Genomic DNA, 115343 nt, shown 5'->3' with positions numbered 1-115343 from the left:
AGTTTGGGCGTCATTGATAGAGGGAACCCGTCATATACATTGAAACCGTGTACTGGAGCCAACGCCTTAACTGACTGTTTATAGTTGAAAAAAACATCACCAAACAGAGCTTCCAGAGCTTTTCTTCCGGTATTATTTGAAAGCGGGTCATATAAAATTCAAAACACCATTCTACCGCACCATTTGCTTTCAATCCTGCGCAGGTAATACACTCCCCCCACTATTTTATGCACTAGCGTTGATGACTGATGACCTACAAACTCAACGATAAACAGTTCGAATCCATTCAGAAGCTGGCTGACCATGAGCGTTATGATTACTTTCTGAAAAAAGTGGCGGACTGGGAAGAGATCTGGAGCCTGCACAGCCCGGAAGGTTGGGTAGAGCTGTCATCCAGTGATGGTGAAGAGTGTCTGCCCATCTGGCCACACCCTGATTTCGCCAAAGCCTGGGCAGTGGATGACTGGTCAGACTGCCAGCCAAAAGCCATCAACCTGGAAGTGTGGCTGGAGCGCTGGACGCCCGGCCTGGAGCGGGATAACACCATGCTGGCCGTGTTCCCGGTTAATGAAGAAGAAGGGCTTGTTGTGACACCTTCTGAACTGCATGAAGCCATTCTTGGCGAGTTGGAGCAGGGATAAGAGTTATCCTCTTTTAACCATACTCTTTTAATCACAGAGGCACAGAGACGCTAAGGATTATGGTCTTTTATCTGTGCCGCTGCTGTGTGTGACCAGTCAACAGTTCCACTTACTCAATGCGCCATATGCTGGCCTTTGATCTCATCCGTGGCATGAGCAACCACTGTCTTCTGATCACCATTACTGAAAGTGATCGTCACCGGCACGTCACTGTTTTTGGCTATAGGTTTGTTAAGGCCCATCAACATAACATGATAGCCACCGGGCTTTAGCTCCAACCTGTCGCCCGGGTTGATGGTAAGGTTATCCACACGGCGCATTTTCATCATGCCATTGTTCATTTCTGTGGTATGGAGTTCTGTTTTCCTGGCAACAGGGCTGCTCAATGAGCGAATCTGTACGGCCTGATGAGAACCATTGTAGATGGTCATATAAGCAGCTGATGAGGACATACCCGGCTTGGTTGCACGGGCACTGGCATTCAGTAACTGCAACTCTGGTTCAGAGTGCTCTTTTAAGTGAGCGTAGGCATGACTGTGCCCGCCCTGTGCAGCCATTGCAATGTGCGCAGTCAATAGCATCATCAGAGCCATCGTACTATGTACGATTGTTCCCATAACCCTGACTACCCTGGTATACATAATCGTTCCGCTTTCCATTAATCAACTCCACTATTCATTAGAAGTATTATGGGAGGATAGCAATCTGCTGTGAGTTTGCTTCTAAAGGGTCCAGTTCAAAAAGAACATTATATACCGCTTCTCTGGTTTCCATTTTCAGCCTGGCGATCCAGACCATTTTGCGGCCAGTGGTACAAAAAGTGATATTGCCGGTACCAGTATACAGGTCAGCGTCTGCCGAATGTCCAGATTGTTTCTGTAAATTGAATGGCATCAACCCCATGGGCATATCACGCCCAACAAATTCCATGCTGACTTTTTCAGCAGCAAGCCCTGAAACTTCTGCCCTGATAGCCAGTGGCTGCCCCGTCGGCATGGACGCCGGCAAAATATTAAGCATGATCGAACCATTCCCTACCCTGCTCTGACACCCTTTGAACGTGTTGCAATAAGCAACCGTTTGAAACCTCTGTTTATCGACGGAATTTTCACTCTTGTTCAACAAGCGGGATCCGTAAAATACCAACAGTAAGCCAAGTAATAATGCTAACGGAAGGAGAAACCGGGATAAGTGCCTTGACAGTTTTTTCATCATTATTTGGATCAACATTTACTTGCAGGCGGGCATTATAGGCTTTTTACTAACGGAAAACAGAAGAACATTCTCCTGAAATTCATTTTTAGAGGAAAAATCAGCTGTGACAAAAGAGAACGATACGCTGTCTCTGTTCGACAGCCATTGCCATCTTAATTTTTCAGTCTTTGATAAGGACCGTTTACAGGTGTTGAGTCAGGCAGAAAAGGCAGCAGTCAGTCATATCTGCATCCCTGCCACTCAACAGGTGGAATGGCCTTCCCTGATTAATGAGTCAGAATTACTGTCGCAAGTGAGTCCCGTAAGTATCGTAACGGCCCTTGGTCTGCATCCCTGGTTTATTTCTGAACATCATCCCGAACATCTGAATGTATTGGATACGCTATTACAACAACGTCCCGCCGGGGTCGTTGCCATAGGGGAAACCGGGCTGGATTTTTTTGACCGGAACATGACTCCCCAGACAAAGGCCAAACAACTCGAGCTGTTTACTGGCCAGGTTGAACTGGCCTGCCTGCACCAGATGCCACTGATTATTCATGGCCGGAAAAGCCATGATGACATTTTGAAAGTACTGCGACGATGCAAACCGGAGCGGGCCGGAATTATTCACGGGTTTTCCGGTAGTGAACAACAGGCCGGAGAATATTTGAAGTTAGGCTTTAAGCTGGGATTTGGTGGCGGTATCACCTACCCGAGAGCCCGTAAAACACGACACCTGGCAGCAACTGCGCCAATCGACAGTATTGTGCTTGAGACAGACGCTCCGGATATGCCATTGAATGGCTATCAGGGACAGAGAAATGAGCCGGGAAGAGTGAAACTGGTGGCTGAGTGTCTGGCGGAGCTAAGAGGAATGTCTTTGCCGGAGGTGGCAGAAGCCACCTCTCATAACTGTCGTACGCTATTCAGAATATGATGGTTAAGTAGCTAACCATATGAAATCATATATTTCTGACTCCTTGTGCCAGCACTCTGCTTCGTTACAACTCCGGTCACATAGCTACGGCTATGCTCCCTCCGTTGTGCCTCGCATAGTACCGGCCCAAGTAGCCAGAAATATTCGATTCCATATGGCCAGCTACTTAAGCACCGTCGGCGGCTTCAGCTTCCAGCAGCTTGTTCTTACCGATATTGATTTTTCTTGGCTTCATCGCCTCTGGAATTTCACGTTCCAGATCAATATGCAGAAGACCATTATCCATGGTCGCACCGGTGACACGGACGTAGTCGGCCAGCTGGAAACGGCGCTCAAAGTTACGCTCGGCAATGCCCTGGTAGAGGTATTTTCGCTCTGTATCGTCTGGCGTTTTCTTGCCCTGGACAATCAGTACACCCTCACGGCTTTCTATTTCCAGTTCATCTTCGGCAAAGCCGGCCACCGCCATGGTGATACGGTATTCGTTCTCATCCAGCAGTTCGATATTGTAAGGAGGGTAGCCATTATTTCGGGTTGTCTGGGAATGCCCGGCATTCATGGACTCCAGAAGGTGAGCCATCCGGTCAAAGCCGATCGCAGAACGGTACAGGGGGGTGAAATCAAAATCAAAGGTACGCATGGTCATATCCTCAATAGAGCAATATGTTGATCAAATCGGCTTTTCATTATGAACAAGCCTTGGTTGACAGTGCTGCTTTGAGCCACTGTTAAGTAGCTAACCATATGAAATCGTATATTTCTTACTCCTTGTGCTGGCACTCTGCTTCGTTACAACTCCGGTCACATAGCTACGGCTATGCTCCCTCCGTTGTGCCTCGCATAGTACCAGCCCAGGTAGCCAGAAATATTCGATTCCATATGGCCAGCTACTTACCGCTAATATATGTACGTTTAATTCGATTCCAACCCCTGCGTGTTATTTTTTTTAAAAAATATCCAGGTGGTAATCCAGCATCCGGTCACCATCGAACAGATAGCGTCCTTTGAACCTGTTCCCCTTCAGCATTTCAGGTAGCCAGATAATGTCGTCTGCCCACATTTCTTCATAGGGGATCTGATCAAGGGAGAACCACAGCGGTATGGCCTCATCCGTCTCTTCCGGTAAGCCGGTAAAATCCCTTGCCACATAGGTATGCACATGAATAGAGTAGCCATCGGTAAACTGGAAACAGCTCTCTCCACAGAACTCAGGATTCACCGGGGTGATGCACAGCTCCTCCTGCACTTCGCGGATCGCGCACTCCAGCAGAGATTCACCGGGCTCAAGTCGCCCTCCCGGCCCATTGATTTTTCCGGCCCCCAGGCCACGCTTTTTACGAATCAGCAGAATTTGCCCATCCTTGATAACAAATGTCAGCGTAGCGGGGTCTTTGGCCTGCCAGGAGCTCCAGTCAATATCCTGCAATGATTGCATCAATCAATTCCTGCTTAAAGATAATTAACATACCTCAGCTTCGCGTTGGGAGGCAGCATTATTGATAATGGTTTTGTTTATGGGGATTAGCGCTTTTCTGCGCTAGTCTTGCATTGGTAAGGAAGCCGGAAGGTCATGCAACAACGGCGATAACGCGATGCCTGACAGCCAGGAGGCACTTAATTGTCTTTGTCTAATCCTGGAGTTTAACAATGAATCCAATTCATTCAGAGTTGTTGCCCGGTTCTTTGCCGGGCCCTCCGTTAGCAGCGAGTGCTCTGCCCGAGTCAGCTCCTGAAGAATGCGTTGTATGCAGGGAACCATTGTTCAATGGACGGTCTGTTGTGATATTGCCATGTCAGCACAGATTCCATAACGCCTGTAATGATGCCTGGATTGATGGTCGCCAGCTGGGTGACTGGACTTGCATCCTTTGCAATACAACGCCCAAAACTCTTGATATTGTTGCTTTGAATGATAACCGATACGCCTCTCTGGCACACAGTTCTGAAAACCTGAAACTGCAGCTGTTCAAAGCTTGTCAGGACGGAAATGTCGCTACCGTGATCGGTGCGGTGGAGAAGGACCCATCGCTTATTACCGGAACCATCAAGCTTGAGGACCTTAAGGGACACTACGGGCCCATTCATGTTGCCTCCCTCTATGGGCATCTGCCGATTGTCGAGTTTCTACTTACCCGGGAGGTAGATATTAATTTGCCAGAAGAGGACGGTATACTTTCTCCAATTGAACTGGCTGCCAGAGAAGGCTTCGTGGAGTTGGTCAGCTGTTTGACTAAGCGCGATGCCAAAGATTTAAATTCAGCACTCTTGCTGGCCACTCATTATGGCCACGTCAATGTGGTACGGAAATTGATCGATAACGGAGCTGACATTAACCATGTGCACGAGGTGATTTTGGGTAACAAGTTAATCCGGTATACCCCTCTTGTCAGTTCTGTTACTTCGAAGTCTGCTGCACAGCTGGTTGAATTGTTAATATCGAAAGATGCCAAAGTCACTGATGAGGCACTGTGGGTTGCTGTTGGACTTGACAAGCTGGATATCGTTAAACTCTTGATCACCCATACCGATGTCAACGCCATGGATGGGTGGATAATCTGTGCCGCAGCCAGATTTAATCGACTGGAGATCGTCAAGGTGTTACTTGCCAGCGGTGCCGAGATTGATAAGCCATACGATATTGGGACTGCTCTTGGGTACGCAGCGGAATACGGTTGTGTTGATATGATTCATTTACTGGCAGATGCTGGTGCCAGTCTGGAATCCACGGTACTGTCTAATGGCAAAAGAAGCCTCAGTCCTCTGTGCATTGCTACTTATGCCAGGCAGCAGGACTGCATCAAGGCGCTTATCGAGCGGGGCTCCGGGATTGATAACGCCGATTTTCGAGGTCTTACACCGCTGACCCAGGCCATTCTCTCCAATAATTTCGCCCTGGTCAGAGAGCTGATTGAGCGTTTCCACGCGTCGGTGAATTGTTCTCCAAATTATTCTATACACTGGGCAAATTTAATACCCCATGAGTTATTTAGGCGCAGGGAGCAGTTTGTTATCTCTCCTCTGGCATTTGCCGTACTTGGTGGTTCGATTCCAATCACCGATTTTCTGATTGATTCCGGCGCAGAGGTTAATGCCCTTCAAGGATTGGCACTGCGACTGGCAATTGTACATGACAATGCCGGGATTTTATTGAAGCTGATTCATGGCGGTGCTGACCTTTGTGGTGTTTTTGATAACGGAGAGACGCCTCTGGCATTAGCAAATCGTCTGAAACGTTCGACTTTGGTTATGGAACTCTTGAGTCATGGGGCACCAGCTTCTGAAATCAGTCTGGCAGCGGATTTTCGAGATTTGAGCATTGTTTAAGTGCTGAAATTTGCAAGTCAGGCCTGTCATTTCTGTGATTTCTTCCTATTTTAACCTGATGCCAATAGAATGCAGCTCTCGACCACTGTTGTATAGGGTCTGAACAATGAACACTGACCTGCGTAAACAAATTCTGGATGCCTTCAATTTCCGGCACGCCTGCAAAAGCTTTGATGCCAGCCGGAAAATACCCGATGAGGATTTTAATTTCATTCTGGATGCCGGGCGCCTTTCTCCCAGCTCATTTGGTTTTGAACCCTGGAAGTTTCTGGTCATCCAGAATCCTGAGTTAAGGGAAAAGATCAAAACCGTCAGCTGGGGAGCCCAGGGACAGTTACCCACCGCCAGTCACTTTGTCATCATTCTGGCCCGCAAAGAAAATAGCATGCATTATGAGTCTGAATACATCCTGGACCATATGCGCAATGTTAAACAGCTACCTGAAGATGTTGTGGATATGATCAGCGAGTTCTACCGCGACTTTCAAAACAGTGACTTCCGGCTGACCGAGTCACCCAGGGCCATGTTTGACTGGGCCTGTAAACAGACTTATATCGCCCTCGGTAATATGATGAGCGTAGCCGCCCAGATTGGCATTGACTCCTGCCCGATTGAAGGTTTCAACCGTGACAGGCTGGAGCCACTGATGGCACAGGAGGGTCTGCTGGATAGCGGGGAGTTTGGCGTCAGTGTGATGGTTGCCTTTGGTTACCGGGAAAACGAGCCTTACCCGAAAACCCGCCACCGGCAGGGAGCAGTTGTCGAGTGGCATTAATACCCGGTCACTCAGCAAGTTCATTGAGGCATAACAGCGTCAGGCAGTTGCTCTCAAAGCCACCGGTATCAATAAAGTGGGTATTTCCCAGGGTAACCGGTTGATCAACAATGGTATGACCACAAAAGATGTGGTCAATACCGGCAACCACAGAATCATCCCCACTTTGAATCCGGGTCCTGGACCATTGCATCGCCCAGACCAGGTCCGGATCAGATGCTATTTTCTCCGGATTCCAGACCGGCAACGGGTACTCTGCATGGCAAATGGCCACCTGCCTGTTGCCAGGAAGATCAACCGAGATCAGAACCGGCTGTTCAGAAGCCATGTCCGCATACCTGTTCATTCTTTCTGATGAGACCTGCAGATGCCAGTCACCGCCACAAAGCACCCATTGGGCAATCTCATGGGCGGATGGGTGTCTGACCGTATCAATCATGCACTGCTCATGATTGCCTCGAACACAGTGGAACCATGGCTCCTCCATCAGAGAGAGGCACTTCTCGGAAGCGGGCCCCCGGTCGATCAGGTCACCACAGCTGAAACAACGATCCTTTTCCCGGTCAAAGCCGACGTTGACCAGTGAGGACATCAGGAGATCATACATGCCATGCAAATCACCAATAACAAAATCACGGCCAACGACATTCTGACGAAAATGCTGGTAAAACATAAATCCTCCCTGGATTTCTGATTAGCGTTCAGATGTGTACATCCACGTTTACGGTTTATCCTTCATTACCAGTTTAGCCACGCCATCATCAGAATTGATGACGGTGGTGAATTGCCGGTGACTGGTCAGAATGTTGTGCAGCATCGGCTCCCGGGCCAGCTCCCTGAACGACAAGGGCATATCAGCAGCTAACTGGCCTTCAGCCCTCATCTGTTCCGCCTGTTGATAAAACCTGAGCATCACTGGCAGCACTTTACGAATGGTTTCCGGCAACCCGGCAACAACAATGGCATTGGCATAAACGGCAGGCCCATAAGTTGCGGGCGGTGTAGCCAAAGCGGTTAAGTGCCGTTTGCTGTGCTGAATCCACTGTTTCTGCTGATCCTCTGGCAGACTTTTAAAGCTGGCGTATAACTCACTGCCTTCGGCCGGTGTAAACAACCTTGCAGTGGCCCCCAGGGAGGCAAGGGCAAGAAACTCATTGGGATTTCTGGTCAAAGTATTCAGTTGCAACCATTGCCCCCGCTTTTGCAGGTAGACCTGCATGGGGTTCAGCTTCGGCTCCCTGAACAGCCTGTCCAGCAGTAACTTCTGTTGATTCATGGACCGCCAGGTATTCTGGGTGAGATAAACAGAGCCTTTTGCCTCCAAATGGCCACGGAATCCGGCAATATTCACCACCCAATGGTCGTACCATAGATTCATATCATCGTGACTGATGCTCTTGTTCTGTATCCCGGTATTAAGCACGGTATACATGGACAAAGAGCCCTCGTTATACATCATATGGCGAAGGTGGCTATGGGGCAGATAGACAATTTCAAACAACCGGGCAGCTGAAGGGTGTTTGGTAATAATCGAGCGAGCCAGCGGGTAAATCTTCTCAGCATAGGGTGCTGTAACCGATAGAAAATCCACCGAATTTTCAGGAACAGGCTTAGCCAGAGCTTTAGCAGCGCGCTTACGTGCCTCCGGCGATAAAGTGACCGCATCCAGAATGGCTGTCGCCCGGAGAACTTCATAAGAGATAGCGTCCAGCCCCGCAATCTCCCTGGAAAGCTGCTGGAACGATGGCTCTGACAGCCTGGGAGTATCAGGGTCAGTCTGAGGTGCCACAAATGCCTTATAGGCCTCGTGGGAGCCATTTCTTAACAGCTGAAGGCAATATAATCGGGATAGTGCTCTGGACACTTCCCGATGGATTGCCGCCGATGACCACTGTGTAGATAACTCCGGTGTCACCACTGGATTAGCCAGCACCCATGAGAGTTGCTCTATTTGCTCCCGGGAAATCTCCAGCTGATCGGCAAAATGCTTGTGGATATACTTTTTAATGGGATCCAGCCGGTTTTCAGCCACAATCAACGGGCTAACCAACAGCAGAAGCACCAGCGAAACCCAGGAGAATGTCATTGTTTTCATAATAAGCTTTCTTTTCTGGAATTGTTGCCATGACTGGAAACCGTTGTGAGCAGACTTCCCGGGGATGAACACCCTATAAGGCGGCAAACTATGGAGGCCAGGGTCAACACCAATATCCGTATCCAATGCTCGCAGCAACAGGTCTCAGGAATGCTAAGAAAGATAGATGCTGATGGTTTAGTCAGCCACATGAAAGGAGCATTATTTCTTAAAGGTATAAGACCTCACCAAAGCCTGAGCTGTAACTCCAACACAACCACTGATTTTTTATTATTAGTCATATTGTTTTATTCGGCTGTCAAAACGGGGGCTATTCTTAATCGATGCTCCAAACCCGATTGGCATTGAACTCCATTGACAGGGGAGAAAACAGCCATGGCTGACCTCGACCTGGCAACCAGACTGGTAGACCAGTTTTTCTCAGAGATCGCTGACAGCTATTGCCGTAAGGATCTCGACGCAATCATCGGTCACTACCAACCCGATCCGGGTCTGCTTTTCTGGAACGCTGAAGGTGACACCATTACCTCTGTTGACCAGTTAACCCTCTGGTATGAAGAACTGTTCCGGCGATTTGATATCAAATCGGTCAATTTCCGGCTTGAAGAGATTTATGCGGATGAAAACACCATTGTTTCCGGGAGCCTGTGGGTACTGTCCACGCTGCGAAAAACTGGGGAAGAAAAGCCCGGGGAAGAAAAGCTTGAAGAAGAGCAGTCCCTGAGAGCCACTCACCTGCTTAAAAAACACGATGGCAGATGGCTTATCCATCACCTGCATGTTTCACCAACCCACTTTCTACCGGATTAATGACTCAAACAACGCCCAAACGATGCATTACCGCATCTTCCAGTCAATACAAGCTGGCATCTTCCATATCACTGGGTGGCATGCTGGAGATTTACGATTTCCTGATATATGGCTTGATGGCCAGCTATATTGCCGAGAACTTTTTTCCTGCTGAGGACCATATCACCTCATTAATCAACACATTTGCCACCTTTGCCATTGGTTACCTGACCCGTCCCCTCGGTGGTGTTGTCTTTGGCCACTTCGGGGACCGCTATGGGCGTAAAAAGACCTTTACCTTTTCCATCTTTCTGATGGCAGTATCCACCGCATTGATGGGCTGCCTGCCCGGATGGAACAGTATAGGTTCAGCAGCCCCCATCACGCTGATCCTGTTACGACTACTGCAGGGGTTCTCCCTGGGGGGAGAAATTCCGGGAGCCATCACTTATCTCAGTGAGACAACACCTGAAAGACGCGGGTTGGTGATCGGCATTCTGTTTCTGGCCATTATGATTGGTGTATCGTTCGGGACATTCGTGCATGGCATGCTTGAAATGTACCTTCCGGCAGAAGCCATGAAGGAGTGGGGCTGGCGTGTCCCTTTCTGGGTCGGTGGATCCCTCGGAATCATCAGCTATCACATTCGCAAACACTTCTCCGAATCCGGATTTTTCGAAGCACTGGACCAGACCAAAGCACAGGCTTCCATACCGATTGTTCTCCTTTTCACACAACATACCCGGGGGGTTATCTGCGGGCTCATGACCATTGGCCTGTGTGGATCAACCGTGACTATCTACAGCATTTACATGCCGGGTTTCCTCTCGTCGCTGCTGGGGTTTCCCAGGGAAGCCGTTGCCTGGCACACCACCCTGGCGTTTTTGATGCTATCGCCACTCTGTCTGATATTCGGGCTGCTGTCCGACCTGATGAATCACAAACTGATTCTGGGCATTATGGCCATTGTTGTCGCCACCACTTCCTGGCCAGCGTTTCAGTACTTCTCGTCACCGGACGCCGAACTGAATAAGATCCTGTTGATCTGTGGCCTGCTGGCAGCAACTGCATCGGGTGCACTGCCGCCATTGTTGATCAGTTTTTTTCCAACGGAGATTCGCTATACCGGCATTGCCACCTGCTACAATTTCGGGTTTGCAATTTTTGGCGGCATCGCCCCTTTTACCTCAACATTACTGGCTAAATACTCCAGTAATACCACGGGACCGGCTATCTACCTTTCTCTTATTGCTGTGATCAGCCTGATCGCCCTGTTTATTCCCTGGCCAAACGTTCAGCTGACAACGGACCAGTTCGATGAGGAAAGAAATCTTTAAGTCTGCCAGCCAAAATACATTTCCTTGAATCAGGGGATTGTGCGTCGAAACAATTTCTGGCCTGAAATGCAAAGCGGGTCAACGCACAGGCCATCCATTGATTTATTGTAATCATCAATAGCCAACAGGATAATTTCCTGTATAAATTAGCTTCAGATAACAAATGCAAGGCTTAATAATGAATGCATTGATTTGGTATAAAAGTTCGTTTTTTCCAGCGCTAACCCTATGCCTGTTGCCAATAGCGGCCTATTCTGATGCTTATAACGACTGTTTATACAAACAACTCAAAGAAGGTGCTGATTCACTGACACTGGCTGAAATCCGCCAGCAATGCCAGACAGTTGTCGCTGAAAGTACGGAAGACGCTGATAACGTCGTTGAACAGCGGTTACAGGAAGAAGAAGAAACTCTGGACAACCGGTTTGCCATCACACCTCACCGACCCAACTACCTGCTACCCATTTCCTACAATAAAAGCCCTAACCCAAGCCCCTTTGAAATCCGGAATATTGATGATTTCTCCAGTACCGAGATCAAGTTTCAACTGAGTATGAAAGCGCCCCTGGCCCAGGGAGTATTCAATGGTTACGGTGATATCTTCGTTGCCTACACCAACACCTCCTGGTGGCAGGCTTATAACAGTAACTCGGCACCCTTTCGGGAAACCAATCATGAGCCGGAAGTGTATATGGTTTTCCCCACCAACCATCAGCTCTGGGGATTTGAATTAAATGCGGTTTTTGCCGGGCTGACTCACCAGTCCAATGGTCGCAGCGGAGAACTTTCCAGAAGCTGGAACAGAATCTACGCACAGTTGGTTTTTTCCAGAGACAATGTTGTGGTGAGCATCAAACCCTGGTGGCGGATTCCGGAGCCGGAAAAAAAGCCCGGCCAGCAAAGCAGTTCCCGGGGGGATGATAACCCTGATATTGAAAAGTATATGGGCCATGGTGAGTTGCATCTGGGTTACCAGGTCCGGGAGCACAATCTTGGCATGACGTTAAGAAATAATTTGCGAAGTGATAACAAAGGTGCCGTTCAACTGGACTGGTCATTTCCAATTAACAAAAGATTCCGGGGTTATATTCAATACTTCAATGGCTACGGTGAAAGCCTGATTGATTACAACGATAGCGCTAATCGACTGAGCATTGGCGTCATGCTGACCGACTGGTTATAACCCCGGAAACAAGGGAAGCCCTGAACACTTCCCGTTAAATGTTTAAACTGCCGGACTGGTTTGTTGAAGATCCTGGCCTTTGCGGAACAGACCAAAACCCATCATGGCAAGTACCACAGCAAGAACCGGACTGAGCCAGTTTAAAAGAGCCCAGGGCGCATACTCAATAACGGCAACACCCAGCGTCGAGGCAAAAAACGCACCCCCGGTAGTCCAGGGTATAAGCGCTGTGGTGAGTGTCGCCCCTTCTTCCAGAGAGCGCGAAAGCACACGGCGATCTACGCCCTTTTGATCATAGGCTTCACTGAACAGCTGACCACCCAATATGATCGATATGTAAGCTTCCCCCATGGTCAGATTTCCCGTGAAGCAGGCAATAACGGTGGTCGCAACCAGAGTGGATGCCCTGGTTATTTTTATCACAATCGTTTGTATAAGCACCTGCAAAAAACGGCAACGCTCCAGAATACCACCCAATGCCAGGGCCATAAGAGATAATGACAGTGTCCACATCATTGAGGTGATACCCCCTCGTCCAAGCAATGCATCCAGGCTCTCCAGGCCAGTCGCAACCGTGCCGCCGCCATAAAGACTGTTAAGCACCGTGGGCAGACTCTGATCCTGCAGGACGATAGCCAGCACCACCGCAACAGAGGATGCCACCATCATGCTGGGCTCTGCGGCAACACGGGCCATACTGAGCAACAACATGGCGATCAGCGGTAACAAAGTCAGTGCATTGATCGTGAAGGTATCCTTTAAAGCCACTTGCATGGCGGACAACTGTTCAGCGGGCAACGGGTTCTCAGCGTAACCGAGCCCCATTAGCGAGAATATCACCAGGGCCAGCAGATAGGCCGGTCCTGTAGTAAACAGCATGCTCTGAATATGGGAGTAGAGATCAACTCTTGAGGTCATGGCAGCCAGGTTAGTGGTATCAGAAACCGGTGACATCTTGTCACCAAAGCAGGCACCTGAGATAACCATTCCGGCAACCAGGGGAGCGGGTATGCCCATGGTGGTCCCGATCCCCATCAGGACAACCCCCATGGTGCCAACCGTTCCCCAGCTGGTACCAGTGGCCAGGGACATCAGGCTACAGAGAAGCAACCCGGCAGGCAGGAAAAGCGCCGGACTGACAAATTCAATACCGTAGTAAATCAATGTTGCCAGCGTACCACTTTGAATAAACGCAGCGATCAGTACCCCGATCAGAATAAAAATATAAATCGCCGTCAGCGCTCCGCTAATCCCGGCATTCATGGCACCCCGAATGGCACGAAAGTCATAGCCAAGGGCAAAGGCACTGATGGAAGCGATCATCAGGGACAACAGAATCAAGCTGTGCAGGCTGGTTTCCAGAACAAAAAGCCCGACACTAATGACGCCAATGATTGCAGCAAGGGTGATAAAAGCATGGAGAAAACCGGGCTCTTTCCATGATGTTTCTGCCGAAGTCGATACAGCCAAACCAGAACTCCTTTGGATACTGGGCAAATAGCCAGATATAAATATTTATTTCCCAGTATGAAATTACGTTATTTTTAAGAATTTGATGGATTTATATCCCAATCAATCTATTTAGCAAGTGTAATGACAAAAATATTACTCTGCCGGACGATAATCGGGATCTCTTCAACAACCGTCAGGCGTGATGACTTATCCCCTGAGGCAGGCATCATCCATACCAACCTGGTCTCCCTGCGCTGGCGGCAGGGAGAGAAGGCTTCAGTGGATTTCCCTTGATGGCAACATCGGTTAACCCTCTTTAAGCCACCACCATTGCAGTACGATACAGTGCTGTTTTACATCAATGGTGGAACCATTCACGCCCCTGGCGAGTTGCCGCAAGTCAACACAGGGCCTGAGCTGGATTTTGCCTGGATCGCCACCCGAACAACATCCATTGTTATTGGCCTGAAGGATATCGCGTAGCCGTAACTGATAAGACTCATAAGTAATGTAAATATTGTTTTATTAATCAAGATGGTAAAATCATCGTTCAAATTTAGTGAAGTTATTAATTTTGGAGTTGAATATGTAATTTAAGAAAACCAAATTTAATATCACTTTTGTTGCCACCCTACTGGCCACTTCTTTCGATCCAGTTGATTCTGAAATGGCTCTTGAATCCAGGAGAAGGGAAGGCAATCCCCCTGACTAATAATGAAAAAATTATTTTTAGCATTGATGTTTTCGTCTTCTGTTTTTGCCCAGACACAAAGTCCAATTCACATTGGTGGCAAAGACAATATCGAAGAAGCGATTCGAATGACACGAGTCACAACAGTAGAGATCAAAGTGTCATCGATGTCGAAATCGTCTGACTATGAAATCACTGTAGATGGTGAAGTGATTGATACAACTGGAGTGATCCGGGCTCATTCCACCATGAAGATTGATGTACCTCTTATATTCAAAACATCAAATAAACCACAGAGGTTTCAAATCTGTTCTGTTTCGATCCCCGGTGAGAGTGATCTATTCAGGACTCGTGTTTGTACCAACGCTGATCTCGTATTCATTATTTGAGGAAATCATGAACATCAAATCCATTTTCGCTGCTACACTTTTCGTTTCTACTTCTGCAATGGCTCTTGATGATAATCAAATGCAGTTTTCTACTGACGTTGATCCAATGTATGGAATCGAAATTACCGATGCACAAGGTGCTCTTCGATTCAAAGGAGAAGCTGCTTCCAATCCAACGACATTCAAAGTTATTTCCAATACGGGAGAAACATTGACTGTCCGTGCCGAATTGGCATCCCTGAATACTCCATCGGGTCAACCTGTTAATGATCTTAAAGATGGTCTCTATATGGGTATTGGCTCAAATGCCCACAAGATAGCCGACGGTGCTGATTTCATCAATCTGAAATCAGACAAAGTGTATCCTGCTACAGCTCAGTTCGTGAATATCAAACGGACAGATGTCAAAGCAGGAACGTATGACGCGATCATCACTCTGACCGTTCAGCACAAGTAAGAGAGACAAATGAAGAAACTTATTACTATTGCCGCTATGACGCTTTCCATGCATGTATTTGCTGACTCAATTCGTACTGCTGATGGAATCTCCTGTTCTTTCGATGCTGATGATTCTCCATGGAGTATGGAGACCTATGCTGAAATGGGAAATGACGATTACGATAATCAGTATGAAAGAGGACACAACAATAGCGCAAGAGATAATAATAAGTTTGGTGTGAAGCTCGTGTATAAATTTGGCGGACCGGCGAGACTCCAGTGTAATGATCTTTATCAACTGGAGCTTCGAGATAAAGAAGCTCGTGTAAAGCAATTGGAAGCCAAACTCAAGATGTACGAAAAAGCTTCGAAACTGGCATGGAAATGATTTGTCAAACTAAAAAATAATTTATATTTCAACCAATTACCGCAAAACATTCCTCGCAAAAAAAACCTCCTGAAATGAACTATGGCTTGGCAATATTGTCAGACCCTGTAACCAGAGTGTTATGCAAAAACAAAGCCCCAGCCCTTACTATTTCGATCATTAAGGGATCACACCGGGAGAAGGAGTATGGAATTAACCATTAATCTCGAAAGCTATCAAAACTACACACTGATTATTCTGGATGGCGATCTTAATGCCAGTACCATCCAAATACTGGAGAATGCTGTAGAGAATGCAACCAGAATCGACACCAGCCATATTGTACTGGATTGCACGCTACTCAAAAGCATCAGTAGCGATGGGTTGCAATTACTCCTTCATTGTCAGGTACAGCTGGCAGGACATTTCTATCTCTCGCTTTATAACGTACCCAATAATGTTGCCTCACTGATGGAGTTATGCGGCATTACGTATTTCATCCAGATGAACACGCAGGAGCAGAATCAAAAAAAACAGTCAGCATCAGCCTGATCCATAAAGGCGGCACTAAAAAACAGTACCGCCTTTTTCCGCTTCTCAGGCAATGTCTTCTTTGCCAGCTTCAGCAGACTGGTATCGATCTTCCCCGGCACGATGGGGTAGCAGCAAATTCAGAATGACTGCTGTCAGTGCGCAAAGACTGACGCCCTTCAGTGAAAATTCACCCAGTGAAATGCCCATATTACCGATACCAAATACCAGCACGATAGAGACAATCACCAGGTTGCGGGGCTGTCCCAGGTCAACCCTTGCCTTAATAAGAGTGTTAAGGCCAACAACGGCAATGGAGCCAAATAGCAGCATCATAATACCGCCCATCACCGGCACCGGAATGGTTGACAGGAATCCACCAATTTTGCCGATAAACGCCACACCAATGGCAATGACTGCGGCCCAGGTCATAATAGCGGGATTGTAGGCTTTGGTGAGCATCACCGCTCCCGTGACTTCTGAATAGGTGGTATTGGGCGGCCCACCCAACATACCCGCAGCCGTCGTCGCCAGGCCATCACCGAGCAGTGTATTTTTCAGCCCCGGCTTTTCCAGATACTTTTTCCCGGTCACCGAACTGATCGCCAGCATATCACCAATGTGCTCAATGGCAGGGGCAATGGCCACCGGAATCATATAAAGCACCGCATTCCAATTAAGTTCCGGGGTGGTGAAATTCGGAATAGCAAACCAGGGGCGGTCAAACAAAGGCTGAAAGTCCACAACACCCATGATCACTGCGGCAATATAGCCTGCACCAATACCACAGATGATGGGAATCAGTCGCAGAATCCCACCGGCCATGGTTGCCACCAGCAGGGTGGCCAGCAGCGAGATCGCAGCCAGGAACAGAGCCTGATCAGCAGAGATTAACCCTTCAACAGGCGATGTTGCCATCCCCACGGCAACCGGTGCCAGGCCAAGGCCGATCACCATAATCACCGGCCCGACCACCACGGGTGGAAACAGCCGGTAAAGTACGCCGGATCCACGCAACCTGACCAGGACACTCAATATGGCATAGAGCACACCGGCTGCCATGATGCCGCCCATGGTGGCCGCCAGGCCCCAGGATTGAATACTGAACGTCATCGGCGCAATAAAGGCAAAAGAAGATGCCAGAAAGACAGGCACCTGCCGACGGGTGATCAGCTGGAAAATCAGGGTACCGATACCTGCGGTAAAGAACGCTACATTGGCATCCAACCCGGTCAGCAACGGCACCAGAACGAGAGCACCAAAGGCAACAAACAGCATCTGCCCCCCCATCAGCGCCTGCCGCCAGAGCGACATCTCTGATTGCAGGGTTTCCCCCGACTGTGCTGAATGACTCATTGTTGGTTATCCTTATTCGTTACTTATCGTGTACCAAAAATCTTGTCACCGGCATCACCCAGGCCCGGAATGATATAACCGTTGTCATTAAGCCCCTGATCAACAGATGCGGTAAAAAGCTTCACGTCAGGATGCGCTGAGCAGATCTTTTCAATACCTTCCGGCGCAGCCACCAGCACCAGGCAGCGGATCTCTTTGCAACCTGCCTTCTTCAGCATATCGATAGTCGCCAACATGGAACCACCGGTAGCCAGCATTGGATCCAGGATCAGGGCAATACGCTCATCAATATTGCTGACCAGCTTTTCAAAGTAAGGCACCGGTTCCAGGGTTTCTTCGTCGCGGTACAGGCCCACCACACTGACCTTGGCATTGGGGATCATATCCAGAACGCCATCCATCATACCAATGCCGGCACGCAGAATCGGTACAATGGTAATTTTCTTACCCTTGATTTGCTGAACGGTCACCGGACCATTCCAGCCTTCAATCACCGTATCTTCCAGCTCCAGGTCTTTGGTTGCTTCGTAGGTCAGCAGGCTGCCAACCTCACTGGCCAGGGTACGGAAGCCCTTGGTACTGATATCATGGGATCGCATCAGTCCCAGCTTGTGTTGTACCAGCGGATGCCTGATTTCCTGTACGCTCATGCATGACCTCAACTGTCTGATTGGAGGTGGATGGGTAATGAAGTAAAAAATGAATGGCTGAGATAGAAAACGTTTCTGAGTAAGCACTCATTGAGAGAATGATCGTGCAAAAGCTTTCAACGCCTAAACCTTCTTATTCTCCCACAGGATGTCCGCACTGCCCATAGGTTTTTACAACCGCAACAATCATGTAGTTTTCTCTTGCCCATTGACGACAACAACGGTATTTTTTCCTGCTTTGCTTTTCGTGAAAACTGTTTCCAACTCTCCACAGGAGAGTAAAAATGGTTTTTTAACCAGAAATGAACCGCCGCTCGCCAGGGTGTCCGACACCTGTACTGCATGAGTTGACTCACTGGCGTGACCGGCCGCCACTCAAACGATCAGGGTTTGCACAACATGTCTGTTGATCTCGACCATATCCGGCAAGTGATGGATGAAGCCGACTGCCTCTATAACGAGCAGCAGATTGAAGATGCCATCGCCACCATGGGACGCAACATCACCAACCAGCTGGCGGACAGCAACCCGCTGGTATTCTGCGTAATGAATGGAGGCCTGGTGATTACCGGCAAACTGCTGACTCATATGCAGTTCCCCCTGGAAGCCTCCTACGTGCATGCAACCCGTTACCGGGACCAGTTGACCGGTGGCGGCCTGGAGTGGAAAGTTCGCCCAACCCAGACCATCAAAAATCGTACCGTCCTGATCATCGACGATATTCTGGATGAAGGGCATACTCTCGACGCAATTATCGATTTTTGTAAGGAAGAAGGTGCTGCCAGCGTTCTGACTGCGGTTCTGGTGGATAAAAAGCATGACCGTAAAGCCCGTCCGGGCCTGAAGGCTGACTTTACCGGCCTGGAAATCGAAGATCGCTATATTTTTGGCTACGGCCTGGACTATCAGGGTTACTGGCGTAATGCCAATGGCATTTATGCCCTGAAAGGTCACTGAAATCCTGTAATTTCTTAGAAAAAAAGCCTCCGGTCCGGAGGCTTTTTGATTTGGGTTAACCCATTTCGCCAGTGTTATGCTTCAGGATTATTTTCCTGGTCATCTTGTGGTTGGGCAGTTTCTGGTTGGGCAGTGTCTTTATTTTTTAATCCAGAGCCACTGAGCATTTTGGTTACCGTCTGGTTTTGAGCCTTGATATCCTGGTCATACAATTTGCTCATCTCCGAAGCTCTATCATCATATCGGCTTTCGAGTTTCCTACGTGCTTTTTGTAATGCTGTCAGCTCTTTCTCTTTCTCAGCTTGCAGAGCTTTTAAGTCTTTCATAGCCTGTATTTGATCGTCCTGATTTTTTTTCAGGGCATTTTGCAGATTTTCAAGTTCTTCCTGCTCAACTCCAAGTTCTGAGAGAAGCTTTTCTTTAACACTGCTGATTTTTTTAATGGTTTCAGGCGTTGAAATTCTAGGTGCGCCTTCAGGCAGCCTGGCCTCATCCCCAGCCAACATTAACGACATTTCGCAACCTTGTAGTTCTTCCCGTTTCTCAGCAATGACAGTCTGGATCTTGCCAATGCTGGCTTGTTGCGCTGTTATTTCACTGCTCAGTTTGTTAGCTTCAGAAACTTTATCGTTAATTTTATTATTTATTGTATTAGTGTATTTGACTTCAGCTCTTTTCAATGCTGCAGTCCCTTGTTTTTTCATTTTCTGATGATGAAGAACCATAATCTCTTTGAAGTCATCAGCTTTCTCATTAATAAGCCCCTGATGTTCTTTTTTAAAATTATTTGCCTGCTTAGCCAAAGATGACTTTAATTTATTACGATCTTTTTCAATTTTAGAGACTTGATGCACATTCCTGCTAAACAGATCATAAGCCTCACTGTCAATGAAAATATCTGCAAGTTTTCTCACAGCATTTTTACGCACTCTCTCTGAATTACTATTCAAAGCCACCAACTGAGGCTCTCCACCCTCGGTGGCCGGCGGTAAAACAATCACTGATCCATCACGTAAAGATGACAAATCTCCATCAACAATCGACAATATAGTTTTGTACGTTTCTCTGAATTGATCATTATGCACTTTTAACTCGTTAAGATCTTTTTTCTTCTGACCGAGCGTCTTCAAATCTGTATTAAATTTCTGAATTTCTTCCGCCAGTATTTGCTTTTTGTCATTACTGTGAGCAGCTTTTAAAGCTTTTTCAGCCTGAGCTTCAGAAATTTCTCCCCAATTCTGATTTTTCACCATCCTCCTGCCTTTGCCCATCACCAAATGCTTTATTCCTTTAACAGGACGGCAGTTACTGAGCCACTGACGAAAATCTTTAAAGGCAACCTTTACAGGCCTGATGCTTTTAGGAAGCTCTTCAAACCTACCTTCAGAAACCTGGATACCGACAAACTCTTCTGGATTAATCTCCTGAATAGTAACCTGCTTCCCATTCAGAAATCCTACTTCTGGATTAACAATATCTGCTTTTATAGCAAAAGGTAGTTTTTGAGTTTGATCAACTCGGTTGGTACTTATAGCGGTCATATCTATGACTCCTTCCTTTCCATGGTTTTAGAATGTTTTTTGGATAAAAGATTATTTTTTTCGAAGTTTCTTACCTAATTGCTGTTTAAGCATATTCTGTTCAGCTTCAATTTCTCTCTTGTCAGCTTTCTCCTGTTGTTTCAATTCTTTGCCTTTTTGCAAGCTTTCCACTTCTTTCATCTTAGTATCAAGCTCTGCTTTTTTCTCCTTGATCTCACCGGGTATTGCTTCCAACCTGTCACTACCAGTTTCAATAATCTTTTGCGCTTTCTCAATTCTATTCACCGTAGCATTAAATGCTTCCGGTATTCCCTCACGCTCTTTTGGGATCATACTGAGCAGACTCAGTTGTTTTTTCAAGTCTGACAGAAGCTTCTTTTGCTCAGCAACGGATTCCTGTGTTTGTTGCTTCTCTGCTTTCAGTGCTCTGATTTCAGTCTGCAACTGGTCAACCTTATCGTCCAGTTTGATACGCTGCTGAGTCAACGTATCCTGTAATTCAGATAGCCTGGTATTTCTGCCCTTGCCCTGTTCCAGAGTATGCTGTTGCTCCTTAAAATGTTTGAGAATTTCTTTACCACTTTCTTTTAATGAAGATTTCAACTGCTTCTGCTCAGTTCTCAGCTTTTGTATTTCTGAATCAAGCTGTTCCATTCGATCAGACAAACCTGAATTTTCAACCTGCTTAATCACCAAATTTACCAGATCTTTCCGAGCTCCAGGATCCGCTGATGCAATTATCACAGGATCAGCGTCCTCAATTGGAATTGGGAGATATATTCTCTTTTTGCTATGGATCGCGCCATCAGGATTTTCACAAACCTTAATGGTATCTTTGTAGAGCTCCTTGAGGTTATCCAGTTCTGTTTGCTTATCAACCTCCTGTTTCTCAGCACTCTCAAGTTGATCAATTCTGTCATTGTGTGCTTGAGCTTCAAGCTTCAACTGGTCAGAGCCACCCTTTATTGATGTGTCTGGAATTTTTTCCCAGTTTTCATGTTTGACGGCTTTTTTGATACTATTGAATGAACTTTTTAATTTTTCGCTAACGCTTGTATTAAACTGCTTCAGTTTATTAAATACTTTTTCCCGAATGGATACCGTATCTTTTTCAGCGGCTATCTCAACTTTTCTCCGCTCAAGGGGTATCTTTTTGGGTCCGGATGCACCTGGTTCCTGGTCTGATAACTTAAGACCCGGTGTTGATAAAACCTTTACTGCCTCAATGGTAACCGTACCCTTAAGACCAAATGTAATGGTAACTTCATTCCCTTCTTGAAGAAGAGTTTTGATCGTGTCCAGTTGCTGTAAACTAAGCGAACCTGTATTAGATGCCCTTTCCATAATGGCCCTCAAACATTCCTTTGATCACTCAACCAATTGTAGCTGTGCAAGAAAACTTCAATAACAAAGAAAATAGTGATTTCAGAAAACAGACAACCGGACAGTGATTCCCGGTAAAATAAACTCTTTGTCAAAATCATGTCGCCTGACAGACCGTTTTTCCGGCAATGCATTATCAGAGCCTGTCTAAATCTCGCTGCAAACATTTTCTTTTATTCTTTTTATGCTTAACGTAATCTCAAAATATCCTATTGGGATTATATATCTTTGTTTTCGACTTAGTAGAATATCCACCTGCTTATCGATTTCGCCCAGACAAACCCCACCCATAAAACACTGAACAGTGAGTCAGCCATGAAGAAAGACAAACAGAAAGTCATTGGAGAGGAATTAAGTGATGAGCGCCTGAAAGCGCTACTGACACTGCAGCCAGCCGTTGGCAGCAGTCGAGACTATCACATTCTGTTAAGAGCCTACCGCTACCTTCGAGCGGATGATTTTGCCCGTTTTATCCCATTCTATCTGGAAGCCGGCCTGAATCTGGATGCCCGGGATAGCGAAGGAAAAACACTGGCTGAAACCATCACACAACATCACCATGGTGAACCGTATCTCAAGGCTCTTACTGACACGGTCAGGCATTGAACATCAGAGGCCGCCCGATACAACGGGCAGCCTCTGATGCCTGTTATCCCTCAACAGGCCTGGCGTCCTGCGAGGAATGGAATGACGTGATCATCGCAAAAATACCGCCCAGAATACCCGGTAACAGCCAGACCAGGCCTTCTGTCTGCAGAGGCAAATGCGTAAGCACTGCGTAGGCTGGCTTAATGAAAGTCAGGCCAGCGGCATGCAGACCTTCCACAAGACTGATCAGACCCACTGGAATAAGCACAAACGTCATTACCCGCTCAGGTTTCGCCAGAAACGGTTTCAACAGTGTCACCACAATCAAAGCAATCGCTACAGGATAGATAATCAGCAACGCTGGAATGGTAACCTGCAATAATGTATTCAATCCAACATTGGCGATCAATGCGCTGGCCAGGGCGCAGAGAATCACCCAGGTGCGATAATTAAACGCCGGAAATACCCGGGAAAAATATTCACCACAGGCACTGAGCAAACCAATCGCAGTGGTCAAACAGGCCAGAATAACAGTGATAGCCAGTACCACCTTCCCCCAGGAACCAAACACCGCGTCGACGAACAGGCTGATAATCTCTGCGCCATTTTGCACAGAACCCACCAGCTGATGACTGGTAGCACCAATGTAACCCAATACCAGGTACACCAGTGACAGACCAACAGAAGCGATCAAGCCTGCAATAAAGGTATAGCGCGCAACCTGCCGTGTATCCGTAATCCCCTTATTTTGAATGGCATTGATGATGACCACGCCAAACACCAGCGCCCCCAGGGTATCCATGGTCTGGTAACCCTCGCGGAAACCATTAAAGAAGCCCTGACTGATCATGGACTCGGTGGCAGCACCAGCTTCTCCCTGGGGAAAAAGCAAAGCACCAACGGCAATAATCACCAGAACACCCATCAGTAGTGGAGTGATCACTTTACCCACCGTCTCAACCAACCTGCCCGGAAACAGTGCCAGATACAGCGCAACCGCAAAAAACGTTATGGAAAACAGCGCCAGTGAAACTGCACCGGACTCACCAATAAACGGCAGAAGACCCAGCTCATAAGAAACAACGGCGGTCCTGGGCGCGGCAAACAAAGGACCGATAGCCAGAAACAGAACAACAGCAAAGGTTATGGCGATTTTTCCCGGAAAAATGGTGGTCAGCTTTTCCAGACCACCACCGACACTAGCACAGGCAAGCACACCCAACAGCGGCAGGCCTACTCCAGTGAGCAGAAATCCAAGCATCGCAATCATCAGCTCAGTGCCCGCCATATGACCCAGAAACGGAGGAAAGATAATATTTCCTGCGCCCAGAAAGAGCGCAAATGTCATCAGGCCTGTGGCCATGATATCTGTGGCTTTTAACGTCTGCGACAAAACCTGTCCCCTGTTACCCATTCTTCCCGGAAAACGGCCGGTCAGCCATACCAGAATGGCAAACCCTGTGGCCAGAAAGAATGTATTGTTAGAAGTGAGCATGGAGAGGCAAAATAAAGGCCTCCTCAGAGGCCTCTTTATTTCACACATGAGTCTTTGGCTATATGAGTGTTTTCACCTAAAAATAGCAAAAAAGCAGGATTTATTGCGATTTAATCAATAATAAAGGAGTATTCCCTCAAAAAGCACTAATCGTGGTTAGTAAACACTATTAACGCTATACGCAGTATCCAATCACAGCAGCGGGCTTAATAGCTGCAGCGTATTTTCCAGCAGTTTTCGTCGAAAGGGTCTTTTGGACCAACGGTTGATATCCACCTCACTCGCCTGATTCATATACGACTGGAGCACATGAAATATCTGCTGGCCAAAGCCATCATCATAGACAATCAGCGTCACTTCATAATTCAGCCAGACACTGCGCATATCCAGGTTTACGGTACCAAACAGCGCCGTTTCACGGTCCACCAGAACACACTTGGTGTGCAACAACCCCCCTCTGAACTGCTGAATAGTCACGCCAGCCTGCAACAACTCCTGATAATAGGAGCGACTGGCATGGTGAACCATTTTCGAGTCATTCTTCTCTGGCACCAGCAACTGGACATCAACACCACGCATCGCTGCCGACTTCAAGGCCGTCAGCAAAGACTCATCGGGCACAAAATACGGTGTACTGATCAAAAGTTCCTGGCGGCTTTCATAAATAGCCGTCAGCAGAACCTGCTGCAGCATTTCCCGGTCCACATCAGGTCCGGACGGCAGAACGTGTACAAATGCACCGTCCCGACCACGATGCTCAGCCGAAGGGTATTCATACTGCCTGTTGAACGAGGGATGCCCCTGCCCGGTTTCCAGTGCTTTATCCCACTGCACAATGGCTCCGAGCACATGGGCAGCAACACCATCAATCCTGACCATGGCATCCACCCACTGTCCGACCTGAGCATCCTGCTTAAACAGGGAGGGATCTACCAGGTTAAAACTGCCGGTCCAGGCCACCTGATCATCAACCACCAGAATCTTCCGATGGTTACGAATATCCATACGCTCCACCAGCATGCGCAGAGGGCCAGCTGACATGGATGCGGTAACACTGATCCCTTCAAGGCGAAAACGACGCGCCCATACTCCATTCAAAAAACCCCGACTGCCGACATTATCCAGCACAACCAGACAATCAACCCCCCGCCTGGAAGCGCGGATAACCGCTTCCGCCACCTCTTCAGCCCGACCGACCGGCTCCCATATATAGAACTCAATCAAGAGACTTTGCCGGGCATTTTCTATATCACGCAGCAGGTGTTCGATAATGTTTTCAAAATCTGAGAAGAGTTGCAGATGGTTGCCCGGCAGCAAAGGAATACTCATGCTTTTTTCTGCCAATGAGAAAATGCCATGATGACTGGTCACCGGGCAGCGGGATGGCTCACCACCTGAGATAATCCGGGCCAGGTGCTGATACCACTGGGCATAATCCGGATAAAGTGTGCGCATGCGTTTTAAACGGCCAATGCCCAGGCGGGGAGAACCCAATAACAGATACAGTACAAACCCTGCCACCGGCAACGCGAACAGCAACACCAGCCAGGCCAGGGAAACCCCCACAGGCCTTCTGGTCATAATCACTACAACCGCAAAAGCAATAATGGCACTTAAATAGGCAGCGCCAAACAGCCAGCTATACCAGGTTGTTTCCATGTACTAAAGTTCCGAAATTAAACCAGCTGAATGACCCAACTGTCGGGCTGATCTGGCTAGAAGTACTCTGTTGAGGAGTTCGCCATTGCTCCGGCTGTAAACCAGCGGCCAAGACTATTGTCTTTCTAACCAGTCACCGGGAATAACGGGGGTTGCAAACTCAGCTGGCATTACCCACAAAGCTGCCCGGTAGCAGGCAACCTTGACAGCTAAAAAGGGACAATGGTTTCAAACAAGATGCCTTTCACTGGAGCAAATGTCCATAATTACCCCAAAGAAGTTTGGCCGTCATAGCCAGAGACACGCAGACAATCATGGGACGGATCAATGCCTCACCGCGGCTAAGTACCACATATGAGCCAAGTCTGGCACCAATAACCTGGCCCACTATCATGACCAGACCAATTGCCCAGACCGCATGCCCACCAATAATGAAAAACAGTAAAGAGGCCAGATTACTGGTGCAATTCAAAACTTTGGTATGAGCGGTGGCACTGGTGATGGAATATCCCAGCAAGCCTGCAAACGCCATGGTAAAAAACGAACCGGTACCCGGGCCAAAGAAGCCATCATAAAAACCGATCAGCAACGCCACGGTAAACGCAAACACCGGCAGAGAGATCAACTGCCGTGACCGGTCACAGCTCAGTCGCGAAGAAAACAGAAAGTAAAGGACGATACCAATCAGCAGGAAGGGAATGGCCTGTTCCAACACCCCGGCATCGATCCTCTGCACCAGCAGCGTCCCCATCATGCTGCCAATAAAGGTCATCACTATTGGCAGACGTATCTCCCGCAGGTTAACCGCACCTTTGGTAATAAAGTAAACACTGGCGGACAGCGTACCAGCAGCTCCCTGAAGCTTATTGGTTGCCAGCGCCTGAACCGGTGAAAGCCCGGCAGCCAGAAGCGCAGGCATCGAGATCAACCCCCCACCACCCGCAATGGAATCAACAAATCCAGCCACCGAGGCAACAGCAAAAAGGAAAAGCACAAGATCCAGAGTAATGGTTGCGTCCAAGGTCAATCCTTGCAGATAAAGGTTGATAATTTATGGAAGCATAATAATAGAACGTCCAGCAAAAAATATTCAGATAAAGTTCATCCCGCAGCAAACGGAATCTACTTACTTTCCGATTTCCGGGTTATTGAAAATCCGTAAAGAAATATTCGTACCAATAGCAAAAACCGCTGATTATCTCCCCAGATAATCAGCGGCTGGCAATCTCTTTTGAGCTCATAACACCTGACCTGCTAATACGCTCTCCGTCATCGAACCTTGTGAGTTCCTCATGACCAGCATTCCTGGTTGGGAATACTTTTTCATCTCAGGCTTGTGGCCGGGATGGCTGAATGTCACTTTTGGCAACACTCTTTATTACGGGATAATTATAGAAAAAACGGTGTGGCAAAAGATTGCGAATTGATGGATAAAACCCAAAAACGGCGCAATAATATTCCAAATAACTGACAATTATTAAAAGAAAACACCATGAAACTCGATCGCTACGATATCCGGATACTTCAAGCGCTGCAAAAGAATGCCCATATCAGCAATCAGGATCTGGCTGACCTGATTGGACTGACGCCATCCCCATGCCTGCGCAGGGTCAGGCAGCTGGAGGAGTCAGGATTAATAACCGCCAGGGTAACACTGCTCAACCCACAGAAGCTGGGACTAAGCCTTACCGTTCTGATTCATATCAGTATGGATAGACACACCCCGGAGCGATTTGAACACTTTGAAGAAACCATCAACAGTTATGAAGAAGTGATTGAATGCCTGTTGATTACCGGGCAATCGGCAGACTATATGGTCAAGGTGACGGTACCTGATATGAATTACTATCAGGATTTTCTGCTAAACAAGATCACAAAAATTACTGGTGTCACTGGTGTACATTCCAGCTTTGTACTACGCCAGCCTGTTCATAAGACCGCTTTACCCCTGAACCATCTTTAGGAGCCTGATTAAAAAACAGACACACAAAAAAACCTTCCTGATTTCTCAGAAAGGTTTTGTATGGCTGGGGTGGAGGGATTCGAACCCCCGCATGTCAGGATCAAAACCTGATGCCTTACCGCTTGGCGACACCCCAATAGATTATGCAGGACGCATATCCGAATTAGTGGTAGCTAGGGGCAGATTCGAACTGCCGACCCCAGCATTATGAGTGCTGTGCTCTAACCAACTGAGCTACCTAGCCACTGAATCGGGTCGCTATTGTCGTGATTCAGAATGATCATGTCAAGAAGCATGCCAGTCTTTATCTCTACAACTGTCACAACGACTGTTACAACAACTGCCACAACAACAGGATAAATGGCTGGGGTGGAGGGATTCGAACCCCCGCATGTCAGGATCAAAACCTGATGCCTTACCGCTTGGCGACACCCCAGCAAATAAGCGAATTGCTATCTCTTCGCTCACAAAGGCCTCTCGATGCTACTATACGAAAACTCGTTTTAGCAACCATCATAAATCTTGCAGAAAAGATCAGATGGTAGCTAGGGGCAGATTCGAACTGCCGACCCCAGCATTATGAGTGCTGTGCTCTAACCAACTGAGCTACCTAGCCGCCGAAAGATGGTGCGCACTTTAGTGATTTCACCTGAGCCTGTCAAGCAAAAAGCCTATAAGCAAAGCAGATTCATAACACGACGACAGGCAAATACCCGATGCACTGACACAACCAAAAAAGGCACGCTTTCGCGTGCCTTCTTCCGTCGTTTTTATTCAGCCAGGTTCAAACATTAAACAGGAAGTGCATAACATCACCATCCTGAACAATATACGCTTTACCTTCTACACGCAGACGGCCAGCTTCTTTGGCACCCTGCTCACCATTGTATTTAATGAAATCATCATAGCCGGTGACTTCCGCACGAATAAAACCACGCTCAAAGTCAGTATGAATAACACCGGCAGCCTGCGGCGCAGTGGCACCCACCTTCACCGTCCAGGCCCTGACCTCTTTCACCCCTGCGGTAAAGTAGGTTTGCAGGCCAAGCAGTTCATAACCGGCACGGATGACACGATCCAGGCCGGGCTCTTCCATGCCAAGATCCGCCAGAAACTCTGCTCGCTCGTCATCATCCAGTTCGGCGATTTCCGATTCCAGCTTGTTGCAGATTGGCACCACCACGGCCCCTTCCTGGGCAGCGATTTCCCGAACGGTGTCCAGGTATTCGTTATCCTCAAAACCATCCTCATCCACATTGGCAATATACATGGTGGGTTTGATGGTCAGCAGGTGGAATAAACGAACAAGCTTCCGCTCATCATCACTCATATCCAGAGAGCGAACCGGATTACCAGCTTCCAGATGCGGAATGATTTTTTCCAGCACCCCCTTCTGGGCTACGGAATCCTTATCACCACCTTTGGCAGAACGGGCAACACGCTGCAGCTGTTTTTCGCAGCTTTCCAGATCCGCCAGCACCAGTTCCATATTGATGATTTCAATATCCGCACGGGGATCAATCTTGTTGGCCACATGAATAACATTGTCATTGGCAAAGCAGCGAACCACATGGGCAATTGCATCCGTCTCACGGATATTCGCCAGAAACTTGTTACCCAGGCCTTCCCCTTTGGAAGCGCCTTCAACAAGACCCGCGATGTCCACGAACTCCATGGTGGTCGGCAACACTCGCTGAGGTTTAACGATTGCCGCCAGCTTATCCAGACGGGGGTCTGGCATGGCAACAACACCGGCATTGGGCTCAATGGTGCAGAACGGGAAGTTTTCTGCATCAATACCCGCCTTGGTTAAGGCATTAAATAGCGTTGATTTACCAACGTTTGGCAATCCAACGATGCCACATTTGAAACCCATAGCGCTTCTGCTCGCTCCTGAAGATAGTTAATGGGGCCGAATTATAAAGACTGAGGGAAAAAATTTCAGAAATTTTATGTCGGCCGAGAAAAAAACGCCCGGAGAGATACTCTCCGGGCGTTCAATCCAATCACATCAAACAGGCATCAGCCAAACTTTGGCAGAGCCCCCATCAAATCAAGCCCCGCCAGCACCATGGCCGCAATGCCAAAGAGGAAGATCAGTGCCATTCTTACGGTCCCGCCCGACACCTGATAGCCACCCTCACCCCGCTGACGACCAACCCAGGCCATCACGACCGGAGAGAGAATACAGAACACAACCAGCACCAGCCCGGCAAAGCCAATGGCAGTAATAAAACCATTGGGCAGGAATACCCCCAACAGGGTTGGCGGAATAAACGTGATGGCGGCTGTTTTTAGCCCACAAAGCTGCTGTCAAAACCGAACAGGTCTGCGATGTAATCAAACAGACACAGGGCAACACCCAGGAATGAGCTGGCCACCGCCATATTGGCAAACCACTGCAACACATTCGATACATTTGCATTCAGACCAGACCCGGAAAGTGCGCCCAGCATATCGCCAATATTACCTCCGGCAGCAATAATGGCAGGGAACGCCTCACGGGGCAGATTGCCAAAGAAACTGAACTGCCACAGGGCATAAAACGCCAGGGCCAGCAGCGAGCCGGTCAAAAGGGCAAACCTTATCTGCTTGCCATCCTTATTGAGATAGCGGGTGATACTGGGCACAGCAGTCTGCATACCGAAACTGACGGTCAGAAAGCCCAACGCTCCGAAAGAGAACGGGGACACCTCGGCAAACGACAGGCCCGGCATCAGATAGTCAGAGGACGCATTGCCCAGTAAGCCACTGATACTCCACAGAAAGGTAATCACCATTCCGCCAATCAGCACCGTACTGACCCGATCAACGGCACGAGTTCCGGTCATTACGATAGCAGAAAGCACCAGGGCAAAAACAAAGCTGGCCATCGGTGGAGAAAGAGAAACACCATCCACGGCTTCCAGGGAAAAAGTAATAATGGAACTGCCGCCCGAGATGTAAGCATAAGTCAGGATGTAACAGAGAAAGGCAACAGATGCACCGTTAACAATACGACCAAAAGAACCAATGGTGCCCTCGGCAATAGAATCAAAACTTGCCCCCAAAGGAAAGCGCAGATTGGCTTCCAGCAGGTAGAGTGATGCGCTGTACATGCAATACCAGGTAAAGACCATCAGCAGCATTGAGTAACCAAACCAGAGACCACTGGTGGCTACTGGCAGTGAAAACATCCCGGCACCAATCGCGGTTCCGGCAACGATCACCGTTCCCCCAAGAACCGAACCCTGCTTCCCGGCGGAGTCCGCAGAACTTTCCGTTATAACTGCTTCAGACATTCATATTCCTACTGCTTTGGGTCTATTTGCTTATCCAGCTCAGGGCTGTTTCCGGCTCAGGGCTGTTTTTTAATAAGACACTAACTATTTAAATCTGTTCAATCATGGCTATCTCAGTAGCAGACAGCGTTTTCAGATAATTTGAACCACGGGTTACTTTGGTGATACTCACCCCGATCCGCGCAGCTATCTCCCGTTGAGACTCTTTTCCCGAAATCAGAGCCCGCATAATGGCCAGCCTTGAGCCAATCGCTTCCCGTTCTTCACGAGTCAGTAACACCGCCATAATCTCATGGAGCGCTTCCACATCCTGCTGACTCTTCAGCAGTTTGATTACCTGAAACCAGGACTCAGTCTTCATGCCTTGTTCAATTTATCTCAGCCGCCTGTACTGATGTAACAGTACAAAAGTACACTCATTACCGATATTGCGGAAACCACTAAAAATCACAATCAAAATAATCAGAAATTCAGGCACCGGCCAATCAAGCTTATGGTCGTTCGCAAAAAATAGAATTATTCGCACAAAAAAATGTCCAAGCGCTCAACATTAAAACGAATTACCCAAAAGCGCTTGTGACCACCCAGGCAAGCCTTTTCAACTGTAACAAGGTGTATTACCTGAATAACCAAGGCGACAATCCTGTGAACCAATTAATCAAAACCGTTATGTTTAAACTGATACTTGCACTGGCAGCTTTCCCACTCACAGCCATTGCAGCAGAAAGCACTCAACCAATGGCAACCGGTGACCCTGCCGATTCATATCTCACTGCCCCCGGCTATACCCTTGAAAAGCATTCCAACGCGGCACCAGTCATTGCCGCTCACTTTGACCACTGCAAGGGCAACCCCCTTGCCAGGGAAAAAAGAATCGCAAAAGGTATTCTCATTGGCAATGATCGAGTGCTTGCCCCGGCGGATTACTTTATCGACCCATGCTCCCCTCCCATTGTTTTACCTGAAAGCGCTCCTCAACTTTCAAATAACTATTATTGCCACGACCAGCGAATCAAAAAAATCTCCCACCTTTCTCTTATTACACCGAGCCGCACAGAAACCGAAACCGATGAAACCTGGCAACTGGCCAGAGCGGCCACACCAAAAATCACCAGAGTGTTAAATGAATTACATTTTGACGGAACTTCAACGGTCGACGCCCTTCTATGCCACAGGGTCGAAAATGGCACTATCAACGTGGTACCAGCGGTGGCCGTTCTTTCGCTAAGCAAACGTGGCGTTGGTGCAATACCAACAGAAATAGCAACGGCTCAGCTATACGATAGAAGTGACAACACCGGAAGCAAGCTTCCTGCAACCTCCAGCTCTTTACTCCTTCGAAACCATATGCACTTTCTAAATAGTGAAACAACTGCCAGACCAGAATCGCAAGAGATCACTCAGCTTATAGAAGCCGCCAGGCAATTACAGCTTGCCGAAGAGAGCAAGGGCAACACCCGTTTTGATGCTCAACCAGTCGCACTGATAACTTCCAACGATGACCGGCATTATCTGACTGCACTGGTTAATAACTGGGAAATAATCGAGGAATTTCCATACCTATACGATCTCCCCGATTATGCCCAAAGGCACCCCTATATCAGCAAACTCTGGAAAGGCACCAGCCCAGTAACAGGCACCATTGGCCATACTGTAAGCATGCAAAGCATTCCCGGCCTGACGGGTGCCGCAGGAGGCATTCTGGCTACCGTAGAAATCGCAAGTACGGCCATGCTTTTTTATATTATTGCCAGCTACCTCTCATCATCCCCTCACATCTATACCATTATGAAAGCCGGGCTGGGCATCATTCTGGCCTCTGGATTTTATCGCTGGGCAACCTCGGAATATTAATTAACAACATGCAGAACAACAAAAACAACTACATTTGATGAACTGTACCCTTAATCTTGTGGATCGCTAAATGCCAGACAGAAGTATTACCGTGGGAATAATTTGTGGCGGCCCCTCCCCTGAAGCCAGTGTTTCAAGACTCTCTGCGGGTCGCATCAGCCCGCCTCTGGAGAAAAACTATCAGAAAGTAGTCACTCTTGAGCTGGACAAGATGCTGCCTGCCAACCTGGCCCTCCACCAGGTCGATGTGGTTTTTCCCGTCGCCCACGGGCCCATGGGAGAGGATGGCTGCCTGCAAGGGCTTCTTGAGATTATGGGCGTCCCTTACGTTGGCTCAACGGTCCTGGGTAGTGCCTGCGCTCTGGACAAAGTCGCTACCAAGCGCATTCTACAGGCTGCGGGCATCCCCATGGCAAAAGACTGTATCGTTTCCCGTGGAGACCCGTTAAACCGCTCCGTCAGTCAATGCATTGAAGCCCTCGGGGAGAATGTGATTATCAAGCCCTTTGCCCAGGGGTCCGGTATCGGCATTCAATTTGCCCGGGGCGAGCAAGAGCTGGAAGAACGACTTGGAAGCGGCTTTGAGAAAGATGAGCAACTATTGGTGGAGACATTTATTCATGGCAGAGAAGTCACCGCCGGGGTACTTGAGCTGGATACCCCGCAGGTGCTGCCAACCACAGAAATCATCACGCCTGATAATGCCTGGTATGACTATACCCATCGCTACACACCGGGCCTGAGTGAACATATTATTCCCGCCCGTATTACGGATTATCAGAGAAAAAGAGTTCAGGAGATCGCTCTGCAGGCACACCAACTGCTTCGCTGCCGGGATATCAGCCGCTCCGATTTTATGGTTCCCGAAAGCGGAGAGCCGATCTTTGCTGAAATCAATAATCTTCCCGGAATGACGCCCACCAGCCTGTTTCCCGATGGAGCAAGGCATGCCGGAATAGAGTTTGAGGAACTGATCTGCCGATTGATCGACAACGCCATGCTGAGAAAGGAGAAACCGTTTAATGGCAATGATTACTGGCCAATTCCCGAATTGAATGTTTCAGGTCAGTAAGCAGGCAAAAGTGTAAATTCTCAGGCAGAGAACGTATGCAACTCCTGCACCGCTTTGGATCGTTTGCCATTCAAAGCTTCAGGTGTGACCCGGATCGATTCATCAATAACCGCATCAATCTTTTGCCGCTCTGCAACCGACGGTTTGGTCAACACATAGTTCACCACATCTTTGCTGCTGCCGGGATGGCCGATGCCAAGACGAAGCCTTAAAAACTCACGACTGTTGCCAAGAGAAGAGATAATATCCCTGAGACCGTTATGACCACCATGGCCACCACCCTGCTTCAAGCGGCCAACGCCAGCGGGCAGATCCAGTTCGTCGTGAACCACAAGGATAGATTCAGGAGGGATTTTGAAGAAAGTCGCCATGGCAGCAACAGCCTGACCACTTCGATTCATAAAGGTTGTCGGATTGAGCAGGCGAACTTCCTGTCCGCCTATCAGCACCCTGGCAGTCATACCAAAAAACTTCTTTTCTGGCTGCAAGATAGCACCGTGGCTTCTTGCTAACTGCTCAACGTACCAGAAGCCGGCATTATGGCGGGTATCTTCGTACTGTGCCCCGGGATTTCCCAGACCCACAACCAGTCGAATCGACTCATTTGAGGGTAAAAGCTCCGAAGATTTTGCCATAACGCCTCCTTGTGCTTACTCTTCGCCAGCTTCTTCAGCAGACGCTTCTTCGTCAGAACCACCGCGAGTAGCCTGAACACTGGCAATGTCCAGATCCTGACCGTGAGCAATAACTTCAACGCCCGCTGGAATGGTCAGATCGCTCAGGTGAACGTGGCCGCCCACTTCAACCTTGGCCATGTCAACTTCGATGAACTCTGGCAGGTCACCTGGCAGACACTTGATTTCCAGATCAACACGGTTGTGTACGATCGCACCACCAGCTTTCACACCGACACACTCTTCTTCATTGATGAAGTGCAGAGGAGCGTTGGTAGTGATCTCATGGTCCGCATCAACACGCAGGAAGTCCATGTGCATGGCGAACTCTTTAGCCGGATGACGCTGCAGGTCCTTCAGGATAGCCTGCTGCCTGGTGCCATCGACCGTCAGGGTCAGAACCTGAGAGTAGAAAGCTTCAACTTCCAGAACCTTACGGATGGCTTTACCTTCCAGAGTGATCTGTACAGGCTCAGCTTCACCACCGTAGATGATACCAGGAACCAGGTCAGCACGACGGAGGCGGCGGCTCGCACCTTTCCCGATATCCTTACGCGCTGTTGCGTTTAAAACGATTGCTTCAGACATGATGATCTCCAATAGACCTGCCGCCACCTTGCGACCAGGCAGCGTCAGGCTGTTCAAACAGAACCCCACAAAGGGATTCAAAGGTGCGATATCATACCGGCATGGCGTAAAAAAGCAAAATATGTTTCCCGCACCAGACTGGGTATTTACTGAAAAACATGATGCACTGCAGCGCAATCAGACAGCTGTGGGCAGGGACTGTTCAGATCAAAAAACTGTTTTTTTTAAAGAATTTATGGAACTTAACAGCCCCGCACTCCCTCTAAACCTGATTAGTAGCCCAGTTATCCAAAATTTCAGGAGAGCCCCGAAGAATGCTGTCCATGACTGTCATCAATATCCCAAGGTCCATCTGAATTTAAGAAGGAGCAAAAAAAACCATGCCCAACAGTATCAGTACTTGCCCTTGCGGAAGTAGTCCGAATTTTGTTACCACATATATGTCAGAAACAGACCAGGCTGAAACATTTTTATTAAAATCCTTTGGTTCACACTTGGTTTCTCACTTTAAAGGACCCAAAGAATTTGAGATATTCAAGACTCTCGTTTCGGAAAACATCGAAAAAATCAAAGAAAACAGACATAAGGCAAAGCAAGATGAATCACCAAAATCACTACTGAGGAGCATTTCAATTCTTCAACGTACCTGTGAATCAATTAAATCTCAAGATTATAAAACTTTCTTCGACATGCTCTTAAATATAAGCAATGTCAATAGAGAAGAGTTAGATACGCATGCTTACAAGGTACATGAGACAATGGAGAAGGCTGAAATTTTTCTGAGTCAAAAAAAAGCATCCTTACAAATTGATGCCAGCTGGGCATGCTCAATTCAGTAACATAACATCCAAACCCTGCCTACCAACAATACCTCCAGAAATTTCAGTTGATACACTGTTGTTCAGCGGTTGGAAATACAATTTCCAACCGCCATTTGCCATCCCAACGAGTATCACTGAAACATCGCACTGATCGATTCAGCATTACTGATACGACGAACAGACTCAGCCAGCAGAGTGGACATATCCAGCTGACGGATCTTATCCAGAGCCTGGGCTGCCGGACTCAGAGGAATGGTGTTGGTCACCACCAGCTCATCCAGCTGGGAGTTGGCGACATTTTCCAGGGCACGGCCAGAGAGGATCGGGTGAGTACAGTAGGCATAAACGGCTTTTGCCCCCTTCTCTTTCAGGGCCGCAGCAGCCTGACACAGGGTACCGGCAGTATCCACCATATCGTCAACAAGAATACAGGTGCGCCCGGACACATCACCGATGATGTTCATGACTTCACTCTTGTTGGCCTCCGGGCGGCGCTTATCGATAATAGCCAGGTCAGAGTTCAATCGCTTGGCCACGGCACGGGCACGAACGACACCCCCATGGTCCGGTGAAACCACCATCACATCACTGTAATTACGACGCTCAATATCGTCCAGAAGAATGGGTGAACCGTAGACGTTATCCACAGGGATATCGAAGAAGCCCTGAATCTGGTCCGCATGCAGGTCAACCGTTAACACACGATCGACACCCACACTGGCAATCATATCCGCCACCACTTTGGCACTGATCGGTACACGGCTGGAGCGGGGGCGACGATCCTGGCGGGCATAACCAAAATAAGGCAGAACGGCCGTTACACGAACCGCCGAAGAGCGACGCATGGCATCCGCCATTACCAGCAGCTCCATCAGGTTATCATTGGTCGGCGCGCAGGTTGACTGGATGATGAATACATCCCGGCCACGGACATTTTCCTGGATTTCTACGGCGCACTCGCCATCACTGAAACGGCCAACGTAAGCCTTACCAAGTGGGATATGCAGGTGATTGACAACTTTGTGAACCAAATCCGGATTTGAGCTGCCGGCAAACACCATCATTTTCGACACGGGAAATTACCTTGCTTGGGTACTGGGCGTAGGTGGAAAAATCGAGTAACAAGAGAGGGTTCAGGCAGGGCACTGCCTGAAAAATCAGCATCAATAGATGACAGGAGACGACTTTCGGTGTGACGGAGAACACGGACAGAATACTGGCTGGGGTGGAGGGATTCGAACCCCCGCATGTCAGGATCAAAACCTGATGCCTTACCGCTTGGCGACACCCCAGTAAATCTCTTTATCAATCCGCGCACAATCCAGGCCGATTTATCGTAGTTAACACCAAAACAGTCTTGAGCGATAAACAAACAGATTACGCAGTAAGCGTAAAACCTGCCTGCTGCAAAGCCGTATGCAGGGGCGAACGATTAATGCCGCGCGCCACGAAGCTGTGTAGCTTTGATGTATCCTCTGCAATCTCAGGACGAGTGACGCTGTGAGTCAGTTCAGCCTGTGCCGTTAACGCCTGTTCACGACTGGCAAACCGGGCAAATACTGATGCCCCGGAACCACTCATCATGGCCCGCCCGATGCTTGAATCTGCGAGATTATCCAACAGAGAGAGCGTTTTATCAACCTCGGGATACAGTGAACGAACCAGAGGTTCGAAATCGTTTCGCCGCTGCTGCCTGTGATGCTGCTCCTGATAGTTACCCGGAGTCTGATCAAGGGCCGCACCCTCCCGTTCAAGGACGTCGCGCACTGTAATCGGCAATGAATCTCTTGTCAATTCACTGTGGCCATACATCGCAGCGGTATTCACCTGAGCGTTGGGAACCAGAACCAGAAACCACGCTTCCTGAAGCTCGACTGGAGTGAGAATTTCACCCACCCCTTCGGCAAAAGCACTGTGCCCGCGCACAAACACCGGAACATCGGCCCCCAGTCTTAAACCAAGTGCCGCCAGCTGATCAATCGAGAGGCTCAGCCCCCACAAGGCATTAAGTCCTAACAGAGCGGTCGCGGCATTGGAACTACCACCACCAAGCCCCCCCCCCATGGGCAGCTGTTTATCAAGATGAATCTTTGCACCAGGACGACAACCGGTCTCCTGTTGCAGAAGACGGGCGGCCTTAACAATCAGATTATCCTCATGCTCCACCCCTTCAAGGTCAGTAACCAGCTCAATACCCGAATCACTGCTGGTGATCGTCAGCTGATCACCAAAATCAAGAAACTGAAAAAGCGTTTGCAGATTATGATAGCCATCAGGTCTGCGACCAGTGACATGCAGAAACAGGTTCAATTTTGCCGGGGCTGGTAATACCAATTCTGTCAGCATCAGGAAGACTCCAAAAAAACACCCAACATAATGGCTCAAAACACCCAATAAAGCATTACGACAGAAACACCTGAAAAAATCGTCGGATTTTGAACCTGGCACCGGAAAACATTGTCAGACCACTGAGAATTCGTGACCCAAAAAGTCATTCTGGACCACCCACCTGATAAACCACTCAAACGAGGATTATGTTTATGGGGTTTGAAATTCAAATGACAGAGTACGGTGATGAAACATTAGTGCATTGTAGCTATGAAGCATTACACATGTTTCATGCTGCAAATCCGGGTGGAGGCATCAATGTTATCTATGGCATGACAGGAGGCCGGGCAGTGTATGTGTTGCAGGATATTTACAACTACATGGTTGCCAACCAGGCTGCATTGGAAGCTCTGCACCTGGCACCAGCCAATGGCTTTGGAAGCTACCATGATAACGTTCACAGAGTATTAAACAAACTGATAACCATTTCTAAACATTACCCGGAAGGCACCTGGGAAATAAAAACATGACCCGGTAGTTCACCGCCCACGCTCCATTAACATCAGCAATAACTGACTGGCAGTTTTAAAGCTGCCAGCTACTCACCATCAGACTCAATCGAATATCCCCACGGCTCACAACAAAACGAACAGGTAAGCGCTGACTGCCACTCAATCCGTATTGCTGGTAAGCAACCACCCAGCCCTGCTGTTCAATTTTGTCCGGATAACCAAGGTTATTCAGCCGGATTCTGGCATCATTGCCAGGAGCTGGCAGCCCTCTGACCCAATACCTTAAATTACTGACTGGAAACTGCCACCCGGTCAGCGAGTACAGCAGCATCTCCGGTGATGGACCATAACGGGTTTCATCCGATGCAGTGACCGTCACACCCTGACGCCCCCCTGAGATGCGGGCAATGGATGCACCCAGGGGGCCATCCAGAGCCAACTTGTATCGATCACCTTGTTGTTGCCAGTCAAGCGACATCGTACCTGATTGCCCCGGAACCTTAATATTAAGACGTCCGGTCATCTCCCAGGCCTGAATCAACCCCAAACGCTCCTGGTGTCTCTGCCAGCGCTGCTCTCTCTCTTCGCCACTGACCTGCCTGCCCGAATCAACCGTTCGGGAAGCACAGCCGGCAAGGATGAAAACACACAGAACCAGTAAAATTCTCAAACCAGAAAAGTACTTATCAACACCCATTCCCTTATACACCAAGCTACTTTATGCGTGCACACCACAAAACCTTCTTCAGACCACTGAAGGTGTGGCATTTACTGTTAAAAAAATCACTGCACAGTACTGACTGTTTCTGCCTGACTCTTGGGATCACCTCCTGTGAGCCGCCCCATCGTATCCTTTAAAATCTGGCTATCAGGGCTTTCCCGCAGCGCTTCCGCCCACAGAGACCTGGCAGCATCCTGTTCACCTTTCACCCAGAGTACCTCACCCAGGTGAGCAGCGATCTCCGCATCAGGAAACTGGCTGTATGCCATTCTCAAATACTTCTCTGCCTGATCGAGGTTCCCGAGGCGAAACTGCACCCACCCCATGCTGTCCAGGATAGCCGGATCCTCGCTGTTCAAATCATAAGCCTGTAAAATCAGCGCTTCAGCTTCTTTAACCCGGTCGGTTCGATCAGCCAGGGTATAACCCAGGGCATTCAATGCCGCAGCATTGTCAGGATCAAACGCCAGAATAGAACGCAGATCCTTCTCTAAACCCTCCAGATCATCCAGCTTTTCATAAACCATCGCTCTTGAATAGAGAAGATTGACCGATTCCGGGTTTGTTTTAAGCGCCCGTTCAAACAATATCAGCGCCTTGCCCAGCTGACGATCATTAACCAGAAGCTCTCCCTCCAACAGGAAAAGCGACTCCATCCGGGCAGGATGGCGAACTCTTGCTTCCCCCACATGGGTCAATGCCTCCTCCAGTTTGTTCTGCCCAACCAACATCTGAGTCAGTGCCACCTGAGCCGCCATAAACTCCTTTCCGGGACCTACAGAAAGATAATGTTCTTTAGCAGCAGAATATTTTTCCCGCTTCTCACTCAAACGTCCAAGATAGTAATGGGCTGTATTGTTCCGCTCACCAAGGGCCAATAGCTGTTCAAAGTACTGCACAGCTTCTTGCTCCAGACCATTTTCTGAGGTGATAAGTGCCAGAGACAAGACAATATCACTCTCTCCGGGAGCCCTCTCAAGCAGAATTTCAAACTGCTTTTTTGCCAGGTCGAGCTTACCGGCATGAACAAGAACTCTGCCATATAACAATCGCAGCCGGTTTTTATCCGGGTGACGCTGAATCGCGCCCGCAAGCATAATTTCGGCTTCAGCATCCCGCTTCAATTTATGCAAAGCCCGCCCTTTTACCATCATGGCAGGCACAAACCCGCGATCCTGCCGCAGAAGCTCATTAGCCAGAGTCAGTGCAGATTCAAACTCACCAGTCTGCTGAAGCAAGATGGCTCTACCCAGTTTCAGCACAGGATAATCCGGGTAAGCCTGAGACAACTGGTCAAACTGTTGGATAAGTTCAAGCTGGCTATCTTTAGCCAGCCGCCCCTGCTCGTTGCCTGCGGCACTGGCAAGCACATCAAAGGCCGGGCTGCCCCCTAAAGACAGCTGTTGACTCATCCGGGCAAAGGCCCGGTCATACTGACCGGCATACACCAGCTCAAGAGCAGCCCCATTCAGTGCATCCGGGTTTTCCGGTTCCAGTTCGACCCAGAGTAATGAAGCATCCAGCGCAGCCTGTCTTGCACCTACATAAACGGCAACCTGGTAGGCTCTACGGGCTACGCCAATATCTCTGGTTTTGTGTGCCTGTTTCAAATAATTGCCCAGCGCCAGATCATAACGCTGACGCTGGCCGCCAATCTCTGCCACCAGCAAATCATAAAGCGTCTCCGCGGCAAAAGGGGTAACAGGCTCATCAACCCCGACCTGTGATTGACCGTTCGTTGAAGTTACAGCGTTATGATCCACTTGCTGAACATTCTTACTGGCACAACCCGCCAGGAAAACAGCAAAAACAAGCATCAACTTTTTACAGTATTTTCTGAAAACCTCAGCCCCGTTGATGAATAATTCAGCCCCGGCAATCGTTCTAATCATGGATGGTATGCCCTTTCCCCTGATTTCCATTAAAAAACGTGAAGAGAGTTTGCAGTTACACGCTTTCCATTGCAGAATTGATCGGCCGAAATACCCATCAATCCAGCAGCCCCGCTCCTGAGTGTGAACCTGATAACTGCGATTGAAGTATCGGACATGGTCATAAGCCAGAAAAAAACATAAGCAGGATTTGCACAACACTCCAGCAATCAAGAGCTTTCCTGAAAGAAAGCCTTAAGCAGAAAATGTCAGGCCGTGCCCCCTTCAACAGGGAATGCGCCTCTGAAAGCATTTTCAAATGAACAATTGAGCGACATAACTCCCTGCCCAGATGGCATTTAACGCCTCATAATCCGGGTACGGATATGTCAGCCAATCTATAGTAGCAGTGAACCTGGACAGCAACAGAGGTCTGATGGGGTATATTACCGCCGGTATCAATCACAGGACAGCACCAATCACATTGAGGGAACAGGTCGCCTTTTCTGCTGAGCAGCTGTCCGATGCGCTGCAAAGCGCCAGAATCCAAACTGGTATTGAAGAAATTGCCATCCTGTCTACCTGCAACCGTACCGAAATCTACTGTGCTATTCACAGCACTGGGGCCGAAACAGTCAGACAGTGCTACGACAAACTGATTGACTGGCTGAGCGGTTACCATCAGACCAACGGCAAATTACTGTCAGAACACAGCTACCTCTTCCATGATGAACAGGCGGTCCGCCACCTGATGCGGGTTGCCTGTGGGCTTGACTCCATGGTGCTTGGCGAACCCCAGATTCTGGGACAACTAAAATCTGCATACGCCAGCGCACAGGAAGCCGACACCACCGGCCCAGGCCTGAATCGATTATTTCAGCACAGCTTCACCACGGCCAAACAGATACGCACAGAAACCGCTATCAACGCGCAGCCGGTATCCGTTGCCTATGCCGCTACCGGACTGGCCAAGCAGATTTTTTCTGACCTTAGCGAAAATACGGCATTACTGATCGGAGCCGGCGAGACCATTGAACTGACCGCACGACACCTTTGCCAGCAGGGCGTTGCCAATATCATCGTGGCCAACCGTACTTTGGAGCGGGCCCAGCGCTTGACCGACATGTTTGGCGGAAAATCCGTTCTGCTCTCGGACCTGCCACACATACTCCATGAAAGCGATATTGTTATCAGCTCCACCGCCAGCCCGGTACCGGTACTCGGCAAAGGAACGGTTGAAAAAGCGCTGAAGCAGAGAAAACACAAACCCATGTTTATAGTGGATATTGCGGTTCCCCGGGACATTGAACCCGAGGTAAGTGAGCTGGCTGATGTTTTTCTCTACACAGTAGATGACTTGCAGGATGCAATTGAAGACAATCTGCAACAGCGCAAAAATGCAGCCCAACAGGCTGAACGCATGATTGAGGCCGATACCTTTGAATTCATGACCCGCCTGCGTGCGCTGGATGCCGTCAGCCTGTTACGCAACTATCGCCAGAGCACCGAAGCGATCAGAGACCTGGAGCTTGAGAAAGCACTGCAATGGCTGGCCAGGGGCGTCAGTCCGGAAGAAGTACTGCAGCAATTTGCCCGCTCGCTGACCAACAAACTGATGCACCACCCCAGCGTACAGCTGAAAAACGCTGCCGCAAAAGGGCAGCATGAAAAGCTGGAGTGGGCCGAGAAACTTCTGGGCCTGAGCCGTCAATCCGATTCAACTCAGGATGCCTGATGGCATTCTGAATCCACCCTTATGTAGACACCTTTTACAGACATCATGAAAGAGTCCATTCTCGTCAAACTGGAAAACCTCGGTGAGCGCTTCGAAGAGCTTTCCGCACTGTTGAGTGACCCCGGGGTTATTGGTAACCAGGACCAGTTCCGCAAGCTCTCGCAGGAATACGCTGAGCTGGAACCGGTGGTTAAAGCCTACAAAGAGTATGACCAGTTACTCAGCGACAAAGCCGAAGCCGAAGCCATGATGGCAGAAGGCGACCCGGACATGACGGAACTGGCCCGCGAGGAACTGGCCAGTTGCGAACAACAGCTGCCAGCAATGGAACAGAATCTTGAAGTGCTGCTGCTACCCAAAGACCCAAGGGACGGCCTGAACACCTTTCTGGAAATCCGTGCCGGAACAGGCGGCGATGAAGCGGCCATTTTCGCCGGCGACCTGTTCAGAATGTACTCAAGGTACGCAGAAAAACGCGGCTGGCGAATTGAGGTGATCAGTGCCAGCGACGGTGAACACGGCGGCTACAAGGAGATAATCACCCGTGTTATTGGCAGCGACGTCTACGGTCGAATGAAGTTTGAGTCGGGTGCCCATCGCGTACAGCGGGTTCCTGAGACTGAATCCCAGGGCAGAATCCATACCTCTGCCTGCACCGTTGCCGTGATGCCGGAGCCCGATGAACAACAGGCGATTGAGATCCGTAAGGAAGACCTGCGCATCGATACCTACCGCTCATCAGGTGCCGGTGGTCAGCACGTCAACACCACCGACTCAGCCATTCGTATCACCCACCTGCCAAGCGGCATTGTGGTTGAATGCCAGGATGAGCGCTCACAGCACAAAAACAAGGCCAAAGCCATGACCTGGCTGGCCGCCAAACTCCAGGATGCCCAGGATGCCGCTGCCGCGAAAGAGATCAGTGATACCCGGAAAAGTCTGGTAGGCAGCGGTGACCGCTCTGAGCGTATTCGTACCTATAACTACCCCCAGGGGCGGGTCACCGATCATCGTATCAACCTTACTCTCTATAAATTGCCGGAAATTGTGGAAGGTGAACTGGACCCGGTTATTGACCCCCTGCTGCAGGAGCATCAGGCTGAGCTACTGGCCAGTCTGGCTGGCGAATAAGTCATGAGCAGCACCCGAATTGACACCGCCCTGGCAGAAGCATCCCGTATGCTTGCTGCCAGCCTTACTCCCCGGCTTGATGCAGAACTGCTGCTGGCACATGTTCTCCACAAGCCACGCAGTTATTTTTTTACCTGGCCTGAAGCGCTTCTGACCAGTGAACAGATGGCTCAGTTTGTAAAGCTCATCGATCAACGGAAAGCAGGACGCCCCATAGCCTATCTGATCGGGCAACGGGAGTTTTGGAACTTGCAGTTAAAAGTTACCGAAGCCACCCTGATCCCAAGGCCAGACACCGAACTACTGGTTGAGCTGGCACTTGACTTAGATAGCGCGCCGGATCAAAGCACTGAATCAAAAATCAAAGTGGCCGACCTGGGAACCGGTACCGGCGCAATAGCCCTTGCCCTGGCCAGGGAACGACCGGACTGGGAAGTCACCGCTATCGACAAAAACCCGGACGCCCTGGCTGTTGCGGCAGAAAATGCGGTGATCAACGATATTCGGAACACGGTATTTATTGAGGGCTCATGGTGTTCACCACTGGTTGAAGGCTCAATGGATATGATCGTCAGCAACCCCCCCTACATTTGCAGCAATGACCCGCACCTGAAAGAAGGAGACGTTCGCTATGAACCCCTGTCAGCGCTGGTCTCTGGAGTGGATGGACTGGACGATATTCGTGTTATTGCCGAACACTCACTGCAAAGTCTGAAGCCCGGGGGATGGCTCCTGTTAGAACACGGCCATGACCAGGGCAGGCCCGTCCAGACAATCCTTTCCCGGGCAGGCTACACACAAATTCGCACAGAAACCGACCTGGCCGGTCATGACCGCGTAACCCTTGCCCGCAAACCGGCTGCCTGAACGACCAATAACCCTACAGGCTTACTACCTACGGCCGTCATAAGTAATAGCCCGTAATACAAAGCGGCATTCAGTGAAGATAAACTGAGTGCCATTTTTTGCCCGCTACACCAACGTACTTGTCAATCAACAACAGGCATGAAATCCTTACGGACATATTGGTGTAATCAATGGGCTACGGGCGGTTAGCGGGCACTTGGAGAAAACATGTTTGCCAGACGATTTCATAGCTTTTTGCAGCAGAATTACGCCATTGGCGTACTGCTTTTTATCGCCTCGGCACTGGCGATGCTCGCTGCCAATACATTTTTTGCAGAGTATTATGACCTACTGCTATCAACCCCCATCCGTTTTACCGCAGGCCCCCTGGACATCCACAAACCACTACTATTGTGGATTAATGATGGTCTGATGGCGGTTTTCTTCCTCTTGATCGGCCTCGAAGTCAAACGGGAAGTACTTGCAGGGGAACTCAGTACTCCGGCCCAGGTTATGCTGCCGGGTATTGGTGCCATCGGCGGAATGCTGGTACCGGCACTCTTCTATGTTGCCTTTAACTACTCAGACCCTATTGCCATTAAAGGCTGGGCAATCCCTGCCGCCACTGACATTGCCTTTGCCGTGGGCATTCTTGCCTTACTCGGTAAACGTGCACCCGCATCACTGATGACATTCCTTCTGGCTCTGGCCATCATTGACGATCTTGGTGCCATCATTATCATTGCCATTTTCTACACAGAAGAGCTATCCCTGATGTCCATGGGCATTGCCTCTGTCTTACTGGCAATCCTGGCTTTCTTCAACCATAGGGATGTTACCAGGATCGGACCTTACATGGTTGTAGGCGTATTGCTCTGGATCTGTGTGCTAAAGTCAGGCGTTCACGCTACGCTGGCTGGCGTGCTTCTGGCATTTACCATTCCATTAAAAACCGTTGACCGCAGAGGTCGATCACCGCTGAAAGCCCTGCAACACAATCTGCACAGCAGTGTTCATTATGTCATTTTGCCTGTTTTTGCCTTTGCCAACGCCGGGCTTGAACTGAATGCCGAGCAGATCAAAAGCCTGTTCACCCCAATTCCCCTGGGGATTGTGGCTGGCCTCTTCCTGGGTAAACAGATTGGCGTATTCAGCTTCTGCTGGCTGGCGGTTAAATCCGGACTGGCCAAACTGCCCACCGGAACCAGCTGGCTCCAGATGTACGGCCTCTCTATACTCTGCGGTATTGGTTTTACCATGAGTCTGTTTATCGGCTCACTGGCCTTTGAAAACGTGAATACCAACTACCTGGTATCAGATCGCATCGGCGTACTGGCTGGCTCCATACTCTCCGCTGTCTTTGGCTTTATCACTCTATACTGGGCCGGACGCAAACAGGCCTGAGCCTGTTTCCGGCCTCTGAACAGAGGCTGGAACTCTCAACCAACAAGTAAATGACACCATTCTCACCAAAGTCTCTGCAAAGCTGTTAAACTCGCTGTCAATTAATCAATCCTGAAGTACTCCACCCATACGATCCAACCTGAACAATGAAAAGGAATTGGCGGTACTTCTGACAAATCATAGAGAGCTCTTTAGCCCATGGAAAACAGAGGCGTTTTGCTGGTTAATCTGGGGTCACCGGACAGCACATCTGTTGAAGATGTTCGAAACTATCTCAATGAGTTTTTAATGGACAAGCATGTGATTGACCTGCCATGGGTGATTCGCAGACTTATCCTCAGCCTTTTTATCCTACCTTCCCGTCCGGCAAGATCCGCTGAAGCTTACAGCGCAATCTGGACTGAGCAGGGCTCACCACTTATTGTCAACAGCGAAAAGTGCGCGGAGCAGCTCAGAGAACGCACCAGCATCCCGATTGAGCTGGCCATGCGCTACGGCAAACCGGATATGGCAAAGGCCCTGAGCAATCTGGCAAAGCAACCGGGCATCGAAGAGATCCTGCTGTTCCCACTCTACCCACACTACGCCATGTCATCGGTAAAAACCGTGATTGAACGGGCCAAAAGCCTGATGCAGGAAATGGGCATCACCCTGCCACTTCGCGTCCACCCGGTGTTCTATGATCACGATGGCTACATTGAGGCGCTGGTCGAAAGTGCAAAGCCCTGGCTGGAAAAAGAGTTTGACCACCTGGTATTCAGCTACCATGGCGTACCAGAGCGCCACATTACAAAAGATGACCCAACCGGCAATCACTGCCTGAAAGATAAAAGCTGCTGCCAGAAAACCTCCATTGCCCACAAAACCTGCTATCGACATCAGGTATACCAGACAACAGAGGCCTTTGTTGAAAAAGCAGGCATCCCGATTGATAAATACAGCGTTGGCTTCCAGTCCCGACTGGGAAAAGCCAAGTGGCTGGAGCCAAATACTCTGGATGTTCTCAAGCAACTGGCGGATCAGGGAGCCAGAAAAGTACTGGTTATCTGCCCCTCTTTTGTTTCTGACTGTCTGGAGACGCTGGAAGAAATCGGCATTGGGGCCAAAGAGGAGTTTATTAAAGCCGGGGGTGAATCACTGGAACTCATTCCCTGCCTGAATGATCATCCAGCCTGGATAGACCTGTTGAAGCAATGGTCAGAACACCCTCTGACTCATTGATGATAAACATGAGTGGGCATGGAACATGCCCACCAACCCATATCCATCTTGTATCCTGCAAACTCTGCCTTTATAGTACAACTACCTGGCCGATCTACGTATTTCCCTCAAGAGAAGGGCGCAATGAATAGCGTGATAAACTGGCAAAGACAGTACGTTGATATAAAAAGTAATAATAAGACTTCTGACCAAGAGGAAGTTCTTCTCCTGCCTGAAACTTTCTTTGCTCCTGCTCGCCTGCTACTTCTACTACTGCCTTAGGGCATATTAATTACTATCTCCCCAAATACCCGGCCTTGATGGCCAACCCGCAAGACCACTTAATAAAGCGGACTTGCCAGACAAGATTGCTGCGCAAACAATACAAGTAACAGCAGCATAGCCAATAAGAAATTGACCAGCCTTTCGGACAGCAAAGGCAAGGGATACACCATGAACAACAATCAAGTTGTGATTTTTGATACCACCCTGCGCGATGGAGAGCAAAGCCCCGGCGCAGCCATGACCCGTGATGAAAAATTACGCATAGCCAGAACCCTGGAAAAACTGCGGGTAGATGTGATTGAAGCCGGTTTCGCCATGGCCAGCCCGGGTGACTTTGAAGCCGTCAAAGCCATTGCCGCCAATATCACGGAAAGCACGGTATGCAGCCTCTCCAGGGCACTGGAAAAAGATATTGACCGGGCCGCCGAAGCCCTGGAACCAGCCAGACGGGGCCGGATTCATACCTTTATTGCCACCTCTCCCATCCACATGCAGCACAAATTGTGTATGAACCCGGACGATGTGATCAAACAGGCCGTATTTGCCGTCAAACGGGCCAGAAACCACATTGACGATGTTGAGTTTTCCTGTGAAGACGCCGGCCGCTCAGAAATAGATTTTTTGTGCCGTATTATTGAAGCGGCCATTGATGCCGGTGCCAGAACCATCAATATTCCGGATACCGTTGGCTACGCCCTGCCACACCAGTTTGGAGAAACCATCAAAACCCTGATGGAACGTATCCCAAACGCTGATAAAGCTATCTTCTCCGTTCACTGCCACAATGACCTTGGCCTGGCTGTAGCCAACTCACTGTCTGCCGTTGTAAACGGGGCACGCCAGGTTGAATGCACCATCAATGGATTAGGGGAAAGAGCGGGCAATGCCTCACTTGAAGAGATTGTCATGGCCCTGAAAACCCGGTCTGATTGTCTTGGGGTAACCACTGGCATCAACACCACTCAGATTGTACCGGCCTCACGACTGGTTTCCTCCATCACTGGCTTCCCGGTTCAACCCAACAAAGCCATCGTGGGAGCCAACGCCTTTGCCCACGAGTCTGGCATCCATCAGGACGGTGTACTGAAGCACCGGGAAACCTATGAAATTATGTCTGCCGAAGATGTTGGCTGGAATACTAACCGGTTGGTACTTGGCAAATTATCTGGCCGCAACGCTTTCAAAACCCGAATGGAAGAACTGGGCATATCGTTCAGCAGCCAGGACGACTTAAATGATGCGTTCCAGCGCTTTAAGGTTCTGGCGGACAAAAAATCGGAAATCTACGACGATGACCTTCAGGCACTGGTGAGTGATGCCCGTAGCAGCAGCGAGCTGGTGGAGAAATATAAACTGATCGATCTGAATGCCAGCTCAAAAATTGGCAAAACACCGGAAGCAACACTCACCCTGGAAATCAACGGAGAACAACAGGCGGTTTCCAGCAGCGGCGATGGTCCTGTTGACGCCATATTCAAAGCCATTGAAAAGCTGGCCAACTCCCAGGCCAGGCTCGCACTGTATAACGTCAGCGCCATTACAACAGGTACTGACTCCCAGGGTAAAGTCTCTGTCCGACTTGAGAAAAACGGGCAGATTGTCAATGGCTCCGGGGCTGACACCGATATCGTCATTGCTTCCGCCAAAGCCTACATCCATGCCCTCAACCTGCTGGAAGCCGATATCGCCAAAGCCAATCCACAAACCGGGGGAACGGTTTAATCAATTTGGTTTGATTGAAATGCCAACAGGATCTTTCAGTGATACTATTGGCGTTTTAATCTTCCTCCTGCTCTTACTCCGGGAGGCAACTGTAAATAGCAGCAACCATTGAGAACCATCATGCAGGGCGAAACCGTTGACCACCCTTCACCATCCAACAGTGATCAGGCTGTCGACAGTTCTGCAGCAAAAATCCAGATTGCCCGCCGGGAAAAACTCAGACAAAACTATTTAGGAGCCATGGGCATTCAGACCTGGTTTCCCAGATATCAACTGACCAATGCTCAACCCGCCAGACCCTTTGACTGGATTGCAGAGGACGCCCGGGCACTTGCCGAAGCAGAGTCAGCACAGGCTGTTTCTGGCGCTGAAAGCCGCTCAGTGTTGAACCAGCAAAATGCCAGGGAGCAGTCCCAGGCAGGATACTCACCGACAAAGCCAGCGGATATCCTTGGCCAATTTATTACCCCGTCCAAACCTGTTGAGGACATCAAACAGGAAGATCAACCTTCGCCAGAGCCCGTAAAACAGCTGTCAGGCTCCGTCAGCAAATTCCGTCTGGTGATAAAACCCGTCAGCGATGACTGCCTTGTGATTGCCGAAATGCCACACTCCGGGCTCAACCAATTCAGCCGCTACCATCAACGCTTATTAGATGACATTCTCAGAGCACTCAAACTCAACCCGGAAGGCTCACAGACTGTTCGTGAATTTGTCTGGCCAATGACTGAAAGCCGTGGCCTGTTAAGCCAACTAAGCCAGGATGACTACGCCGCTGCCGATGCCGTCTGTGCTTATCTGAGCAACCAATACGGCTTATCCCGCAGAAAGGTGATTCTGTTATTTGGCCAGTCAGCGGCCAGGTTTGTTATGGACCCGGAAAAAGATTTTGAGCAACTACGGGGTATCCAGCCGGGCACTCATACAGGCCAGTGGTTTGCTGTAACCCATGGGCTGAATGAACTGATGAAACAGTCCATACTCAAAAGGGAAGCATGGCAGGATCTGGCTCCGCTACTCACCAAAACACCAGACACATAGGGCAATGCCTGAAGAGCAAACGATTCAGATAAATCATCAACCATGACACAACCCTCAATCACGTTTCGCCCCATGCTGGAAAGTGACCTGGAACAGGTCAATGCCGTGGAACAACAGTCAGCAGAGCACCCCTGGCGAAAAGCACACTTTTCCGACAGCCTGTCCTCCGGCTATACCTGCGAACTGGCAGTGCTTGATGACAGAATTGTGGGACACTGCATCATGATGACGGTAGCCGGTGAAGCCAGCATTTTGATTCTGACGGTGGACAAATCTTTTCAAAGGCAAGGTATCGGTCGGCAGCTGTTGCAACATATGCTCCAGAAAGCAAGACAGTCTGACTGCAAAACCATACTGCTTGAAGTCCGTCGCTCCAATATCAAAGCCTTCAACCTTTATCTTGATGAAGGCTTTAGCGAGGTCGGCATCAGAAAAAACTACTACCCCATGGGAAACCACCGGGAAGATGCCATTGTCATGGCCATAGAAATCCAACCGACTTTAGGCTGGTGATAAACCGACGTTCATTCATTTTTTGCCCGTTCACGACGGGCCCAATCCAGAAGTTTCTCTCTGGTCCATATCATGATGCTTTCCGTGGGCGTGTATTGCCCTGCGTCGTATAACCGCCGACGCCGGGGATTGTCCAGGGCAATATGATCACCGTCAAGAACGCCCCGGGCCGGGAAAAACAGAGCCCCTCCAGCCTCCGGCAGGTCCCGCAGATAGCTCATCCGGGGTGAATGTTCTTTCATGCTGGCATCCCAGAACCACGCTTTCCCGAAAATACCACCAACCCGGGGTTCCTGCTCTATTCGTTCGGAAAGCTCCAAGTAAAAGTCTCTCCAGCCATCCTGCAGAAAATGTGGCGTCAGACGTCGGTCTTCCACATGAACTTCATACATATTCCTGGAGCTATTCCCCAGACTGATAAGCAGTTGCGCAGCGCAGACTATCTGCCTGATGCCACAGGAGAAAATAGACCGTCGCGGCAGCGGACGAGGCTCATAATGACAAATGAAGTTGCTGGGCCACATATTCAGCGCAGCAATGGCCAGGTCTTTATGAAAAAGATCATTATCAACAAAATCATGATCGCCAGCTTCCTGAATACGGCTGCATAAATCCTGAAACCAGTTATTGACGGCTTCTATCGTAGATTTTGGGAGGTGTTTATCCATACTATGTTGCTGTACAACTCCCACACTAATTTTCATCAGTTCTAACAGCGTGAGCTTGCGCAACAACTTCAGGGTAGGAATATCGTATCGGGTTTCAACCTCTTCCAGCCACAACGTTATTTCCGCCGGATATACGTTATAAGAACGTCCTTTCATCACATGCCGGACAAATCTCACATAATCCTGCACGACGTGTTCAAGATCAGCAGCCTGGGCATATTGCCCGTAAAGGCCCGTTTTAATTGATTCAAGGAGTTCCACAAGCGCCATATGAGATGGTTATTGATTGGTTCTTGATTGAACTAGGAGGCTGTCCGAGAATAGACTGCCCTACTGCGGCGACAGCAAATTGGTCTAAAAATCCGCTTTTGTTCGGCAAATAGCCCCGCTATTCACCGCACAAAACCGAATTTTTATCCTCAATTTTCTGCCGTCCTCGCTACGGGCGCTATTCTCGGACAGCCTCCTAGGCAGAGGTTTTCCCGGAGACCAGGGAAACAATATCACCCACACTGTCCATTTGATTCAGCTGCTCCAGTTCATCCATGGTAAATTTTATCGTAAGGTCTTTTTCAATGGCGCAGATAATCTGTATCTGAGCCATGGAATCCCAACCTTCAAGGGCATTGCGCTGTGTTTGCTCCGTTATCTCCAGGCTCTCTTCGTCGAGAATATCACGGATGATTTCACTGATAGTTGCCAAAATAGCCACAACAAGCTCCTTCTACGATCTTATTCTGTCGCCGGGTTTATCGTGATGGGAATATCACGTTCAGGCACTTCGCTGCCGATGCTGTACTTCCATTGACTACTGTTATCGTCGGAGCAATGCAAAAGTTGAAAACCCGAGTCCTGGTAAAAGTCCTTTACCAGGCCATTTTTTTCTCTGGGTACATAGTAACCGATGACATCTTTTATCCCATTGTCTTTAGCCAGTAGCAGCAGCTTTGACAACATCGCTGCCTCCATCTCTCGTTTGAACACACGACAACTCATTACCCAGCAGCGGATATGCAGGTCATCCCCCTGACGTTCGCCGATAATAACGGAAACGATGCCATTGTCACCAAAGCGATCCGTGAGTCGGCCATAAAGTGTCAGGTAATCGGGAGAATCCATAAAACCGGCTACTTCCTGTTCGGTAAATCGCAAACCGGTGAGATTGAACTGATTGGTTTTGTTGATCAGCTGGGCGGACCTTGGCAATGCCATTGGATTTACCGGCTCAATTGTTGCTGTCATTTGTAATGATTTCAGGTAATCATCATAGCTCTGGCAGGCGTTCTCCAGTTCGACGCGCTGCCGGTTCTGGGCATACATGCTGGCTCGCTGAAAATCGTCATGGCTTAATGATGGTTGCTCAAACAACCCGCTCCTGTCCAGGAAATGGATGTAGCGGGTGCTGTCAGCGCCAATATCCGGTACCGATACGGCTGGCAGGCTTTGTGCCACTATCGCCCGCTCAGCCGGGTTGTCATCCAGAAACACCATAGCACCAAGGCCAAGATTCAGGTCCCTGGCGATTTGCTCAATATTCCCGGGTTTGTGATCCCAGTTAGCCTGAAAGGCACTGAAATCATCAAGTTTCAAAACACTGTCCGGATGGGCAAAACCATCCTCAGCATTTTGTCGCTCATTCTTACTGCAGACAGCCAGTAGTATGCCACGCTCCCTGAGCGCTTTAAGGTAGCTTTGCAGATCACTGAACCCTTCCGCTGTCGCATTGCCCGCACCGACCTGTATACCATCAAGACCGTCATCACCAATAACCCCACCCCACAGGGTGTTGTCCAGATCACAGATAACCACTTTTTTGACCAGACCAACGGTCGCCTTGATCTGAGCTGCAACACTGTAGCCTACTTCGATAAATGCCTCTCTGCTCATGGCAAATTTATAGGAATACCATTGGGCCGGATCGTACCATCGGTCAAGGCCAAACCTGGCCGCCAGGTAATTCAGGTCATGAAGAATAAATCCCGACGTATTTTGCGCATGCTCGGCAAATCTCTGATTGATCTGCCGGGTAATGTAACTCCGACCCGCTGCCTGTGTGGCATCCTGGTTACCCAATGGCCGGGTGCCCGGCAGTTCAAAGTTATTTTGAATAATCGAGGCATTAAATTTCTCTGTCAGTGAACTCCAGACAGTCTGAAAACGATGCACAAACTGTTCGATAAAAGCATCAATGGACTCTTGTGTACTGGCAACAGCTGGCCACCCGGTAATATTTACGTTGCTGGTGTGAAGGTAAATAATCTGGGGATCAAACGCTTTTAGCTCTCCATCGTCAAATAAAGCACTTTCGTAGAACCGGTTGTAATCCGACTCAAAGATTTCCACATTGACGCCAGCCTGCAAAAGAAACAGCTCAATATAGCAACTGACCTCCTGCGTAGTAGAACCGCCCAGCACAGCCACCCGCAGTGCCGGCTGGGATAATCCTGCCCTGAGCTCCCGACGCAATTTCTTCTGGTGACGCTGAATAAATGGATAGTCCAGTGGATACGACAGTCGCTGATCAGTGTTGTCATCCATGTTGCCTTCCCGTGCGCGGATTATAATGTTTGTTTAAGACGTCGGGCCATATCCATAATACCGGACATGGTTACTTTAAGCTGGTCAAGACTCCGGTTATCCATCACCAGGTTCCTTTTTAGTTTCAGCAAATGCTCGCCACGATGGTTAAGCCCCTCATCCAGAGTTGTCGCAGTGCGCACCCCCAGCGACTCCAGCTCAGGAATATGCCCTGGCCGCCAGATACCACTGGGGTAGCAAAGATGATCCACTCCATAGGGCGGATTCAGCGATGCCGTCAGTTTTTCCCGGTTAATCTCTATTTCCCGCTGAATACCTGCAGTATCTTCCGGAAGTCGGTGGCTATGAGTATGTAATTGAATTGAATGCAGTGGATTTCGCACAATCCGGGCCAGCTCATCGTAGCTGGCGTTGTGGAAACGCCGATCAGTGATATCGTCCTTATCCTGACCCAGAAAGTCAGCAATTTCTGCCAGAAACGCCATTTTTGTCTGGTCATCAAATTCACGGATACAGGATTCAATGTTCTCAACCAGTTCGCTGTTACTGCCGGTAAACTGATAATCCTTGCCATTAAAAGACAGATTTATGGTATCCACCGGCTTTTTCCAGAGCCAGTATTGCAACAGTACATTGACTACTGCTATTTGATGATCGCAGTAATAGGTGGTGACGTAGGTAGTTGAAGGAAATTGGTAGTCCTCAAGAACAGGCAGTAAATCAGCGACACTTGCCCACCAGCCATCATCAATGGTAATGACCACTGGATATTCATAAGTCACTTCCCCCTGCAAATGTCGCTGCGCCTCCTCAAGACTTATGACGTTGTATCGTGAGTGTTTCAGAAACTCCAGAATAGGGATCAGCCTATTCCGTGAAATAAAGACGCCCGGCCAGAATAAGTGTTCGTCTTTCAGTGAAAGGGAGTGCAGGCAGAGGATCACCAGCTTATGACGGTTAAGGTAAGCGCTGAGATGAGTCAAACCGGATTTAACTATCAATTTATAGAGACTGTTTTTCCATCCCGACATAAACCACTTCCTTTCGCCTCTCTGTTTTAAGAGCTATTGCTTTAAAAAAGCTTTAAAAAATATACGTGTAAAGATCGCCAGATACGAAAGAAACTTAACCGACTTATATTTAAAGAATCGATGCTACATGGCGATGATATAGGCCAAAGAACGTCGAAACTTTTATTTAACAGCACTTTTTGATCGGGCACATAAATCATTTTGTCTGATGATGCCCTGGAATCATTCTATGATAACTCGCCTATTTACCCTGAGTGATCAACTGGCATTTGCAAAATTGTCCGGTGATTACAATCCGCTTCATATTGATGAAATAGCCTCACGAAGATATATGTTTGGCGAGCCATTGGTGCATGGCATTCATACACTGCTCTGGGCCCTTGACTGCTTTCTTGCCGCCAACCCGAAGCCAACAACGATCCTTTCACTGGAGGCTGATTTCAAAAAGCCGGTTATTCTGAGTGAGGATGTATTGGTTAAATTCAGTGAAAAATCCAGCCACCAACTGATCGAAATCAGCTCCCAATCAAACCTGCTGTCAAAAGTCAAACTGCAATGCAAGCCTATTTCCCGGGAACACTGGGATCAACAACAAAGAAAGTGCTTGTCCGGCTCAGCTCCTGAAGCCTCGCCCAGGGAACTTACTGCAGCAGAGGTGGCAAAGGCAAAAGGCGAACTGGAACTGTTTTACGACAATGTCCAGTTGTCGCAATTACTGCCAAATGTTGCCGCTTATCTTGACCCGGTCTGTGCTGCTGCCATGCTTGCCAGCACCCGATTGGTAGGTGGGTATTGCCCAGGGCTGAATTCTCTCTACTCTTTTTTCTCTTTATATGCCTCTGATAAAGGTAAAGACCCAGCAACATTTGCTTACCAGACTGCTGAGTATGATGAGCGCTTCTCAATGGCCACTATTGACCTGACAGTCCCCGGATTCATCGGCACTATCAGGGCATTTTTACGCCCACCTCCTGTCGTTCAGGCTTCCTGTGAACAGATCAAAGACAGGGTAAAACAGGGCGAATTCATCGGCCAGAAAGCCATCATCATAGGCGGTTCAAGGGGATTAGGGGAAATTGTCGCAAAGTTACTGGCTGCTGGTGGAGCCGAGGTTTTCATCAGTTTTTACCGTGGCAGCGATGAAGCAGAACAACTGGTTAACGAGATCCGCAGCAATGGCGGCAACGCAAGCACTTTCCATTTCAACGTCCTGTCCCCGCACTGGGAAGAAGTTTTGGAACATCATACAGATCTGCATCCCAGCCATCTTTATTATTTTGCAACCCCGTTTATCGCGGCCTCACCAGGGCAGTTTTCTTCTGAACAGCATCAGTGTTTTTCTGATTACTACGTCAAGGGTTTTGTTGAAACAGTTACCCCGCTGCTGTCGAAGGGACTTACTCACATTTTTTATCCTTCCACCGTAATGATTGATGATATGCCATTGGATATGGCTGAGTATTCAGTAGCCAAAGCTGCCGGGGAAACGGTATGCCGCTTTTTGTCAAAAAATAACAAAGGCTTGAGAATCTCTATGCCAAGGCTGCCAAAAATGACAACAGACCAGACAGCAAGCCTTATGAAAAAAGATCAAATGGACCCTGTGCCTGTTATGTTGAATGAACTTCGCACGCACCATACGCCATAAGGACAAGCAAACCAATAACCAAACGTTTTTTTAGGACTGACCATTTCCAAAACCACAACCGATACTGGTAAAAAAAGCAGAAAAATACGAGCTTTCCCCCCCTGCACACCAATGGATTGACAGGTATAATCGCGCTCCTGTTTCAGTCACAGTAAGGTCTTAAGCGTTGATTATCTTCACCGTCACCAACAAAACCACCTCTCAAGTCTATGTTGGGTCAACCCGCAATGACCTGATTGACCAATGGGAAAAAATGGTGGCTGCTGCCGAGCAAAATCTTGACTACCCGCTATACCAGGAGATCCGTGTACACGGTAGGGACGGCTTTGTCGTTGAAGAGTGGGATTTCGTAGAAGACCGCAATGAGCTGAACGTGCTTGAACAGGAAGCCATTGAAACGCTGGATGCTCGCAGCCTCCGTGGCTACAAAACCAGCACCGTAAAGATTCAACCTAAAAAGAAAACACGAACCCGCAAGTCTAATCTGGAAAAAGAGCTAGCCAGCATCTTTGACGAGTTCGACGGCGACATGGATGACTTTGATGAGATTTCTCCAGAGCCGAAAAAGCAGACTGAAGAGAAAACCGCAGCACCACAACAGCCCGGCGCTGAAAAACCACTGACGTCTGTTTCTGTTGAACGCATCAGATCACCAGAAATCAAACTGGATATTTCTACCACGCAGGAAAACACAGTAGAAAACCGGAAAGAAACGCTGGCGGCAAAACCGGAAAACGGCTCTCAGGTGAATGCCGTTGTGCAAATGAACAACATCTGTCTCAGTGACGACATTTCCGCCCAGCTTGAAGCCATTCAGGCAGCAGCCAACGCCGTCCTGTCCGGAGACAGCAATGCGGTTGAACTCCTCAACAGCAAAACAGCCGCTCCCGCACCAGTTGATATCGAAATCGTTGAGCCGCAGCCTGAGCCGGTGAAAGCCGCTGAACCAGAGATCATTATTGAGCTTGATCCAAGGGAAAAACGCATCCGCGAGGCCATTGAGCGGCACCGAAAAGCCAGGGCACAGAGGACGTCGGATAGCCAGGCATCCGATCGCCAGCAAATTGAGCAACTGCTGGCAGAACTCAACACAAGAGCCATGGGCATGAATAGCCAAAGCGTGGCTGCCGCTGCCTGATTCCCTATACCGGCATTTTCTTCCCCTGAACGTGCCGGCCACCCTATCTCACATCTATACTTGGGCTATGAACAAGCCCAACGATCTCTCTCTTGAACGCCTCCAACGAGCACTTCCTCACAAACTCCGGGAAGCCTGTCATGTTCTGCAGCGATTTGAACAGAGAATGATCCTGATCAGCCATCGCAGTGATCAAATCGCCTTAAAAATGCAGCAGATTCGGAAAGACATCCAGCATTCAATGCCTGGCCACACACCCTCTCAATAGATCGCAGCATCAAGTTAACCACAACATCTGTGGATAACTCTGTTAATCCCGGCAGGAAAACACCCCGCAGACTGCAAAACATGCTCACAACAATAAACTGATCATTTATTGACCAGCCACTCCATTTAAATCACTAACTGCTAAAGAGAATAAATACTTATTAATAAATAATAATAAAAAATATAAGCTGATCCGCTTTTCCAAACGTCCGAACAGGCAAGTATTTAGAACGCCTTTTCTGATGAAAAGAATGCAATACTGATGTAAACACTGAAGGTAACTTATGTCCGGCAGGGATTTTCTAGAGAATTATTTTGACCTGAAAGCTCATGACACGAATGTCAAAACCGAGGTAATTGCTGGCTTCACCACATTCATGACCATGGCTTATATTCTCGTGGTCAACCCCCTGATTCTTAAAGATGCCGGCATGGATTTTGGTGCTGTATTCACCGCCACCACCCTCTCTGCGATTATCGGTACTCTGGTCATGGCAGTATGGGCAAAGCTGCCCTTTGCCCTGGCTCCGGGCATGGGCCTGAATGCCTTTTTTGCTTACGGTGTCGTGCTGGGCATGGGGTACTCCTGGCAAATGGCTCTGACTGCGGTTTTTCTCGAAGGCATCCTCTTCCTGCTTCTGACCGCTTTCAATATCCGTGAGGCCATTGTGAACAGTGTTCCCCTGAGCCTGAAAAAAGCGGTTTCCTGCGGTATCGGCTTGTTCATTGCCTTTATCGGCCTTCAGAATGCCGGTATTGTCGAAGCAAACCCGGCGACGCTGGTATCGGTGGGCTCGTTGACTGATGCAAAGCCACTGCTGGCGTTGATCGGCATCCTGATTACCGGTACCCTGCTGGTTAAAAATGTCCGTGGTGCATTGCTGATGGGTATCGTAGCCACCACTCTGATCGGCCTTCCCCTGGGCGTCACCTCCATGCCAGACTTCAGCAACGGCCTGACACCTCCAGATCTGTCCCCCATTCTGTTCCAGTTTCAGTGGGACCAGGTGTTTACTACGGACATGGCCATTGTCCTGTTTACCTTTCTCTTTGTTGATATGTTCGACACAGTAGGCACCCTGGTGGGTGTATCCACTAAAGCCAACATGCTGAACGAACAAGGTGAAGTACCGAACTGTAAGCAGGCTTTGTTTGCTGATGCGGTGGCCACGACAGCTGGAGCATGTCTCGGTACCAGCACCGTAACCACCTTCGTGGAAAGCGCTACCGGAGTGTCTGCCGGAGGTCGCTCCGGTCTGACCGCCCTGGTCGTAGCAGGCCTGTTCCTGGTTGCCCTGTTCCTGTCGCCACTGTTCCTGATGGTACCCGGTGCAGCAACCACTCCGGCACTGGTGCTGGTTGGCCTGTTTATGATGTCGCCGATCAAGGATATCGATCTTGATGATTTCAGTGAGTCTATCCCGGCATTCCTGACCCTGCTGTTTATGCCAATGACTTACAGCATTGCCGAAGGCATTATTATCGGCATGCTCTCTTACATCATTCTGAAGCTGTTGAGCGGCAACTATCGTCAGGTACCGGTTACCTCCTACATCGTTGGTGTGCTGTGTCTGGCCAAGATCGTGATGTAAACATTACCATTAAGTATCCAGTCATAAACCACGCTTCACGCCCATGCTATTACGGCCCATAATATGGGCCGTTTTTATTTGATCACTAGCGCTATGTCCCTACCAACAGTCCAACCCGAAAGGTATGAAGAGCAACTGGCAGAAAAGGCCAGCAGCATTTGCAGCGAGTTTGCCGAGTTTGATATTCCTGAATTGGAACTTTTTCGCTCCAGACCGGACCATTACCGGATGAGAGCAGAGTTTCATGTCTGGCATGAGGGCGATCACTGCTACTACCGGATGTTCGACCCACAAACCAGGCAGCCCTTTGAAGTCACCTCCTTTCCCAGTGGCTCCGAAACCATCAACCGGTTAATGATGCCCTTGATGGAGGCTATCATCACCAGCTGCCATCTGAAGAAACGGCTTTTTCAGGTTGAATTTCTCACCACCCAGACAAATGAAGCCCTGGTGTCACTGATCTACCACCGCCAGCTGGATGATCAGTGGAAACAGGAAGCGACAACACTTCAGAAACAGTTTGGCATTGGCATTATTGGACGTGCCCGCAGGCAGAAACTGGTGCTGGATAAAGACTATGTCACTGAAACATTGACCGTGGCGGGCAAACCATTCCATTACACCCAGGTAGAAAACAGCTTTACCCAGCCTAATGCCAGTGTTAATGAGCATATGCTTGCCTGGGCCAGCGTTGCCGCACAAGCGATTACATCCGTTAGTAGCAGTGATCTTTTAGAGCTCTATTGCGGGAATGGTAATTTCACCTGTGTGCTTGCCAGACATTTTACCAGGGTACTGGCCACTGAAATTGCCAAAACCTCAGTACATTCAGCCCGGGAAAACTTTAAGCTGAACGCTGTGGAGAACGTAGAAATCGCTCGTCTGTCCAGTGAGGAGTTGACTCAGGCCATGAACAGGGAACGGGCATTTCGCCGCCTGAGCGAGATCGACCTGGACAGCTATGATTTCTCAACCATTCTGGTGGATCCACCCCGCGCAGGTCTTGATAAAGGAACAGAAAAGCTGGTGCAGAATTTCGACAATATCCTGTACATTTCCTGCAATCCTGAAACGCTCAGGAAAAATATGTCAACCATTTGCCAGACCCATAGAATCGAAAAAATCGCCCTTTTTGACCAGTTCCCATACACTCATCACGCTGAAATGGGCGTTCATCTGATTCGGAAATAGTCAGATTTACACTCCCCGGCGGGACTCCTACTTTGATTCTTAGGAAGACAAAGTTTTACGGAAGTTCTCCGGGGTAGCCTCACGTGAAAAACAACAAGCTTAAATATCTGCCAGCCTCAATCATTTTCTCTATTCTCTGGTTTTTCTTTGCACCGACTTCTTACAGCAGCGATGCAGAGTATATAAAAACTGCGGTTCTGTTCGTGGCCTATGATCAGGGTGAAAGCAATGCTTTCCTGCGTATTCAGGAAAAATTGAAAAACGCCAATATTCCCTATCGGATATTGGCGATGGGTCGCGCAGCTGAAGTCTTCAAAAATGACCCGGCTCTGATTCCATTCGATAGATTGACCCACAACGAAGCGCTGTATGAAAATCGCGACCATCTGCTGAACCAGAAGCTGGTGTACAACCTCGCCGAAAGCATCTCGACCAAAATTGTCTATACCGGAATGGCAAGTCGGGCTCAGGCTCAGATTGCCAATATCTGGGAGAGAAGAGGTGCCAGGGTCATCGCATTTTATGATAATTTTGAGCCAGTTGATTCCATCAGCTATGTACAGCCTTTTTTAGAAGAGCTGAGCTACCTGGACGAGTTCCATGTCCCCAGTAAAACCACCGCGCTTAGCTTTCAGAGCATCGCTGCCTCCCTGGGAGCGGCAGTGACCGTTACGGGACAACCCGCACTGGAAGACTGGGATAAAGTCTATGATGAGACCGATATTTTCCTATTACGCGACACCCTCAATATAGAACCGGCGCAGCCTGTAGTGTTGTTTGCCGGTGACTACAGCAGCAGCTATCCCAAGGCTTTTCAAACCTTTATTGAAGCAACAAGGAAACTGCCAAACATTCTTTTTCTGGTTTCATATCACCCCAAGTTTGATGGTGAGCTTGAGCGCAGGATCATTGAGGCTCAATCGGACGGCAATGTCCATCTGTTACACCACGGTACTTATTCCACCGCGTCACTGAGCACCATTGCCTCTGCGGTTATTGTCCATAAATCATCCGTCGCCCAGCAGGCCATCTATCGGGGCAAGCCGGTCATCTATGTGGCTGATGAAAACTATCAGAACCTGATGCTGACCGAACAGCTGGCCATTCGCGCATCAAGTGCGGGCCCTTTGGCCGTCATGATTTACGCTCACATCAGGGGCTTCAGACCACCGGCGGTTGCTGAAAGCCTGGGCATACCGGATGCTCCCAGCAAAACCATAGCAAAGCTGATGATTGATGAGCTAAGACGAATGTCTGATTAAAAATACAGAGTTTTTTGATTCCCTGGCTTTATAGAATGTACGCAATGTGATCTACTCAGAAATGATGTGACTCGCGTTGAAGGTTTACGATGGGTGCCCGAATACCCCATGTACTGATTTTTGTCAGGCTGGCCATTCTCTCTACCATTGTCTTGCTGGCATTGACTGTACTTTGCAATTTGATGGTGGCCAGGGCCACCAATGATGCCCTTTACTCTAACCTGAGCAAGCTCCCCTATAATCAGGTTGGTGTTTTGCTGGGTACCAGCAAATACTCTCGCCTCGGCGGATTTAATGACCACTACCGGCTCCGGCTGGAAGCCGCCTTCCAACTCTACAAAGCGGGTAAGATTGATTACATTCTCATCAGCGGCGATAACAGCACCCGTTTTTACGATGAACCAAGCACCATCCGACGGGACCTGCTAAAGAAAGGCGTCCCTGCAGAACGAATATATCGGGACTATGCCGGTTTCAGAACGCTTGATTCCGTTCTCAGGGCACATCATGTTTTTGATTTGGATAGCTTTACTATTATTTCCCAGGCTCCTCACAATAAGCGGGCCCTGTATATCGCCATGAATCATGATATTGACGCCATTGCCTTTAATGCAGGCGAGGGCTACGACATTGATATCAGCAATAGAGCCAGAGAGATGCTTGCCAGAGTGCTGGCTGTGCTGGAGGTACATTTTCTCAATACTGGCCCTAAATTCCTTGGCCCGACCATTGAGATTGGTGTTACGCCCCCTACCTGATCAAACAAGTATTCAGCAATCTCCTTTAGTGCTGCCTCATTGTGTTACGCCCCCTACCTGATCAAACAATACAGTTTTCATCTAAGCAGCTGGCCATATGGAATCGCATATTTCTGGCTACTTAAAGGTCAATATTAAAGAACGAAGATTTTTTAACGTAATTTCTGACCTTCTGCATGGCATTAGGGAACCAATTGTCCAGTCGACGGGTTTCCCGGCAAATTTCATCCGCCAGGCGAGGGTTTAGAAAATCATTATAAACAACACCAACTAATGACACATCATGCTGGGTCAGCCTGTCCAGTGCTGCTTTGAATTGTGTTTGTCGGGTCACTCCAGCCATGACGATCATTATTGTCCCATCAACCATGGCACAAATGGACTCTGCGGGAATATTATTACGATTCCTGGCATTTACCGGGGAGGTATCAAAAATCACCGCGTCATAATTTTCCAGCCAATGCTCCATAAGCTTGCTCATATTGGTAATACTGCGGAATCCAAGCACATCTGTATCACAAGGGGCTGGCAGTATATCCAGGTTCACATCATTCGAACGCATAATACATCCATCAGCAGACTGAGGATTTGGCAACCAGTCGGTATGGATATGCCCGGAAATATCACCCAGTTCAGGGTGCAGCATGTTCACTTCCACCAGCAACGTTCGCTTACCATCGACTTCACTACGCTGACTTAAAGCATAAGCCAGGGTACTGCAGCCTTCTTCCGGGTTGGCGGAAGTAATAGCGACCGAACGCAACCCCTTACCAATACTGTTGCCATATACCTCTTCAATCTCCAGATAGTTTATGGGTAGCTTGATCATGGCGTAATCCATCCCAAATTCCAGAGGAATTGAATTACCGTCAAAATAGTGGCCGCATCAGCAACCCGCTCCATGATGATATGCCAGTACGATTGTGTTAGCTCTGGCACAAAAACCGTATCGCCAGCCCTCAACACCGGTAACCGTGAAGGATCTGGATCTTTCATAAAATCCATCAGATCAAATGTCGTCGATCGGTTTTCACAACAGGAGCTATTTACAATGAGTATTTTCTCAATATAAGCCGTCTCCTTTGGCCCCTGCGCCTCTGCCAGTAGATCCAGAATGGTCATATTATTGGTAAAGTCATAGCGGCCTGCCACATACACGGCCCCCATAATCCTGACCGTATCCTCAGGGTCTTTCTCAACCCACCTCCGTTCGCTGGATGGGAAAAAGATAGCATCGCCGGGCTTCACTTCTGGCAGCAAAGTATCATCGCCCGTTTCAAAGTATCGCACCAGGTCCAGTTTACTGACCTTGGGGGCTCTTTTATTTCGATGAATCACCCGTATCTTGGACAGGTCAGCTTCTGCAGATGGCCCTTCAGCCGCAGAGATTAAATCCAGGAAACCCATTTCCTCATTGAAAGCAAATCGCCCGGGCTTGGCAACAGCCCCCATCAGATAGATAGCATTTTCTTTTGGTAATTTGAGCCAGGTTGATTTATTGGATGTCGGATTTTCAGGCAGCTCAGGAATAACTATCGTCGTACCACCGGTCAGTTCCGGCATATCCGACCACGCCCCACCAATTTCTATAAACTCCTGCATATTGAACTCAATGACATTCCGCTCGTCATTGGGGCCTGGTCTGATAATTTTCACATGGGCAAGGTCTGCATTATTCGTAGGGCCTCCTGCATTACTGAGATAATCCATAAAATCTACCGATGGAGCCCACTCATAACGGCCCGGCTTTTTGATGGCCCCCAGAATTTTCAGTGAGCCTGAGGTTTTCAGTTTGATCCAGGATTGATCACTCTCGGGACCTTTTTCAGGAAAAAACACCGCATCTCCCGAATCAATGGAAGGAAAACCTGAAATTCGACCTTCGGTAAAAGCCTGAAAGTTAAAAGGAACTACAGTACCATCACTTTTAAGCAACCTGACCGACCGAATATCGGCATACTGGGTAGGTCCCCCTGAATTTGCAATAACATCCAGAAAACCAACGCCTTCGGAGGTTTCGAATGCTCCTGGATTCTGAACTTGTCCCATCACATAAACTTTACGTGCCCCACCTGAGACAGAATCAACCTGCTGAGCAACAAAGATGGTTGCCCCCGGATCCAATATTGGCAGATCTTCATCTTTACCACTTTCAAGAAACTGCTTCAGGTTGAACATCTTGGGCTCTAAACCGGAAAGCACCCGAATCTGCTCAACATTGGCATACCGTGTAACCCCACCACCTTTCAAAAGGGCATCCACAACATTAATGCCTTCCTCGAAAGGAAAGCTTACGGGCTTAATTACTTCACCAAATACCTTGATCACGGTTCTGTCAGAAACAGAATCAACCGCTTTATTATCTACGACTCTTGGCTCTCCATGGACGCTGCTCAGGCCAGGCGAGGTAGGCACAAAAATTTCATCCAGAGACTTTATCTCCGGAAGAACACTGGGATCACCGGTATCCAGGTAACGTTTAAAGTTAAAAACAGTCTTTTTACCATCTCTTCTCAGTTGCAGCTTATTCAGCTGGGCACCATCAACGAAGCCCCCAGCTTCCGTAATCGCCATTTGAATATTACCGGTACTGGGCAGTTCTACTTCGCCAGGCTCGTTGACAAAGCCCAGCACATTGATCAATAACCGTTTTTCCCTCAAATGGATGGTCAGTTTATCAAGGCCAAGAAAAACATCGGAAAGCGCCGTATAAATGGCTTTATCTGCTGCCCTTAATGTAAGGCCAGCTACTTTCAACTGACCTATTTCAGGAAGATGGATAGTCCCATCCCTGCCAATAAGAAAGTTCGTATTGAACCCCTCTTCTCCCGGCAGCCCAATGACCAGAATATCCCCTGACTGCAATTGATAATGCACAGGATCCTTCTTCCGGACTGCCGACATATCAACCTCAACGTCTGATGCGTCAGCTACTTCCGGATCAGGTACTCCCGGGTCAGCCAATTCTGGTTCAGTCGCCTCTGGAATACTCTCTTCTTCGTTTACCGGTGTAACCGAAGCGGGGGCTTCTATGCCAGCGCTTTGATTATTTTCCAAATCAGATTGTGGTGAAATCTCTTGATCACTGCCCTGCTGATTCTGCGGATCAACTGTTTTCTCACGGACTTTCTCCCGTAAAGAAATCAGAACAGCATCATCGGCTTCCAGCTGCCATTGTGCAGACTTTCCAGCCGACACTTTAATATGTTGGCTGCTCCTTATCAGGGTAAAGTCTGCGTCAACATCAGTATCATCAAAGAAAGAGTGGTATGAATTAAGGCTGGTTAACAATGAGTCATTGGGAAAAGGGTACTTACCGGGGTTTTGGATATCACCAAGGATGGCAATATTTATCAAACCTGTCGGGGCGATATAGTTTATGCTCTCTAAATTGTAAGATTCGTGGGCTTCCCTGTGTATTTCAGCAGAAGCAGCCTCTTCATCCATTCCCATAAAATTGAGAATCATTCCATCAGGGAAAGTGATTGCCATAGCCTCATCAACCTGCAGCAGAGGAAGAGTCCCACCGTCATCATTCAGCTTTATGATGAACACCCCACCTTTTTCGATGGGTGCATTTGCAGATACTCCGCCAGAATACACGCCAAGCAACAAGAGGATTGCCAGAGTTTGCAACAGCCTGCCGCATATACCTTTGTAATAAAGCGTTGTCATTGAGGCTCCCGCATAAACAGCCTTAAGTTTATGGGTTTAGGCCAGTCTGAAAACCCCAGCACAGAATCATCAGCTCGTAATGGTTTATGGCTCTTTTGAACCTGCCCTGCAGCATACTGTAAAGGACATCCTTCATCTTCAGCCATCGCTTCCATCATTAAACGAACCTTTTCCAGGGTAGAAAATGATTCACTTAATCGATTACTGGCATCACCGAGAAGATCACCATCAATTTCATAAATAGCAAGCTGATGCAGATCATTAATTATGCTCATCTGCCCGGGAAGGCAATATTCACCCCCCGCTTTTTTGAGCTCAAGGTATCTGGCCTGGCTAATCTCTAATAAGTTAATCACATAAGATCGATCAATATCCCTGACATTGCGTTTTTCATCAACTGAAAGGCTATAATCACGGTCAGCATGAAGTGGCCATAGAATCACACATGAAGGAAGTAAAGGAAAAAAAAGACAAATAAAAAGATACCTGGTAGATTTTCCACCCGGCATTAAGTTAGAAAAAAATAAAAATAATTTATTTTTTTGACAGATACTCTTCGATACTCTCATATTGCTTGATCGTCTGGTTAATCCTGAGCATTGTCAATAACTCGTCAGGCTTTCCATTAACACCAAGCAATCCAAGATTTCTACTCTCGGTCTTTAGACGCTTATAAAGAAAAACCAGCGCACCGATGCCTGAAGAATCAAGCTCATTAACAGAACTCATATCAACAAGGACATCTCCTGCACACTCTTTAATTAAATGATCAAAATGACCCCTAACCTCATTCACTGTCTCTGCATTGAATTTATTATGTAATTCAATAATATCACAGCTACTGGCTTGATAAGTCGCGTAATCCATTACCTGCTACTCCCAACTTCAATACTTCTTATTATTTATCTGTTTAAAGTAAAACATAACTTTAAACAACACACATTTAATTAGATTAGACAAAAGAACTAGAGATGCATTCTGAAAAAGTCATTTTAAAAAAACGAGTAAAAGATCACAAAACAGACTTAGGAATTAAAAACAAATTAAAATTTCTTTTTTTTATAAAACACAAATCTGAGCAAACCCTATAGTTAATTTAGTAAGGCTGTAAAAACACCAATCAGACAACACGCCTTAATACATTCAGATATGAAGCTGTATCCAAATAACTCTGAATCAATGGCTAATAATTAAAGTTATTTTTATGGATACCCAGAAGGGCATGCATTCTGCAGAACACTTATCCATCAAACTGCTTAAGGCGGTCCTTCTATGTGCCTGTACATTAGGCGTTTTATTAAGCCTTGTGCAAGTATTTCTGGATGCTCACCTGTCCAACGCTGATATTGATCGAAAAGCCAGGGAAATGCTGGCAATGATTCATGATCCCGCCAGCAGGGCAGCTTATCGTCTTGATACCGATATGGGACAGGAAGTACTGAATGGTCTGTTGGAAATGAAATCTGTGCAGATGGCAGCAATACTCCTGGACGATACGTCAAAACTGGCCAGGGTGGAGAGACCCATTTTTGCTTCCCGATACCGCCTCCTCTCTGACTATATTTTTGACCCCATCCGTATATACCGCCAGCCACTGTATAGCAATGAACCAGAGAAAGAGCACTTTGGGGAGCTGATTCTATCCATTGATACCGCCTACGAAGGTAAGGCGTTTATTCAAAGATCTGTCGTTGTGGTATTCACCGGAATAATCAGAGCCATAGCAATGGCTCTGTTAATGTACCTGATCTGTTCAACGCTGCTGACTCGCCCCATGAATCGTTTGATTCGCCATTTATCAAGTATTGACCCTGAAGAACCGGGACAACAGCAACTGCCTGTGCCTGAAGGTAATGAAAATAATGAGTTAGGTCTCTGGGTCAGAACGGCCAATAAACTGTTAACGTCCATTAACTACCATCAAAGTCTGCGTCAAAAAGCAGAAGCCCGTATCATGCGGCTCTCCCAATATGACTACCTGACCAGACTGCCAAATCGCCGCACCCTACAGAAACAGATCAATACCTTTATCCAAAAGGCCGCAAAGAAGCATGAGAACATTGCCATTCTCTGCCTCGGACTGGATGACTTTAAATCATTAAATGCCCAGGTCAACTTCAATGCCGCCGAACATATCCTGGTAAAAGTCTCGGATCGCCTTAGAAACTGTATTGGCAATAAAGCCTATATTGGCCGATTAGGTGAAGATCAGTTTGCCATTATTCAATCAAAGATCGAGCAACCCTATGAGGCTGCTGAACTGGCTCAGTCTCTGATCAAGCAGCTTGACAGACCTTTCGAGATTAACGGTGAGCAGCTGACCATCAGTGCTACTGTGGGAATAACGCTCTTTCCTGATGATGGTGAGGATGTCGACACCCTACTGCAACAGGCTGAATTTGCCATGATCATGGCCAAGTCCAGAAGCCACAATCGCTACCAGTTCTATGTAGCTACTATTGATACCGAAATCCGCCAGCGCAAACGGCTGGAGATGGACCTCCGCCAGGCCCTTGAAAAGCGCGAACTCAGCCTGGCCTTTCAGCCACAGTTTAACTATCAAAAAGGCGAGCTGGTGGGTGCCGAGGCCTTGCTGCGCTGGAATCACCCGGAGAAAGGGTTGATCTCGCCAGATATGTTCATTCCCATGGCAGAACACAGTCTTGATATTATTCCTATTGGTAACTGGGTTCTGGAAAATGCCTGCCAACAGTTAAACAAGTGGCATCTTGACGGTCATCAAAACCTGCGTATGGCAGTCAACCTCTCGACCATTCAGCTGCAGGATCAGAATATAGCTGATCGAATCGCTTTCTTACTGAATAAATACCAGGTTCCCCCTGAGACCCTGGAGCTTGAGGTGACAGAAACCTCCATTATTGATGATCTGGAAGCATCGAAAGCCCAGCTCCAGAATATGAAGAGTATTGGGGTAACACTGGCGCTTGATGACTTTGGAACGGGTTATTCCTCTCTGGGTTACCTTAAACAGTTTCCATTCGACAAAATCAAAATTGATAAGTCCTTTGTCGAAGATCTTCCTGATAACCGGGAAAACTGTGGCATTGTTGAAGCTATTGTTCAGATTGGCAAGAGCTTCGGCCTGAAAGTTCTGGCTGAGGGTGTAGAGACTGTCGAACAGGCAACCTATCTGGCTGAAAAAGGCTGTCAGGAAGGACAGGGCTATTACTACGGAAAACCACTATCCGCCCATGACTTTATCAGTCTCATATCAAGTCAGCGTGTTTTGTCGAGTAATACGCAGGAAAAGGCTGGAAATCATGAGGCTCAGGGAGACAATAATGACTGATCATCCCATTGTCATACTCCTGGACTCCCGACAGGCAGGTGGTATCGAAACCCATGTTTACCAACTTGGCAAAGCGCTGAAAAACAGCGGCTGGCCTGCAGAAATCTGGTTTTACCAAAAATATCAGGCTGAACATCCCCTTGAACAGGCCTTAACAGACTCGGCCATCAGTTTTCGCTATCTCAATGGCAAGTTGACCGGGCTGATCTCAGCGCTCAAAGACACATCGCCTCTGTTACTTCACACCCATGGGTACAAAGCCGGTATTGTTGGCCGCATGGCGGCAGTAATAACGAGAACGCCTGTTGTTTCCACCTTTCATAATGGTGATCCGGGTGAAGGTATGGTCCGGCTATACTCAATGCTTGATCAGCTGAGCAGCCCCATTTCTCAAAATATTGCCGTCAGTGACGAGATTGCCAGAAGGTGGATCAGTACTCCCCATCGGATTGATAACTTTGTGGATGTTCCGGAACATCACCCATCTTCGGGAACAGCCATCGCCTTTGTTGGCCGGTTAAGTCACGAGAAAGGTCCTGACCTGTTTCTGCAGCTGGCCAAGCACCAGCCACACCTCCCCTTCCGGCTTTACGGCAGTGGCCCAATGGAAGAAATACTGCATAAGCAGCAGGTCAATAACGTCATGTTTATGGGGCAGGTTCAGTCTATGGAAACCCATTGGCGTGACATTGGCCTGTTGTGCATAACATCCCGTTTTGAAGGGCTACCCATGGTGGCACTTGAAGCCATGGCCCATGGCGTGCCTGTCCTCAGTTTCCCATTAGGAGGACTACCGGACCTCATTGTGCAGGGCTTCAATGGCTGGACGTCTCCGGTTGGCGACCTTAATGAAATGAGCAATTTACTGCAGTTCTGGGACTCATTGCCAGAAGCCGTGAAATGGCAAATCAGAGAAGCCTGTATTGCGACGGTGATCAATAACTATTCAAGTCAGGCGATCCTGCCAAAGATTCTTGATGTCTACCAGCAAGCCGTCCAGGCAAAAGGCTACGATTGGCCAAATACGCTCAAAGCGTTACCAGTTCATGGCCTTGCAGATAAGAAACAGAATCGCTCTCACACAGTCGGATGAACCAAATGGAACTCAGCCAGAATGTTATTAAAGGATTGAAAGTTGGAGCTATGCTGCGCCTTGTGGCACAGATCTTCACTTGGCTCAATACACTGATTCTGATCCGCCTACTGACACCCGAAGATTATGGCCTTATGGCCATGACCATGGCATTTATCGGTATATTTGCACTAATGGGAGACTTTGGCATTGGCAAAGCGATCATTCAGGCAGAAGAGCTGACCACAAAGCGACTCAGACAGGCATTCACGATTAACATTGTTTCCTGTCTGGTATTTTTCAGCATTTTCTTTTTAATCGCTCCAGTTATTGCCAGTTTCTTTGATGAACCAAGAGTGACAATTCTTGTCCAGGCAGTAGCCTGCCAGCATCTTATTATGATCTTCCATACCCTGCCTTACGCCATGGCAAGCCGCAAGATGCTGTTCAAAGAGCGTGAAAAAGTCCAGTTTTATACGACCCTGATGACTAGCATCGTCACCATCGCCATGGCTGCTTCGGGTCTCGGCGTTTGGTCACTGATTCTGGGACATCTGTTTATGCGTCTGGCACTGACCGTTGGCTATAACTTTATTGCCCCTTGCTGGGTCAGGCCCGCATTGAGCTTCAAGGGTTTTTCTAAAATGGCAGGATTCAGTGGCGTAGCCACCATTAATGATGTACTGCGTTTTTTTATCAATATCTTTGGCAGCATCAGCATCGGCCGCCTGCTCACCAAAGCCGAGCTAGGGGTGTTCTCTGTAACCATAAATCTGGCCAATCTTCCCAGTGAAAAGATCGGCGAGCTTCTTAATCATCTGGGACTTTCATCCTTTGCCAAACTTCAGAACGAACGTGCTGTTGCAGGGCAGTATCTTCATAAATCGGTGCAACTTGCCAGTCTGGTACTTTTTCCCATGTATCTCGGTATCTGTGCCATATCCCCTGAACTGATCACTCTGGTACTCTCTGACAAATGGGCTGCCGCCATTGTCCCATTTCAAATTCTCTGCCTGACCAGCCCGTTCCGGATGCTGTCGGAAATGATGGCTACCGGGATAACCGCTATTGGTGAACCCGGCAAAAACAGCAAAACACTGCTGTTAACTATCTTGACTCTTCCTGCTTTTTTCTATGGTATCCAATATGGTGTTGCCGGGGCATGCTGGGCCTGGTTAGGTATTAACCTGATCAGTTTCGCTTTCCACCTGAAACTCATTCTGCCAGTATTTGAGCTGAAACCATCATCGTTACTGAGCGCTCTTTTACCGAGCCTCAGCAGCTCCATTATTATGCTGGTGGGTTTACTGCTACTTCGAGATCAACTTACCGGTCAGGTGCATGAGGCCGCTCAAATGTTCCTGATGATTCTGGCTGGAGTACTGCTGTTTTCCGCCACACAGTTACTACTTTTTCGCCGCCAGCTTTTTACCACCATTAATTACTTAAGGCACTAGGGTGGTTAAAGATGCAGCTACCCAACCTTGAGCGGCTGTTTATTAATCGCTACCAGACCGTAAACGTCACCGCCTACTGCGTACTTGCTGCACTGCCAAGTCTGATATTCCCACACCCGATAGCCTTGCTACCGCTGGCAGTGATCCCATTGGGTTTGCTGTTTATCCTTCGCAAACCCTTTGTGGTTTGCCTGATTTTCATTCTTTTCTCTTTTTTCAGACTTCATGAAGTATTTCCACAGCTGGACCCCATAAAGATTCCACTATTAACAGCGCTGGCCTCATACTTTGTTCTGGCCTGGCATATTTTTCTGACCGAAAAGGTTAAGGTCTACTGGCGACATGAACATACCATTTTTGCCCGGTTTTTCGGTTGGGTTGTGCTTGGTATTGCATTTTCCAGCTATCCCCCTGCAGCTTTCGGTGCCTTTACCAGTGTGTATATGAAAATAGGTATCATGGTGTTGGCCATCTCGTGGATGATGACCGAGCACTGGCACTTCAAACTGGCGCACTTTATGATCATATGTTCCGGTCTGGCAGTTGGCGCTGTCACCCTGTATAACAATGCCAATGGTATTGGTATGGTTGAGGAAACCCGTGTCACCATTCCGGGTACCAGCCTGGGGGATCCTAATGACCTGTCGCTGGTTCTCAGTTTTCCGATGAGCTATGCCGTTGCATACGCCTCCACCAAAGGTACCGGCAAGTTCAGAACGCTCCTTGGCCTGACCGGTATTATTGTCTTTGTTTCATCAATCATTGCTACACAGAGCCGCGGAGGTTTACTGGCGACTGTTGCCGTATTTGGTATCTTTGGTCTTAGAATCATCAAATCGAAACTACTGCTCATTAGTATTGGCAGTTTTGCTTTGATGATTCTGGTGGCTGCTGCCGGCATCAGCGATCGTAAATCCGGGGGGGCAGCTGAGGATGGCATTGATGAGTCAGCCATGGGACGCATCCATGCCTGGGAAGCGGCTTTTAACATGGCCCTGAGAAACCCGATGACGGGCGTTGGCCTCGACCTCTTTCTGGATAATTACTGGGATTATGCAACCCATAGCCGGGCGGAGGGTAAGGCTCATGTTACTCATAGCACCTGGTTTCAGGTTATGTCAGAGTCTGGTTTTGTCGGTTTTGGCCTGTTCGGCTTTATGATTTTCACCGTTTTCATGTCCATAATGGGCTCATTGAAAAGGCTGGACCAAAGTAAAGGTACACCAGAGTATGACCCCCATATCTCAGCCATTGCAGCAGGAACCTACGCCGGGCTGGTCGGCTTCTGTGTATCCGGGACCTTCTTAAGCCAGGGTTTTCTGTGGCCGGTCTATATCATCACTGCAATAAGTATTGCCATTGCCAATTATACAGATAACCATTTCCACCGTGAGCAGGGTCAATAATAATTTCCAACTATGAAATCTTGTATCTTGAATTTACAGTCAATATTTTTAAATTCTGGCATTGTATTGGTACAATTGTTAGTCACAAATGTTTAGCCGCGTCCAGCCTGGGAGGCTTTTAAATATTTGACAGTTTTCTAAAACATTTAATCACCTTTTACCTTTGGTTCAATCTTTTGGCTCTACTGGCTTTGCCAAACAATTTATGAAGGTCATTATGCAAACCACAATTTTTATTTCCCTGTAAATCATAAACAATTTAGGGCATACGACTGTTTCAATGTTAGTTTTTGCCGTTATTATCAGGTAAATCATTCTGAGTCAGCTTTCAACGATGCAAAAAATGATACAAAAAAAATTGCCTTTACCGCGTATTCATCCCATATAAGGTGAGCTGCTTACTAGATTGATTGAGTATACTCCGGTCATGACAAATAATTAATGAGAACTCAGAATCAGACAAGCCAGGGACTTATCATATGCTAGAAAACCTGAAGGCAAAAATAAAAAAAAGAGACTCTATGGCAGGAAAGATTCTTTTTCCCCTATTAAAATCTATTCAAAATTTTGAAGTACCGGTAATCAGACCGATTCATGGATTAATGTATCACCTGCATAAAGTAATTACAGGTACTTTCAGTAATTTGACTCGTATTTTCTACTGGACTCCGGTGTTGAAATCCCAGCTCGCCAATATCCCGGGAAAGCTCTATCTTTACGATGGCATGCCTCTTCTACTGGGGCCATTAAAGATTACTTTGGGTGACCAATGTCGACTGTCTGGCCATACTACCATCAGCGGGAGAGCCTCTTCTCTGAAGAGTCCCGAATTGAAAGTTGGTAATAATGTAGACATTAGCTGGCAAAATGAAATTTTTGTCGGCGACCGTATTGAGATTGGTGATAACGTTCGGTTAGCCGTTAAAGTCAGGCTGGTTGGTTACCCCGGTCATCCTGTTGATCCGGTAGCCAGAGCCCGGGGAGAACCGGATACGGATGATCAGATTGGCAGCATTATCATCGAAGATGATGCATGGCTGGCCGCTGGAGTTACTGTTATGGGTGGCGTAACCATCGGAGCGGGAACGATTGTTGCTGCTGGCAGTATTGTCACCAAAGATTTGCCTTCCGGAGTTCTTGCCGGGGGAATTCCCGCCAGGGTCATCAAATCACTGGATTTGCCTTCGGAGAGTGGCAATGGCTGATCTCATTGTATTTGGAGAAGACTGGGGAGGCTTACCCTCCAGTACCCAACACCTGATCAGTCATTTAATGAAAAGACATCGGGTCATCTGGGTAAACTCCATTGGCATGAGGTCGCCGCGGTTTTCGATAAGGGATATAAAAAGAGTCCTGCAAAAAATGCTGGCCATGCTTAAGCGTACCGATAAACCTGCGCAAACGTCCTCAGAGCCAATAACCCCCATTATCATCAATCCCAAAGTTCTCCCTTTTCACCGGTTCAAACGGGTTCGTCAACTGAACAAACGACTTTTACTGAATGACATTAGCAGAGCAATAGAGCTGGAAGGATTTGATAAGGTTATTCTCTGGCTTTCACTGCCCACTGCCGTCGATATGGTGGGTAGCTTGAATGAACAGGCTTCTATCTACTATTGTGGTGATGATTTTGAAGGCCTTGATGGTGTGGATCATACAATGGTCAAGCCATTAGAACAGGAACTGACTGAAAAGGTTGACCTGATTCTTGTCGTCAGCAAAGCACTGGCAAGGAAGTTTACTCATCCCAACACCATCGTTCTGCCCCATGGTGTTGATTACCCGCTGTTTTCATCACCGGCAGACAGACCCCATGATCTTCCGGAAAATGGCCCCATTGCCGGTTTCTACGGCAGTATTTCTGCCTGGCTGGATACGGATATACTGGTTCAATCCGCTATTGCCCTGCCCAGCTGGCAATTTGTTTTTATTGGCGATATTAAAACGGATGTCTCATCACTTCAGGCTCTGCCAAATGTACACTTTCTGGGAGCCAGGCCCCATCATAAACTGCCCTCCTATATTCAGCATTGGAATGTAGCCATGCTGCCCTTTCGTAACAACAAACAGATAGCGGCCTGTAATCCCCTGAAGTTGAGAGAATATCTTGCATCGGGTACTCCAATTGCAGCCACTTCTTTTCCTGCAGCTAGAGAATATGAGAATCTTCTGGCAATTCAGTCACCTAAAGAGCCATTTTCCAGAGTTATTTTGAGGGCCAATGAACGGAGGGAAGAGAAAGACTGTCGGCAGAACAGGGTCTCAACCGAATCATGGCAGCACAGAGCCACGCAGTTGGAAGCGCTGATTAACCACTTATCAAGTTAAACACACACGGCTCATTTAATTAATTTTCTCCTAAAACAGCAGCTACAATTAACAATAAAGAAGCATAAATACTTGTATTTATTATTAGAAAGTGTCACAGAAGCTAACACTATTACCAATCAGGAAAATCAACTGTTCAGGTAAGGACAAAAAACTGTCAATCAATGACGATTTTCCACTGAGCCAGTTGGCTGAATAGTAATATGAGGCTGATAACAGGGAAGTCACGGTGATTAAGCGATATGGATCCCGCAACATTACGATACTGCTGTTGTTCAGTATGTCACTCCTTTACGGCTGCAAATCACAACTGAATTTTCAGTCCCTGATGGATAAGGAGCAAGCAAGATCAACACAGCAGATTGCGGATGTCATCGAGCAAATGAATGAAACAAAAAAAACATTACCTATTTCCAAAAACAGGTATACTCGTCAATTGTCTATCAATTTCACTCAAAAGGAATTAGAGGTTAATAATCAACATAAACAAGTTATTGATCTTTTTTTTAATTCCTTACCCGAAAGCCAGCATCTCAACATCACTATTTCTGTAGCCCCCTCTTCTGCCGGTCAGCCCTTCAAAAAACTGAATGACTCCTGGGCAAGGCTACAGAGTCTGAAAAATATACTGGTGCAATATGGTGAAAAAATAGAGCTGGTTTACCAACCTGAACTGGACCTTGATTCAGCCACCATTCATGCGGTGGGCAATGATATTTCCGGAGGTAATGGTGTCCAGTGAAATGCTGAGAAACCTCTTTCGACTTCTCAGCGCAGCCTGGCGCCGTCGCTACACTATTTGTGTGCCTGTTCTCATCATGCCGGTGGTTGGTTTGATTGCCAGTTTTATGGCCCCAAAATATTATGAAGCACACACCACCATACTGCTCCAGAATACCACTGAGCTAAACCCGATTCTGGAAGACTTCACCATATCCACAAACCTGGAAGAACGGCAATTAGCGCTGCAAATACTCCTTAAGAGCCGCAAAGTATTAAAGGGCGTAGCTAAAGCCATTGGGTTTATCGACTATAAATCCTCTGAGGAGCAAATAGATGAGGCCATTGATGAGCTATCAAGTTCACTATCTATCGTCTTCGGCGGTGAACTGGTCAAAATCTATTATAGAAGTCAGAACAAAACCGATATTAAAGAGCTGCTGACCAAAGTTACTCAACACTTCCTTACTCTGGTTCAGGCACCACAAAAATCATGGCAGGTTGCCTCAACCCAGTTTCTCAAGGAGCAGGTAGATAGTCGACACAAGGAGCTTTCTGAAGCTGAGCTGGAACTATCTGATTACAAGGCAAGGTTCGCATTGGAGCTTCCGGAACTCCATAAAGCGAACGTAACCAGATTGGCAGAGCTCCGCCAGCTGTTAATGGAAAAAGAGACAGAACTGGTGGGTGCCAAAGCCGCAATGGAAGAGTTCAATGGTAACCTGGCTCAAACCAACCCCGTTATCGGTAAACTTGAAGAGCGAATTATTAACACCCGCACCAAACTGAGTATGCTTCGCTCCCGTTATACAGACAGGCACAGCAAGGTTCAGACGCTGGTACGAGAGCTCGATAGGTTGCAAGCTGAACGCCAGCGTATGATTGCTGAAAGCAGTCAGTTAAAAACGGAAGATGTTCAACGTCTCTGGAACCTGGCGTCATCAACGCCCTCTGTTTCAGTGGATAGACCTCAGGGAGGACAGACCACCATACTGGCCTCTCAGCTGCAGGCGGTTCAGGAGGCTAAAGCCAAAGTGAACAGCCTGGAGAATGAAGTAAAAAATATTAAAGATCAAACCGACGAGCTCCAGAATAAAGTGCAGCAGTTTGCTGAAGTAGAGCGGACTCTCGTTGAACTACAACGGGATTTTGGTATTAAACAAAAACTTTATGATGATTTTCTGAATCGTTATGTCATGGCAAAAGTGGCGGAAGACCTGAGTTCTTATCAAGAGTCAGAACAGGTTAAAATCATCGACGAACCTTTCACACCCAGCAGCCCTAATGCCCTTCCTGCTTCATTATTTATTGTGGCAGGCGTCTTTGCCGGTCTGGGTATCGGTACAGGTCTGGCAGCAATTTCAGAAATATCTGATAGCACCTTACGACTTCAGGATAGTATTGAACGAATTGCGGGTGTCCCCGTTCTGGCCAGGATACCGTCCATGCCCAAAGCCCCAATCCTGGTTTACGATCCGGAAAAAGACTGGTTCGATGAGGGGGAGGTATCATCATGACAGCATCTCCCGTTGTAGCACAGATAGTCCAGCACCTTGCCCCTGGCGGTATCGAGACAATGGCTTTAGACATACAGCGAAAAGCCAGAAATCCGGAGCATGTTCATATTATCAGTCTCGAGGGAACACCCTCTGAAGCGATTGAGCATTGGCCAAGACTTCAGGGCATGGAAAGAGTTCATTTTCTGACCAAACCTCCCGGATTGAGTCTCTCGTCGGTTACCAGGCTCGCACGACTTTTACGACAACTTAATGTTGATGTGGTTCATACCCACCACGTAGGCCCCCTTATCTATGGTGGCATCGCCGCCAAACTGGCCAGATGTGGCCATGTACATACTGAGCACGACGCCTGGCATCTTAACCAGCAAAAACGACGCTGGCTGGTAGCTGCCTGCTTCCACCTGCTAAAACCCGCCGTTGCCGCAGATGCAGAACTGGTTGCCGCCAGCATTCGACAGCATATTCCACTCTTTACACCATCCGTGGTTCTTAATGGAATTGATACGGATAAATTCCAACCAGCAAACCAAACCGCAGCCAGAAATAAACTGAATCTCCCCCAGGATGCAGCCATTATTGGTTGTGCGGCACGTTTTACCGAGGTTAAAAACCATGACCTTTTGATCCATGCTTTTTCCAGACTACCCGACAGTGCACACCTTGCGCTTGCCGGTGGAGGCGAACTTGAACATGAACTCAAAGATCTAACCAGGCGGCTTAACCTTGAGCAACGGGTACACTTTCTGGGGGTCATTGATGATATGCCCGGCTTCTACCACGCTATAGATATTTTCTGTCTTGCCTCAAAAAAAGAAGGCCTCCCACTCTCGCCGCTGGAAGCCCAGGCTTGCCAGAGAGTTGTAGTCTTGACCGATGTGGGAGGCTGTCGTGAAGCGGTTGATCCACAGAGCGGTATCCTGATCAAGGCTGGAAGTGCGCAGGCATTGGAAAACGCTCTTAAAACACAGCTCTGTTCAGGCATCAATAAAGAAAAACAGGCGTCTGCACGCAACTTTGTAGTTAACCATTGCAACCTGGAGAGAATGATCAGTCAATACGATGACCTGTATTGCGGGAGGCCACTATGATCGAGTGGCTAGCCTTGATTATCTTCTTCATGGCAGGCATGGTGGTTGTATATCACCATGTTGGTTATCCCGTCGCTCTGAAATGGCTGACACAGGGACTGGAAAACACACGGCCCAACTTTTATCAACGACACCACCACATTACGCCTCTTGATCATATGCTGCCAAGCATCAGTCTGATCATGCCCGCCTATAATGAAGCTGGCACTATTCAGGAAAAACTCAGAAACCTCGCTGCCCTTGATTACCCGGACTATAAACTGAAAGTGATTCTGGTTTGCGATGGCTGTACAGATGGTACAGCCCAGCTTGCAAGGGAGACACTGGCCGAGCCTGAATGCAACCATCTGAACTTATCGGTAGTAGAGAAGCCTGAAAACGGTGGAAAAGTCGCTGTTTTGAATGAAGCCATCAGCCTCTCCCGTTGCAGCGTAGTTGCCCTCTCCGATGTGTCATCACTGTTATCAAACGATAGTCTTTTAATCGTTGCGGCTCACTTAAGCAATGAAAACACCGGGGTAATTTGTGGTAGCTACCACTTTTTACAATCACTCAGCGTTGGCGAGCAGGCTTACTGGCAGTATCAGCGAAGCATTAAAACAAGAGAAAGCTCTCTGGGTGCAACCCTGGGTGTGCATGGTGCATTTTATGCCTTTCGCCGTGAGCTGTTTGACCTGATCCCCGCAGATACGATCAATGATGATTTCACCCTTCCGGTACAAATAACCATGAAGGGCTACCAATGTCTTTATGACCCGAGAATCATCGCCATAGAACTCGAGCAGGCATGCAATGAGATGGATTTCCAACGAAGAAAGCGAATTGCTGCCGGCAATATTCAACAGGCCATTCGTCACGCTGGCTTGTTACATCCCAAGTTTGGAAAAATCGCCTTCAACTTTTTTTCTGGTAAATTTCTGCGCCCATTCATGCCGCTGTTCCTGTTTATGGTACTGGCATCTTCAGCATTACTGTCTCTGTCCTACCCTGTTTTTCAGATTATTCTGGCCATTCAGATGGGCATTTACAGCATCACTGTCTTTTATATCTTCCGTCGTTCACAACCAGATCATAAGAAATTGAGAGTACTTTTTTATCTGGTATCCGGGCACCTGGCTATGGCTATCGGATTGATTAACTATCTTTCAGGCCAAACCAAAGGCCAATGGAAAAGAGTAACTACTGAAACATAAGGATTTAAACACGTACTTAAGGAGTGTACCCATGAAAGAGTCAACCTACGTCCATCCTCTCGCCTCAATGTGCAAACGGTTAATGGATATTCTTATCGCCTTGGCCGGGCTGGCAATCACCCTGCCACTGTTTCCCTTTATCGCGCTGGCCATTCGTCTTGATAGCCCCGGACCCATTATTTATCAGCAGATGCGTATTGGCTATCAAAAGGAAAACTATATCCGCTTATTTATGATGAAAAAATTCAGAACCATGCGGAATGATGCCGAGTCAGGAACAGGCCCTGTCTGGGCTCAGAAAAATGACCCGAGAATTACCAAAGTGGGTAACTTCCTGAGAAAAACCCGTCTTGATGAACTGCCACAACTCTGGAATGTACTGATTGGTGATATGGCCATTGTTGGTCCAAGACCTGAGCGACCAGGGATGTACAATAAACTGGAAACGAACATTCCATTTTACAGCGAACGAACGTTTGATGTTGTTCCCGGTATTACCGGCCTTGCCCAGGTCAACATGGGTTATGATGAAACATTGAATGATGTGAGAAATAAAGTTGCCTATGACCATGCCTACGCCCTGGCTCTGAGCAGCCCATGGGAATGGCTGAAAATGGATATTTACGTCATGTTCAAAACCATTTTTGTCATGGTAACCGGCAGAGGGCAGTAGAGGGGCAATCAGCTCTGCTGAAACAAAACACCGGCAATCTCATCCAGGCCTTGCCTTAAGGCCTCCCGGCTATGCACGCCTGGCTGGTGGGTATCAGCCAATGGCATGGTGTGTATATCACATCGAAGGTTTCCCGGTGGTTCATTCTCCGCAGGCCACAATAGCACGTCTGGATATACGCCCGTCATTTCACTCATCCATGACAGTTTATCCCTGATGGACATTTTTCCGACAGCCGACACTTCCTGATTAATGTTACCCACAAAGACTTTCAGGGCCTTGCTGTTACCAATACTTTCGGCAACCTCTGGCATCAAGATCGCCGGTAAAATGCTGGTCATGAAACTGCCCGGTCCTAAAATAATCATATCTGACTCTTTTATTCTGGCGACTGCTTCATCAGTCGGCTGAATCGCAGGCAAAATCATCAACTTCTCCGGGCACTTCTCCAAAGCATCAATGGTCGTTTCACCGACCACTTCCTGACCATCCACAATAGCACCAAGGCGGGCAGGCTCTTCTGACATGGGTATCAACTCTGCACCGACCTGTAACATCTGGCGAATCAGGTTTATGGCATCCAATGGGCGAACACACATTTGATCCATTGCCAGTAAAATCAGATTACCCAAATTATGCCCACTGATATCACCGCTATTTTTAAAGCGATACTCAAACAGAATCCGTGCAAGGTTTGGGGTATCCGAACACAGCTGGTTAAGGCAGTTCCTGAGATCTCCCCAGGCAATACAGCCACTGCCATCCCTGAGTCGCCCCGTTGACCCGCCATCATCCGTAGTTGCAACAACGCCTGACAGGTGCCCACCGAGAAATCCCAAGCTTGCCATGACCCGACCAAGGCCATGCCCACCACCGATGGCAACAATCCGGCGACACTGATAAAGCGTTTTTACAGAATACATGGCAAGTTCTTTTATGCGAAAAAAATACGGTATAGAAGATCATTGTCTGCTAACTGCTCAGCCATCACGAAAATGATCTCCCTTAACCGGTATCAGGTTTGTGTTGAACCTATGATGCGTGGTGTTATCAGGAATAAACGTACCTGCTTAATCTTTGACTTTGACTCTGCACGGAACAAATGGCCAAGAACCGGAATATCGCCCAGCAACGGAACTTTGGTAAGCTTTGCTTCATCCTGTTCTTTATAGAAGCCACCGATTAACAGGCTCTCCTGTTCACTGATGATAGCCTGAGTATTAATTGAGCTGTTAGTCACTTCCGGTAGTTTACTCCCGATATCTTCTGTGCCCTGGCTTCCTGAACCATCCTGAATATTGACGGTCATATGGATACGTCGCCCCTGCTCTTCACGAACAATTCTTGGGGTAACCTGAACAACTGTCCCTGATGTCACCGGAAATAGTTCAGAGTCTTCATTACTGGCAACTGACACATAGAAAGTACTGCTGTTATCAAGAATGGCTTCTATGTTATCGAGTGTCAGAATAGACGGCCTTGATACAATCTTGACCCTCCCTTCATCAGCCAGTAGCTGTAAATTTGCATTAAAGGAGCCAAGTGCACTGGAGACAATGGTTGTATAGTTTGGCGTCGGGGCATTTGGGTAGGGAGTAAAAGATATCTTGGTATCATTTGAGCTGGCGGAATTATTCCAGTCAACGCCAAGCGCTCTCAGGTCCTGTGTATTGATATCAATAATTGAAACACTGATCTCTATCTGCGATGTCGGTTTATCAAGAGAAGCCACCAGTTCTTCATACATTGGCATCTTGGATTCAAGATCATGCACAATAATCGCATTCAGTCGCGGATCAGCATTGATATAGACCTCATCGGCTTCCGCACCGGCATTCAGCGGGTCTCCTGCGGATGATTCAGAACCATCTTTCATGCTGGGTTCACCGGATCTGCTGACACTTTCAGCCGGAGTCACGGATGGGTTAGGCAATCCCTGTTTGGTCACCTGGGCTACACCGCCTCCTTTAATAATTCTGGTCAGAATCGTGGCGACTCCGGGGACTGTCAGCTGCTGACCTCTGAAACTGAATGACTTATCGGTTGCCCAGGCATATTTGAGCGGAAAAGTGCGAACCGTCAGTTTACTCTTCTGACGCTCCCCCTCTTTCGCATCCAGCAGCAGTGCTGTCTGAGACACCAGCTCAATATAACGGGGAGGCCCGGAAATAAAGACAAGCCCCTCTTTCGGCTGTTCCTTCCAGAAAAAGCGACCGTCCCAAATACCAATCTTTTTCAGGGTTTTCTTCAACTGCTTTATTGGCAAATAGTTTAAGCTGATAATCTGCTGGCTGGAGGAGCTGCCATCATAAACAAACAAGGTATGCCCATCAAAATACCAGATAAAGCCATAGATATTGGCCAGATGATCCAGGAAATCAACAGGGGTCATAGGACCAATCTTGCCATTAACCTCCCCAACCACCGTATCCGCTATGATGGATGGCATATAATAACTACCTGCAAAATTCTGCAATACTTCCTTCAAGCTGTCGCCATTGCCAAAATACGCATACGGACGTACACCAAACGCTGCCAGGGCAGGTGATTCGTCATCACCAATGGTACCTTCAAAATCATCAATCGCATCCTGGATGGCATCCTCTGCAGAAAGAACCATACCATTTCCGGATGGTGTATTGTGTCCCATCATGTAGAGGTTGGTGGAAGCTTGATTTACCTGTTGACGGTCGTCTTTCTGGGCAAAGTTATAATCAAAGTCAGATGTGGCTGCATAATGAGTTTGACTACCATACTGGGAGATACCAGCCTCTTTCCCGGACAGTTGCCCATCATTGATATATGGCATTAGTCGTGCTCTTTCGGCATCAACAGGTGAGCCATCTGGCTTGGGAAACGCCCTGGCATCCAGTGGCCTCCCCCAGGAAACAGAATCCCCTGCTGAATCGGGAAAAACTCTGGCGTCCAAGGCTCTCCCCGGCTCGGCTGAAGGACGGTCAGGCCGTTCCGACACGATGTCGGATGGGAAATAGATAATCTGTCCTACCCGTAAGGACTGAGTAGTATTCAGTTTGTTATAGCGGGCAAGCTCATTTACCTCAAACCCGTAACTGCCGGCAATCACTTCCAGAGTCTCATTGGGACGCACTAAATGCTTTCTGGTTTGCGGCTCTTCAGATGACCAGTTCGCCAGCGCCTGAAAGGTAATCGCCAGTAAAAGGGACAGGATTATCAGGGTATTTCTTATAAAGCCCATCAGACGCGTGCCTCCATGCTCATGTCTGCTCCAGCTTATTCAACAGCCCTTAATGAATAGATGCCTTGTAAAGTCGAGAGTGTCAATAATCGTTCGTTACACACCAGTTTATCGGAAAACAAACTGGATTCACCAGTATTTCGTCAAAAAAATAATTAACATGAGAAAAATCCATTTATCACTTTGTATACCCGCCGATAGAACGAAAGGATTAAATTATCAGGCGGACTTTACCATGGCAGCACCAGTTTCTTTCGGTAACGGTATTTCAGGTATTTCACGGATCGACAGTGCTTTAGTGCACTCAGACTATCCTAAATCAAAATCAAATTTCAGAACCTCCGGTAAAAATGTTGTTGATTACACTTGGAAGACTCTGGAAATGGACCAAAATTATGAGCGACGTGAATTTAAGTTTGCTACTGAGGTTTCCGGTCAGAATATATCTTCAAGCCCGGAGGAGCATTACCGCTTCACACAGGATGCCATGGACTCTTTTTCCGGCTTTTTAAAGCAACTGCCTGATAACAGCAGTAAAGCCAAAAGAATAAAAGAAGCTTTGTCAGTAATCGAAAAAGCCAAAGCTGACAGTGAATATTTAATGATGTGCCGTAATGTATTGATTGCCAGCTAAAGGATGAGTGAAATGGATAAGTCATTAAAAACCTGGATGCTGTCACAGGCGTCCTACTATCTTGAATACCAGCAGCCCAGAAAATCCATTGCTCTGTTAGAAGCACTGATGTCAATAGACAAGAAAAACCCCGATATTTATCGCATGCTCAGCTACGCCTACTTAAAGGCAGAACGACCTGAAGAATCCATTCGCGCAGCCGATAATTTTCTAAAATACGCAAAGCCCGGTAGTGATATTCGGGCTATTAAATGGATCAAGGGGCGAGCCCTGCTCAAGAAGAGAAAAGCTGCACTGAGCCGCTGATCTTCAAGACCATAGCCAGCCCCATAGCAGCGGCGCACCTCTCATGGCACAACTGTTACCCGGGCTGAATTTTGGCGGCAGAAATGATCTGGTACTGGCAGGCCTGCTGGTATCCATCATCGGGCTTATTATTCTGCCCATGCCAACCCCCCTGGTGGACTTCCTTATTGCATTGAACATGGGGATTTCCACCATACTTCTGATGACCTCCATCTACCTGAAGTCTCCCCTGGAGTTTTCATCTTTTCCGGGGGTGCTGCTGATAACGACCCTCTTCCGTCTGGCTCTGTCCATTACCACTACCCGTCTGATCCTTCTTCAGGCAGATGCCGGTGAGATTGTATATACCTTCGGTAACTTTGTGGTAGGGGGTAATCTGGTCGTTGGTGTCGTTATCTTCCTTATCATCACCATTGTCCAATTTCTGGTCATCACCAAGGGTTCTGAACGTGTAGCAGAAGTCAGCGCCCGTTTCTCTCTGGATGGTATGCCTGGCAAGCAGATGAGTATCGATGCTGACCTTCGGGCCGGGGCCATCGAAATGGAAGAAGCCCAGCGTCGTCGTGAACTGGTGACCAAAGAAAGCCAGCTATTTGGTTCGATGGATGGAGCCATGAAGTTCGTAAAAGGTGATGCCATTGCCGGTTTGATCATCATCTTTGTCAACATTACCGCTGGTGTCGCTATCGGTACCGGTAATGGTATGAGTGGCGGTGAAGCTCTCCAGCTCTACGCCATCTTAACCGTAGGGGATGGACTTATCTCCCAGATACCGGCCCTGCTGATATCCATTACCGCCGGTATTATAGTCACCCGTGTATCCAACGAAGATGCCAAGGACCTTGGTAATGAGATAGGCACTCAGCTTACCGATAAACCAAAGGCCCTTATGGTTGGTGGAGCACTGTTACTCGGCTTTGCCCTGATCCCCGGCTTCCCGACACTGACTTTCATGACTCTTGCTGCAGCCATTGGTGGCGGAGGCTACTTTCTGAAGAGGAAAGTGGAAAAAGCCCGGACAGCTGAGGAAGATGGCGGCATTCCTGCCATGGCCGCAGCGACAGAATCACCCAGTGAGGCCAAATCCAGATTGGACCAGCAGGAAGAGTTCACCCAGACTCTGCCCTTGATTATTGATGTCCCTACCTCTGTACAGAAAAGCCTGAACACATCCTCCCTGAATGAGGAGCTGCTTAAAGTCCGGAAATCACTGTACATGGATCTCGGGGTTCCTTTTCCCGGTATACACCTGCGGTTTAATGACGCCATGGATGAGAATACCTACAGCATACTGCTGCAGGAAGTTCCCGTCGCATCGGGCTATTTCAAACCAGGCTCTCTGTTCGTGAGAGAGAGTAATGAACATCTGGACATGCTGAAGATCCCTTATGAAATTGGCGATCCGTTTCTGCCCAGCCTCGACTCTCTCTGGGTCATTGAAGGTCAGCAGGACAAACTTGAGCGCAACAATGTCAACTTTATGGACTCCTCAAAAATCCTGACGTACCACCTGGCGCACGTCCTGAAAAAATATGCTGAAGATTTTGTGGGCATTCAGGAGACACGCTACCTGCTGGAAAAAATGGAAAGCAGTTTTGGAGAACTGATTAAGGAAGTCCAGAGGCTGTTACCCGTTAACAAGATCACCGAGATATTCCAGCGCCTGGTATCCGAAGATATTTCCATCAGGAACCTCCGCTCCATTCTGCAATCCCTGGTTGTCTGGGGACACAAGGAGAAAGAGGTTGTTCAGTTAACCGAGTATGTTCGCTCTTCATTAAAGCGCTACATCAGCTACAAGTACTCTAACGGCAAAAATATGCTGCCAGTATACCTGCTTGACCAGGATGTCGAAGATACCATCCGCTCCGGTATCCGCCAGACTTCAGCAGGTAGCTACCTGGCACTTGACCCATCGACCTCTGCCCAGTTTGTGGAAAACGTTAAGCACTCTGTTGGCAAAATAGGTCATCTTGAACATAAGCCCGTCCTGATCACTTCAATGGATATACGCCGCTATGTGCGAAAACTTCTGGAGCTAGAAGTGTATGACCTGGCAGTGCTTTCACACCAGGAGTTAACGGAAGAGATTACCGTTCAACCACTGGGGCGTATTTCCCTGTAAAAGAGGTCATACCCGTACCGCGGATGTGCTTTTCAATCTGCTGGCAGTTCGTATCAGCCAGTAGATGAGGACGGATGTGGCAATCGCATCTTTAATCAACATCCCTATTAAAATGAATCAGCTGCTTATCACCACCGCAAAAGTTAATTAGCCGATATTTACTTTGAATTGCATTGATTAAATCATTGCTTCGAGGTAGAAAACAGGCGTTATGGACGGATGATGAGTGGAGTGTTCAGTAAGAATTGGCAGGTATGCTTTCTGCAAAAAATCTTCAAGACTAATCAAACCAGCTCTTATTATTTTCTCTCTTACTTTCGTACAAAAAAACTTCTACCCCATAAAGGGATAGAAGTTATGTTGTACGAAAATATGAGAAGTAGGGAAGAGAACAATTAACGAACTAATGCAAAAACCAGCTGGTCAATAAACTGCTCTTCTTTATAGACATGCTTTTTCATCACACCTTCAAGCTCAAAGCCACACTTCTCCAACACACGGCGAGAACCATCATTCCCGGCCTGCACATCAGCAAAAATACGGACCAGCCCCATCTCATCAAATGCATACTGGCACACATAAGAGAGTGCTTCGGTCATAATGCCTTTGCCCCAGTGATCCTCTGACACCCAAAAGCCAATCTCTGCGCCAAAACGATGAACATCCAGCTGAACGACAAACCCAATCTCACCAATAGCCTCACCACCACAGTCGATAGCAAAGCGGGTCCTGGTCTCATGTTCCTTGACATGCTGAACCCAGGCTCTCGCATGCTCTATGGTATAAGGGTGTGGAAAAGTATCCCGAAGGTTTTTGGCTATCTTAGCGTTATTACCATGTTTGGCCAGAGAGATCGCATCACCATAAAGGAACCTTCTGAGGCAGTAACCATTACCCAAGTCTATATGCATATCATTATCCTGATAGTCAGCTATCAGGTAAAACATCGGCAAAAGTACCATGGGCTTTATTGATATACTCATAACCCATTGACAGGACTTAATGTGCCGAGGATTATCCAACCAAGCTGAAGTTTAAGTTTATCTAATCCATTTAGCAGGCTTGATTTTGTAAAGGGGACATCAAGATGAAAGCCCCAAACATATTTGCAGTTGAATTATAATATCAAATATAACTTTTCCTTCAAAACCCGGAGGATTTTATTATTCTTATTTCTTATTAAAGACATTCATATGATTTCATAACAAGAAAAATCCAAACCATCTTTAAAACTTAAGAGTTCTTACTAACCCAGCACAAACTATTCTAAAGCAGTAATGGAAACAGGGAAATTAATAGCCCTGTAACCTTGGATTTTTAGAGGATATCACTCAGCAAGAAATAGAGAATATACTGCTTTTTCAAGCAACCTATCTATTAAAGAGTAAATTCATTGCTTATTAAATTGTATCAGGCATACAATTGTAACTGTGTTTTTTACATGCTTAACCTGCTAATTATCAAGAAATTAAAACAATCGTATGAATATCTTTCTGCCAAAAGAGATTCAGTCTCATTCATAGATTTACTGTTTGCTTTTTATCACACGTAGGTGCAAGACATATTACCTGAACAACAGTACCAACTTGTCCTAATCAACAGAACATCAACAATTATTGCCAGCAAATTCAAGGTTAGCATCATCAACAAACCTGTTAGTGACTTACATGTAAGCAAATGATTAACTGCGGTCAGTTTTCGGAAACTTAAACCCTGGAAAGCTGTCCAAAGCAATAAATTTTAAACAAGGAAATATTAAAATGATCAATTCAGCCGGTGCTTCCCCCGTTAATCCTTATCGAGTCCCGGAAGTTAACATCAACGAGACTCAACCTGACCACCTCGTTGATTGTGCTAAAACTATTGTTCAGAACCGCATTCGGCAATTATCCTTTGCACTAATAAATCCTGCTGGCAAACGCAGCACTGCGTTATCCACCGCAAGCCTGGCTTCAGCACTGGGCATGTTGTTAGCCGCCATTGATGATGCTGGCGTGAAGGAAAAAATTCTGGGCATGACAAACCAATCCCTTCGATTAACAACCGCACTGGAAAAAGAAATCCACAAACAACTGGGTCAATTCTGCCTGAATTACACTGTCGAAAAGAACTCACAGAGTTTTATTGTGAACTATTTTGCTTCAGAGGATCACTGTCAGGATAGTAACCTGATTGACCTTTTGTACAAATGCTACAACACAATAAAACTGGAAACCACGGCACATGACAAAGTAGCCGATGTGACTAATACATTCATCAAGTCTAAAACCAACGGTCGCATATCCAGCTTGTTCACCCCTGAGGAACGGGATGATGTCAACCTATCTATGGGTAATATTGTTTGTTTAAACGTGATTTGGGCTGATGCTTTTAAAAAATTTAAAACTGCACACTCCGGCTTTCAGTGTGCAGATGGCAAGATAGCCGAAGTCGAAATGATGGAATCTGAACCCATGAATTTAAAATGCGCCTTTACAAAGGACTATGCGGCGATCGCAAAACCATTTAAACACGACACTGAAAAGCTATATTTTGTTGCAATATCACCTATTAAAAGTTCATCAGATGGCATTAGTTATCTTGATACTGAAACACTTCATCAACTGATTGACCAATCACTGGAAGCGAAAGGGCAAAAAATCACCTTAAAACTGCCTAAAATAAAAATAGATAGTACTGACACATCACTACTTAACGAAATTGGCAAGCTCAGTGATATTAAAATAACGGCAGACATGTTATCGAAACTGGGTAAAACAAGGCATGATCATCTGGACATGCGTCAGAAAATTCATACCATCATTGATGAAGAGGGTGCCGAGGTTGTTTCAACCACAGCCGTTAACAGGAAATCCCGGGGGGGTAATTTCGAGCCACCGGAACCATTCAATTTTGACTGCCCCGGCTATATTGCGATTATTGTTAAGGACGATAATGGTAAACATCTGTTGCTTGAATCGATAATCAAGGATGCAAGCTATCTTGTCCCTGCAAAAAGTAAAGAAGTTCAGCCCCCCTCCCTGATCGCCAGATCTGTGCAAACTCATCAGGTGAGTACTGTGGATACTGATTCACTTTTCAGACCTGCAAAAAATGACAATGGAGATAAATCTTTAAAAAATTCTGACAAATTATTTCAGGGCAATTCGAAACATCTCGTTCAGAACTTTTTAATATCTAAAGTAATACAAATGATACTGAACGACGATAATAAATTGAACATTCTTGAAGCCTATTACTACCAAAGTAATCAAAAGCTGCTCATTCAGGTCCAAGATTTTAATCAAGCCAAAATACTCATGCAAAGAATAATTGATTTCACCAAAGCAAGTCATCTAGGCAATCGTGTCAGTGCTGTAGATTTTAATGCTATGGGAAAAAATAATTTTGGAATCTGCACAGTGGTAAATGAGCCGCTCACTACCCAACTGTTAGAAAAATTATTTAAACATAAACCCTCATAGCATTAATAGCATTAAAATGATCAATCTCATCCTCATCGATGAGAATGGTCATCTGCTTTTTTCCGCTGCTTGGCGTAAGGTTTTTTCACCCTGACTAAAATCATACTTTGCTCTCATGACGTCAATCTTGCTGTGCTTATGGCCTGGGCTTATAAAGAAAGCAAAGCAGGTAGATAGGGTGCGTGGTCAGGAGCTGGCTATGAAACCACTGACTCGTGGCAAAGAACTGGCAAGCACTGCAGTCAACTATCACAGTGTTTTCAGGGAGCCAGAGAACGAATGAAGGGGCAGCTCCCTCCTTAGCGGGAACCAACCCATAAAATGAGCCAGGCTTAGGCTGACAGAGTAACAGAGTTGGACAAATGTTTTAATCAGCTATCACAACCAGAACAATCCTGCTAATCGCTTATCTGTGGCGTAGTTGATTATTTGCCGCCGTTTACCAACTAACTGCGCTGATTCACCGACTCAATTGGATGACTGACAAATTTGCTTCTAACTTTTTATACAGCATGGCAAGTACGTCCCACTTATACATTGCCCATTCTGGTGAAAGCAGGTATTGCCTTTCCCCGGAACCGGTCAGTCGATGGAACAGTAATCCCTCTGGAGCCCGAAGTATCATCTTTGTAAGCACATCCGTATAGGATTCCATGGATAATTCCCGGACCAGCTCTTTACGCCATTGTCGGGCCAGTTGAGTGCCTTTAACGATGTGGAGTGGGTGAATCTTGATGGCATCAACACCTAAAGCAATAACCCGGTCAAAACTGACCAGACTGTCTTCAGGTTCTTCCCCCGGAAGGCCAACTATCAGATGAGTACACAACTTCAGACCATAGCGTTTGGCTCGGGTCACTGCATCTTCATAATCGCTAAAGTTATGGCCACGGTTAATAACTTCAAGCGTAGGATCAAAGCTGGATTGAAGGCCCAGTTCCAGCCAGACCTCATACCCCTGCGCCTGATAATCCGACAACAGTTGTAAAACCGGATCCGGTACACAGTCAGGCCGGGTTCCCACGGCAAGTCCTATCACACCGGGCTGAGCCAGAGCCTCATCATAATAGCGCCTGAGATCTTCCGGAGCACCGTAGGTGTTACTGTAGGACTGAAAATAAGCGATAAACTTTCTGGCACCCGTTCGGGCACTCACCTTTTCCTGAGCCTGTCGGATCTGCTCAGAAATTTCTCCCGCTTTAGTGCTGCCAGGACTGAAGGACGCGTTATTACAAAACGTACAACCACCAATACCTTTAGTACCATCACGGTTTGGGCAGGTAAACGACGCATTCACCGAAACTTTGTGTACTTTTTCTCCGTACTTCTGCCGAAGGTAACGGCCAAAAGTATTCACGAAGCGGGTCATGTCCATAGCGAGTTATTTCGTTATCAAAAACGCTACAAAATACCGACAGCCCCCTGTTTAGCCTATAGGGAGTTTAACGCATGACTTAATGGCCAATGCTTAGCCTGAATTTTTTTTCATTTTTTCCAAAGCTTCCTGAACGACGGCACGAGCCTCATTTTGACAGGCATCCATTGCATCAGGGTCATCGGGAGCTACACGCCATTCAATTATTCTTTTTGCCAGCTTCCTTGCCATCACACCGACAAGGTCATCCAGATAAGCCTCATCAAACATAGCCAATGGCATAAATCTTAAATGAACTAACAACTGCTCAGGTTTATCAGGTTCTTTCATATGTATGGCAAAATCGCCGGCGTCAGACGTGCTTTGACTGATCGTTAACGTAAAATGCTCACCGCTCATAGTATTCTCCCGGCTGTACTAGTTTCAGTTGTCGGCGGTGATACAGGTGGCTTTACGATCTTCAGACCAGCTGTCAGCTCATTAAGTCAGGAGGCATTATCAAACAAAAAACCGGGCCTTTCGTCTTTTTATAATCTCTATTCATAATCTAAACTGAACTTTATAAGGACTAAAGCATTAGCGGACAATGCCGCCAGATATGGCGATATTCTCATCAATGATCAGCAGCCAGCTTGCACTGGGCAACGGAGAGCCAGACCATGTCACTTATTACCAATAAGGATATCGAAAACCTACCCTCTGATAACTCGGGCCAGGTAGGTAATGTCAAACCGGTAGATCGTATTGATCCGATGCAGTCACAGGAGTTTTCAAACCTGGTAAAAAACAAGGAGGACAATAAGCTTGCTGAAACAGCTGTGGAAGATGGAGAGATTACGCCGGAAGAACTTCAGCGACAGATTCGTGAAAATCTGTTTAAAAACGGCTTCAACAAAGCCCTTGATAAAGCCAGGGAAATAGCCAAAGAACTCAGACAGGGATAACACTCTGCCCCTTTGTCTTTTTTGGGCCAAAGGTAGTTAAAACGCTCCATTAATAGCTACTTAATATAATTAAAAGCTCTCAATATAATTATAGTTAGTTAAGCGATATGGGTGGTCTCTGCGGGTAATCCACACCCGGCAGATGGCGTTGTGCAGTACAGGGATGTGGCCAGCATGTCAATTCAGCCTTCCAACATTTTTCCGCTCAGCCCAGGTGGTGATAATAAGCCACCGCAAAGTGTTTTTTTTTCTGAGTTAAATCAACTGGTTCAAGAAATTATTTACCCCGAGTCCGACACGCTGTTTCCTGTTCTATTCACTAAATTAAATACCAATCTTGAGGCCATCAAAAATGATCAGGATATGATGCGCTGGATTGATATCAAAAACCGTTTGAAGAAATCTGAATCTTTCATTAAAAAAAGCTTCCTCGATCATTTGACCAGCGCAGACAGCGAACAGCCTGCACCACAAGAAGGTGTCTTAACTCTTGAATTACTGGACAATTCTGAACTTGACCATCAACTCCTCTGGCTTTCTGCAACCAATAATTTTGAGAGCAGTAACAACTCTGAACGTATTTGCCGAATCAAAAGCAGTCTTGAGAGCACCTATCCACGGCATGACGGTACTTATCCTGCCACCCCGGAGCGTATCTGCGAAAGTTTTGCCATGGCTCTGGAAAGTCTCCATCCAGATCGTGATATTGAACAACAATTATTCTGCTGGTTTGCCAGTCACCTTAATAATGCGGCTGATGAGCTCTGGCTTAAAGTCGACCAGTTAATGACCCATAAAGGGCTGGGACCCAAACATTCATCTCCGGTTGAGCGGTTGGAAGCAAACCCAGCCTCCGACCCAACCCATCATCCACTATCTACATCCCGCTCTACAGATCAAACACAACCAGCGCCTCAGCAGAGTTACTATTCAGATATGGGAAACCCTCAGTTTCTGGATAGTTTTGCTGAGAAGCTGGTATCCCGGCTGGAAGACATGCTTGCGGAAGATGAACTCATACCTGAGGCCAAGGCTAACAGGGTCAAGACTATTGATCTGGCCAATGTCCTCAGCTCACTGCAACTGGATGTTCTTGAGCAGCACGTGTCAATAAGAAACCTGCAAAACTCGGTCGTAAATGCCCTGGAAATACAAGGCGTTAATTCAAAACTCTCACGCCATCATGAAGACCTTATCAATATGGTCGGCTGGTTGTTTGAGTACATTCTGGATGATCACAACCTGCCTGATGACGTAAAAAAAACCATAGCCCTATTGCAAATCCCGATTTTAAAACAGGCGATTCTGAACGATGCTTTTTTAACCGATAAAAAGCACCCGGCCCGTCTCTTATTAAATGACTTAACGTCTGCAGGAATGCTTTATTGCCGGGATTCTCAACTGAGCAAGCATGTTTTGCCACTGATCGAGCATACTGTGCGTACCATTATCTCAGGACACAGTGAAAACCCGGATGTATTTCAGGATTGTCTTGATGATTTTCAAATCCATCTGGATATCATTCTTAAACCAGAGCCTGAGAGTTCGGAAAGTCATCCTGCTGCACTCAACGAACAACCGGAAGAGGTTCAGGCAAGAGACTTCGGCGATAGCCATGTCGTTGATTTTAAGACAGAAAGTCTCACGGAAGAAGACTCAGAGGAGATAATTCTTTCCTGCGAACAGTCCGGGCTCAGTCTGGAAGATTCGCTCCAGTCTGAACCCGCCCCAGAGGCAACCGCCCCCCCTCAAGAGCTTGAGCTGCTTCCGGATGAACCGATCGAAGTGGCTGATACTCAGGAGCCTCCCCCCTCATTTACACCGGTCATTATTGATGGACTTCTCCCGGGCCAGTGGGTTGAGTTTATTGGCGAAGGTGACTCACACCGCCTCCGCTGCAAACTTGCCAGGCTCAGTAAAGACCATCATCGATATATTTTTGTCAACAGCTCGGGGATGCGTGTTGCGGAGCGCTCTGGAAGCGAACTCAAACAGGAAATTAAAGACGGTTCCGTCTGTATTATGGAAGAGAACCCCGTGTTTGACCGAGCTATCCAGGCTGTTCTTGAGCGATTCAAAAGACGTTTGTAACGCTGCCACGGATGACTAAAGCAAGCAGTGAAAAGGTGAGAACTTTTCAGGCCTGTTTATCGCAACACCGGTAAAGACATCCGTTATGAAGCAGGCTGCTGACTAAAGCACTGGCGTTTAGTGGCGAAAAACTAATTTATCTTTAATTTGTACAGAAAGTTTTTATGATCAATCTGGAAAATTTACATCAAATCACCGACGGTGATGAGGTCCTGCTGGAAGAGTTGTTATCAACATTTTTTCAGAGCACCCGGGAAGACATCCTGAATTTGAAAGCAGCGGTCAACAATCAGCAAACGCCCCTTATTGTCAACTTTGCCCACCGGATTAAAGGTGGTGCTGCAATCGTCGGGGCGGAGCAACTGGCAATACTTGCCGGAGACCTTGAGCAGTCAGGGCAACAAGTGGAACCGGAACGTTATGACCCTCTTTTTCTTCAACTGCAGGATACGTTTAACAGTATCGAAGCCCTATATCCCAAACTATAAAGGCCGCAGACTGGTCAAGCTGAACAGTCGAAAGCCAACCACAACGGCAAACGCCATAAAGGGCGCTTCAAGAACACCACCAATAACCTGTAACCACAGTACATTCTCAGGGCTCATCAATAGATAGCTAATAAGGGATTGTGAGGACAGCAGAGTGAGCAGCAGTACAGTAAAAGGCAATAATAACAGGGACCACTGCTGCTTCGTCTGATTAAAGCTTGCCTGAATAGCCTCCACTGGAGGCTCACCCTTAAGGGCAACCCGAAACTCCACAAACATCAATTTGTACAGCAGATAAAATCCCGGTATCAGGTAGAGGCTAAACCCCAGCATGACTAATACAAACACGATCAGGTAACTGGTCGCCAACGGAAAATAGATACCCGCCGACTTTATTAAACTGTCGTAAAGGCTTAGCTTCTCGCCCTGATCACGACTCTCAATAAAGAAAATCGCTGCCCCCGTGGCCAGCGGTTCTATCAATACTGATGCAAACAGATCTGCAAACCCGCCACTTATCTCGCTATTGCCAGCAAAAGACTGTTGAAGGTAAAAGCCTGCGATTTCAGAGGGGATAGCAGCCAATAGAAACAAAACCGTCAGGCTCAAGCCAAAACGGGCAAAAAAGTGTAACGATTGAACAATAGATTGCATGCAAATTTCACCGGTTAATCAACTTACCAGGGAATCACTGATCCATCATAATTGATGAACTGGCCACTGTTTTTCAAAGAAAGTTGATCAATAACCTTGCGAACGCCCCTGATTGATGTTTCCGTATCAATCGGAGCATTAGCGCCCCCCATATCCGTCTGAACCCAGCCCGGATGCAAGACACCGACACTGATACCCTTTCCGGCAAGGTCAATGGCCAGACTTTTAGCCACCGCATTCAATGCGGCTTTGGCAGAGCGATAGATATAACTCCCGCCTTTCTGATTGTCCCCCATACTGCCCATTTTACTGGACATCATGATGATTTTTTTCTCATGACTCTGGGCTACTTTTTCCACCAGTGCCTGCGTAACCATCATCGGGGCCACCGAATTAACCCGCAAAACCTCCATCCATGGATCAACGGTCACCTCATCATAAGACAGACCGAAAGGGCCATAAATTCCGGCATTATTGATCAGGATATCAATGGGCTCTTCAATCACATACTGCAGGTTATGGATCATTCCGGGCTGGGTAATGTCCAGGGGAACCAGCTCAAACTGGTAGCCAGCACTGTGTTTCAGCTCCAGCAGTTTCTGCGACTGTTCCGGAGAACGGCAACAACCATAAACCTTGGCACCCTGCGCAAGATATTGACGGCACAGTTCCAGACCCAGCCCCCGGCTAACGCCGGTCACCACCACTATTTTCTGCATGCAGACTCTCCCGGATAAACTGGCAGCTTCCGGTAGAAATAAAGCTGAAGCCGCCGATAAATTATCTTACTCGTAAACAAGGCAAAAAACTTACAAAACATTCTATGATGGCAAACCGGGGATGGAAAAGATGCCTCCAAAAATAACTGGCGACAACCAGAAGTCTTATATACCTGCACAAGAGGCTCCCTCCCCTGCTAATAACAAAGCCAGTCATAGAGGACGGGAGGTCAGTGAAACCAGGGCAACTCCCCAATCGGACAGAACCGCTAATGCAACCAGCAATCTGGCCGTTGGCCAACGTCAGGTTGAGTCTTTATCACCGGATCATCTGGAAATGATCAAAGCACTGACAGAGCAGGGCCAATGGGGTGGTGTTTTGCCCGCAATTCTTGCTTGTAAAACAACGGATCAACTGGATAAAGTTCTGGCTGAAATAAAAACAGTCAGTCCTCTGCCCAAAGAGATTCATCAGCAAATAGGCATTCACTTTGCGGACCTCTATACAATTAGAGCCGCTGGTGCCCTGACCGGAGGACTCAAATCATGACACTCGAAAACCTGGGCAGTCTCGATCTTATTCTGCAAAAGTCCGATGAACATGACAGCCCGCTGGGTTCCATGATCAGAATGGCGGTGGACAGTTTTATCCAGACACACTCACTAACCGCGGTGAATCGTAATCAAATGGTCAATAGCATCACCCAGAAAATTCACGAGCAGATCAATCAAGTGATGTTTGAACAGGAAGAATTACTGACAAAAGACCCGGTATTAGCGGAGAAAATAGCTCAGGCACGTAATCAACGGCGAATCGAGCAAAATTATCTTCAGGAAAAAAGCCAACGCTCTGAAAAAGCTTCACCGGGCTAGTTTTTTATGCCCAAAAAAAGGGGCTTACTCAGCCCCCTTATAAAACCTGATCAGACCAGCAATAAAGCAATGGTTGCCAGGCTGAGAATCAACGTACCACCATAACAGGCCACTTTTACCCCAACCCCCGGGTGGAAACCCAGATCGTGAGCACCGTGGTAAATACGATGAATACAGGCCCAGTAAGAAGGCACCAAAGCCACCATCAGCACCAGCTTGCCAATCCAGCTCTCCAGAAAGAACGCAGACATTCGCTCATAAGAGAGCGCTTCTGCCGGAATAATTTCCAGAGGCACACCCAGACCAACCACAAAAATAATGGCCGGAAAGAAAAAGGCGATAGTGGTGCCACCAGCCCCAAACAGACTCCACAACAGAGGTTCAATATGGCGTTTATTACTCATGTTCCCTCTCCTATCCCCATCAAAGTCCCATGGTGGCCGCAGCCAGAATGATGGCAGAAACCACCGCCAGGCCAACGTACATCAATTTGTTAACGACACTGTCTTTTATCATTTTACGAATCTGCTGTGGCAGAACGCGGGGCGTCATATCGAAATAGGTGACGGCATGGTAAATAGTCAGACCCAGGGTAACCACGGTAAACAGAATCATCAACGGGTTGGCCTGGAAGGCAAGCCAGCTATTCCAGGCTGCTTCACCCTTGACCAGCTGCATCAGACCGACAAACAGGTTGATGGCATAGAGACCATCAAATACACAGGAGGATTCCCGTACCATGTACTGGCGGTAGAAGGGATGATCCATATACCAGGTGCGCTTCATGGGACGCACATAGGGGCGACGACTCATCACTTGTCTCCTTTACGTGGCATCAGGAAAGAGAGCGCCCAATCCTGAGAACCCTGCAGTTTGTTCTGGTTGATAGCAGCAGCCGGGTCAACATTCTTTGGACAAACCTCAGAACAGTAACCCACAAAGGTACAGGACCAGACACCATTCTTGCCCTGAATCACTTCAGTACGCTGTTCATAGCCATCATCACGGCTGTCCAGGTTATAACGGTGCCCCAGGGCAATCACCGCAGGACCGGTAAACAGTGGGTTCAAGCCCATCTGTGGACACGCGGAGTAGCAGAGCATGCAGTTAATGCACATGGAGAACTGCTTATAAAGGCCCAGCTGCTGAGGCGTCTGCTTATTCACACCCTCTTCAACCGGCTTCTCCATCGCATTGATGATGTACGGTTTCACTGACTCCAGTTTCTTGATGAAGTCTTCAGAGTCAATCACCAGATCCTTTTCAATCGGGAAGTTAGCCAGTGGCTCAACACGAATGGGATTCGGATAGTAATCCCGCAGGAAGGTTTCGCAGCCGAGCTTTGGTGTACCGTTGATCACCATGCCACAGCTGCCACACACCGCCATACGGCAGGACCAGCGGTAAGCCAGGCTGGAATCCAGTTCATCCTTGATATGCTCAAGGGCATCCAGCATGGACCAGGCTTCCACATAAGGAATAGTGAAAGTGCCAAATGTCGGCTTGTCATCGGTTTCCGGGTTATAACGCAGAATCTCGATGGTTATGGTTTTATCACTCATGGGGTCTCCTTACTTCCCTTCACCGTTTTTCTCAGCCGCGTTCTTCTCGGCTGCGGCACCATAAACGCGCTCTTCTGGCTGGAAGCGGGTTACATTCACGTCTTCATATTCCAGACGAGGCTTGGCATCACCGTTATAGAAAGTGACGGAGTGTTTCAGGAAGTTGACATCATCACGGGCTTCAAAGCCATCAATACGCTGGTGCGCACCACGGGACTCCTTACGTTCAACACCACCAATAGCCATACACTCAGCAACCATCAGTGAGCTTTGCAGCTCAAAGGCCTGCATCAGTTCGGTATTGAAGACCTTGCTCTTGTCTTCCACCTTGACGTTTTTAAAGCGCTCACGCAGTTCGGAGATCTTGTCCAGACCGGCCTGCATCTCTTCACCCACCCGGTAAATACCGAAGTTGTCTTCCATGGTTTTCACCATTTCGTGACGCAGATGCGATGCTTTTTCAGTACCATTGGCATTGCGCAGGCTTTCGATGGCCGCCAGGTGTGCTTTCGCCTGATCCAGCAATTTACGTTCATCAGACATCACGTTCTGGCTGGCAAAATCGGCCGCACTTTCACCGGCAACCTTACCGAAGACCACAGTCTCAGCAAGAGAGTTGGAACCTAGACGGTTGGCACCGTGCATACCGACGCTGGCACACTCACCCGCAGCAAACAGACCGGCCAGATCGGTGGCACAGTTGATGTCCGCTCTGACACCACCCATGGTGTAATGAACCGCAGGACGAACCGGAATTGGCTGATGAACCGGATCAACTCCCAGGTAGTTTTTCGCCAGGGAACAGATCAGTGGCAGACGCTCCATCAGCTTTTGTTCGCCCAGGTGACGCAGGTCCAGGTGCACCGCATCGCCCAGTGGCGTTTCAATGGTGCGGCCCTTGCGCTGCTCCTGCCAGAAGGCCTGGGAAAGCTTGTCACGCGGGCCCAGTTCCATGTATTTGTTTTTTGGTTGACCAACCGGAGTCTCTGGCCCCAGACCATAATCCTGCAGGTAACGGTAACCATCCTTGTTCAACAGGATACCGCCTTCACCACGGCAACCTTCCGTCATCAATACACCGGAGCCTGGCAGACCGGTTGGGTGGTACTGAACAAACTCCATATCACGCAGCGGTGCGCCAGCACGCAGGGCCATGGCATGGCCGTCACCGGTCACAATGGCACCATTGGTGTTGAAACGAAAAATACGACCAGAGCCGCCTGTTGCCAGAACCACTGACTTCGCCAGGAATACTTTTGGTTCGCCGGTTTTCACTTCAATGGCAACAACGCCCTGAGCACGGCCATCTTCCATGATCAGGTCAGTGGCAAAATACTCATCGTATCGTTCAATGGATGGGTACCTGGTGGATGTCTGGAACAATGTGTGAAGCATGTGGAAGCCAGATTTGTCCGCAGCAAACCAGGTGCGCTCAATCTTCATACCACCAAAAGCACGAACGTTTACGTCACCGTCGTCCTTACGGTTCCAGGGGCAGCCCCAGTGCTCCAGGCGGATCATCTCTTCAGTGGCGTGGGACACAAAGTAATCCACCACATCCTGGTCGCAGAGCCAGTCACCACCGGCCACCGTGTCAACAAAGTGGTTTTCCAGAGAGTCATGATCCTGAATGACACCGGCTGAACCGCCTTCTGCAGCCACCGTATGACTCCTCATAGGGTAGACTTTGGAAATCAATGCCACTTTAAGCTCAGGATTTTTTTCGGCAACGGCAATCGCAGCCCGAAGACCGGCACCTCCGGCACCGACAATGGCTACATCAGCCTTTATGACCTGCATACGCAAACCTCTACCGCCGTTCACCACCATCTCCGGGAAGAGTCCCAAATAGAGACAGCCAGCGAACTGGCCAAATTGAATAATGAGAGAAGGGTTAAAAATCTAGAACTGAAGTTTATATAAACCTGAAATTAAAGCCATTGATATAAAACAAAATAAATCAATATTTCGGAAAAACCGTAATTTCAATATAAATCAATAGGATCAACCACTATAAGCAACCGCTTTAATTTTAAGATATGCAGATTTGTTGTTTAATTAACAAAGGTTCACTTTTAATTATCAACTTACGAAAAAAGCCTATAGCCTCGAAATAAATTGAGACACAATGATGATACAGCCAAATACAAAACAGGTTGACATCAAAACCGTTCCCCCGGGTGCCCGAAACGGGTTTTCATAGGCCGGTTGCTTTCTTAATACATAGACCATTGCCGTAGGCAGAAGGATAGCCAGAATGGCCAGAGCAACCGCCGCATAACCCAGCGCGGCGACAAAACCATCCGGAAACATAATGGCAATAATAACCGGTGGGATAAAGGTCACCAGGGCGGTCTGAAGCCGATGGATGCGGGTATCCGCCCTTTGTAATAAGTTGGCAAGATAATCAAACAGTCCAAGGGCAACGCCCAACACGGATGTCAATAGCGCCAGATCAGAAAACAGGTACAGAATAGTGTGTACATCTTTATCACTGCTTAATGCTGAGATTAAATAAGCCGTTGCCCCGGTTGACTGACTGATTTGCAGTAATAAGCCTTCGGGCAATACCCCCATCACCGCCACCAGCCACAAGATATAAACCACCAGCGGGATCAGGGTCGCTAACAGAAAAATAAGGGGAATATGCTGCAGCTGCTTCTTTTGATAAATGATAATGCTGGGAATGCCACCATGATAACCGAACGAAGTAAATATCACCGGCAGTGCCGCCAGAACCGATAAATACTCAACCCTCGCCGTATGTATCATGCTCTCATAACGCACCGAAGGTGCCAGTGACATCAGGGCAAGAATAAAAGTAACGATCATCAGGGTGAAAAAGATACGGTTAACAAGATCCACCGCCCGGGTACTGTAATAAACAAAGGCACCGGCAATCAGGGCAAAGAATATCACGCACAGTTGAGAGGAAGCTCCGGGAACCACTGATTGAGCGTACTGCGCCAGTAACGACCCGCCCCCGGCGAAGTAGGCGGACATCAATGCATAAAAAAGCCCGAGAGGGGCAATGGCAGAGAGCACCTTCCCCATCCGCCCTAATGTTCTGCTGGCCATGGTATACAAATTACAGCCAGGTTTGATGGCGACATTGGCCTCAAAGGCATAAAGGGCAGAGATAACCGCAAAGAATGCTGTCACCGCAAAAATAATCATAACCGGCATCAACCCGGTACTGGCTGATACCAGCGGCAAAGCAAGCATGCCCGCACCGATGGCCGTTCCTGACAAAATTAACGCACTGCCAATTACGGTGGAACGACTGGATTCAGACATAAGCAAGTACCTTTACTGAATATAAATTTCAGTGATAAAGATAGGGGAATTTAATAGAGATACCCGCCTGATTATGTCCAGCTGGACAAGGCGAGCCTCAAACGGAGGTAAATACTGCTTATCTCAGCGGCTTCTTCCAACAACAGCTGCCAGGGTACTCTGACAATCTGCAGAGCACTCTCTATTCAGCCTTGTCAGCCATGTCGGCCTCACGACTGCGCGCAGCTAATGATTGAAGACTGTCAAACCGCTTCTGTAATGCCCGTAACTGAACATCAACACTGGCATCAACAACGCCGATTTCACTCTCCATAATACAATCACCGGATGAGAGCCGGGGGTCAGCCACAAGATCAATAAAACCAACGCCTTTATACTCCGCCAGAATGGTATTCAGACGCGCCTGAACAGCACTGTACTGAGCGGATGGCACACGGATGGTGACATGTTTCTCATTTCTGACATGTTGCAGGGCATTTTTAACCAGGCTTATGGCCAACTCTTCCTGATCGAATTCACCAATGATTTTTTTCACCCCGGAAAGCAGGATATTCGCAAGGGTATTTTCAATATCTGAAAGATAATTGATCGTCCTGCTGACCACTTTCAACATGTGATCTGTCTGTTCAGCCTTACTTTCCGCCAAACCTTCCTGATACCCGCGTTTTTTTTCCTGCTCATAGGCCTGGCGGGCTTCCTCAGTAATACCGGCAGCCTGCTCTCGGGCTGCCTTAATAATTTCCTGAGCTTCAAGATAAACAACATAGTCGTCTGCCTTGAGCACTTTGCAGGTTGGATCCAGCTCCAGCTGGACATTATTCAGGATAACAGGTGCCGCCACTGTCGATTCACCTCTTTATGAGTTTTTACCAGTAACTTCACACACTGGGCTTTGTCCAGTCCCCCGGCACCTGGTGAACTCAAGGTCTTTTTCCAGCTGCTGGGCATTTTTAATATCAATCGTTGCCGAAAGGCTCCGGGCAAATCAGAAAACGCCGTGGCAATAACCTGTCGACCATTCAGTTCCAGAAATGCTTTAAATCGATCCAGGTGTTTCCAGTCAATGAGCACACCGGGACCATTTTTTTCTGAAGCCCGACTGATAAACTGTGCTTTTCTCACGGTAAAGCGGTAGGCCTCTTCTCCTAGGCATTTCTCCAGCGCCTTACGCTCATCACGACGAATCACTGACCGGACAGTGCCTTCGTTGAGAATCAGCCCGATGTAAAAAGCCAACTGTTCAATTTCTTCGGCACTGGCAAATACTATCCTTTTATCCGGGCGATCAAAGTCATAATCAAACTGCTTGGCGATGCCGAACTTGCTCAGCAGGTAATTTGACAGATTAAATTGTGCAGGCTCACTGGTCTGAAGTGATTTCAGCAATTTGAAATGTTTATCCGATTTAAGCCAGCTTGCATGCACATAACGAACAGGAAAGAAGTTAAACTCAACCATATGATTGAACAGGCTTGTTCCATTATATTCCTGAAAAACATTGTTACTGTTCATTGGTCATTTCACTCCAACCCCATACACTCCACTGAGTCACTATTTAACGGTGCATGCACCATCCCACAAATAATTGTGGTCTTGAGCAAATCATCCGCTATTAACGATCACCCTTTTTTTTCTTCGACTTTTTCTTCTGTTCCATCATCCAGAAGAAATAGCCACCGGCTCCCAGTGCCAATAACAGCATGAGAATCAAAGCATAGACAACGATGCGAATAACCCCTGCTGAACCGGGATTAACATCGACAAACAGCACCGTTTCTGTTGATGGGCTGTCAAAGTTGCCAGAGTTCAGGCGGGTTGCCGGGAACAGGGAAACAGCGATCTTCTCCAGGGAAAGCCCCTCAATACTGTTTGCCACCAGAGTTTTTACTTTCGGTACCAGACCCGCCAGTTCCAGCTCAGGGGTATACTTGATAAACACTGAAGCTGATGAGGGATAGTTGACATCCGTAAGGCTATCCTGCTCCTGGGGCAATACCACATGAACACGAGCAGTCACGACACCATCAATCATCGACAGTGTTGACGAAAGCTCCTGTGACATGGAATAGGTATAACGGGCCCGCTCTTCTGTCGGGGAAGAAATCAAACCATCTTTAGGAAAAATATCACCGATCGACGAGTATTTTTCTTTCGGAAAACCAAGACTGCTCAAAATCTTGATAGATCTTGCAACATTACCGCTTTCCACCATGATGGTGACAATTTTGTCTTTATCCACCAGCTTCTCAGTGGGAATCTCATTATCAAGAAGGATGGCAAGCATTTCATTACCTTCTTTTTCATCAAGCCCGGAATAAAGCTCGACTTTACACCCCAGTAATAAAAGACCGATGAGACACAGTAATGTAACCTTAAAGCTCTGGACAAACCCCTGTTTCATGACGAGCCAACCTTATGCACGTTAAAATATAATTACTCATACATTTAACGGCCAGTTGCGAAGAAAAATTATGATTTATAGAGTATAGTTTTAAAAGAGAGGGACAATGAGGATAGCTGAAGAAAAATCACCTTATTTTCCTTCAGCTTACAGAAGAATAAAAAATTACTGATTCCGTAATAGCGTATCGAATGTCTGAGTACTTTTACTGACAATCTTCCCAATATAGTCTTCAGTAATCATCAGATTGGTCATAGCCATCTGAGTCTTGAACATATCCTTCATCCCCATCGCCTCACCAGGTGCCAAGTGCTGCTTGACCAGGTCAGCCCTGCCTTCCACATGATTCCTGAGCCCCTGCATTCCCTGAAGCACCTTATCTCCCAGCGTCAGGGCCGGGGCATCCGGATTAGCTGCCACGTCAATAGGTTTAACGTTCGCCGCCTGAGAGGCTCCATCTGGCGACTGGCCAACCAGCTGGGCGAAACGGCCTGCCGCCCCATCTTCTGGTTGATTCGGATTGGCAAGGCCTTCCTGGGTTTTTTCCAGCGCTTTATCCGCCAGATTACCTGTCTTGATAATATTATCCGCCATGATAGTAACCTCTATTGATTATTGATTGGTTGAGGTACTTAAAATCCTCTTATCTGTTTAAAAACAGCTTTTTAAAATTTTTATCTTACAATTTTAGCTCATCTGCCTTGCTCATCAAAAACTGCATAGCGCGCTCCACACTGGGGCGGTTGAAATCAGAATCATCCACAAACAAACAGATAACCAGTTGATTTTCTTGAAGACCTACCTGTAAAGGATAGGGGAAGCTCCTTTTGTAATGGCATTCCGCCAGTGCACTTTCTAAAACGGGCAGACTATTAAAGGGGTCTATCTCCCGGGCCAGATACATCAAAACGCCCTCTTCTTTTTGTTCCATATAAAAGGATCCGGCACCTTCAATTTCAAAGCATGCTACGCCGGTATCACCGAAATCGAACCCCTTGATGCCCATGGCCTCAGCAAATTCAGAGACTACGCTATTACGCCAATCCATTCGTCCTCCTTAACTTTTCACTTCACCCGCTGGTGGTTCATATCCTCCCGGATTCATCCGCGGAGCCCCCTGAAGATCAACCAGTGACTGGATGTACGTCTCGATCTTTGTTTCATTACCACCCAGTAGAGGTATTTCAGTTTGTGATGCTTTTGCTTGTTCCATATAACCAAGCAACTGTTCTAACTGAGCCTTGTCCCCTGCCATTGACTGGATATCTTTAAGGACATCACCAATATCACCATATGACTCCCCTTTGACTTGCCCTTGAACCTTAGCGGCAATAAACGCTGCGGTTCCCCTGGCAGGAGTTGACTGAACTGAAGTATTGTCAGTCTCAAATGTTGCTTCAACCGTCATTCCATCATCTACCTCCTGATTTCCCGTTGTATCCAGGGTTGCCTCGACCTGCATACCCTCCGCGACATCCTGACTTTCAGACTCATCCCAGGTTGACTCAACAGACAGGCTTTTCTCCTCAGCCCTGATGTTGAATGTGTGGGAGTATTCCATTCGGTCAAAGATATCCGTACCCAGCGGGCGTGTTTTCGGCTCACTAATAGGATCAAACGGATGCTTAAAGAACGACTTCAAACGAGCACTGAAGGGACCTTCTTTAAGGTGAGGAGACACACTGTCTCTAAAGGATTTAGATGGCCTTTTCTTTATTTTCGAATCTATTTCAGCAATGGTTGATTTAAGGCTGGCAAGATTGTTTTCCAGCTGCTCAAGATCCAAATCCGGACCACGATCCTCTTTCAATACTTCCATTGCCGTACGAACCAGATCATTCACACTTTGACCGGGGTGAGTTCTCACCCACTCTTCCAGCGCTTTGGTATCTGGCGGAATAAGCTGCAGTTCTTTGCCCTCCCCTTCGGGAGTGATAGCCACTTTAAGATCTTTGGCAAAGGCTTTACCCCGTTGGCTGGCAACATCTTTCAGCGCATCAATAATATCAACACCATTCTCTTCTGCATGCTTCAAAGCAGTTAATGAGCAGTCAAAAACAAAGTTGGTGTCCTTGCGTTGATGCAACCCCCGGGCCTTATCCAGTAACTCATCCTGTTTCAGTATGAGTTCTTGATCGGAAAGCCCATCAAAGCTGCCCTTTGCCGTCACCTCGGATGCCCCACTGGCACCTCCTTTGGCAGTCACCTCAGGGGAGGTGGCTGTTGCCGGGTCAACGGTGGCTTTAGTTGCTGTCGTTGACGTTTCACCCTGTGCCGCAGGCTCAGGCTGCGTCGTCCCAGCTCCAAGAGTGGGAACACCAGTGGATGCCATAAACGGATTATCTGGTTCCTGAGCTCCTTTGAATTCACGGCCCAAATCACCAATAATGCTACCTGGTTCGCGGTCTGGGTTTGATGCAAGAAAACCTTTTAACGCATCTTCCGAGACTTCGGTTTCTCCACCCTTGCCATAGTTTTCATCCGTCTTCACGGAACCTTCTTCTTCCAAAACCAGATTATCCTGTACTTCCAGAATTGCTTGACTCAGGCTTTCTTTAATTTGTTCATTGGCAAAAATTTCTTCCGGAATCTCACGAATCAAGGTCGCAGTCTTATTCATGAAGGCCGTTCTGACTTCAACGGGCTGCTTATCCAACCCCATTTGCTTAATTAAATTGGTAAAGTCACCTCCTGAAACAAACTGTTGATCCAGCAAATCCAGAACATTGGTCATATATTTCTGGCCATCAAATTGCCCAATACTAACCGGTGGCCTTCTCATCTCCCCTTGTGTTTCCATGCAGCAATCATGGATACCCACCAGCCTTTTCAAGGTCGTCATATCATTAATCACTGAGCGCAGGTGAGTGTCTTCCGTTCTGGATGTCATGGAATTCAACTCGCCACTCAAAAACCTGAGCCTTCTATCAACTGAGTTCTCAAAACCAGTCGCCACCTGATTATTGTCCGGATCTGCATCCACCCCGCCCTGGTTATTAGTCAGGTCTTTAAATGCTGCGCCGAGGGATTTATGATCCTTGACATGACCATATAGCTGCGAGCGAACTTCATCCGGGGTTTTTCCGGGATGGTAGTCCTCGGCCAGTTTACCGGCAGCGTTTGAGATCTCTCTGCCAATCTCAATATATTGAGGATGCTCGTTTTCAAGCGCTTCAATGGCTTTAAAAATTTCATCTTTAGGCAGGGCGTCAGGATCGGCTTTAAAATCAACAGCGATCTCATAAAGCGCAAGATACTGGTGATAAGGATCCTTGAACTCTTCTTTGGCCCCTTTAAGATAGTCTTCTTGTCGATAATCCTCTTTTGATTCTTTAGGAAAGCGTCTTTTGAAATCCTGTGTTTCAGGAACTTCTTCAACATTCTTGATTTTTTCAATTAATTCAAGCTGCCGCGCACTTGCCGATTTACCCTTATCTGCTTCAATGTCTTTTTTATTCTTGAACTTAGACACCAAACTGGTGAGTTCTTCCGCAGCATCGGCAGTGGAGAGCATTGATGGTTTTGTATTGGAGGCTTCTACCCCCTGCCCGGTTGACAGTTTCCCAGCCTTGCCAGCTGCGCTCTCGCCAGCCGCACCGGGAGCCTGCATCTGCTGCACCGCTGCTGAGGCTTGTATTCCTCCAAGTGGATTACCCATGCTTTCCCTCTGTGCAAGAAAAAGCCAACCCGCAGGGTTGGCTACATCTTATAAACCACGTCCTTTGATTGTGTCATCAAGATCAAGCAATTGACCTGTAATCAGGCTCTTGTTGTCGATTTGAGCGTTTCAAACCATGAGCGGATGATCTCATCCATCTTGCTGATCACCGTTTTCACCATATCCTGATGGAGGTTCATAAACTCGCTATCAGACTGTGCAGCAGAATCATGCATTCTCTGGTTTGCCTCGTGTAATTTGCCCTGGGCCTGATGCATGCCTGCCTGGTAGTCTGTACCAGCCTTGATCATATCACCGCTTGCAGCGGTCATCTGGGAAAGACCATTACCAATCGCTACCTGCCGTTGCATATTCCCCTGGTCCAGTCCGCCAGCTTTGGCTGACATACCAACCTGGATACCACCGGAAATGATCTTGGTACCAGCACTGACCCAGCCACCAATGGCGGTCATCAGGGCTGCATTCTTCATTTCTTCTGCCTGGTTGAGAATCTCAGATTTTGCCGCCTGCTGCTCAATGGAACGAGACTCCCTTGAGGCAGCACGCTGGTTGGCACTCATCTTGAACAGAAGCTCCATCACGGCAAAGATATCCACCAACTGCTCAAGCATTTTCATATCCGCAAAGGCTTCACCAGCAGAAAGCAGGTTCATTCCCTTACTGCTGTTCATAAGAAATTGTGAAAGTCCCTGGGGAGCATTACGCATCAGGGCGGCCTGGTTCTTTAATGAAATAGGATTGCTGGCTTGCAGAATGACCTGTATTTCCTCCTGACCAAAGCCCATTTTGGCCAGCAGCTGCTTTTGCTCTGCACTGCCGAGCTGACCAAGTTTGCCGTTCAATAGTGCTGCCAGCCCTTTGGCCGTATCGGCACCAAATCCCAGCGCCTGCAGAACGGCCTTGGTATCAGAGCCTGCTGAGCGCATCATATCCAGACGACTGCCGTCAGTATCCGGCGGCGCAAGAGATATCATCGTTTTGATCTGGCTGTCTGTAAAACCCAGAGATCTCAGAATGGCCGTTTTCTGATCCAGACCTTTTGCCCCTCCATGCTGATCGGCCAGAAACGTCTGGATATCTTTAGAGGTTGACAGCTTTTCCAGGTTATCCAGCTGAGTCTTCTGAAAGCTGCCCATACCGGCCAGCACCTGCCGCTTTCCTTCAGAGGTTTCCACACCTTTGCCGGAAAGCAACTGCATGTGCGAAGAGGCATCATCAAGAAGCGCCGCCTGTGATTTCAGCTTTGCGGTTTCTCCTTTGGTCACCGTGCCATTCTGAATATTATTGAACAGCTGTTTGGTTGACTCCATGGCCTCGTCGGTTGACTTGGACAAAGTAGCCAGGGTTTTACTGGCATTGGTCATTTGATTTGGTGACAAATCATCGGGCGTGGCCAGTGACGGCTTGGCCTGTTGACCTGCTTTGTTAAGGTCGTTCAAAACCTCGGATTTAGCGTGTTTGGTTGAGGCAAGACGGACACTCTCTTGCTGAAAGTCAATATCGCCTTTCTTGATTGCCGCTTTCTTTGCGTCAGATGTCGCTGGTTTTTCAAGGAGCATCTGCATATTGGCACTGTGTGCCGCCCGGTCTGCACCAGAAATTCCCTCGGCCATGAGTTACCTCCATGTATCATTGTTAAGGGTAAAGCAACTTTTATTTATTATCCTTTGAGAGAGCCGTTGAGCTTGGTCATCGTATCGTGGTTGTCTTTCATCATGCTGGTCATGACTTGCCATACCTGCTGCATATCCTCGATAACCTTCTGGATATCCTCAGTCAGGTTATCGATGGCATGCTGATTGGCCAGCATCCAGGCATACAGCTCTTTCGCCTCGGCTCTTAACATATCTGCGTCATAATTCAGATTGGTAATGTGAACATTGACCGAACCATCAGCAATCATGGCAGCCCCACCAGTAAGTCTGGCAGCCTGTGAACAGCGAGTGGTGACCGCTGCCATCTTGGCCGTCTTGGCTGTCGCTGTTGCCGCCGTTGTTGCCGAAGCTGTGACTGTCGCGGCACTGGATGCACCACCCGCCGCCGCAGCAGTACCCTGGGAAGTCGCGTTCGCCGCTGTAGCCGCAGCACTGGCCCCCCCCCCGGCAAACGCGCCACCAAGACTCATTACCAGAATCAAGGCCGACCAGAACACCATCGCGCCAATCATGGCCTGGTCTTCATTCGCACCAAATGCCTCGAAGATCGCGGCAACTCCCTTGTTCATCCAGTCACCGGTTTCGGAAGAAACAGTCATCATCACGGTCAGAGCCAGACATGCGGCCATTAGCCCCATGGCTAATGGCGAACCAACACCAGTAGCAAACATAACAGCCATAACAACAGCCATGAGAGCGACGGCTATATAACCGAATATTTTAGCAATCGCCCCCGACTCTTTGGCTTCTTCCGCTTTTTCAATAGATTCGGCGATCTTTGCCAGCCGTTTTTCTGAAATCTGCTGTCGCTGCTGCTCATTAATTTTGATATTTTCCTGGTTGAATACCAGACGGCTGTCCTGCAACTTGGTCTGAATTTGCATCAGCATTTGAGTTGCAGTATCCACATCAAGCGTTTTATTTGAATCCAGGAATGTTGAAGTAAAGGCCTTCAGTTCAGCTTGCAATTCTTTTTGAAGGTCTGCGGGTCCACCTTTCAGGTTGGCAACTTTGTTGAAAGTATCGGCAAAAAGATCACCCAGCTTTCCAAGCGAGTCATCACCGGCAAGTTTGCCACTCACCTGGGCAGAGAATGAATGCATGGCCCTCAGGGAATTATCCGGATCTTTCGGGTCAGCCAATTTCAGCATTCCATCAACCAGCTCTTTACTGTACCCCATGGACAACAGATGGTCCTTGTTGCTCTGCATAGAACTGATATGACCAGCCAATGGATTTGGCCGCCCGCCAGGCCCTTCGGCAAAGGCTTTCAGATCACCAGTGACCAGAGCCAAATAATCCGGACCACCTTGTTCGATCGTTGCCTCAGAAGCCAGGCCAAGCTTTACCGCTTCAGGGTTCGTTTTACTCAGCTTCTGGATTTCGGAAAAAACAGAGATCTCCTTGAGAACTTTTTCAGAAGGAGAATCTGAGCCTTTCGCAGGAGCATCCAGACTGTGCTGCGGCTTAATGGGAGGAGCAATATTCTCCTGAACCTGATTCGTCGATACCGTGTTTTGCTCCGAATAACCACGACTGACTTTTTCTTTTTGCTCAACCTGATCGGTCTGTTGTTGCCGGAGTGATGGGTCTATATCCGCCTGTTGAGGTATCTGACCCGCCGAATAAGACCCCTGTTGGATACCATCCATTCTGCTTACTCCCTGGTCTATTTTAGATTTTCCAGCATATTTTTGGCACGTTCCAGATCCTTGGCATATTCCGGACTATCACCGGCCCAATCAATGGAAGTCTCATAAGAAATCTGAGCATTTTCTCTGTCGCCTTTCGCTAAATGACAATCGCCGATATACATCATTGGTCGGGGATCATCAGAATCCAGAAGAGTAGCGAATGAGAAGATCTCGATGGCGCTGTCATATTGTTTCTGCATTTGTTGACAGGCACCCAGTCCAAGAAAGTATTTACGATTGAAATGGTCGTAAAAACACAAGAATTGAAAAACTTTCGTTGCTTCTTCGTACTTCCCACCCTGATAAAGGTTGTAGGCAACTGAGTATATTGCTTCCATGGCATCATCACTCAAGTTTTTCAAATCTTTGAAGGTTCCCCCCTCACCGAAGAAATTCATGAGTTTATCTTCAAGTTCTGCACCTTCATAATTCAGATCTTCACTATTCACGTGTGACTCCTCCATGAGTTAACGCATATTTTGAATAATAGTACTTATGGACTGGAAGTACTTGTTGATAAAATTAGAGAGCATTTCAAACGTCTGGTTGTATTTATTGATAGTCTGTTGAAGCTTGGTGGTTTGCAATTGTGATTGACTGGTCAGTGATTCAATTTTTGATTTCAAATGCTCGATATTGGCATCCCACTCTGCAGAATTATGACTATTGTCATTACCGCTTCGGTCAGTCTGAGCGCCCATCTGTTTCCAGAAATCAACCATATCCTTTGTCATTATGGAAGAGCCTGACGTACCAGCCGCAGCCTTTTTTTCCTTGGCTTTGGCCAAATACATATTGGCTTCTTCCAGCAAATCATTTTTCTGATTGATGGATTCTATCTGGTCTTCCAGTTGTGTCTGGAGAATATCCGCCCGGGCCGTCAGCACGCCCATAATCAAGGCATCCAGGCTGGGCTTGGTGAAATCCACGGGTTCGCCCATCAGATAAGCATTAATTTGTGACGCTCCGGGACCTATGTAATTATCACCATTCCAGTTCGCCGGATTACTGACCTCCTGAACCATGGCAACAGGTGCCTGTAAATAGACCAGCTTCTGTGACGCTTCATCAAGCTGTCCCGTATATCTAAGCGAGTTCAGTGTCTGCTTATTAACCGAGTAAAAGTGGGTGGGGGTTAGCGAGTTACCCTGATCATCCGGGTCAGCCATTGATAACAAGGCTTCAATCTGGGCATCGGTATAGCCGGCAGCCCGGAGTGAATTAATCCTGCCATCATTCAAGGTAACGGTTTTGTGGTTTTCTCCAGATTCGCTGCTGGAAGAATCCACACCGCCAATGGAGGTACTCATTAGTGACTCCCTGTCATTTTGAATATCCGTTAAGTCGCTTCTTTAACTTTAGGTTATGAAACAACGTTCTTGCCAATTACACCTTGGTCGATTTTTTTATAAAAAGAAATTCAAAAAATCATTTATATATAAAATCTCAACAATGACTTTTAACTCGGTTTTTTTCACCATTTATTTATGCCGTTTATCCGCTTATTCTGATAACTCATCATCCAAATCACCTTTTGGAGCGGACATCGGAGTTTGTACAGATAGAGGGGCTGACTCAGCAACAGGCCTGACTTTACCTCCATACCCCATTCTACCTTTTCTATAAGCTTTTGCTGCCCGTACAAACTCAACCAACAGATCAAAAAACTCGATCCCCTGCATAGCCTTATCACCAAAATTCTCCAGTCGTCTGCGCGTATAACCGATGGTCAGTGGTTCAGCATTTGGGTCAGGGCAAAGCTTGTCATCAGCGAATTGCATGTAAACTTTATTCGTCAATTGTTCAATAAACTCATCTGTAGGCTCTATTAAATCCATCAGCTGATTCGTTTGCTTTTCAACCTCAAACAGCCTGGCATTCTGAAAAGTATCAGAACCTTGGTTATCTCTATGATCTGTAATATGACGAAACTGTTCAAAAAGGCCTACCGCAGCATCCGTTACCTTTTTTATGGTCGTTTCATCAATCTGTCTGCCCGGTTTCTGAGAGTTCCTACTCCATTGTTCTGGAGCATGAGCCCCATTTGAAAATTGGATGAAGTTTTTAATGATCAGTTGCTGGAATTTATAAATATTGTCAGCAAGTTCATCGTCACTCGCTCCCTCCACCGTTTGCGTTGCCGCAGAAGAGACATTGCCTCCTGTGACGGGTGGCTCACTTCTGCCATTACTGGCAGAGGGTCGCCGTGATTCTGTTATCGTCGGCCTGTCATCCCTGCCACCGGGACCTGGGTGTGGGCTTGAGCCAGATTCAGTTCTGGTGGTTGAATTCT

110 protein-coding genes and 5 tRNA genes (1 of these 115 only partly in view) are annotated in these 115343 nt (G+C 47.8%); 54 read left to right on the top strand and 61 right to left on the bottom strand.

The genetic code is table 11. The features are described 5' to 3' along the window. Positions 1-248: 248 nt before the first annotated feature. Positions 249-641: a DUF2750 domain-containing protein gene (locus J7438_RS04700; RefSeq protein ID WP_209199859.1), complete on the top strand. Its 393-nt coding sequence runs from the start codon at positions 249-251 to the stop codon at positions 639-641. Between the two features lie 113 nt (positions 642-754). Here J7438_RS04700 and J7438_RS04695 read toward each other — a convergent pair whose 3' ends face one another. Continuing rightward, positions 755-1258, bottom strand: a complete 504-nt coding sequence (locus J7438_RS04695; protein WP_209275625.1) for a copper chaperone PCu(A)C — start codon at positions 1256-1258, stop codon at positions 755-757. Between the two features lie 70 nt (positions 1259-1328). After that, positions 1329-1856 carry a hypothetical protein gene (locus J7438_RS04690; protein WP_209275624.1) on the bottom strand — a complete coding sequence of 176 codons (528 nt, stop codon included), beginning with the start codon at positions 1854-1856 and terminating at the stop codon, positions 1329-1331. A gap of 103 nt (positions 1857-1959) precedes the next feature. Here J7438_RS04690 and J7438_RS04685 point away from each other — a divergent pair, with 103 nt between their 5' ends. Further along, positions 1960-2775: a TatD family hydrolase gene (locus J7438_RS04685; RefSeq protein ID WP_209275623.1), complete on the top strand. Its 816-nt coding sequence runs from the start codon at positions 1960-1962 to the stop codon at positions 2773-2775. A gap of 166 nt (positions 2776-2941) precedes the next feature. Here the strand turns inward: J7438_RS04685 and J7438_RS04680 are convergent, their stop codons facing one another. Both J7438_RS04680 and J7438_RS04675 read right to left on the bottom strand, forming a co-directional pair. After that, positions 2942-3415: an Hsp20 family protein gene (locus J7438_RS04680; protein ID WP_209199863.1), complete on the bottom strand. Its 474-nt coding sequence runs from the start codon at positions 3413-3415 to the stop codon at positions 2942-2944. A gap of 306 nt (positions 3416-3721) precedes the next feature. Continuing rightward, entirely contained in the window at positions 3722-4210 is a 489-nt protein-coding gene (locus J7438_RS04675; RefSeq protein ID WP_209199864.1) for an 8-oxo-dGTP diphosphatase, read from the bottom strand. Between the two features lie 212 nt (positions 4211-4422). Here J7438_RS04675 and J7438_RS04670 point away from each other — a divergent pair, with 212 nt between their 5' ends. Both J7438_RS04670 and J7438_RS04665 read left to right on the top strand, forming a co-directional pair. Next, a complete protein-coding gene (locus J7438_RS04670) occupies positions 4423-6099 on the top strand; it encodes an ankyrin repeat domain-containing protein (protein WP_209275622.1) in 1677 nt (558 codons plus the stop codon). Between the two features lie 106 nt (positions 6100-6205). Beyond that, complete coding sequence (locus J7438_RS04665) at positions 6206-6874, top strand: NAD(P)H-dependent oxidoreductase (protein WP_209275621.1); 669 nt, start codon at positions 6206-6208, stop codon at positions 6872-6874. A 7-nt stretch (positions 6875-6881) separates the two neighbouring features. Here the strand turns inward: J7438_RS04665 and J7438_RS04660 are convergent, their stop codons facing one another. Together J7438_RS04660 and J7438_RS04655 are read right to left on the bottom strand one after the other, a co-directional pair. Next, positions 6882-7547, bottom strand: a complete 666-nt coding sequence (locus J7438_RS04660) for a metallophosphoesterase (protein ID WP_209275620.1) — start codon at positions 7545-7547, stop codon at positions 6882-6884. A gap of 48 nt (positions 7548-7595) precedes the next feature. Further along, positions 7596-8969 (bottom strand): hypothetical protein, encoded by a 1374-nt coding sequence (locus J7438_RS04655; protein WP_209275619.1) that lies wholly within the window; start codon positions 8967-8969, stop codon positions 7596-7598. A 375-nt stretch (positions 8970-9344) separates the two neighbouring features. Between J7438_RS04655 and J7438_RS04650 the strand changes: the two genes are divergently transcribed. The 3 genes from J7438_RS04650 (at position 9345) to J7438_RS04640 (ending at position 12278) form a co-directional block, all read left to right on the top strand. Next, positions 9345-9779: a YybH family protein gene (locus J7438_RS04650; RefSeq protein WP_209199869.1), complete on the top strand. Its 435-nt coding sequence runs from the start codon at positions 9345-9347 to the stop codon at positions 9777-9779. Beyond that, the gene (locus tag J7438_RS04645; protein WP_209275618.1) at positions 9779-11095 is read left to right on the top strand and encodes an MFS transporter; all 1317 of its coding nucleotides are present in this window, start codon (positions 9779-9781) and stop codon (positions 11093-11095) included. Before J7438_RS04650 ends, J7438_RS04645 begins: the two co-directional genes overlap by 1 nt. Positions 11096-11273: 178 nt before the next feature. Continuing rightward, positions 11274-12278 (top strand): phospholipase A, encoded by a 1005-nt coding sequence (locus tag J7438_RS04640; RefSeq protein ID WP_209199871.1) that lies wholly within the window; start codon positions 11274-11276, stop codon positions 12276-12278. Positions 12279-12320: 42 nt separating this feature from the next. On the opposite strand, the gene nhaC is transcribed toward J7438_RS04640, so the two are convergent. Further along, entirely contained in the window at positions 12321-13748 is a 1428-nt protein-coding gene (gene nhaC, locus J7438_RS04635; RefSeq protein ID WP_209275617.1) for a Na+/H+ antiporter NhaC, read from the bottom strand. 312 nt (positions 13749-14060) lie between these two features. Between nhaC and J7438_RS04630 the strand changes: the two genes are divergently transcribed. From J7438_RS04630 to J7438_RS04610, 5 genes are all read left to right on the top strand, one after another. After that, positions 14061-14213, top strand: coding sequence for a hypothetical protein (locus tag J7438_RS04630; RefSeq protein ID WP_209199873.1), 153 nt, complete (start codon positions 14061-14063; stop codon positions 14211-14213). A 231-nt stretch (positions 14214-14444) separates the two neighbouring features. After that, positions 14445-14810 (top strand): hypothetical protein, encoded by a 366-nt coding sequence (locus J7438_RS04625; RefSeq protein WP_209199874.1) that lies wholly within the window; start codon positions 14445-14447, stop codon positions 14808-14810. Positions 14811-14817: 7 nt separating this feature from the next. After that, positions 14818-15267, top strand: a complete 450-nt coding sequence (locus J7438_RS04620) for a hypothetical protein (protein WP_209199875.1) — start codon at positions 14818-14820, stop codon at positions 15265-15267. A gap of 9 nt (positions 15268-15276) precedes the next feature. Then, positions 15277-15636, top strand: a complete 360-nt coding sequence (locus tag J7438_RS04615) for a hypothetical protein (protein ID WP_209199876.1) — start codon at positions 15277-15279, stop codon at positions 15634-15636. A gap of 186 nt (positions 15637-15822) precedes the next feature. Continuing rightward, the gene (locus J7438_RS04610) at positions 15823-16167 is read left to right on the top strand and encodes an STAS domain-containing protein (protein WP_209199877.1); all 345 of its coding nucleotides are present in this window, start codon (positions 15823-15825) and stop codon (positions 16165-16167) included. A gap of 45 nt (positions 16168-16212) precedes the next feature. Here the strand turns inward: J7438_RS04610 and J7438_RS04605 are convergent, their stop codons facing one another. The 3 genes from J7438_RS04605 to J7438_RS04595 form a co-directional block, all read right to left on the bottom strand. Further along, entirely contained in the window at positions 16213-17502 is a 1290-nt protein-coding gene (locus J7438_RS04605; protein ID WP_209199878.1) for a uracil-xanthine permease family protein, read from the bottom strand. 23 nt (positions 17503-17525) lie between these two features. Beyond that, the gene (gene upp, locus J7438_RS04600; RefSeq protein ID WP_209199879.1) at positions 17526-18152 is read right to left on the bottom strand and encodes a uracil phosphoribosyltransferase; all 627 of its coding nucleotides are present in this window, start codon (positions 18150-18152) and stop codon (positions 17526-17528) included. Positions 18153-18338: 186 nt separating this feature from the next. After that, on the bottom strand, positions 18339-18485 hold the full coding sequence (locus J7438_RS04595; RefSeq protein ID WP_209275616.1) for a hypothetical protein: 147 nt from the start codon (positions 18483-18485) through the stop codon (positions 18339-18341). Positions 18486-18551: 66 nt separating this feature from the next. Here J7438_RS04595 and J7438_RS04590 point away from each other — a divergent pair, with 66 nt between their 5' ends. Next, entirely contained in the window at positions 18552-19109 is a 558-nt protein-coding gene (locus J7438_RS04590) for a hypoxanthine-guanine phosphoribosyltransferase (protein WP_209275615.1), read from the top strand. Positions 19110-19183: 74 nt separating this feature from the next. On the opposite strand, the gene J7438_RS04585 is transcribed toward J7438_RS04590, so the two are convergent. After that, entirely contained in the window at positions 19184-20650 is a 1467-nt protein-coding gene (locus J7438_RS04585; RefSeq protein WP_209275614.1) for a coiled-coil domain-containing protein, read from the bottom strand. A 51-nt stretch (positions 20651-20701) separates the two neighbouring features. After that, positions 20702-21994, bottom strand: a complete 1293-nt coding sequence (locus J7438_RS04580; protein WP_209275613.1) for a hypothetical protein — start codon at positions 21992-21994, stop codon at positions 20702-20704. Positions 21995-22348: 354 nt separating this feature from the next. Between J7438_RS04580 and J7438_RS04575 the strand changes: the two genes are divergently transcribed. Then, positions 22349-22639: a PA4642 family protein gene (locus J7438_RS04575; RefSeq protein ID WP_209275612.1), complete on the top strand. Its 291-nt coding sequence runs from the start codon at positions 22349-22351 to the stop codon at positions 22637-22639. Positions 22640-22682: 43 nt separating this feature from the next. On the opposite strand, the gene brnQ is transcribed toward J7438_RS04575, so the two are convergent. The 3 genes from brnQ to J7438_RS04560 all read right to left on the bottom strand — a co-directional run bounded on the left by brnQ (position 22683) and on the right by J7438_RS04560 (position 26796). Next, the gene (gene brnQ / locus J7438_RS04570; protein WP_209275611.1) at positions 22683-24014 is read right to left on the bottom strand and encodes a branched-chain amino acid transport system II carrier protein; all 1332 of its coding nucleotides are present in this window, start codon (positions 24012-24014) and stop codon (positions 22683-22685) included. 294 nt (positions 24015-24308) lie between these two features. Next, entirely contained in the window at positions 24309-25775 is a 1467-nt protein-coding gene (gene cls, locus J7438_RS04565; protein WP_209275610.1) for a cardiolipin synthase, read from the bottom strand. A gap of 244 nt (positions 25776-26019) precedes the next feature. Beyond that, on the bottom strand, positions 26020-26796 hold the full coding sequence (locus tag J7438_RS04560; RefSeq protein WP_209275609.1) for a TSUP family transporter: 777 nt from the start codon (positions 26794-26796) through the stop codon (positions 26020-26022). 471 nt (positions 26797-27267) lie between these two features. Between J7438_RS04560 and J7438_RS04555 the strand changes: the two genes are divergently transcribed. Next, complete coding sequence (locus J7438_RS04555; RefSeq protein WP_209275608.1) at positions 27268-27738, top strand: Lrp/AsnC family transcriptional regulator; 471 nt, start codon at positions 27268-27270, stop codon at positions 27736-27738. Positions 27739-27799: 61 nt separating this feature from the next. Here J7438_RS04555 and J7438_RS04550 read toward each other — a convergent pair. The 8 genes from J7438_RS04550 to trpR form a co-directional block, all read right to left on the bottom strand. Continuing rightward, positions 27800-27874: transfer RNA gene (locus tag J7438_RS04550), tRNA-Gln, on the bottom strand. Positions 27875-27905: 31 nt separating this feature from the next. After that, a tRNA-Met gene (locus tag J7438_RS04545) sits at positions 27906-27982 on the bottom strand. Positions 27983-28099: 117 nt separating this feature from the next. Beyond that, positions 28100-28174 (bottom strand) — tRNA-Gln (locus J7438_RS04540). 103 nt (positions 28175-28277) lie between these two features. Next, positions 28278-28354, bottom strand: a tRNA-Met gene (locus tag J7438_RS04535). 168 nt (positions 28355-28522) lie between these two features. Continuing rightward, complete coding sequence (gene ychF / locus J7438_RS04530) at positions 28523-29614, bottom strand: redox-regulated ATPase YchF (protein ID WP_209275607.1); 1092 nt, start codon at positions 29612-29614, stop codon at positions 28523-28525. A 146-nt stretch (positions 29615-29760) separates the two neighbouring features. Continuing rightward, a complete protein-coding gene (locus tag J7438_RS27595; RefSeq protein WP_286196405.1) occupies positions 29761-29997 on the bottom strand; it encodes an aromatic amino acid transport family protein in 237 nt (78 codons plus the stop codon). A gap of 35 nt (positions 29998-30032) precedes the next feature. Continuing rightward, positions 30033-31019 (bottom strand): aromatic amino acid transport family protein, encoded by a 987-nt coding sequence (locus J7438_RS04525; protein ID WP_286196404.1) that lies wholly within the window; start codon positions 31017-31019, stop codon positions 30033-30035. A gap of 88 nt (positions 31020-31107) precedes the next feature. After that, positions 31108-31380: a trp operon repressor gene (trpR, locus tag J7438_RS04520; RefSeq protein WP_209275606.1), complete on the bottom strand. Its 273-nt coding sequence runs from the start codon at positions 31378-31380 to the stop codon at positions 31108-31110. A gap of 308 nt (positions 31381-31688) precedes the next feature. Between trpR and J7438_RS04515 the strand changes: the two genes are divergently transcribed. Together J7438_RS04515 and J7438_RS04510 are read left to right on the top strand one after the other, a co-directional pair. Continuing rightward, positions 31689-32873 (top strand): hypothetical protein, encoded by a 1185-nt coding sequence (locus J7438_RS04515; protein WP_209275605.1) that lies wholly within the window; start codon positions 31689-31691, stop codon positions 32871-32873. Positions 32874-32943: 70 nt separating this feature from the next. Continuing rightward, the gene (locus tag J7438_RS04510; protein ID WP_209275604.1) at positions 32944-33945 is read left to right on the top strand and encodes a D-alanine--D-alanine ligase family protein; all 1002 of its coding nucleotides are present in this window, start codon (positions 32944-32946) and stop codon (positions 33943-33945) included. A 20-nt stretch (positions 33946-33965) separates the two neighbouring features. On the opposite strand, the gene pth is transcribed toward J7438_RS04510, so the two are convergent. Further along, positions 33966-34580, bottom strand: a complete 615-nt coding sequence (gene pth / locus J7438_RS04505) for an aminoacyl-tRNA hydrolase (protein ID WP_209275603.1) — start codon at positions 34578-34580, stop codon at positions 33966-33968. Positions 34581-34595: 15 nt separating this feature from the next. After that, positions 34596-35207, bottom strand: coding sequence for a 50S ribosomal protein L25/general stress protein Ctc (locus J7438_RS04500; RefSeq protein WP_209200009.1), 612 nt, complete (start codon positions 35205-35207; stop codon positions 34596-34598). 380 nt (positions 35208-35587) lie between these two features. Here J7438_RS04500 and J7438_RS04495 point away from each other — a divergent pair, with 380 nt between their 5' ends. Next, the gene (locus tag J7438_RS04495) at positions 35588-36046 is read left to right on the top strand and encodes a hypothetical protein (RefSeq protein WP_209275602.1); all 459 of its coding nucleotides are present in this window, start codon (positions 35588-35590) and stop codon (positions 36044-36046) included. A 113-nt stretch (positions 36047-36159) separates the two neighbouring features. On the opposite strand, the gene J7438_RS04490 is transcribed toward J7438_RS04495, so the two are convergent. From J7438_RS04490 to ispE, 3 genes are all read right to left on the bottom strand, one after another. Then, positions 36160-37092, bottom strand: coding sequence for a ribose-phosphate pyrophosphokinase (locus J7438_RS04490; protein WP_286196411.1), 933 nt, complete (start codon positions 37090-37092; stop codon positions 36160-36162). Positions 37093-37245: 153 nt separating this feature from the next. Beyond that, positions 37246-37320 (bottom strand) — tRNA-Gln (locus tag J7438_RS04485). A gap of 85 nt (positions 37321-37405) precedes the next feature. Further along, on the bottom strand, positions 37406-38374 hold the full coding sequence (ispE, locus tag J7438_RS04480; protein WP_209275600.1) for a 4-(cytidine 5'-diphospho)-2-C-methyl-D-erythritol kinase: 969 nt from the start codon (positions 38372-38374) through the stop codon (positions 37406-37408). Positions 38375-38568: 194 nt separating this feature from the next. Here ispE and J7438_RS04475 point away from each other — a divergent pair, with 194 nt between their 5' ends. After that, the gene (locus J7438_RS04475) at positions 38569-38886 is read left to right on the top strand and encodes a hypothetical protein (RefSeq protein ID WP_209275599.1); all 318 of its coding nucleotides are present in this window, start codon (positions 38569-38571) and stop codon (positions 38884-38886) included. A 55-nt stretch (positions 38887-38941) separates the two neighbouring features. On the opposite strand, the gene lolB is transcribed toward J7438_RS04475, so the two are convergent. Together lolB and J7438_RS04465 are read right to left on the bottom strand one after the other, a co-directional pair. Continuing rightward, the gene (lolB, locus tag J7438_RS04470) at positions 38942-39565 is read right to left on the bottom strand and encodes a lipoprotein insertase outer membrane protein LolB (protein WP_209275598.1); all 624 of its coding nucleotides are present in this window, start codon (positions 39563-39565) and stop codon (positions 38942-38944) included. Between the two features lie 86 nt (positions 39566-39651). After that, positions 39652-41481: a tetratricopeptide repeat protein gene (locus J7438_RS04465; protein WP_209275597.1), complete on the bottom strand. Its 1830-nt coding sequence runs from the start codon at positions 41479-41481 to the stop codon at positions 39652-39654. Between the two features lie 415 nt (positions 41482-41896). On the opposite strand from J7438_RS04465, the gene hemA reads away from it, so the two are divergent. The 8 genes from hemA (at position 41897) to rimI (ending at position 51337) form a co-directional block, all read left to right on the top strand. Beyond that, positions 41897-43195: a glutamyl-tRNA reductase gene (gene hemA, locus J7438_RS04460; protein WP_209199900.1), complete on the top strand. Its 1299-nt coding sequence runs from the start codon at positions 41897-41899 to the stop codon at positions 43193-43195. 45 nt (positions 43196-43240) lie between these two features. Further along, the gene (gene prfA, locus J7438_RS04455) at positions 43241-44326 is read left to right on the top strand and encodes a peptide chain release factor 1 (protein WP_209275596.1); all 1086 of its coding nucleotides are present in this window, start codon (positions 43241-43243) and stop codon (positions 44324-44326) included. A gap of 3 nt (positions 44327-44329) precedes the next feature. Next, positions 44330-45193 carry a peptide chain release factor N(5)-glutamine methyltransferase gene (gene prmC / locus J7438_RS04450; protein ID WP_209275595.1) on the top strand — a complete coding sequence of 288 codons (864 nt, stop codon included), beginning with the start codon at positions 44330-44332 and terminating at the stop codon, positions 45191-45193. 207 nt (positions 45194-45400) lie between these two features. Then, the gene (gene nhaA / locus J7438_RS04445; RefSeq protein WP_209199903.1) at positions 45401-46576 is read left to right on the top strand and encodes a Na+/H+ antiporter NhaA; all 1176 of its coding nucleotides are present in this window, start codon (positions 45401-45403) and stop codon (positions 46574-46576) included. Between the two features lie 198 nt (positions 46577-46774). After that, positions 46775-47797: a ferrochelatase gene (gene hemH / locus J7438_RS04440; protein ID WP_209199904.1), complete on the top strand. Its 1023-nt coding sequence runs from the start codon at positions 46775-46777 to the stop codon at positions 47795-47797. A 432-nt stretch (positions 47798-48229) separates the two neighbouring features. After that, positions 48230-49783 carry a 2-isopropylmalate synthase gene (locus J7438_RS04435; protein ID WP_209275594.1) on the top strand — a complete coding sequence of 518 codons (1554 nt, stop codon included), beginning with the start codon at positions 48230-48232 and terminating at the stop codon, positions 49781-49783. A gap of 120 nt (positions 49784-49903) precedes the next feature. Then, positions 49904-50824 (top strand): uracil-DNA glycosylase family protein, encoded by a 921-nt coding sequence (locus J7438_RS04430; protein WP_209275593.1) that lies wholly within the window; start codon positions 49904-49906, stop codon positions 50822-50824. A 42-nt stretch (positions 50825-50866) separates the two neighbouring features. Beyond that, a complete protein-coding gene (gene rimI / locus J7438_RS04425) occupies positions 50867-51337 on the top strand; it encodes a ribosomal protein S18-alanine N-acetyltransferase (protein WP_209275592.1) in 471 nt (156 codons plus the stop codon). Positions 51338-51348: 11 nt separating this feature from the next. Here rimI and J7438_RS04420 read toward each other — a convergent pair whose 3' ends face one another. The 4 genes from J7438_RS04420 to J7438_RS04405 form a co-directional block, all read right to left on the bottom strand. After that, positions 51349-52275: a hypothetical protein gene (locus J7438_RS04420; RefSeq protein ID WP_209275591.1), complete on the bottom strand. Its 927-nt coding sequence runs from the start codon at positions 52273-52275 to the stop codon at positions 51349-51351. A gap of 196 nt (positions 52276-52471) precedes the next feature. After that, positions 52472-52717, bottom strand: coding sequence for an acyl carrier protein (locus J7438_RS04415; RefSeq protein ID WP_209199909.1), 246 nt, complete (start codon positions 52715-52717; stop codon positions 52472-52474). Between the two features lie 20 nt (positions 52718-52737). Next, the gene (locus J7438_RS04410; RefSeq protein WP_209275590.1) at positions 52738-54543 is read right to left on the bottom strand and encodes an HAD-IIIC family phosphatase; all 1806 of its coding nucleotides are present in this window, start codon (positions 54541-54543) and stop codon (positions 52738-52740) included. 20 nt (positions 54544-54563) lie between these two features. After that, positions 54564-55574 carry a polysaccharide deacetylase family protein gene (locus J7438_RS04405; protein WP_209275589.1) on the bottom strand — a complete coding sequence of 337 codons (1011 nt, stop codon included), beginning with the start codon at positions 55572-55574 and terminating at the stop codon, positions 54564-54566. 229 nt (positions 55575-55803) lie between these two features. Here J7438_RS04405 and J7438_RS04400 point away from each other — a divergent pair, with 229 nt between their 5' ends. The 7 genes from J7438_RS04400 to J7438_RS04370 all read left to right on the top strand — a co-directional run bounded on the left by J7438_RS04400 (position 55804) and on the right by J7438_RS04370 (position 63430). Continuing rightward, complete coding sequence (locus J7438_RS04400; protein WP_209275588.1) at positions 55804-57222, top strand: SDR family NAD(P)-dependent oxidoreductase; 1419 nt, start codon at positions 55804-55806, stop codon at positions 57220-57222. Between the two features lie 166 nt (positions 57223-57388). Next, a complete protein-coding gene (locus tag J7438_RS04395; protein WP_209275587.1) occupies positions 57389-58360 on the top strand; it encodes a GIY-YIG nuclease family protein in 972 nt (323 codons plus the stop codon). 67 nt (positions 58361-58427) lie between these two features. Further along, positions 58428-58628, top strand: a complete 201-nt coding sequence (locus tag J7438_RS04390; protein WP_209199914.1) for a hypothetical protein — start codon at positions 58428-58430, stop codon at positions 58626-58628. Positions 58629-58911: 283 nt separating this feature from the next. Beyond that, the gene (locus J7438_RS04385; protein ID WP_209275586.1) at positions 58912-60219 is read left to right on the top strand and encodes an NCS2 family permease; all 1308 of its coding nucleotides are present in this window, start codon (positions 58912-58914) and stop codon (positions 60217-60219) included. Between the two features lie 93 nt (positions 60220-60312). Further along, positions 60313-61410 (top strand): tRNA (uridine(54)-C5)-methyltransferase TrmA, encoded by a 1098-nt coding sequence (trmA, locus tag J7438_RS04380; protein ID WP_209275585.1) that lies wholly within the window; start codon positions 60313-60315, stop codon positions 61408-61410. Between the two features lie 83 nt (positions 61411-61493). Further along, on the top strand, positions 61494-62672 hold the full coding sequence (locus J7438_RS04375; protein WP_209275584.1) for a glycosyltransferase family protein: 1179 nt from the start codon (positions 61494-61496) through the stop codon (positions 62670-62672). Positions 62673-62761: 89 nt separating this feature from the next. Next, on the top strand, positions 62762-63430 hold the full coding sequence (locus tag J7438_RS04370; RefSeq protein WP_209199918.1) for a SanA/YdcF family protein: 669 nt from the start codon (positions 62762-62764) through the stop codon (positions 63428-63430). Positions 63431-63551: 121 nt separating this feature from the next. On the opposite strand, the gene J7438_RS04365 is transcribed toward J7438_RS04370, so the two are convergent. From J7438_RS04365 to J7438_RS04350, 4 genes are read right to left on the bottom strand one after another with little or no spacing between them, the layout of a single operon-like run. After that, entirely contained in the window at positions 63552-64271 is a 720-nt protein-coding gene (locus J7438_RS04365) for a CpsD/CapB family tyrosine-protein kinase (RefSeq protein ID WP_209275583.1), read from the bottom strand. Beyond that, a complete protein-coding gene (locus J7438_RS04360) occupies positions 64256-67105 on the bottom strand; it encodes an SLBB domain-containing protein (RefSeq protein WP_209275582.1) in 2850 nt (949 codons plus the stop codon). Before J7438_RS04360 ends, J7438_RS04365 begins: the two co-directional genes overlap by 16 nt. Further along, entirely contained in the window at positions 67102-67674 is a 573-nt protein-coding gene (locus tag J7438_RS04355; protein WP_209275581.1) for a hypothetical protein, read from the bottom strand. Before J7438_RS04355 ends, J7438_RS04360 begins: the two co-directional genes overlap by 4 nt. Then, positions 67640-67972, bottom strand: coding sequence for an STAS domain-containing protein (locus J7438_RS04350; protein WP_209199922.1), 333 nt, complete (start codon positions 67970-67972; stop codon positions 67640-67642). Before J7438_RS04350 ends, J7438_RS04355 begins: the two co-directional genes overlap by 35 nt. Before the next feature lie 337 nt (positions 67973-68309). Between J7438_RS04350 and J7438_RS04345 the strand changes: the two genes are divergently transcribed. From J7438_RS04345 to J7438_RS04295, 11 genes are all read left to right on the top strand, one after another. Then, positions 68310-70415, top strand: a complete 2106-nt coding sequence (locus tag J7438_RS04345; protein WP_209275580.1) for a putative bifunctional diguanylate cyclase/phosphodiesterase — start codon at positions 68310-68312, stop codon at positions 70413-70415. Further along, entirely contained in the window at positions 70408-71508 is a 1101-nt protein-coding gene (locus J7438_RS04340; protein ID WP_209275579.1) for a glycosyltransferase family 4 protein, read from the top strand. The genes J7438_RS04345 and J7438_RS04340 overlap by 8 nt, the downstream gene beginning before the upstream one ends. A gap of 50 nt (positions 71509-71558) precedes the next feature. Next, a complete protein-coding gene (locus J7438_RS04335; RefSeq protein WP_209199925.1) occupies positions 71559-72944 on the top strand; it encodes a lipopolysaccharide biosynthesis protein in 1386 nt (461 codons plus the stop codon). 11 nt (positions 72945-72955) lie between these two features. After that, positions 72956-74350 carry an O-antigen ligase family protein gene (locus J7438_RS04330; protein WP_209275578.1) on the top strand — a complete coding sequence of 465 codons (1395 nt, stop codon included), beginning with the start codon at positions 72956-72958 and terminating at the stop codon, positions 74348-74350. A 674-nt stretch (positions 74351-75024) separates the two neighbouring features. Then, positions 75025-75555 (top strand): acyltransferase, encoded by a 531-nt coding sequence (locus J7438_RS04325; RefSeq protein ID WP_286196402.1) that lies wholly within the window; start codon positions 75025-75027, stop codon positions 75553-75555. Further along, the gene (locus J7438_RS04320) at positions 75548-76678 is read left to right on the top strand and encodes a glycosyltransferase (protein ID WP_209275576.1); all 1131 of its coding nucleotides are present in this window, start codon (positions 75548-75550) and stop codon (positions 76676-76678) included. The genes J7438_RS04325 and J7438_RS04320 overlap by 8 nt, the downstream gene beginning before the upstream one ends. Before the next feature lie 328 nt (positions 76679-77006). Then, positions 77007-77420, top strand: a complete 414-nt coding sequence (locus tag J7438_RS04315; RefSeq protein ID WP_209199929.1) for a hypothetical protein — start codon at positions 77007-77009, stop codon at positions 77418-77420. A gap of 1 nt (position 77421) precedes the next feature. Further along, complete coding sequence (locus J7438_RS04310; RefSeq protein WP_209199930.1) at positions 77422-78915, top strand: GumC family protein; 1494 nt, start codon at positions 77422-77424, stop codon at positions 78913-78915. Beyond that, positions 78912-80006 (top strand): glycosyltransferase, encoded by a 1095-nt coding sequence (locus tag J7438_RS04305; RefSeq protein ID WP_209275575.1) that lies wholly within the window; start codon positions 78912-78914, stop codon positions 80004-80006. The genes J7438_RS04310 and J7438_RS04305 overlap by 4 nt, the downstream gene beginning before the upstream one ends. After that, positions 80003-81199 carry a glycosyltransferase family 2 protein gene (locus tag J7438_RS04300; protein ID WP_209275574.1) on the top strand — a complete coding sequence of 399 codons (1197 nt, stop codon included), beginning with the start codon at positions 80003-80005 and terminating at the stop codon, positions 81197-81199. Before J7438_RS04305 ends, J7438_RS04300 begins: the two co-directional genes overlap by 4 nt. A 31-nt stretch (positions 81200-81230) precedes the next feature. Continuing rightward, positions 81231-81872 (top strand): sugar transferase, encoded by a 642-nt coding sequence (locus J7438_RS04295; RefSeq protein WP_209199933.1) that lies wholly within the window; start codon positions 81231-81233, stop codon positions 81870-81872. A gap of 8 nt (positions 81873-81880) precedes the next feature. Here J7438_RS04295 and yvcK read toward each other — a convergent pair whose 3' ends face one another. Both yvcK and sctC read right to left on the bottom strand, forming a co-directional pair. Further along, positions 81881-82795, bottom strand: a complete 915-nt coding sequence (gene yvcK / locus J7438_RS04290) for a uridine diphosphate-N-acetylglucosamine-binding protein YvcK (protein ID WP_209199934.1) — start codon at positions 82793-82795, stop codon at positions 81881-81883. A 92-nt stretch (positions 82796-82887) separates the two neighbouring features. Beyond that, positions 82888-85089, bottom strand: a complete 2202-nt coding sequence (gene sctC, locus J7438_RS04285) for a type III secretion system outer membrane ring subunit SctC (protein WP_209275573.1) — start codon at positions 85087-85089, stop codon at positions 82888-82890. A gap of 160 nt (positions 85090-85249) precedes the next feature. Between sctC and J7438_RS04280 the strand changes: the two genes are divergently transcribed. The 3 genes from J7438_RS04280 to sctV are packed head-to-tail and all read left to right on the top strand — an operon-like array spanning position 85250 to position 88154. Then, a complete protein-coding gene (locus tag J7438_RS04280) occupies positions 85250-85723 on the top strand; it encodes a hypothetical protein (protein WP_209275572.1) in 474 nt (157 codons plus the stop codon). Positions 85724-85735: 12 nt separating this feature from the next. Then, a complete protein-coding gene (locus tag J7438_RS04275) occupies positions 85736-86029 on the top strand; it encodes a tetratricopeptide repeat protein (RefSeq protein ID WP_209199937.1) in 294 nt (97 codons plus the stop codon). Between the two features lie 43 nt (positions 86030-86072). Continuing rightward, positions 86073-88154: a type III secretion system export apparatus subunit SctV gene (sctV, locus tag J7438_RS04270; protein ID WP_209275571.1), complete on the top strand. Its 2082-nt coding sequence runs from the start codon at positions 86073-86075 to the stop codon at positions 88152-88154. Positions 88155-88549: 395 nt separating this feature from the next. On the opposite strand, the gene J7438_RS04265 is transcribed toward sctV, so the two are convergent. Then, the gene (locus tag J7438_RS04265) at positions 88550-89137 is read right to left on the bottom strand and encodes a GNAT family N-acetyltransferase (RefSeq protein WP_209275570.1); all 588 of its coding nucleotides are present in this window, start codon (positions 89135-89137) and stop codon (positions 88550-88552) included. A 777-nt stretch (positions 89138-89914) separates the two neighbouring features. Between J7438_RS04265 and J7438_RS04260 the strand changes: the two genes are divergently transcribed. Then, a complete protein-coding gene (locus J7438_RS04260) occupies positions 89915-91618 on the top strand; it encodes a serpin family protein (protein WP_209275569.1) in 1704 nt (567 codons plus the stop codon). Positions 91619-92078: 460 nt separating this feature from the next. Here the strand turns inward: J7438_RS04260 and mnmL are convergent, their stop codons facing one another. Both mnmL and J7438_RS04250 read right to left on the bottom strand, forming a co-directional pair. Then, positions 92079-92993 (bottom strand): tRNA modification radical SAM protein MnmL/YtqA, encoded by a 915-nt coding sequence (gene mnmL, locus J7438_RS04255; RefSeq protein WP_209275568.1) that lies wholly within the window; start codon positions 92991-92993, stop codon positions 92079-92081. A gap of 93 nt (positions 92994-93086) precedes the next feature. Further along, positions 93087-93392, bottom strand: a complete 306-nt coding sequence (locus J7438_RS04250) for a hypothetical protein (RefSeq protein WP_163369420.1) — start codon at positions 93390-93392, stop codon at positions 93087-93089. A gap of 260 nt (positions 93393-93652) precedes the next feature. Between J7438_RS04250 and J7438_RS04245 the strand changes: the two genes are divergently transcribed. From J7438_RS04245 to J7438_RS04235, 3 genes are all read left to right on the top strand, one after another. Further along, positions 93653-93937, top strand: a complete 285-nt coding sequence (locus J7438_RS04245; protein WP_163369419.1) for a hypothetical protein — start codon at positions 93653-93655, stop codon at positions 93935-93937. A gap of 174 nt (positions 93938-94111) precedes the next feature. Further along, the gene (locus J7438_RS04240) at positions 94112-96028 is read left to right on the top strand and encodes a DUF1631 family protein (RefSeq protein ID WP_209275567.1); all 1917 of its coding nucleotides are present in this window, start codon (positions 94112-94114) and stop codon (positions 96026-96028) included. A gap of 164 nt (positions 96029-96192) precedes the next feature. Beyond that, positions 96193-96516 (top strand): Hpt domain-containing protein, encoded by a 324-nt coding sequence (locus J7438_RS04235; RefSeq protein WP_209275566.1) that lies wholly within the window; start codon positions 96193-96195, stop codon positions 96514-96516. Here J7438_RS04235 and J7438_RS04230 read toward each other — a convergent pair. Both J7438_RS04230 and J7438_RS04225 read right to left on the bottom strand, forming a co-directional pair. After that, positions 96511-97170 (bottom strand): hypothetical protein, encoded by a 660-nt coding sequence (locus tag J7438_RS04230; protein WP_209275565.1) that lies wholly within the window; start codon positions 97168-97170, stop codon positions 96511-96513. The genes J7438_RS04235 and J7438_RS04230 overlap by 6 nt on opposite strands. Positions 97171-97193: 23 nt before the next feature. Further along, on the bottom strand, positions 97194-97889 hold the full coding sequence (locus J7438_RS04225) for an SDR family oxidoreductase (protein ID WP_209275564.1): 696 nt from the start codon (positions 97887-97889) through the stop codon (positions 97194-97196). 130 nt (positions 97890-98019) lie between these two features. Here J7438_RS04225 and J7438_RS04220 point away from each other — a divergent pair, with 130 nt between their 5' ends. Then, positions 98020-98439, top strand: a complete 420-nt coding sequence (locus J7438_RS04220) for a CAP domain-containing protein (protein WP_209275563.1) — start codon at positions 98020-98022, stop codon at positions 98437-98439. Continuing rightward, on the top strand, positions 98436-98762 hold the full coding sequence (locus J7438_RS04215) for a hypothetical protein (protein WP_209275562.1): 327 nt from the start codon (positions 98436-98438) through the stop codon (positions 98760-98762). Before J7438_RS04220 ends, J7438_RS04215 begins: the two co-directional genes overlap by 4 nt. Before the next feature lie 50 nt (positions 98763-98812). Here the strand turns inward: J7438_RS04215 and frdD are convergent, their stop codons facing one another. The 16 genes from frdD to J7438_RS04135 all read right to left on the bottom strand — a co-directional run. After that, entirely contained in the window at positions 98813-99166 is a 354-nt protein-coding gene (gene frdD / locus J7438_RS04210; protein ID WP_209275561.1) for a fumarate reductase subunit FrdD, read from the bottom strand. Positions 99167-99185: 19 nt separating this feature from the next. Further along, positions 99186-99575: a fumarate reductase subunit C gene (locus tag J7438_RS04205; RefSeq protein ID WP_209275560.1), complete on the bottom strand. Its 390-nt coding sequence runs from the start codon at positions 99573-99575 to the stop codon at positions 99186-99188. Then, entirely contained in the window at positions 99575-100324 is a 750-nt protein-coding gene (locus tag J7438_RS04200; RefSeq protein ID WP_163369413.1) for a succinate dehydrogenase/fumarate reductase iron-sulfur subunit, read from the bottom strand. Before J7438_RS04200 ends, J7438_RS04205 begins: the two co-directional genes overlap by 1 nt. A gap of 9 nt (positions 100325-100333) precedes the next feature. Continuing rightward, positions 100334-102124: a fumarate reductase (quinol) flavoprotein subunit gene (gene frdA, locus J7438_RS04195; protein ID WP_209275559.1), complete on the bottom strand. Its 1791-nt coding sequence runs from the start codon at positions 102122-102124 to the stop codon at positions 100334-100336. Between the two features lie 300 nt (positions 102125-102424). Continuing rightward, a complete protein-coding gene (locus J7438_RS04190; protein ID WP_209275558.1) occupies positions 102425-103621 on the bottom strand; it encodes an amino acid permease in 1197 nt (398 codons plus the stop codon). 181 nt (positions 103622-103802) lie between these two features. Further along, a complete protein-coding gene (locus J7438_RS04185) occupies positions 103803-104462 on the bottom strand; it encodes an HrpE/YscL family type III secretion apparatus protein (protein ID WP_209199951.1) in 660 nt (219 codons plus the stop codon). Beyond that, the gene (locus J7438_RS04180) at positions 104441-105133 is read right to left on the bottom strand and encodes a SctK family type III secretion system sorting platform protein (RefSeq protein WP_209199952.1); all 693 of its coding nucleotides are present in this window, start codon (positions 105131-105133) and stop codon (positions 104441-104443) included. The genes J7438_RS04185 and J7438_RS04180 overlap by 22 nt, the downstream gene beginning before the upstream one ends. Before the next feature lie 100 nt (positions 105134-105233). Further along, positions 105234-106022: a type III secretion system inner membrane ring lipoprotein SctJ gene (gene sctJ / locus J7438_RS04175; protein WP_209199953.1), complete on the bottom strand. Its 789-nt coding sequence runs from the start codon at positions 106020-106022 to the stop codon at positions 105234-105236. A 165-nt stretch (positions 106023-106187) separates the two neighbouring features. Continuing rightward, complete coding sequence (locus J7438_RS04170; RefSeq protein WP_209199954.1) at positions 106188-106616, bottom strand: EscF/YscF/HrpA family type III secretion system needle major subunit; 429 nt, start codon at positions 106614-106616, stop codon at positions 106188-106190. An 85-nt stretch (positions 106617-106701) separates the two neighbouring features. Beyond that, on the bottom strand, positions 106702-107070 hold the full coding sequence (locus tag J7438_RS04165; protein ID WP_209199955.1) for a type III secretion system chaperone family protein: 369 nt from the start codon (positions 107068-107070) through the stop codon (positions 106702-106704). Positions 107071-107079: 9 nt separating this feature from the next. Then, on the bottom strand, positions 107080-109680 hold the full coding sequence (locus J7438_RS04160) for a TyeA family type III secretion system gatekeeper subunit (RefSeq protein WP_209275557.1): 2601 nt from the start codon (positions 109678-109680) through the stop codon (positions 107080-107082). A gap of 101 nt (positions 109681-109781) precedes the next feature. Beyond that, positions 109782-111314 carry a hypothetical protein gene (locus tag J7438_RS04155; RefSeq protein WP_209275556.1) on the bottom strand — a complete coding sequence of 511 codons (1533 nt, stop codon included), beginning with the start codon at positions 111312-111314 and terminating at the stop codon, positions 109782-109784. A 47-nt stretch (positions 111315-111361) separates the two neighbouring features. Beyond that, on the bottom strand, positions 111362-113008 hold the full coding sequence (gene sctE, locus J7438_RS04150; protein ID WP_209275555.1) for a type III secretion system translocon subunit SseC family protein: 1647 nt from the start codon (positions 113006-113008) through the stop codon (positions 111362-111364). 17 nt (positions 113009-113025) lie between these two features. Next, positions 113026-113499, bottom strand: a complete 474-nt coding sequence (locus J7438_RS04145) for a SycD/LcrH family type III secretion system chaperone (protein ID WP_353620093.1) — start codon at positions 113497-113499, stop codon at positions 113026-113028. Positions 113500-113517: 18 nt separating this feature from the next. Further along, on the bottom strand, positions 113518-114360 hold the full coding sequence (locus tag J7438_RS04140; protein WP_209275554.1) for a hypothetical protein: 843 nt from the start codon (positions 114358-114360) through the stop codon (positions 113518-113520). 192 nt (positions 114361-114552) lie between these two features. Then, a protein-coding gene (locus J7438_RS04135) for a hypothetical protein (RefSeq protein WP_209275553.1) crosses the window boundary here: on the bottom strand, positions 114553-115343 show its end. Its footprint extends 919 nt past the window's final position; the window shows 791 of its 1710 coding nt (coding positions 920-1710); its start codon lies off the right edge, out of view; the stop codon is at positions 114553-114555.

Origin of the sequence: Thalassotalea sp. G20_0, assembly GCF_017744175.1 — a bacterium.
GTDB lineage: Bacteria > Pseudomonadota > Gammaproteobacteria > Pseudomonadales > Endozoicomonadaceae > Endozoicomonas.
Note: the sequence above shows the minus strand (reverse complement) of the source record. Positions and strands in the feature narration are given on the sequence as shown.

Coding starts and splice junctions, on each gene's coding strand:
- J7438_RS04615 (WP_209199876.1), top strand. CDS start 15,277: ATGAAGAAACTTATTACTATTGCCGCTATGACGCTTTCCATGCATGTA.
- J7438_RS04340 (WP_209275579.1), top strand. CDS start 70,408: ATGACTGATCATCCCATTGTCATACTCCTGGACTCCCGACAGGCAGGT.
- nhaA (WP_209199903.1), top strand. CDS start 45,401: ATGTTTGCCAGACGATTTCATAGCTTTTTGCAGCAGAATTACGCCATT.
- J7438_RS04610 (WP_209199877.1), top strand. CDS start 15,823: ATGGAATTAACCATTAATCTCGAAAGCTATCAAAACTACACACTGATT.
- J7438_RS04675 (WP_209199864.1), bottom strand. CDS start 4,210: ATGCAATCATTGCAGGATATTGACTGGAGCTCCTGGCAGGCCAAAGAC.
- lolB (WP_209275598.1), bottom strand. CDS start 39,565: ATGGGTGTTGATAAGTACTTTTCTGGTTTGAGAATTTTACTGGTTCTG.
- frdD (WP_209275561.1), bottom strand. CDS start 99,166: ATGAGTAATAAACGCCATATTGAACCTCTGTTGTGGAGTCTGTTTGGG.
- mnmL (WP_209275568.1), bottom strand. CDS start 92,993: ATGGACATGACCCGCTTCGTGAATACTTTTGGCCGTTACCTTCGGCAG.
- J7438_RS04230 (WP_209275565.1), bottom strand. CDS start 97,170: ATGCAATCTATTGTTCAATCGTTACACTTTTTTGCCCGTTTTGGCTTG.
- J7438_RS04155 (WP_209275556.1), bottom strand. CDS start 111,314: ATGGCCGAGGGAATTTCTGGTGCAGACCGGGCGGCACACAGTGCCAAT.
- J7438_RS04490 (WP_286196411.1), bottom strand. CDS start 37,092: ATGATGGTGTTTGCCGGCAGCTCAAATCCGGATTTGGTTCACAAAGTT.
- J7438_RS04690 (WP_209275624.1), bottom strand. CDS start 1,856: ATGATGAAAAAACTGTCAAGGCACTTATCCCGGTTTCTCCTTCCGTTA.
- J7438_RS04225 (WP_209275564.1), bottom strand. CDS start 97,889: ATGCAGAAAATAGTGGTGGTGACCGGCGTTAGCCGGGGGCTGGGTCTG.
- J7438_RS04515 (WP_209275605.1), top strand. CDS start 31,689: ATGTTTAAACTGATACTTGCACTGGCAGCTTTCCCACTCACAGCCATT.
- J7438_RS04280 (WP_209275572.1), top strand. CDS start 85,250: ATGAGAAAAATCCATTTATCACTTTGTATACCCGCCGATAGAACGAAA.
- J7438_RS04370 (WP_209199918.1), top strand. CDS start 62,762: ATGGGTGCCCGAATACCCCATGTACTGATTTTTGTCAGGCTGGCCATT.
- prmC (WP_209275595.1), top strand. CDS start 44,330: ATGAGCAGCACCCGAATTGACACCGCCCTGGCAGAAGCATCCCGTATG.
- sctE (WP_209275555.1), bottom strand. CDS start 113,008: ATGGATGGTATCCAACAGGGGTCTTATTCGGCGGGTCAGATACCTCAA.
- trmA (WP_209275585.1), top strand. CDS start 60,313: ATGTCCCTACCAACAGTCCAACCCGAAAGGTATGAAGAGCAACTGGCA.
- ispE (WP_209275600.1), bottom strand. CDS start 38,374: ATGCTGACAGAATTGGTATTACCAGCCCCGGCAAAATTGAACCTGTTT.
- J7438_RS04430 (WP_209275593.1), top strand. CDS start 49,904: ATGCAGGGCGAAACCGTTGACCACCCTTCACCATCCAACAGTGATCAG.
- J7438_RS04200 (WP_163369413.1), bottom strand. CDS start 100,324: ATGAGTGATAAAACCATAACCATCGAGATTCTGCGTTATAACCCGGAA.
- J7438_RS04400 (WP_209275588.1), top strand. CDS start 55,804: ATGATAACTCGCCTATTTACCCTGAGTGATCAACTGGCATTTGCAAAA.
- J7438_RS04170 (WP_209199954.1), bottom strand. CDS start 106,616: ATGGCGGATAATATTATCAAGACAGGTAATCTGGCGGATAAAGCGCTG.
- J7438_RS04410 (WP_209275590.1), bottom strand. CDS start 54,543: ATGGATGACAACACTGATCAGCGACTGTCGTATCCACTGGACTATCCA.
- sctV (WP_209275571.1), top strand. CDS start 86,073: ATGGCACAACTGTTACCCGGGCTGAATTTTGGCGGCAGAAATGATCTG.
- J7438_RS04405 (WP_209275589.1), bottom strand. CDS start 55,574: ATGTCGGGATGGAAAAACAGTCTCTATAAATTGATAGTTAAATCCGGT.
- J7438_RS04220 (WP_209275563.1), top strand. CDS start 98,020: ATGCCTCCAAAAATAACTGGCGACAACCAGAAGTCTTATATACCTGCA.
- J7438_RS04435 (WP_209275594.1), top strand. CDS start 48,230: ATGAACAACAATCAAGTTGTGATTTTTGATACCACCCTGCGCGATGGA.
- J7438_RS04365 (WP_209275583.1), bottom strand. CDS start 64,271: ATGGATTACGCCATGATCAAGCTACCCATAAACTATCTGGAGATTGAA.
- J7438_RS04495 (WP_209275602.1), top strand. CDS start 35,588: ATGCCCAACAGTATCAGTACTTGCCCTTGCGGAAGTAGTCCGAATTTT.
- J7438_RS04650 (WP_209199869.1), top strand. CDS start 9,345: ATGGCTGACCTCGACCTGGCAACCAGACTGGTAGACCAGTTTTTCTCA.
- J7438_RS04580 (WP_209275613.1), bottom strand. CDS start 21,994: ATGGAAAGGGCATCTAATACAGGTTCGCTTAGTTTACAGCAACTGGAC.
- upp (WP_209199879.1), bottom strand. CDS start 18,152: ATGAGCGTACAGGAAATCAGGCATCCGCTGGTACAACACAAGCTGGGA.
- J7438_RS04665 (WP_209275621.1), top strand. CDS start 6,206: ATGAACACTGACCTGCGTAAACAAATTCTGGATGCCTTCAATTTCCGG.
- J7438_RS04585 (WP_209275614.1), bottom strand. CDS start 20,650: ATGACCGCTATAAGTACCAACCGAGTTGATCAAACTCAAAAACTACCT.
- J7438_RS04475 (WP_209275599.1), top strand. CDS start 38,569: ATGGGGTTTGAAATTCAAATGACAGAGTACGGTGATGAAACATTAGTG.
- J7438_RS04660 (WP_209275620.1), bottom strand. CDS start 7,547: ATGTTTTACCAGCATTTTCGTCAGAATGTCGTTGGCCGTGATTTTGTT.
- J7438_RS04320 (WP_209275576.1), top strand. CDS start 75,548: ATGGCTGATCTCATTGTATTTGGAGAAGACTGGGGAGGCTTACCCTCC.
- J7438_RS04295 (WP_209199933.1), top strand. CDS start 81,231: ATGAAAGAGTCAACCTACGTCCATCCTCTCGCCTCAATGTGCAAACGG.
- J7438_RS04160 (WP_209275557.1), bottom strand. CDS start 109,680: ATGGGTAATCCACTTGGAGGAATACAAGCCTCAGCAGCGGTGCAGCAG.
- J7438_RS04620 (WP_209199875.1), top strand. CDS start 14,818: ATGAACATCAAATCCATTTTCGCTGCTACACTTTTCGTTTCTACTTCT.
- J7438_RS04260 (WP_209275569.1), top strand. CDS start 89,915: ATGATCAATTCAGCCGGTGCTTCCCCCGTTAATCCTTATCGAGTCCCG.
- J7438_RS04190 (WP_209275558.1), bottom strand. CDS start 103,621: ATGTCTGAATCCAGTCGTTCCACCGTAATTGGCAGTGCGTTAATTTTG.
- pth (WP_209275603.1), bottom strand. CDS start 34,580: ATGGCAAAATCTTCGGAGCTTTTACCCTCAAATGAGTCGATTCGACTG.
- yvcK (WP_209199934.1), bottom strand. CDS start 82,795: ATGTATTCTGTAAAAACGCTTTATCAGTGTCGCCGGATTGTTGCCATC.
- rimI (WP_209275592.1), top strand. CDS start 50,867: ATGACACAACCCTCAATCACGTTTCGCCCCATGCTGGAAAGTGACCTG.
- J7438_RS04345 (WP_209275580.1), top strand. CDS start 68,310: ATGGATACCCAGAAGGGCATGCATTCTGCAGAACACTTATCCATCAAA.
- J7438_RS04605 (WP_209199878.1), bottom strand. CDS start 17,502: ATGAGTCATTCAGCACAGTCGGGGGAAACCCTGCAATCAGAGATGTCG.
- J7438_RS04250 (WP_163369420.1), bottom strand. CDS start 93,392: ATGAGCGGTGAGCATTTTACGTTAACGATCAGTCAAAGCACGTCTGAC.
- sctC (WP_209275573.1), bottom strand. CDS start 85,089: ATGGGCTTTATAAGAAATACCCTGATAATCCTGTCCCTTTTACTGGCG.
- J7438_RS04680 (WP_209199863.1), bottom strand. CDS start 3,415: ATGCGTACCTTTGATTTTGATTTCACCCCCCTGTACCGTTCTGCGATC.
- J7438_RS04335 (WP_209199925.1), top strand. CDS start 71,559: ATGCTGCGCCTTGTGGCACAGATCTTCACTTGGCTCAATACACTGATT.
- J7438_RS04655 (WP_209275619.1), bottom strand. CDS start 8,969: ATGAAAACAATGACATTCTCCTGGGTTTCGCTGGTGCTTCTGCTGTTG.
- J7438_RS04275 (WP_209199937.1), top strand. CDS start 85,736: ATGGATAAGTCATTAAAAACCTGGATGCTGTCACAGGCGTCCTACTAT.
- J7438_RS04360 (WP_209275582.1), bottom strand. CDS start 67,105: ATGACAACGCTTTATTACAAAGGTATATGCGGCAGGCTGTTGCAAACT.
- J7438_RS04265 (WP_209275570.1), bottom strand. CDS start 89,137: ATGAGTATATCAATAAAGCCCATGGTACTTTTGCCGATGTTTTACCTG.
- J7438_RS04510 (WP_209275604.1), top strand. CDS start 32,944: ATGCCAGACAGAAGTATTACCGTGGGAATAATTTGTGGCGGCCCCTCC.
- J7438_RS04700 (WP_209199859.1), top strand. CDS start 249: ATGACCTACAAACTCAACGATAAACAGTTCGAATCCATTCAGAAGCTG.
- J7438_RS04670 (WP_209275622.1), top strand. CDS start 4,423: ATGAATCCAATTCATTCAGAGTTGTTGCCCGGTTCTTTGCCGGGCCCT.
- sctJ (WP_209199953.1), bottom strand. CDS start 106,022: ATGAAACAGGGGTTTGTCCAGAGCTTTAAGGTTACATTACTGTGTCTC.
- J7438_RS04330 (WP_209275578.1), top strand. CDS start 72,956: ATGCAGCTACCCAACCTTGAGCGGCTGTTTATTAATCGCTACCAGACC.
- J7438_RS04555 (WP_209275608.1), top strand. CDS start 27,268: ATGAAACTCGATCGCTACGATATCCGGATACTTCAAGCGCTGCAAAAG.
- cls (WP_209275610.1), bottom strand. CDS start 25,775: ATGGAAACAACCTGGTATAGCTGGCTGTTTGGCGCTGCCTATTTAAGT.
- J7438_RS04500 (WP_209200009.1), bottom strand. CDS start 35,207: ATGTCTGAAGCAATCGTTTTAAACGCAACAGCGCGTAAGGATATCGGG.
- J7438_RS04305 (WP_209275575.1), top strand. CDS start 78,912: ATGACAGCATCTCCCGTTGTAGCACAGATAGTCCAGCACCTTGCCCCT.
- hemH (WP_209199904.1), top strand. CDS start 46,775: ATGGAAAACAGAGGCGTTTTGCTGGTTAATCTGGGGTCACCGGACAGC.
- J7438_RS04590 (WP_209275615.1), top strand. CDS start 18,552: ATGTCTGTTGATCTCGACCATATCCGGCAAGTGATGGATGAAGCCGAC.
- J7438_RS04140 (WP_209275554.1), bottom strand. CDS start 114,360: ATGAGTACCTCCATTGGCGGTGTGGATTCTTCCAGCAGCGAATCTGGA.
- trpR (WP_209275606.1), bottom strand. CDS start 31,380: ATGAAGACTGAGTCCTGGTTTCAGGTAATCAAACTGCTGAAGAGTCAG.
- J7438_RS04235 (WP_209275566.1), top strand. CDS start 96,193: ATGATCAATCTGGAAAATTTACATCAAATCACCGACGGTGATGAGGTC.
- J7438_RS04390 (WP_209199914.1), top strand. CDS start 58,428: ATGAACAAGCCCAACGATCTCTCTCTTGAACGCCTCCAACGAGCACTT.
- hemA (WP_209199900.1), top strand. CDS start 41,897: ATGGGGTATATTACCGCCGGTATCAATCACAGGACAGCACCAATCACA.
- J7438_RS04310 (WP_209199930.1), top strand. CDS start 77,422: ATGCTGAGAAACCTCTTTCGACTTCTCAGCGCAGCCTGGCGCCGTCGC.
- ychF (WP_209275607.1), bottom strand. CDS start 29,614: ATGGGTTTCAAATGTGGCATCGTTGGATTGCCAAACGTTGGTAAATCA.
- J7438_RS04575 (WP_209275612.1), top strand. CDS start 22,349: ATGAAGAAAGACAAACAGAAAGTCATTGGAGAGGAATTAAGTGATGAG.
- frdA (WP_209275559.1), bottom strand. CDS start 102,124: ATGCAGGTCATAAAGGCTGATGTAGCCATTGTCGGTGCCGGAGGTGCC.
- J7438_RS04350 (WP_209199922.1), bottom strand. CDS start 67,972: ATGGATTACGCGACTTATCAAGCCAGTAGCTGTGATATTATTGAATTA.
- J7438_RS04240 (WP_209275567.1), top strand. CDS start 94,112: ATGTCAATTCAGCCTTCCAACATTTTTCCGCTCAGCCCAGGTGGTGAT.
- J7438_RS04355 (WP_209275581.1), bottom strand. CDS start 67,674: ATGAGAGTATCGAAGAGTATCTGTCAAAAAAATAAATTATTTTTATTT.
- J7438_RS04180 (WP_209199952.1), bottom strand. CDS start 105,133: ATGAACAGTAACAATGTTTTTCAGGAATATAATGGAACAAGCCTGTTC.
- J7438_RS04385 (WP_209275586.1), top strand. CDS start 58,912: ATGTCCGGCAGGGATTTTCTAGAGAATTATTTTGACCTGAAAGCTCAT.
- J7438_RS04645 (WP_209275618.1), top strand. CDS start 9,779: ATGACTCAAACAACGCCCAAACGATGCATTACCGCATCTTCCAGTCAA.
- J7438_RS04165 (WP_209199955.1), bottom strand. CDS start 107,070: ATGGATTGGCGTAATAGCGTAGTCTCTGAATTTGCTGAGGCCATGGGC.
- J7438_RS04525 (WP_286196404.1), bottom strand. CDS start 31,019: ATGTCTGAAGCAGTTATAACGGAAAGTTCTGCGGACTCCGCCGGGAAG.
- J7438_RS04640 (WP_209199871.1), top strand. CDS start 11,274: ATGAATGCATTGATTTGGTATAAAAGTTCGTTTTTTCCAGCGCTAACC.
- J7438_RS04315 (WP_209199929.1), top strand. CDS start 77,007: ATGGATAAGGAGCAAGCAAGATCAACACAGCAGATTGCGGATGTCATC.
- J7438_RS04625 (WP_209199874.1), top strand. CDS start 14,445: ATGAAAAAATTATTTTTAGCATTGATGTTTTCGTCTTCTGTTTTTGCC.
- J7438_RS04245 (WP_163369419.1), top strand. CDS start 93,653: ATGTCACTTATTACCAATAAGGATATCGAAAACCTACCCTCTGATAAC.
- J7438_RS04465 (WP_209275597.1), bottom strand. CDS start 41,481: ATGATTAGAACGATTGCCGGGGCTGAATTATTCATCAACGGGGCTGAG.
- J7438_RS04420 (WP_209275591.1), bottom strand. CDS start 52,275: ATGGCGCTTGTGGAACTCCTTGAATCAATTAAAACGGGCCTTTACGGG.
- J7438_RS04205 (WP_209275560.1), bottom strand. CDS start 99,575: ATGAGTCGTCGCCCCTATGTGCGTCCCATGAAGCGCACCTGGTATATG.
- J7438_RS04300 (WP_209275574.1), top strand. CDS start 80,003: ATGATCGAGTGGCTAGCCTTGATTATCTTCTTCATGGCAGGCATGGTG.
- prfA (WP_209275596.1), top strand. CDS start 43,241: ATGAAAGAGTCCATTCTCGTCAAACTGGAAAACCTCGGTGAGCGCTTC.
- J7438_RS04215 (WP_209275562.1), top strand. CDS start 98,436: ATGACACTCGAAAACCTGGGCAGTCTCGATCTTATTCTGCAAAAGTCC.
- J7438_RS04695 (WP_209275625.1), bottom strand. CDS start 1,258: ATGGGAACAATCGTACATAGTACGATGGCTCTGATGATGCTATTGACT.